This window comes from Sphingobium sp. CFD-2, from assembly GCF_024611135.1.
In the GTDB taxonomy this organism is placed as follows: Bacteria; Pseudomonadota; Alphaproteobacteria; order Sphingomonadales; family Sphingomonadaceae; genus Sphingobium; species Sphingobium fuliginis.
The window spans coordinates 2646248-2759343 of sequence record NZ_CP084405.1 but is presented as its reverse complement, the minus strand read 5'-3'; the positions used below and the strand labels follow the sequence as shown (position 1 = coordinate 2759343).

General features: G+C 63.6%; 113 protein-coding genes, 1 tRNA gene and 1 pseudogene (2 of these 115 running past the window's edge). 42 read left to right on the top strand and 73 right to left on the bottom strand.

What is annotated here, in order from left to right; translation table 11 throughout:
• The 5 genes from rfbA to LDB29_RS13605 form a co-directional block, all read right to left on the bottom strand.
• Window positions 1-788, bottom strand: the 5' portion of a protein-coding gene (rfbA, locus tag LDB29_RS13625) for a glucose-1-phosphate thymidylyltransferase RfbA (protein WP_257554406.1). The gene continues 73 nt to the left of window position 1, outside the view; only the first 788 of its 861 coding nucleotides appear in the window; the start codon lies at window positions 786-788; its stop codon lies beyond the left edge, outside the window.
• A 55-nt stretch (window positions 789-843) separates the two neighbouring features.
• Window positions 844-1905, bottom strand: a complete 1062-nt coding sequence (rfbB, locus tag LDB29_RS13620; protein ID WP_373886345.1) for a dTDP-glucose 4,6-dehydratase — start codon at window positions 1903-1905, stop codon at window positions 844-846.
• A 31-nt stretch (window positions 1906-1936) separates the two neighbouring features.
• Complete coding sequence (gene rfbC / locus LDB29_RS13615) at window positions 1937-2518, bottom strand: dTDP-4-dehydrorhamnose 3,5-epimerase (RefSeq protein ID WP_257554404.1); 582 nt, start codon at window positions 2516-2518, stop codon at window positions 1937-1939.
• A gap of 266 nt (window positions 2519-2784) precedes the next feature.
• Complete coding sequence (locus LDB29_RS13610; protein ID WP_257554403.1) at window positions 2785-3864, bottom strand: bifunctional 2-polyprenyl-6-hydroxyphenol methylase/3-demethylubiquinol 3-O-methyltransferase UbiG; 1080 nt, start codon at window positions 3862-3864, stop codon at window positions 2785-2787.
• A gap of 130 nt (window positions 3865-3994) precedes the next feature.
• Window positions 3995-5137 carry a site-specific integrase gene (locus LDB29_RS13605; RefSeq protein ID WP_257554402.1) on the bottom strand — a complete coding sequence of 381 codons (1143 nt, stop codon included), beginning with the start codon at window positions 5135-5137 and terminating at the stop codon, window positions 3995-3997.
• A gap of 969 nt (window positions 5138-6106) precedes the next feature.
• On the opposite strand from LDB29_RS13605, the gene LDB29_RS13600 reads away from it, so the two are divergent.
• From LDB29_RS13600 to istB (LDB29_RS13590), 3 genes are all read left to right on the top strand, one after another.
• On the top strand, window positions 6107-6367 hold the full coding sequence (locus tag LDB29_RS13600; RefSeq protein ID WP_373886274.1) for a VirB8/TrbF family protein: 261 nt from the start codon (window positions 6107-6109) through the stop codon (window positions 6365-6367).
• A gap of 123 nt (window positions 6368-6490) precedes the next feature.
• Window positions 6491-7987 carry an IS21 family transposase gene (gene istA / locus LDB29_RS13595; RefSeq protein ID WP_082430708.1) on the top strand — a complete coding sequence of 499 codons (1497 nt, stop codon included), beginning with the start codon at window positions 6491-6493 and terminating at the stop codon, window positions 7985-7987.
• Window positions 7984-8751, top strand: coding sequence for an IS21-like element helper ATPase IstB (gene istB / locus LDB29_RS13590; protein WP_054944222.1), 768 nt, complete (start codon window positions 7984-7986; stop codon window positions 8749-8751). The genes istA (LDB29_RS13595) and istB (LDB29_RS13590) overlap by 4 nt, the downstream gene beginning before the upstream one ends.
• Window positions 8752-8878: 127 nt before the next feature.
• On the opposite strand, the pseudogene LDB29_RS13585 reads toward istB (LDB29_RS13590), so the two are convergent.
• A pseudogene (locus tag LDB29_RS13585) lies at window positions 8879-9193 on the bottom strand (Lrp/AsnC family transcriptional regulator); the annotation flags it as partial.
• 200 nt (window positions 9194-9393) lie between these two features.
• On the opposite strand from LDB29_RS13585, the gene LDB29_RS13580 reads away from it, so the two are divergent.
• From LDB29_RS13580 to LDB29_RS13570, 3 genes are all read left to right on the top strand, one after another.
• Entirely contained in the window at window positions 9394-9858 is a 465-nt protein-coding gene (locus tag LDB29_RS13580) for an Lrp/AsnC family transcriptional regulator (protein ID WP_044660254.1), read from the top strand.
• A gap of 121 nt (window positions 9859-9979) precedes the next feature.
• Window positions 9980-10642, top strand: coding sequence for a haloacid dehalogenase type II (locus LDB29_RS13575; RefSeq protein WP_257554399.1), 663 nt, complete (start codon window positions 9980-9982; stop codon window positions 10640-10642).
• 60 nt (window positions 10643-10702) lie between these two features.
• The gene (locus LDB29_RS13570) at window positions 10703-11194 is read left to right on the top strand and encodes an Lrp/AsnC family transcriptional regulator (RefSeq protein ID WP_257554397.1); all 492 of its coding nucleotides are present in this window, start codon (window positions 10703-10705) and stop codon (window positions 11192-11194) included.
• A 180-nt stretch (window positions 11195-11374) separates the two neighbouring features.
• Here the strand turns inward: LDB29_RS13570 and LDB29_RS13565 are convergent, their stop codons facing one another.
• Entirely contained in the window at window positions 11375-11602 is a 228-nt protein-coding gene (locus LDB29_RS13565) for a hypothetical protein (protein ID WP_257557085.1), read from the bottom strand.
• On the opposite strand from LDB29_RS13565, the gene LDB29_RS13560 reads away from it, so the two are divergent.
• Together LDB29_RS13560 and LDB29_RS13555 are read left to right on the top strand one after the other, a co-directional pair.
• Complete coding sequence (locus LDB29_RS13560; RefSeq protein ID WP_257557031.1) at window positions 11507-12421, top strand: phosphotransferase; 915 nt, start codon at window positions 11507-11509, stop codon at window positions 12419-12421. The two genes, LDB29_RS13565 and LDB29_RS13560, sit on opposite strands and share 96 nt — an antisense overlap.
• Entirely contained in the window at window positions 12418-13740 is a 1323-nt protein-coding gene (locus LDB29_RS13555) for an aspartate aminotransferase family protein (protein WP_128830712.1), read from the top strand. Before LDB29_RS13560 ends, LDB29_RS13555 begins: the two co-directional genes overlap by 4 nt.
• A gap of 51 nt (window positions 13741-13791) precedes the next feature.
• Here LDB29_RS13555 and LDB29_RS13550 read toward each other — a convergent pair whose 3' ends face one another.
• The 28 genes from LDB29_RS13550 to groES all read right to left on the bottom strand — a co-directional run bounded on the left by LDB29_RS13550 (window position 13792) and on the right by groES (window position 46306).
• The gene (locus LDB29_RS13550) at window positions 13792-14718 is read right to left on the bottom strand and encodes a glyoxylate/hydroxypyruvate reductase A (protein ID WP_257554393.1); all 927 of its coding nucleotides are present in this window, start codon (window positions 14716-14718) and stop codon (window positions 13792-13794) included.
• Entirely contained in the window at window positions 14715-15755 is a 1041-nt protein-coding gene (locus LDB29_RS13545) for a PepSY domain-containing protein (RefSeq protein WP_257554392.1), read from the bottom strand. The genes LDB29_RS13550 and LDB29_RS13545 overlap by 4 nt, the downstream gene beginning before the upstream one ends.
• A gap of 69 nt (window positions 15756-15824) precedes the next feature.
• Window positions 15825-17987: a TonB-dependent siderophore receptor gene (locus LDB29_RS13540; protein WP_044660249.1), complete on the bottom strand. Its 2163-nt coding sequence runs from the start codon at window positions 17985-17987 to the stop codon at window positions 15825-15827.
• A 257-nt stretch (window positions 17988-18244) separates the two neighbouring features.
• Entirely contained in the window at window positions 18245-19570 is a 1326-nt protein-coding gene (locus LDB29_RS13535) for an FAD-binding oxidoreductase (protein WP_257554391.1), read from the bottom strand.
• A gap of 27 nt (window positions 19571-19597) precedes the next feature.
• Window positions 19598-21058, bottom strand: coding sequence for an aldehyde dehydrogenase family protein (locus LDB29_RS13530; RefSeq protein ID WP_257554390.1), 1461 nt, complete (start codon window positions 21056-21058; stop codon window positions 19598-19600).
• Window positions 21055-22335, bottom strand: a complete 1281-nt coding sequence (locus LDB29_RS13525) for an FAD-binding oxidoreductase (protein ID WP_257554389.1) — start codon at window positions 22333-22335, stop codon at window positions 21055-21057. Before LDB29_RS13525 ends, LDB29_RS13530 begins: the two co-directional genes overlap by 4 nt.
• 37 nt (window positions 22336-22372) lie before the next feature.
• Complete coding sequence (locus LDB29_RS13520; RefSeq protein ID WP_257554388.1) at window positions 22373-23548, bottom strand: alanine racemase; 1176 nt, start codon at window positions 23546-23548, stop codon at window positions 22373-22375.
• Between the two features lie 13 nt (window positions 23549-23561).
• Entirely contained in the window at window positions 23562-24422 is an 861-nt protein-coding gene (locus LDB29_RS13515; RefSeq protein WP_257554387.1) for a GNAT family N-acetyltransferase, read from the bottom strand.
• 191 nt (window positions 24423-24613) lie between these two features.
• A complete protein-coding gene (locus LDB29_RS13510) occupies window positions 24614-25315 on the bottom strand; it encodes a cupin domain-containing protein (protein WP_257554385.1) in 702 nt (233 codons plus the stop codon).
• 5 nt (window positions 25316-25320) lie between these two features.
• On the bottom strand, window positions 25321-25989 hold the full coding sequence (locus LDB29_RS13505) for a haloacid dehalogenase type II (protein WP_044660245.1): 669 nt from the start codon (window positions 25987-25989) through the stop codon (window positions 25321-25323).
• A 235-nt stretch (window positions 25990-26224) separates the two neighbouring features.
• Entirely contained in the window at window positions 26225-27217 is a 993-nt protein-coding gene (locus LDB29_RS13500) for an ornithine cyclodeaminase family protein (protein ID WP_257554381.1), read from the bottom strand.
• A 25-nt stretch (window positions 27218-27242) separates the two neighbouring features.
• Window positions 27243-27851: a hypothetical protein gene (locus tag LDB29_RS13495; RefSeq protein ID WP_257554379.1), complete on the bottom strand. Its 609-nt coding sequence runs from the start codon at window positions 27849-27851 to the stop codon at window positions 27243-27245.
• The gene (locus LDB29_RS13490; protein ID WP_025548334.1) at window positions 27848-28552 is read right to left on the bottom strand and encodes a HupE/UreJ family protein; all 705 of its coding nucleotides are present in this window, start codon (window positions 28550-28552) and stop codon (window positions 27848-27850) included. Before LDB29_RS13490 ends, LDB29_RS13495 begins: the two co-directional genes overlap by 4 nt.
• Window positions 28549-28917 carry a hypothetical protein gene (locus tag LDB29_RS13485; RefSeq protein WP_044660243.1) on the bottom strand — a complete coding sequence of 123 codons (369 nt, stop codon included), beginning with the start codon at window positions 28915-28917 and terminating at the stop codon, window positions 28549-28551. The genes LDB29_RS13490 and LDB29_RS13485 overlap by 4 nt, the downstream gene beginning before the upstream one ends.
• 27 nt (window positions 28918-28944) lie before the next feature.
• Window positions 28945-29685: a DUF4198 domain-containing protein gene (locus tag LDB29_RS13480; protein WP_257554377.1), complete on the bottom strand. Its 741-nt coding sequence runs from the start codon at window positions 29683-29685 to the stop codon at window positions 28945-28947.
• Window positions 29686-29825: 140 nt separating this feature from the next.
• A complete protein-coding gene (locus LDB29_RS13475; RefSeq protein WP_257554376.1) occupies window positions 29826-31619 on the bottom strand; it encodes an ABC transporter ATP-binding protein in 1794 nt (597 codons plus the stop codon).
• Complete coding sequence (locus tag LDB29_RS13470) at window positions 31619-32446, bottom strand: ABC transporter permease (RefSeq protein ID WP_025548329.1); 828 nt, start codon at window positions 32444-32446, stop codon at window positions 31619-31621. Before LDB29_RS13470 ends, LDB29_RS13475 begins: the two co-directional genes overlap by 1 nt.
• Entirely contained in the window at window positions 32443-33435 is a 993-nt protein-coding gene (locus tag LDB29_RS13465; protein ID WP_048577285.1) for an ABC transporter permease, read from the bottom strand. The genes LDB29_RS13470 and LDB29_RS13465 overlap by 4 nt, the downstream gene beginning before the upstream one ends.
• On the bottom strand, window positions 33420-34958 hold the full coding sequence (locus LDB29_RS13460; RefSeq protein ID WP_044660240.1) for an ABC transporter substrate-binding protein: 1539 nt from the start codon (window positions 34956-34958) through the stop codon (window positions 33420-33422). The genes LDB29_RS13465 and LDB29_RS13460 overlap by 16 nt, the downstream gene beginning before the upstream one ends.
• Window positions 34959-35166: 208 nt before the next feature.
• Window positions 35167-36372 (bottom strand): DUF1624 domain-containing protein, encoded by a 1206-nt coding sequence (locus LDB29_RS13455; RefSeq protein ID WP_257554374.1) that lies wholly within the window; start codon window positions 36370-36372, stop codon window positions 35167-35169.
• 169 nt (window positions 36373-36541) lie between these two features.
• Complete coding sequence (locus tag LDB29_RS13450; RefSeq protein WP_048577284.1) at window positions 36542-37696, bottom strand: M20 aminoacylase family protein; 1155 nt, start codon at window positions 37694-37696, stop codon at window positions 36542-36544.
• Between the two features lie 15 nt (window positions 37697-37711).
• Window positions 37712-38206 (bottom strand): Lrp/AsnC family transcriptional regulator, encoded by a 495-nt coding sequence (locus LDB29_RS13445; protein WP_025548322.1) that lies wholly within the window; start codon window positions 38204-38206, stop codon window positions 37712-37714.
• A 20-nt stretch (window positions 38207-38226) separates the two neighbouring features.
• Entirely contained in the window at window positions 38227-39615 is a 1389-nt protein-coding gene (locus LDB29_RS13440) for an aspartate aminotransferase family protein (RefSeq protein ID WP_257554370.1), read from the bottom strand.
• Window positions 39616-39768: 153 nt separating this feature from the next.
• Window positions 39769-40839: a tartrate dehydrogenase gene (locus LDB29_RS13435; protein WP_025548319.1), complete on the bottom strand. Its 1071-nt coding sequence runs from the start codon at window positions 40837-40839 to the stop codon at window positions 39769-39771.
• 22 nt (window positions 40840-40861) lie between these two features.
• On the bottom strand, window positions 40862-42325 hold the full coding sequence (locus LDB29_RS13430) for an NAD-dependent succinate-semialdehyde dehydrogenase (protein WP_257554368.1): 1464 nt from the start codon (window positions 42323-42325) through the stop codon (window positions 40862-40864).
• Window positions 42322-43179, bottom strand: coding sequence for a GNAT family N-acetyltransferase (locus tag LDB29_RS13425; protein ID WP_257554367.1), 858 nt, complete (start codon window positions 43177-43179; stop codon window positions 42322-42324). The genes LDB29_RS13430 and LDB29_RS13425 overlap by 4 nt, the downstream gene beginning before the upstream one ends.
• Before the next feature lie 1137 nt (window positions 43180-44316).
• On the bottom strand, window positions 44317-45936 hold the full coding sequence (gene groL, locus LDB29_RS13420) for a chaperonin GroEL (protein ID WP_025548312.1): 1620 nt from the start codon (window positions 45934-45936) through the stop codon (window positions 44317-44319).
• 55 nt (window positions 45937-45991) lie between these two features.
• The gene (groES, locus tag LDB29_RS13415) at window positions 45992-46306 is read right to left on the bottom strand and encodes a co-chaperone GroES (protein ID WP_025548310.1); all 315 of its coding nucleotides are present in this window, start codon (window positions 46304-46306) and stop codon (window positions 45992-45994) included.
• A gap of 272 nt (window positions 46307-46578) precedes the next feature.
• Between groES and LDB29_RS13410 the strand changes: the two genes are divergently transcribed.
• From LDB29_RS13410 to LDB29_RS13400, 3 genes are read left to right on the top strand one after another with little or no spacing between them, the layout of a single operon-like run.
• Window positions 46579-46815: a hypothetical protein gene (locus tag LDB29_RS13410; protein WP_257554366.1), complete on the top strand. Its 237-nt coding sequence runs from the start codon at window positions 46579-46581 to the stop codon at window positions 46813-46815.
• The gene (locus LDB29_RS13405; protein WP_025548307.1) at window positions 46812-47081 is read left to right on the top strand and encodes an usg protein; all 270 of its coding nucleotides are present in this window, start codon (window positions 46812-46814) and stop codon (window positions 47079-47081) included. Before LDB29_RS13410 ends, LDB29_RS13405 begins: the two co-directional genes overlap by 4 nt.
• Window positions 47059-47442: a hypothetical protein gene (locus LDB29_RS13400; protein WP_244968613.1), complete on the top strand. Its 384-nt coding sequence runs from the start codon at window positions 47059-47061 to the stop codon at window positions 47440-47442. The genes LDB29_RS13405 and LDB29_RS13400 overlap by 23 nt, the downstream gene beginning before the upstream one ends.
• Before the next feature lies 1 nt (window position 47443).
• Here LDB29_RS13400 and LDB29_RS13395 read toward each other — a convergent pair whose 3' ends face one another.
• The 5 genes from LDB29_RS13395 to LDB29_RS13380 all read right to left on the bottom strand — a co-directional run bounded on the left by LDB29_RS13395 (window position 47444) and on the right by LDB29_RS13380 (window position 50349).
• Window positions 47444-48076 carry a MarC family protein gene (locus tag LDB29_RS13395; RefSeq protein WP_044660232.1) on the bottom strand — a complete coding sequence of 211 codons (633 nt, stop codon included), beginning with the start codon at window positions 48074-48076 and terminating at the stop codon, window positions 47444-47446.
• A 104-nt stretch (window positions 48077-48180) separates the two neighbouring features.
• Window positions 48181-48783: a hypothetical protein gene (locus LDB29_RS13390; protein WP_257554360.1), complete on the bottom strand. Its 603-nt coding sequence runs from the start codon at window positions 48781-48783 to the stop codon at window positions 48181-48183.
• Complete coding sequence (locus tag LDB29_RS29395) at window positions 48746-49042, bottom strand: NADH dehydrogenase ubiquinone Fe-S protein 4 (protein WP_373886344.1); 297 nt, start codon at window positions 49040-49042, stop codon at window positions 48746-48748. The genes LDB29_RS13390 and LDB29_RS29395 overlap by 38 nt, the downstream gene beginning before the upstream one ends.
• 243 nt (window positions 49043-49285) lie before the next feature.
• Entirely contained in the window at window positions 49286-49801 is a 516-nt protein-coding gene (locus tag LDB29_RS13385) for an Hsp20/alpha crystallin family protein (protein ID WP_044660230.1), read from the bottom strand.
• A gap of 74 nt (window positions 49802-49875) precedes the next feature.
• Window positions 49876-50349: an Hsp20 family protein gene (locus LDB29_RS13380; RefSeq protein ID WP_025548302.1), complete on the bottom strand. Its 474-nt coding sequence runs from the start codon at window positions 50347-50349 to the stop codon at window positions 49876-49878.
• A gap of 373 nt (window positions 50350-50722) precedes the next feature.
• Between LDB29_RS13380 and LDB29_RS13375 the strand changes: the two genes are divergently transcribed.
• Entirely contained in the window at window positions 50723-51547 is an 825-nt protein-coding gene (locus tag LDB29_RS13375; protein WP_239659778.1) for a transposase, read from the top strand.
• Between the two features lie 156 nt (window positions 51548-51703).
• On the opposite strand, the gene arsH is transcribed toward LDB29_RS13375, so the two are convergent.
• From arsH to LDB29_RS13350, 5 genes are read right to left on the bottom strand one after another with little or no spacing between them, the layout of a single operon-like run.
• Window positions 51704-52456, bottom strand: a complete 753-nt coding sequence (gene arsH, locus LDB29_RS13370) for an arsenical resistance protein ArsH (protein WP_099186149.1) — start codon at window positions 52454-52456, stop codon at window positions 51704-51706.
• 40 nt (window positions 52457-52496) lie between these two features.
• Entirely contained in the window at window positions 52497-53165 is a 669-nt protein-coding gene (locus tag LDB29_RS13365; RefSeq protein WP_099186148.1) for an MIP/aquaporin family protein, read from the bottom strand.
• Entirely contained in the window at window positions 53162-53593 is a 432-nt protein-coding gene (gene arsC, locus LDB29_RS13360) for an arsenate reductase (glutaredoxin) (RefSeq protein ID WP_044660227.1), read from the bottom strand. The genes LDB29_RS13365 and arsC overlap by 4 nt, the downstream gene beginning before the upstream one ends.
• A complete protein-coding gene (locus LDB29_RS13355; protein ID WP_257554353.1) occupies window positions 53590-53937 on the bottom strand; it encodes a helix-turn-helix transcriptional regulator in 348 nt (115 codons plus the stop codon). The genes arsC and LDB29_RS13355 overlap by 4 nt, the downstream gene beginning before the upstream one ends.
• Before the next feature lie 24 nt (window positions 53938-53961).
• On the bottom strand, window positions 53962-54279 hold the full coding sequence (locus LDB29_RS13350; protein ID WP_137710318.1) for a hypothetical protein: 318 nt from the start codon (window positions 54277-54279) through the stop codon (window positions 53962-53964).
• 109 nt (window positions 54280-54388) lie between these two features.
• Between LDB29_RS13350 and LDB29_RS13345 the strand changes: the two genes are divergently transcribed.
• The 5 genes from LDB29_RS13345 to LDB29_RS13325 all read left to right on the top strand — a co-directional run bounded on the left by LDB29_RS13345 (window position 54389) and on the right by LDB29_RS13325 (window position 58415).
• The gene (locus LDB29_RS13345; protein ID WP_044660225.1) at window positions 54389-54841 is read left to right on the top strand and encodes a helix-turn-helix transcriptional regulator; all 453 of its coding nucleotides are present in this window, start codon (window positions 54389-54391) and stop codon (window positions 54839-54841) included.
• Complete coding sequence (locus tag LDB29_RS13340; protein ID WP_128830873.1) at window positions 54817-55284, top strand: hypothetical protein; 468 nt, start codon at window positions 54817-54819, stop codon at window positions 55282-55284. Before LDB29_RS13345 ends, LDB29_RS13340 begins: the two co-directional genes overlap by 25 nt.
• Before the next feature lie 26 nt (window positions 55285-55310).
• Window positions 55311-55745: a hypothetical protein gene (locus tag LDB29_RS13335; RefSeq protein WP_025551792.1), complete on the top strand. Its 435-nt coding sequence runs from the start codon at window positions 55311-55313 to the stop codon at window positions 55743-55745.
• Window positions 55742-56269 carry a hypothetical protein gene (locus LDB29_RS13330; protein ID WP_025551790.1) on the top strand — a complete coding sequence of 176 codons (528 nt, stop codon included), beginning with the start codon at window positions 55742-55744 and terminating at the stop codon, window positions 56267-56269. The genes LDB29_RS13335 and LDB29_RS13330 overlap by 4 nt, the downstream gene beginning before the upstream one ends.
• Window positions 56270-57092: 823 nt before the next feature.
• Entirely contained in the window at window positions 57093-58415 is a 1323-nt protein-coding gene (locus LDB29_RS13325; protein WP_257554352.1) for an FAD-binding oxidoreductase, read from the top strand.
• Between the two features lie 160 nt (window positions 58416-58575).
• Here the strand turns inward: LDB29_RS13325 and LDB29_RS13320 are convergent, their stop codons facing one another.
• The 4 genes from LDB29_RS13320 to istA (LDB29_RS13305) form a co-directional block, all read right to left on the bottom strand.
• A complete protein-coding gene (locus tag LDB29_RS13320; RefSeq protein ID WP_044660222.1) occupies window positions 58576-59502 on the bottom strand; it encodes a glyoxylate/hydroxypyruvate reductase A in 927 nt (308 codons plus the stop codon).
• Window positions 59503-60537: a dihydroxy-acid dehydratase gene (locus LDB29_RS13315; RefSeq protein WP_257554350.1), complete on the bottom strand. Its 1035-nt coding sequence runs from the start codon at window positions 60535-60537 to the stop codon at window positions 59503-59505.
• 139 nt (window positions 60538-60676) lie between these two features.
• Window positions 60677-61444, bottom strand: coding sequence for an IS21-like element helper ATPase IstB (gene istB / locus LDB29_RS13310; protein WP_054944222.1), 768 nt, complete (start codon window positions 61442-61444; stop codon window positions 60677-60679).
• Window positions 61441-62937 (bottom strand): IS21 family transposase, encoded by a 1497-nt coding sequence (istA, locus tag LDB29_RS13305; protein ID WP_082430708.1) that lies wholly within the window; start codon window positions 62935-62937, stop codon window positions 61441-61443. Before istA (LDB29_RS13305) ends, istB (LDB29_RS13310) begins: the two co-directional genes overlap by 4 nt.
• Window positions 62938-63236: 299 nt before the next feature.
• Between istA (LDB29_RS13305) and LDB29_RS13300 the strand changes: the two genes are divergently transcribed.
• Window positions 63237-63905 (top strand): haloacid dehalogenase type II, encoded by a 669-nt coding sequence (locus LDB29_RS13300; RefSeq protein WP_048578268.1) that lies wholly within the window; start codon window positions 63237-63239, stop codon window positions 63903-63905.
• A 289-nt stretch (window positions 63906-64194) separates the two neighbouring features.
• On the opposite strand, the gene LDB29_RS13295 is transcribed toward LDB29_RS13300, so the two are convergent.
• From LDB29_RS13295 to LDB29_RS13275, 5 genes are all read right to left on the bottom strand, one after another.
• Window positions 64195-64317: a hypothetical protein gene (locus LDB29_RS13295; RefSeq protein ID WP_257554349.1), complete on the bottom strand. Its 123-nt coding sequence runs from the start codon at window positions 64315-64317 to the stop codon at window positions 64195-64197.
• A 63-nt stretch (window positions 64318-64380) separates the two neighbouring features.
• A complete protein-coding gene (locus LDB29_RS13290) occupies window positions 64381-65688 on the bottom strand; it encodes a type II toxin-antitoxin system HipA family toxin (RefSeq protein WP_025551780.1) in 1308 nt (435 codons plus the stop codon).
• Window positions 65689-66036, bottom strand: a complete 348-nt coding sequence (locus LDB29_RS13285) for a helix-turn-helix transcriptional regulator (protein WP_048578269.1) — start codon at window positions 66034-66036, stop codon at window positions 65689-65691.
• Window positions 66037-66416: 380 nt separating this feature from the next.
• A complete protein-coding gene (locus tag LDB29_RS13280; protein WP_048578270.1) occupies window positions 66417-67454 on the bottom strand; it encodes a site-specific integrase in 1038 nt (345 codons plus the stop codon).
• 509 nt (window positions 67455-67963) lie between these two features.
• Window positions 67964-68038 (bottom strand) — tRNA-Val (locus LDB29_RS13275).
• Between the two features lie 128 nt (window positions 68039-68166).
• Here LDB29_RS13275 and LDB29_RS13270 point away from each other — a divergent pair.
• Window positions 68167-69501 (top strand): dicarboxylate/amino acid:cation symporter, encoded by a 1335-nt coding sequence (locus tag LDB29_RS13270; RefSeq protein ID WP_099186986.1) that lies wholly within the window; start codon window positions 68167-68169, stop codon window positions 69499-69501.
• Here the strand turns inward: LDB29_RS13270 and cpdR are convergent.
• Window positions 69498-69875: a cell cycle two-component system response regulator CpdR gene (cpdR, locus tag LDB29_RS13265; protein WP_025551641.1), complete on the bottom strand. Its 378-nt coding sequence runs from the start codon at window positions 69873-69875 to the stop codon at window positions 69498-69500. The genes LDB29_RS13270 and cpdR overlap by 4 nt on opposite strands.
• Window positions 69876-70024: 149 nt before the next feature.
• Between cpdR and LDB29_RS13260 the strand changes: the two genes are divergently transcribed.
• The 4 genes from LDB29_RS13260 (at window position 70025) to LDB29_RS13245 (ending at window position 73375) form a co-directional block, all read left to right on the top strand.
• Window positions 70025-70918 carry an N-formylglutamate amidohydrolase gene (locus LDB29_RS13260; RefSeq protein WP_025551643.1) on the top strand — a complete coding sequence of 298 codons (894 nt, stop codon included), beginning with the start codon at window positions 70025-70027 and terminating at the stop codon, window positions 70916-70918.
• A 182-nt stretch (window positions 70919-71100) separates the two neighbouring features.
• On the top strand, window positions 71101-72228 hold the full coding sequence (gene prfB, locus LDB29_RS13255; RefSeq protein ID WP_044660216.1) for a peptide chain release factor 2: 1128 nt from the start codon (window positions 71101-71103) through the stop codon (window positions 72226-72228).
• Window positions 72228-72962 carry a class I SAM-dependent methyltransferase gene (locus LDB29_RS13250; RefSeq protein ID WP_025551644.1) on the top strand — a complete coding sequence of 245 codons (735 nt, stop codon included), beginning with the start codon at window positions 72228-72230 and terminating at the stop codon, window positions 72960-72962. Before prfB ends, LDB29_RS13250 begins: the two co-directional genes overlap by 1 nt.
• 113 nt (window positions 72963-73075) lie before the next feature.
• On the top strand, window positions 73076-73375 hold the full coding sequence (locus tag LDB29_RS13245) for a PilZ domain-containing protein (RefSeq protein WP_025551646.1): 300 nt from the start codon (window positions 73076-73078) through the stop codon (window positions 73373-73375).
• A gap of 12 nt (window positions 73376-73387) precedes the next feature.
• On the opposite strand, the gene LDB29_RS13240 is transcribed toward LDB29_RS13245, so the two are convergent.
• Genes LDB29_RS13240 through LDB29_RS13230 form a run of 3 tightly spaced genes read right to left on the bottom strand, consistent with a single transcriptional unit; the run spans window position 73388 to window position 75500 of the window.
• Window positions 73388-73534, bottom strand: coding sequence for a hypothetical protein (locus LDB29_RS13240; RefSeq protein ID WP_162492720.1), 147 nt, complete (start codon window positions 73532-73534; stop codon window positions 73388-73390).
• A 24-nt stretch (window positions 73535-73558) separates the two neighbouring features.
• Window positions 73559-74272, bottom strand: a complete 714-nt coding sequence (locus LDB29_RS13235; protein WP_025551648.1) for a hypothetical protein — start codon at window positions 74270-74272, stop codon at window positions 73559-73561.
• 4 nt (window positions 74273-74276) lie between these two features.
• Complete coding sequence (locus LDB29_RS13230) at window positions 74277-75500, bottom strand: toxic anion resistance protein (protein ID WP_025551650.1); 1224 nt, start codon at window positions 75498-75500, stop codon at window positions 74277-74279.
• Between the two features lie 153 nt (window positions 75501-75653).
• Here LDB29_RS13230 and LDB29_RS13225 point away from each other — a divergent pair, with 153 nt between their 5' ends.
• From LDB29_RS13225 to LDB29_RS13205, 5 genes are all read left to right on the top strand, one after another.
• Window positions 75654-75989 carry a DUF485 domain-containing protein gene (locus tag LDB29_RS13225; protein ID WP_025551652.1) on the top strand — a complete coding sequence of 112 codons (336 nt, stop codon included), beginning with the start codon at window positions 75654-75656 and terminating at the stop codon, window positions 75987-75989.
• Window positions 75986-77692 carry a cation acetate symporter gene (locus LDB29_RS13220; RefSeq protein WP_099186139.1) on the top strand — a complete coding sequence of 569 codons (1707 nt, stop codon included), beginning with the start codon at window positions 75986-75988 and terminating at the stop codon, window positions 77690-77692. The genes LDB29_RS13225 and LDB29_RS13220 overlap by 4 nt, the downstream gene beginning before the upstream one ends.
• 121 nt (window positions 77693-77813) lie before the next feature.
• Window positions 77814-79634, top strand: a complete 1821-nt coding sequence (gene typA / locus LDB29_RS13215) for a translational GTPase TypA (RefSeq protein ID WP_025551654.1) — start codon at window positions 77814-77816, stop codon at window positions 79632-79634.
• Window positions 79635-79983: 349 nt separating this feature from the next.
• Entirely contained in the window at window positions 79984-81306 is a 1323-nt protein-coding gene (locus tag LDB29_RS13210) for a NupC/NupG family nucleoside CNT transporter (RefSeq protein ID WP_025548685.1), read from the top strand.
• Between the two features lie 61 nt (window positions 81307-81367).
• Window positions 81368-82423, top strand: coding sequence for a DUF1176 domain-containing protein (locus LDB29_RS13205; RefSeq protein WP_025548684.1), 1056 nt, complete (start codon window positions 81368-81370; stop codon window positions 82421-82423).
• Window positions 82424-82493: 70 nt separating this feature from the next.
• Here LDB29_RS13205 and egtD read toward each other — a convergent pair whose 3' ends face one another.
• A complete protein-coding gene (gene egtD, locus LDB29_RS13200; RefSeq protein ID WP_025548682.1) occupies window positions 82494-83450 on the bottom strand; it encodes an L-histidine N(alpha)-methyltransferase in 957 nt (318 codons plus the stop codon).
• A gap of 4 nt (window positions 83451-83454) precedes the next feature.
• Window positions 83455-84723, bottom strand: a complete 1269-nt coding sequence (gene egtB, locus LDB29_RS13195) for an ergothioneine biosynthesis protein EgtB (protein WP_025548681.1) — start codon at window positions 84721-84723, stop codon at window positions 83455-83457.
• Between the two features lie 161 nt (window positions 84724-84884).
• Here egtB and coaBC point away from each other — a divergent pair, with 161 nt between their 5' ends.
• The 4 genes from coaBC to LDB29_RS13175 are packed head-to-tail and all read left to right on the top strand — an operon-like array spanning window position 84885 to window position 87706.
• Entirely contained in the window at window positions 84885-86141 is a 1257-nt protein-coding gene (gene coaBC / locus LDB29_RS13190) for a bifunctional phosphopantothenoylcysteine decarboxylase/phosphopantothenate--cysteine ligase CoaBC (protein WP_025548679.1), read from the top strand.
• Window positions 86116-86580: a dUTP diphosphatase gene (gene dut / locus LDB29_RS13185; RefSeq protein ID WP_025548678.1), complete on the top strand. Its 465-nt coding sequence runs from the start codon at window positions 86116-86118 to the stop codon at window positions 86578-86580. The genes coaBC and dut overlap by 26 nt, the downstream gene beginning before the upstream one ends.
• Complete coding sequence (locus tag LDB29_RS13180; protein ID WP_128830727.1) at window positions 86577-87353, top strand: HesA/MoeB/ThiF family protein; 777 nt, start codon at window positions 86577-86579, stop codon at window positions 87351-87353. Before dut ends, LDB29_RS13180 begins: the two co-directional genes overlap by 4 nt.
• Window positions 87341-87706: a DsrE family protein gene (locus LDB29_RS13175; RefSeq protein WP_025548674.1), complete on the top strand. Its 366-nt coding sequence runs from the start codon at window positions 87341-87343 to the stop codon at window positions 87704-87706. Before LDB29_RS13180 ends, LDB29_RS13175 begins: the two co-directional genes overlap by 13 nt.
• Window positions 87707-87903: 197 nt before the next feature.
• On the opposite strand, the gene LDB29_RS13170 is transcribed toward LDB29_RS13175, so the two are convergent.
• Genes LDB29_RS13170 through LDB29_RS13155 form a run of 4 tightly spaced genes read right to left on the bottom strand, consistent with a single transcriptional unit; the run spans window position 87904 to window position 93497 of the window.
• The gene (locus LDB29_RS13170) at window positions 87904-89418 is read right to left on the bottom strand and encodes a Ppx/GppA family phosphatase (protein WP_025548673.1); all 1515 of its coding nucleotides are present in this window, start codon (window positions 89416-89418) and stop codon (window positions 87904-87906) included.
• Between the two features lie 5 nt (window positions 89419-89423).
• Complete coding sequence (locus LDB29_RS13165; protein ID WP_025548671.1) at window positions 89424-91562, bottom strand: RNA degradosome polyphosphate kinase; 2139 nt, start codon at window positions 91560-91562, stop codon at window positions 89424-89426.
• Window positions 91563-91590: 28 nt separating this feature from the next.
• Window positions 91591-92205: a chromosomal replication initiator protein DnaA gene (locus LDB29_RS13160; RefSeq protein WP_025548670.1), complete on the bottom strand. Its 615-nt coding sequence runs from the start codon at window positions 92203-92205 to the stop codon at window positions 91591-91593.
• 8 nt (window positions 92206-92213) lie between these two features.
• On the bottom strand, window positions 92214-93497 hold the full coding sequence (locus LDB29_RS13155) for a hypothetical protein (protein WP_025548668.1): 1284 nt from the start codon (window positions 93495-93497) through the stop codon (window positions 92214-92216).
• Between the two features lie 152 nt (window positions 93498-93649).
• Here LDB29_RS13155 and purM point away from each other — a divergent pair, with 152 nt between their 5' ends.
• From purM to nadB, 5 genes are all read left to right on the top strand, one after another.
• Entirely contained in the window at window positions 93650-94744 is a 1095-nt protein-coding gene (purM, locus tag LDB29_RS13150) for a phosphoribosylformylglycinamidine cyclo-ligase (protein WP_025548666.1), read from the top strand.
• Between the two features lie 87 nt (window positions 94745-94831).
• Window positions 94832-95779, top strand: coding sequence for a phosphoribosylglycinamide formyltransferase (gene purN, locus LDB29_RS13145; RefSeq protein WP_257554342.1), 948 nt, complete (start codon window positions 94832-94834; stop codon window positions 95777-95779).
• A 45-nt stretch (window positions 95780-95824) separates the two neighbouring features.
• Window positions 95825-96754 carry an ABC transporter ATP-binding protein gene (locus LDB29_RS13140; protein WP_048577206.1) on the top strand — a complete coding sequence of 310 codons (930 nt, stop codon included), beginning with the start codon at window positions 95825-95827 and terminating at the stop codon, window positions 96752-96754.
• Window positions 96751-97194, top strand: coding sequence for an endonuclease domain-containing protein (locus LDB29_RS13135; RefSeq protein WP_244968612.1), 444 nt, complete (start codon window positions 96751-96753; stop codon window positions 97192-97194). The genes LDB29_RS13140 and LDB29_RS13135 overlap by 4 nt, the downstream gene beginning before the upstream one ends.
• Window positions 97195-97203: 9 nt before the next feature.
• Window positions 97204-98808 (top strand): L-aspartate oxidase, encoded by a 1605-nt coding sequence (nadB, locus tag LDB29_RS13130; RefSeq protein ID WP_025548663.1) that lies wholly within the window; start codon window positions 97204-97206, stop codon window positions 98806-98808.
• Window positions 98809-98927: 119 nt separating this feature from the next.
• Here the strand turns inward: nadB and LDB29_RS13125 are convergent, their stop codons facing one another.
• Window positions 98928-99764 (bottom strand): alpha/beta fold hydrolase, encoded by an 837-nt coding sequence (locus tag LDB29_RS13125; RefSeq protein ID WP_099186984.1) that lies wholly within the window; start codon window positions 99762-99764, stop codon window positions 98928-98930.
• 181 nt (window positions 99765-99945) lie between these two features.
• Here LDB29_RS13125 and LDB29_RS13120 point away from each other — a divergent pair, with 181 nt between their 5' ends.
• Window positions 99946-101103 carry a serine hydrolase gene (locus LDB29_RS13120; RefSeq protein ID WP_025548661.1) on the top strand — a complete coding sequence of 386 codons (1158 nt, stop codon included), beginning with the start codon at window positions 99946-99948 and terminating at the stop codon, window positions 101101-101103.
• A 113-nt stretch (window positions 101104-101216) separates the two neighbouring features.
• On the opposite strand, the gene metH is transcribed toward LDB29_RS13120, so the two are convergent.
• From metH to LDB29_RS13100, 4 genes are all read right to left on the bottom strand, one after another.
• Window positions 101217-103829, bottom strand: coding sequence for a methionine synthase (gene metH / locus LDB29_RS13115; RefSeq protein WP_025548660.1), 2613 nt, complete (start codon window positions 103827-103829; stop codon window positions 101217-101219).
• Between the two features lie 119 nt (window positions 103830-103948).
• The gene (locus LDB29_RS13110; protein WP_025548658.1) at window positions 103949-104995 is read right to left on the bottom strand and encodes a homocysteine S-methyltransferase family protein; all 1047 of its coding nucleotides are present in this window, start codon (window positions 104993-104995) and stop codon (window positions 103949-103951) included.
• A complete protein-coding gene (metF, locus tag LDB29_RS13105; protein WP_025548657.1) occupies window positions 104992-105927 on the bottom strand; it encodes a methylenetetrahydrofolate reductase in 936 nt (311 codons plus the stop codon). The genes LDB29_RS13110 and metF overlap by 4 nt, the downstream gene beginning before the upstream one ends.
• A complete protein-coding gene (locus LDB29_RS13100) occupies window positions 105924-106895 on the bottom strand; it encodes a metalloregulator ArsR/SmtB family transcription factor (RefSeq protein ID WP_025548655.1) in 972 nt (323 codons plus the stop codon). Before LDB29_RS13100 ends, metF begins: the two co-directional genes overlap by 4 nt.
• 214 nt (window positions 106896-107109) lie before the next feature.
• Here LDB29_RS13100 and LDB29_RS13095 point away from each other — a divergent pair, with 214 nt between their 5' ends.
• A complete protein-coding gene (locus LDB29_RS13095) occupies window positions 107110-107337 on the top strand; it encodes a hypothetical protein (RefSeq protein ID WP_025548654.1) in 228 nt (75 codons plus the stop codon).
• A gap of 190 nt (window positions 107338-107527) precedes the next feature.
• Here the strand turns inward: LDB29_RS13095 and LDB29_RS13090 are convergent, their stop codons facing one another.
• Window positions 107528-107947, bottom strand: a complete 420-nt coding sequence (locus tag LDB29_RS13090; RefSeq protein WP_025548652.1) for a glycine zipper 2TM domain-containing protein — start codon at window positions 107945-107947, stop codon at window positions 107528-107530.
• Window positions 107948-108174: 227 nt separating this feature from the next.
• On the opposite strand from LDB29_RS13090, the gene LDB29_RS13085 reads away from it, so the two are divergent.
• Window positions 108175-109167 (top strand): esterase-like activity of phytase family protein, encoded by a 993-nt coding sequence (locus LDB29_RS13085; RefSeq protein WP_025548651.1) that lies wholly within the window; start codon window positions 108175-108177, stop codon window positions 109165-109167.
• A gap of 55 nt (window positions 109168-109222) precedes the next feature.
• Here LDB29_RS13085 and LDB29_RS13080 read toward each other — a convergent pair whose 3' ends face one another.
• Window positions 109223-109903, bottom strand: a complete 681-nt coding sequence (locus LDB29_RS13080) for an OmpA family protein (RefSeq protein ID WP_025548649.1) — start codon at window positions 109901-109903, stop codon at window positions 109223-109225.
• A gap of 151 nt (window positions 109904-110054) precedes the next feature.
• Here LDB29_RS13080 and LDB29_RS13075 point away from each other — a divergent pair, with 151 nt between their 5' ends.
• The gene (locus tag LDB29_RS13075) at window positions 110055-111371 is read left to right on the top strand and encodes a hemolysin family protein (RefSeq protein ID WP_025548648.1); all 1317 of its coding nucleotides are present in this window, start codon (window positions 110055-110057) and stop codon (window positions 111369-111371) included.
• A 1-nt stretch (window position 111372) separates the two neighbouring features.
• On the top strand, window positions 111373-112176 hold the full coding sequence (locus LDB29_RS13070; RefSeq protein ID WP_025548646.1) for a kinase: 804 nt from the start codon (window positions 111373-111375) through the stop codon (window positions 112174-112176).
• A gap of 148 nt (window positions 112177-112324) precedes the next feature.
• Here LDB29_RS13070 and LDB29_RS13065 read toward each other — a convergent pair whose 3' ends face one another.
• Both LDB29_RS13065 and LDB29_RS13060 read right to left on the bottom strand, forming a co-directional pair.
• The gene (locus LDB29_RS13065) at window positions 112325-112909 is read right to left on the bottom strand and encodes a GNAT family N-acetyltransferase (RefSeq protein WP_037482209.1); all 585 of its coding nucleotides are present in this window, start codon (window positions 112907-112909) and stop codon (window positions 112325-112327) included.
• 33 nt (window positions 112910-112942) lie between these two features.
• A protein-coding gene (locus LDB29_RS13060) for a cytochrome c family protein (RefSeq protein WP_025548643.1) crosses the window boundary here: on the bottom strand, window positions 112943-113096 show its 3' portion. Its footprint extends 476 nt past the window's final position; the window shows 154 of its 630 coding nt (coding positions 477-630); its start codon lies off the right edge, out of view; it ends in the stop codon at window positions 112943-112945.

Sequence of the window (113096 nt, the reverse complement as noted above, 5' to 3'; positions counted from 1 at the left end):
TCGTCGATGAAGCTCATCCGCCACGCGATTTCTTCCGGGCTGGCGATCTTAAAGCCCTGGCGCTTTTCAAGGACACGCACGAATTCCGCGGCTTCGATTAGGCTGTCCGGCGTTCCGGTATCCAGCCAGGCATAGCCGCGCCCCATGACCTCAACCGACAATGCGCCACGTTCGAGATAGGCGCGGTTGATATCGGTGATTTCCAGTTCGCCTCGCGGTGACGGCTTAAGATCCGCTGCTATGTTGACGACTTGCTCATCGTAGAAATACAGGCCCGTCACCGCCCAGTTTGATCGGGGGTTTGCCGGTTTCTCGTCAATTGACAAAGCCCGTGCTTGTTCGTCGAACTCGACTACACCATAACGCTCGGGGTCGGTGACATGATAGGCAAACACGGTTGCGCCATTCGTCTTGGTCAGGGCGTTGCCGAACATTTCGTTCATGCCGTGGCCGTAGAAGATGTTGTCACCAAGAATCAGCGCCGACCGCTCGCCCTGCACGAAGTCCGCGCCGATGATATAGGCTTGTGCGAGCCCATCAGGGCTCGGCTGCTCGGCATATTGAATGTTTAGCCCCCATTTACTGCCATCGCCCAACAAGTCCCGAAACGCCGGAACGTCGCGAGGGGTAGAGATCAATAATATCTCCCTGATGCCGGCCAGCATCAAAGTAGACAGCGGATAGTAGATCATCGGCTTGTCATAGACGGGCATGAGTTGCTTGGAGGTTACCAGCGTCATCGGGTGCAGTCGGCTTCCAGTGCCACCCGCTAAAATGATCCCCTTCATGTTTAAAATCCAAACTCTCTGATCAAGGTTAGTCTTAGTAAAAGGTGGCCCACTGTCAGCCAATCTTTTCGAGGCCAAGCCGCTCCGTTGTGTAGCGTTTGTCCAGAATGTCCTGCCACCATGGCTTATTGTCCAGATACCACCGAACCGTAGTCTCTATGCCCTGCTCAAAGGTGACAGACGGTTGCCAGCCGAGCTGATCACGTATTTTGCTCGCGTCTATTGCATAGCGATGATCATGGCCTGGCCGGTCCGCGACAAAATTAATTTGCTCGCTATAAGAACGGCTATTATCGCGGGGGAGGAGACGGTCCATGATATCGCAAATACTGTTCACAACGTCGATGTTTCGCCGCTCGGAGTTGCCGCCGACATTGTAGGTTTCACCTGGCTTGCCCCGTTCAAAGACTGTCCGCAAGGCACGAGCGTGATCCTCCACGAACAGCCAGTCACGCACATTGCTGCCATTGCCATAGACTGGGAGCGGCGCGCCCGATAATGCACGGATAATGATGAGCGGAATCAGCTTTTCAGGAAAATGATAGGGACCGTAATTGTTCGAGCAATTGGTTATCAGCACCGGTAGATCATAGGTGTGGCCCCATGCCCGGACAAGATGATCCGAGGCTGCCTTTGACGAGGAATAGGGCGAGCGTGGGTCATAGGCGGTTGTCTCGGTAAAATAGCCCGTCTCGCCCAAGGACCCGAACACCTCATCGGTCGAGATATGATGGAAGCGGAATGCGGCCTGCGCGGCATTGTCTAGGCTGCGGAAATAGCTCAGCGTCTGCTGGAGGATCGTATAGGTGCCGACGATGTTGGTCTGGATAAACTCATCCGGGCCGTCGATGGAGCGATCAACATGGCTTTCTGCAGCGAGGTGCGCAATGATCTGAGGTTGAAATTCTGCCAACAGGCGGCTCAGAAGTGCAGCATCGCAGATATCACCTCGGACGAATCGGTAGCGGGGATTCTTGGCAATAGGAGTAAGTGATGATAGCACGCCTGCATATGTGAGCTTATCGAGATTCAATATTTCATGATCGCTATCCGCGATTAGGTGGCGGACGAGCGCCGAGCCAATGAAACCGGCTCCCCCGGTGACCAATATGCGCATCATGATCCCTCGTGTTGAGCGTTGTTCCAGTTCACGGCTCGATAGGAGCGAGCGGTTCGCCTGTGAAATGGAAAGGGCTATCGAATTCGGCGAGCGTCGGGAGTGTCTCGTCCTTGGCCGATAGGACCGGGCCGGATTCTGGCAAAGGCCAGAGAATATTGATGTCAGGGCAATTCCACCGCACGCCGCCGTCGCAATCTGGCGCGTAATATTCCGAAACCTTGTAAATGACTTCGGTATCAGGTTCTAGGGTCACGAAAGCGTGTCCAAAACCGACAGGTATAAAAAGCTGGTGGCCGTTTTCCGCGCTAAGTTCCGCAGAAACATGCTGGCCATAGGTAGGCGAGCCCGCGCGCAGATCGACTGCATAGTCGAGTATCCGGCCGCGGATGCAGCGAACCAGCTTGGCCTGAGCGTGTGGCGGCCTCTGAAAATGAATGCCCCTTATGGTTCCGACGGGCGCTGAATAGCTATGATTGTCCTGAACCAGCCGAACATTCACCCCCGCCTCCGCCCAGCGTTTGTCGACATAGGTTTCGGAAAACCAACCTCTGTCATCGGAAAAGCGGCGAGGTTTGATCAGTTTGATAAGATTTGTCACGGTCCGTGCCATAGTGAAACTTCCAAACTGCTAGCCGCAGCAAGAGCTATTGCAAAGGGCTATTCCGATTTTGATAGGATAATCCGATAAGCGCGAGGCCCGGTGGGCGAGATTTTGAGCCTACTGTAATGCCATGAGATTGGCGTTGGACCCATCCTGCGAGCGCGGCTCCCGAGTCGCTGCACTTTACTGCTCAGGCTACTGTCGGGCGCGATGCTCGCAGTTGCGGCCTTATTCGCTTCGACTTCGATACTGTCGTGCGGTCATCCCCTCACCTGTCATTTTGCGGCGCTCAAAGCTTTTCCCTCATGCCCGATCCACATCCTGACTGGCCCGTCTCCGAATCCTCCTACGGAAATTCTGCGGATTGCAGTAAAATCGACAGCGCGTCCTGTGCGGACGATACAATCCGCTTCGTTTATCGTGGCTATCGAAATGCCCGCCGTGGTCCTGACATGCGCTTCCACAAAGCAATCCCAACCAGCAGTATCGGACGAAATCATGAAACGGAGCAGATTGCAATCATGCTTGATGACCGACGCGAACTGTAGCGGTTCCCTAGTAAGATCGAGCGGCACTCCGACATCGACTGTCACCTCGGCCCACGTTCCTGGCTTGAAATCGAGATATAGCGCCTCCGCAACCTCGAGTCCCACGATTGGGAGAGTGGCGGATAAGGTACGCTTCACGATCTTTAAGGGGTCAGCGAACACCACGTCGGGCAAACGATCATCATTATCCTCAATGTAACAGGCTTCGGCCCAAGGCTGTGGAAGGTGTTCTTTCAACCGCATAATCTCGAAGCCTGTGGGCGAAAAGTCGCGCTTGCGACCCCAGCCGCAGACGTGCTGGCCCATTTCCATAAAGGTCGCTCCCGTGCAGTCGAACCCTGAGGCTACGAACCACATCGCGAGCTGTGCGCATGTCCAACCGATGTGGCAGTGATCGTTGCCCGTCCGTCCGTCGAACGGCGGCACGATAATGAACAGATAGCCATTCGGATTCAGCATTGCCCGGATTTTTGTCATGGCCGTCATGGTGTCGGGCATATGTTCTAGGACATGCGACATAAAAATAGCATCGAAAAGGCGTCCTTCCTCAATCTCCATGAGATTGGTCGCCAGAAACTCGATCTCATCGTGAAATTGGAACTGGGTCGGCTCATAGTCGAGCGCCACCGGTCTGTAGCCTCTCTCCTTGAAATAGGCGCTATGGGCTCCTGCCCCTGCTCCCACATCGAGAATCGATCCGATGCCATCCGGCAATCGGCTGAGCCATGGCATTTGGCTTTTGAGCCTGCGCTTGCCTGTCTCGAGCATGTGACTAATGACTTCAGCGGGAGTCATATCAGATCGCATATTACCCTCTAGAGCAGGCCGTCGGGCTTCCCTTGAGACATTGACGGCGATTTGTCCATCATTTGTTCCAGGCAGGCGCGATAGGCATTGAAAAAGCAGCGGTCATCTACCGGATAGAGACTGAATCAAGTTAGCTTAGCCTGTTGATGGACTCGCGCATATGATCTACGCTGACGCTGGAATAGCGCTGTACCATCCGGAGCGATTTCCAGCCGCCCATGTTCATGATGGTGATGAGGTCGATCCCGGCCATGACGCAGTGCGATGCCCAGTGGTGTCGCCAGTCATGGACGGTGAAATCCTCGATCCCTGCGCGCTTGCAGGCGGTGGCGTGCTGGTTCTTGATCGGGTTGCCGCCGGGGATCTTCGCCTTGCGGGTGTCGGAATAGGGCTTGCCCAACCGGTTGAGGAAGACATGCCCCTTTGTCGGCTGCCCTCGCTTCTCCCAGATTGGACGCAGGACGTCCATGACGCGGGGATGCATCGGCACGGACCGGATGACGGCATTCTTGCTGTGGTTAAGCCGGATCGATCCTTGCTCCATATCGACGCCCTCGACACCCCATGGGAGCTGCAATGCCGTCTGGATGCGTGGGCCATGGAAGGCGAGCAGGGTGATGATCGGCTGTATGTGCGGTGAGTAGGCCTCGATCAGCCGGTCGCGGTCTTCCTTGCTGAGAAAGCGCACCCGTTCATTGTCGAACGGGATCGCCTTGATGCGCAAGGGCGGAAGGTCGTGCAGGTCGTGATGGACGTTGATCGCGGCCTGGAACACGGCGCGATAGCGATCCTGGCCCGCCGGGTCATGGCCGGTCAGATAGGCGCGGCGAAAATGCTCCCAGGCTTGTTTGGGCTCGCGCAGGCTGAAGTCGCCGATCAGCCCGTTTAGCTTGCCGATGCGCAGGATGTCGGACGGGCAGGGGGGCTTCGCCTTGGTCAGGTAGCTTTCAAAAGCGTCGGCTATTTTGCCTTGCGCCACAATCGCGGCCGGACCGAACATCAGCCGGTGCCGCAGCTTCGTCTCATGTTCAGCCATCAGGTGCGCCGCAGCATCGCGGTCACTCGTTCCTGTACTAAACTCCTTGACGATGATCCGTTTGTTGCCGAGCGCGATTGTTCCTCGAATATGGTAAACCCGGTTCTTCCCACGGGTACGGAGGGAGAGCATGTGATCTTCTCCAGCAGCAGCTGATATTGTGACTCTGTCGCGCGCGTCTTTCCGCACGCATGGATGTAGGGCACGCCATGTTTCACGAAGGTCCGGCGCATCCATTTTGCGGGATCGGTGCTGTGCATGTTCAGCCGCGACAGGATGTCACGCGGGGTTAGGAGAGTTGCCGTCGGCGTTTCGCCAGCCGCCGGTGCCCCATGCAGCGTTGTCGCATAGGCTTGGCCGGGTGACTTGGTTAGGCGACGTCTTGTCGACATGGAGAAGCCCCTTTAGCTGCCGTCGCCCGTATCGTTCCACCGAGGGCTTGCTGGCGCGCTGCGCCTTTGAGTGTGCGGCGCGGCGTCGGGCAGTATATGCACAGGGCGATCAGCTCGAGCATGCCGGGGTTTGGAAGCTCCGTGTTCTTGAATGGTGGAAGTTCGGGCATCATTTGCAAGCTCCTCGGCCACTGGGCAAAGAGCTTGGCGCCTGTCGCAGGTTGAAACAGGCATCGACCAGGACTTCCGACCGCGCCCGACCCGAACTTGTCGCCAGATGCTCGAGCCGCCTGCTCATCTCCTCGGGCAGGAGCCGGGTCTTGTAGTTCTTCATCGGGCGTTGGCCTGTTCATGACGATGTCCAGTGGCCGCGGGCCAGCCCCACGCCGGGGATGCAGAAGCGATCCGCTGCCATGAATGACTATCGCTTTTCGGCGGCCTGCAAGGGAATGGTCCAGATCGGCCCGGATCGGCCCGGATCGGACTTATATGCGCCGATAGTGGAACCGCTGTCCTGGCCGACGCTCGACGTGGACGACCGGTCTGTCCTCGCACATGAACTTAGGGCGCGTCAGAGCTGCCTATCTCAACCAAGGGCGATGCGGACAGGGTGGAACAAAGCTGATTTCGATCTCTCTCTCTCTAACCTGTTGCACCGACTTGACATTACGATAATGTGTCGTGGCGTTTTCGTTGGAAGGCGCCGAGGTTTGAGCCCCTCGCTTGGGAAGGATAGACTCGTCGCGGAAGCGGCCGGGTGGTCGATGTTATGTCCAAGCCATTTATGGCCAAAGGCATCGACACGCGTTCTCAAGTGAAATGGACCGAGAGCGAATATGAGCGGGGAAGCCAGGCGGGCTCGTCGCGCTGGACGGCGATATTGACCATCGTCACCAAGGTTCCGCGAACCGCCGATGATCTCCGCCGTAATCCGCTCGGCATCTATGTCGATGCGATTGACTGGAGCCGGGAGATCGAGGGCGACGCCACCCAGGTACGATCGGCCCCGTCCCGGACAGCGGCGGCAACAGCCATTTCCAACCCATCGGCCGACAGGATGGAGGTGCAGCCATGATTCATGAGAACGGCGGTGCAAAATTAGACCACGGTGGCGGCGGCGAAGTGCTGCTGCGGGCGGCGTAAAAGTCGTCCACTTTGCCTTCTTTGCGCGAGCAGGGAGGGCGTGGAGATATATACCGTGGATCTTTACCTGAAGGTGCGTCTTGCTTGCGCGGGCGGCATGAGCCAGCGTGAGGCGGCGAAGCATTTCAACGTATCGCGCGACACGGTCCGCAAGATGCTGTCGTATTCGGAGCCCCCCGGTTACCGCCGGACGGCGGCGGTGCGGCGGCCCAAGCTGGAAGCGTTCGTTCCGATCATCGATGCATGGCTTGATGGTGACCGTCAGGTTCCGCGCAAGCAGCGTCATACGGCGAAGCGGGTATTTGACCGCCTTCGCGAAGAGCACGGTTTCACCGGCGGCTACACGATCATCAAGGATTACATCCGACAGCGCGAGCAGCGCAGCCGGGAGATGTTCGTGCCGCTGGCGCATGCGCCCGGCCATGCCCAGGCAGATTTTGGTGAGGCCATGGTCGAGATCGGCGGTGTTGTGCAGAAGGCGCATTTCTTCGTGCTCGATCTACCGCACAGCGACGCCTGCTACGTGCGCGCCTATCCCGCTGCCGTTGCCGAGGCATGGATGGACGGCCACGTGCACGCCTTCGCGTTTTTCGGCGCGGTGCCGCTGTCGATCGTCTACGATAACGACCGCTGCCTGGTCTCGAAGATCCTGCCCGACGGCACGAGGCAGCGCGCCCGGCTGTTCAGCGGCTTCCTGTCGCATTACCTGATCCGCGATCGTTACGGCCGTCCCGGCAGGGGGAACGACAAAGGCAGTGTTGAAGGGCTGGTCGGTTATGCTCGCCGCAACTTCATGGTGCCGATCCCCCGGTTCGCGACGTGGGAGGCGTTCAACCTGTGGCTCGAGGAGCAATGCCGCAAGCGTCAGAACGACCGGCTGCGGGGCGAGAGCGAGACGATCGGCGAGAGGCTGAAGCGCGATCTGGCGGCGATGCAGGAACTGCCGGCTGCCCCGTTCGAGGCTTGTGACCAGACCAGCGGCCAGGTCTCGTCGCAGGCGCTGGTGCGTTACCGGACCAATGATTACTCGGTGCCGGTGCGCTTCGGCCATCAGGAGGTATGGATCCGGGGCTATGTCGGCGAGGTGGTGATCGGCTGCCGGGGCGAGGTCATTGCCCGTCATGTGCGCAGCTACGAGCGCGAGGACGTGATCTTCGATCCCATCCATTACCTTCCCCTGATCGAACAGAAGATCAATGCGCTCGATCAGGCAGCGCCCCTGCAAGGCTGGCACCTGCCCGAAGCGTTTGCAACGCTGCGCCGCCTCATGGAAGCTCGTATGGGCAAGCATGGTCGGCGCGAGTATGTGCAGGTGCTGCGTCTGCTGGAGAGCTTCACGCTTGCCGATCTGCATGCGGCCGTAAAGCAGGCTCTCGATATCGGGGCGATCGGCTTTGATGCCGTGAAGCATCTCCTGCTGTGCCGGGTGGAGCGCCGACCACCCCGATTGGACATGGCGATCTATCCCTATCTGCCCAGAGCCAGGGTGGAGACGACATCGGCGCGCTCCTACATGCAGTTGCTCTCGGGCGATGCGAAGGATGCGGCATGAGCAGTCCGTCCCCCGAGCTGTTACTGGCCAGCCACCTCAAGACGCTCAAGCTACCAACCTTCCTGCGCGAGCATGACAAGCTGGCCCGGCGATGCGCGGCCGAGGGCGCAGATCACGTCCGCTACCTTGCCCGGCTTGTCGAACTGGAGCTGATCGACCGGGAACGCCGGATGGTCGAGCGCCGGATCAAGGCTGCGAAGTTCCCGGCCGCCAAGAGCCTCGACAGCTTCGACTTTGCCGCGATCCCCAAGCTCAACAAGATGCAGGTGCTGGAACTGGCACGCTGCGACTGGATCAACCGCCGCGAGAACGTCATAGCCCTTGGTCCCTCGGGAACCGGCAAGACCCATGTGGCGATCGGCCTCGGCCTTGCCGCCTGCCAGAAGGGCCTGACGGTCGGCTTCACCACCGCGTCCGCGCTGGTCAGCGCGATGATGGAGGCACGCGACGAACGCCGCCTTCTGCGCCTCCACAAGCAAATGGCCGGATACAAGCTCCTCATCATCGATGAACTGGGGTTCGTGCCGCTCTCGAAAACCGGCGCGGAACTGCTGTTCGAGCTGATCTCGCAGCGTTACGAGCGCGGCTCGACGCTGATCACCAGCAACTTGCCGTTCGACGAGTGGACCGAAACGTTCGGCTCCGAGCGCCTGACAGGCGCGCTCCTCGACCGGCTTACCCACCACGTCTCCATACTCGAGATGAACGGAGAGAGCTATCGTCTGGCCCAAAGCCAGGCGCGCAAGGCACGCTCCAACCCCTGACAGAAAAGACCATCCGTGTGTTGGCGACCCCCACTCGGGCTACGCCCTCGCGGCGCTCGCCAGCACACGGATCACCCGGCCTGATTTTGCGCCGCCCAATGGCCGACTTTTACTCCGCCGTTGACACATAGCCTCCGCTGACATGGTGGCACTCGACGATTTCGCATACTTCCCTCGCTCGCGCGAGGAAGCGCCCGAAATCCGCAACGCGGTGATCGGCCAATGTCACCTCCGTGAACACCATTAGGTAATCGCCCATTTTCTCCAGCGCGACCCGCGCACCGTAGGATTTTATGTAACCTGCATCCTCCAGCCTCTTCAGCCGGCTGAGACATGGACTGGCGGACAAGCCGATGGCGTTCGCCAGACCGACGTTCGTGACCCGACCCTGTTCCTGGAGATAGGACAATATCTTGAAATCCAACCGGTCCAGTTTTTCCATTGCACGTTCCACCGCGATCCACGCGGCCGATGCTATGATTTTTCGGTCGGCAGAATCCATCGGCTCGATACATCCAAGCCTGATATTTGGATTGTACAAAGCTCCTGAACCGCAGAATCTTTGGTGGCATTACCGCATGATGGACAGGCAGACCCCTTGGCCTGCCGAAAGCAGATGGGACGGGGAAACAGACCAGCGAAATGAAGCTCGACCGGATCGATATCAAAATTCTCCGCAAGCTGCAGACCAGCGGCCGCATCAGCAATGTCGATCTGGCGGAAGCGGTGGGGCTGTCGGCCAGTCCCTGCCTGGCAAGAATCAAGAAGCTCGAGGCGGCGGGGATCGTGATCGGCTATAACGCCCATTTCGATCTCGCTAAACTTGGCGATTTCGTCACCGCTTATGTGCAGGTGATCTTGAAAAACCATCGGCGGGCGGAGGCGGAGCGGTTCGAAAGGGCCGTCTTGCGTATAGCCGAGGTGGTCGAGTTCCACATGGTGAACGGCAAATTCGATTATCTCGTGAAAATCGTTGCTCAGGGCTATGATGGGCCGGCGCGAATTCTGGAACAGATATGGCAAGCGGATCTCGGCATCCAAAGCTATTCCATATTCATCGTTTCCAGCACGCCGATCCGCAATTCGTCGCTGCCGCTTAGCGATTGATCTTTGGTGAAGGCGCCATAAATTGGAAGAATTCGCTTCGAACAATTTAATGCACAGCGGAAATTATCGATAAAGAGACGCTATTCATCAGGCCCTTCAACGACAGCAAAGGTACGGCCCGGTGTTCAGACCCAAATTTATCAGCTTTGACTGCTATGGAACGATGATAAACTTCATCATGGGGCCGACCGCGCGCGAAATTTTTGCCGATCGGGTAGACCCATCGGAAATGGAGCCCTTCCTGGCATCCTTTCGCGCCTATCGCCTTGACGAGGTTCTTGGTGCCTGGAAGCCTTTCCATGATGTCGTCGCCAATTCGATCGAGCGTACGTGTCGGAAGCACGGCGTCATTTTCGAAGCGAAGGATGCGCAGGCTTTATACGATGCCGTTCCGACGTGGCAACCGCACCCGGACGTTCCGGGTCCACTGTCGCGAATCGCCGATCATTATCCGCTGGTCATCCTGTCCAATAGCATGGTGGACCTGATCCCATACAGCGCCCGCAACATCGGCGTGCCCTTCCACGCCGTGCTGACGGCGGAGGAGGCGGGTGCCTACAAGCCGCTCATGCGGCCCTTCGAATATATGTTCGACCGCCTGGGCTGTTCGCCTGAAGTTATGATGCATGTGTCATCGAGCCCCCGCTACGATCTGATGACCGCCCACGATCTCGGGTTTGGCGCGAAGGTCTTTGTCGATCGCGGGCATGAGCCGCCGACAGAACATTATGGTCTCACCCGCATTCGCGATTTCAACGATCTGCCGGCATTGCTGGGACTTTGAGATCGTGGGTGCGGATGGCCGGCCATTTCAACTTCGCTGAATAGAGGAATTGCCGTCGCCGTGAAAAGGACCATAAAGCTGGATGCGACCGACCTGCGAATTATGGCCGTTCTCGAAAAGAATGGCCGTATCACCAATTCTGCCTTGGCGGAGAAGGTGGGTCTGTCGCCCAGCCCTTGCCTGACGCGGGTGGATCGCCTTGAAGCGGCGGGCTACATCACCGGCTATGGCGCACGTATCAATCTTGCGGCGATCGGCGAACTGGTCACGGTATTCGCGGAGATTACGTTGCATGACCGGCGTATGGGAACGGTGTCGCGCTTCGAGCAGAAGCTGAAGACTATCGACGAACTTCAGGAATGCGCGCGCGTCAGCGGCGATTGCGACTATATATTGAAGTTCGTGACCCGGTCAGTGTCGCATTATTCCCAAACGATCATGAAAATCGTCGAGGAAAGCGGTCTGGTCGACCGCTATTTCAGTTATTTCGTCGTGCGCAGTTTCGAGGTCGGGCAACGCGGGTTCCTCGATCTCGTTCAATCGACGGACTGACATGGGCATAAAGATGCTCGAGGCGGTTCAAATCGCAGCCTGATCGATCGGCACTCCGCACGAATTCGGCACATTTTACGGCAGCATGTCCCTCATAGCATGCCAGCATGCGGAATGTCGAAATCCATTGGGTTGCGCAGGAAATACCATCGCGGCTCGATCAACATGGGGCGAAATATGCTACTCGATCCGACGCTTACCACCCAGCCGCCCCAACTCGGCGCGCAGGATGCAGAAGACCTGGCGCGAAACATCTTCGGCAAGGCGCTCCATGCCGTTGAACTGAGTGGAGAAAGGGATCGCAACTTCAGGATGACCGCCCCCGACGGCAGCCAGTTCCTCCTGAAGATATCGAACCCCGCCGAAGCGCGCGAAATCGTGCATCTGCAAAATGCTGTGCTCAATCATCTCAAGGAGGCGGAGCCTTCATTGCCCGTGCCACATCCAGTGGCGGCCCTCGACGGGCGGTATCACACGGACATATCCTTGGCCGACGGTCGCGCTTCGATCCTTCGGATGCTGACATTCCTGCCGGGCACGCCGCTTGTCGCCTCGCCTAGGACGACAGCGCTGCGTCAGGCGCTGGGCCGCTGTCTCGCCTCGCTCGATCGGGCCCTTCATGACTTTGTCCATCCGGCGGCAGAACATGATTTGCTCTGGAACGTGGCGGCCGCGCATCGCCTTGCCGGGATGATCGACAGCATTGCCGACCCGGCGCGGCGCGTGCTCGTCCGGCGCTTCATGGATCATTATGAGGCAAACACACTGCCGGCACTCACCAAGCTGCGCGCGCAGGTGATCCATAATGATTTCAACCTTGGCAATGTGCTGGTCCGGCCGGACCGCACCGACGAGGTGGCGGCTATCATCGATTTTGGCGATGTGATCCACGGGCCGCTTGTAGGCGAGATCGCGACTGCTGCTGCCTATCAACTGGTGGACGGTCCCGACCCGCTTCGGAATGCAGCGGAAATGATCGGCGCCTATCACGGTCGGCTGCAGCTGGAGCCGGGGGAGCAGGTCGTGATGCTGGACCTGGTGATGGCGCGGCTTGTTATCACGGTGCTCATCACCGAATGGCGCGCGACACGTTACCCCGAAAATCGCGCCTATATCATGCGCAATAACGGTCTCGCATGGGCGGGCCTCGACCATATCGACCAGCTGCCTCGGGCCGAGGCCAGCCGCCGTTTGCTTCAATTCTGCCAGTCAGGAGACAATGAATGACCTTCGTGGATGTGTCCTCCGTAAACGCCTTCATCCCCGGGCAAGTCGAACTCGATGCACATGAGGCGCGGATGATCGAACAGCGCGACCGGCTGCTTGGGCCCGCTTATCGGTTGATGTACCAAAAGCCGCTCCATTTCGTCCGTGGCGAGGGTGTGTGGCTCTACGACCCCGATGGACGGCGCTATCTCGATACCTACAACAATGTCGTGTCGCTCGGCCATTGCCATCCTGATGTCGTAGAAGCGATCACCCGACAGGTGGCGACGCTATGCACAAACACGCGCTATCTGCACGAAACCATCCTTGAGCTCGCCGACAGTCTGCTTTCGACCGTGGAGGGCGATTTGTCGCATATGATGCTGACCGGCTCAGGCAGCGAAGCGAACGATCTTGCCTATCGCATCGCGCAGGTTCGCACTGGCGGAACCGGTGTCATCGTCACTGAGACCGCCTATCATGGCATAACCGACGCGGTTTCGAAATTCTCTCCGACATTGGGTGAGGGCGTTCCGCTGGGGATGCATGTGCGCACCGTTCCCGCGCCAGCGGCCTATCGTACCGGTCCCAATGTCGGCGAACGCTTCGCGCGCGACGTGGAGTCGGCGATCGCCGATATGAAGAGACACGGTATCCGGCCTGCCATGCTCATCGTGGATTCGCTTTTTACGAGTGACGGCATCCTTCCCGAAGAGCCCGGATTTCTGAAGGGTGCAGTCGAGGCAATCCGCAAAGCCGGCGGCATTTTCGTCGCCGACGAGGTGCAGCCGGGCTTCGGCCGGACCGGGAGCCATATGTGGGGGTTCCAGCGGCATGGCATTGATCCCGACATCGTGACGCTTGGCAAGCCCATGGGCAACGGACAGCCCATTGCCGGTCTGTTGACCCGGCATGACGTGGTTGAGGAGTTCGGGCGCAGTTCCCGCTATTTCAACACGTTCGCGGGCAACGCGGTGTCCTGCGCAGCGGCGGCGGCGGTGCTCAAGGTCATCAAGCGCGACCATATCATGGACAACGCCCGTGATGTCGGGGCTTATCTCCTGAGCCGAGTCGAGGCCTTGCGGGAGCGGCACGCTTGCCTCGGGCATGTGCGCGGCGCTGGCCTTTTCGTTGCCGCCGATATTGTGACGGACCAGGAGAGCCAGGCGAGCGACCGTGCCCGCACAACCCAGGTCGTGAATGCCATGCGTGAGAACGGCGTGCTGATCAGCGCGTGCGGCGCGGATCACAACATCCTCAAGATCCGTCCGCCGTTGATCTTCAGCCGGGAGAATGTCGATCTGTTCGTCGATGTGCTGGACAAGGCGCTGGAGCTTTAAAATGCCGAAGGGGCGGCAAACCCCTCCGGTTCCGACTTGCCTGTCGTGCTTTCAATAGCCTGTGCCGCGTTCTACCTTGCCTTCCATCGCTGTTCCCGCCCGATGGCGGCGGATATTGGCGATGAGGGCGTGCGCGGCGCTGTCCGCGCGCGTCATGCTCGCGACATGCGGGGTGAGCAGAATGCGGGGATGACTCCAGATAGGGTGGCCTGTCGGCAACGGTTCGGGATCGGTGACGTCAAGCAAGGCTGCGGAGATATGGCCTTCATCGAGCAAGGCCAGCAGATCCTCTGTCACGAGATGGCCGCCACGCGCGGCGTTGATGAGCGACGCGCCCCGGGGCAGTTGCAAGAGCAGGTCGCGGCACAGGATGCCGCGCGTTTCCGGCGTCAGCGGGAGAAGGCACAGGAGAATGTCGCATTCGGCGAGGAAGTCACCAAGCCCCGTCGTGCCGGCATGACATGTCACGCCCGCCAGCCGATGCAGTGAACGGCTCCAGCCCGATAGCGCAAAGCCAAATGGGCGTAACGCTTCGAGCACAGCCTGACCCAATTGGCCCAGGCCCATGACCCCGACGCGACGATGCTGCGCCGGAACGAGCTTGATCGGTGACCAGCGCTCTTCCCGCTGGGCTTCCCGGTAGGCGATAACGTCGCGGTGTAGCATCAGAACCGCCATCGTCGCATATTCCACCATGCCCGCCACGATCCCGGGCTCAATCATCCGCACCACGTCAATATGGGGCGGCAGACCGTCCATGTTGAATTGGTCGACCCCGGCACCGATCGAGAAGAGAACTTCCAGATTGGGAAGGCTCGCGATCAGTTCCGCCGAGGGACTCCAGGCGACCAGATAGCGGATGGCGCTCGGATCGTAGCTTTCGGGCGGCTCGACAAAGGCAATGTCGGCCGCTTCCCGCGCGAAAATGTCACGCAAGACCCGGCCGCGCGCAGGATCGGAGGTGTAGAGCAGGGTCATGTCGGAACCTTTCGAGGAGCGCAGCGGCGCTGAGTTGCAACGTGCCACCACATGAGCGGGCCGGTGAGCGCCAGCGCGATTAGGGAGAGGGCGACGAGCAGCCAGAGAGCGGAGCCGGTAAGGCCTATGAACTCGCCGGTATGAATGGGAAGCAGGACCATCCAGAGCGCGCGGCTGCGGGAGGCGGGCATGGCACTCAAGATATGGGGAGACGGCAAGGCCACCGCGACGACATCGACCGCGCGCCCATTCCGATCCGGCGCATGGAAATTGACGGTCAGCCTGTCACCGCCGACCCTTATGTCACGGAGCGCCGCGCCGGGGAAAATGCCTTGCGCGAGGGTCACACTCCGATCGATCTGAAGAGCCGATATATTCGCCGGTGGAACGGAAACGCCGCTCCCGACCAGATCCGGAAAAACGAGCAGGAAACCCGTGCAAGAGATGAGAATGAGAAAGCCGCTGGCGATAACGCCCAGGGTCCGATGCACCTGCCGCAGGACGAGGCGAGGCGAAAGCCTCCATCGAATTGCCAGCGCCTTGGCGGGATTGCGCCTGGGCCACCAATAACCAACGCCGCTCACCGCCATGATCGCCAGCGCCAGCCCGTTGAGTGCGATCACCATCATCCCGGCTCGGCCGGTGAGAAGGCGGTAATGAATCTGTAGCGCCGCTTCGAGCGGGAAGCGGGTCAGGTCGCCGGCCCGCAGCACCGCGCCGCCGGCCGGGTCGATCGAGGCATAGGTAAGCCGGCCATCCGCATCGGACATATGGGCGAACCATGTGGCGCGGTCGGAGTCCGGGGCGAACAGACGGATGAGATGCGTGCCAGGCATTGCGCTGTTGGCGGCGCGTGCCGCCTCTCCCGCTGAAATAAGCGCAGCTCTTCCCCGGCTGGTCTGGCCCGCGGGATCGAGCAGGCGCTCAATAGGTCCACGATAGAGAAGCAGCGCGCCAGTGAGCGCCTGAACGAGCAGGAAAAGTGCCATGGTCAGGCCGGCATAGCGATGAAGGCGAAGCCATTGCAGCCGGGACATGATATGCCTGTGTTAAGAAGGGGCAATGCCAGGCCGCCGGCACGAAAATGCCGGCGGCCTGGCATTGCATCAGAAGTTGAAGCTCGCGCGGACGGTGAACTGTCGCGGCGTACCCGGCGCGACCCACAATGCCGCATAGGAACTGGCATAATATTTCTTGTTGAAGAGGTTGTTCACATCCGCCGACAGCTTGATCTGGTCGGTGATGTTGAACGATCCCAGCACCTTGGCGATGGTGTAGCTAGGCAGGAAGAAGGTCGTCGCTGTCTCGCCCAGCCGCCTGCCGACGTGGTTGACGCCCGCACCCAGCATCGCCTCATGGTCCCCGATCGAGAAATTCTTGAACAGCAGCGCATTGCCCTGATGCTTGGGAATGTTGATGAGCGGATCGCCTTTGAGGATCTGGAAGCCGAAATTGGGATCGAGCGCGTTGGTCGCCCACTCCGCATCGGTATAGGCATAGGTCAGGAACAGCTCGAACCCGGCGGGCAGCTTGGCGTTGAGGTCAAACTCGATGCCCTTGCTCTTTGCCGATCCCACCGGCTTGGAAAAGCCCGCGTTGGCCGGGTCGGTCGTCAGCACATTATCCTTCTTCATCTTATAAAGCGACAGGGTGCTGGTGATGCGTCCGTCGGCCGTCATGAACTTGGCGCCGACTTCATAGGATTTGCTGATTTCCGGCGCGAAAGGATTGCCGTCGAAGCCCACGCCGCTGTTGGGACGGAAGCCCTTGCCATAGCTGGCGTAGAAGGACAGGCTGCTCACCGGCTCGAACACAAGGCCGGCCATCGGGCTGAACTTGGTATAGGATTTGCGCGGATTGGTGTTGTTGAGGCGCAGATCTATATCCTGGCTGAAATCGTCATAGCGGCCGCCAAAGCGTATCTTGAACTGCTCGGTAATCTCGATCTGGTCCTGCGCGTAGATGCCCCAGGCCTTCTGGATTTCGGTCGCGTTCTGGATCACGGTTCCCGGCGTGGGCGCGGGAATGTTGTAGTTGGGGTTGAAAATGTCGATCGCATAGGACTGGTCGGAAGCGATCGGACGATAGCGGGTCTGGTATGTCTTGATCTTGAAGCGATCCCAGTCCGCGCCGATGCGGATATTATGGACGATCGATCCCGTGTTGACCTTTCCGCTGAGCTCCCCGCGGAACACCATATGGGTGGTGCTGTAATCGCGATAACGGCGCTGGCGGGTCAAGGTGCGCCCGTCATTGTCGAGCCGCTGTCGGCTAAGCACCAGTTCCGGATCGCTGGAAAAGCCCTCGAACGTGGTGTCCTTGTAGCCCGCACCCAGCATCAGCGTCCAATCCGCGCTGAAATCATGCTGGTACTGCGCTTGATGGCCCAGCACCTCGACCTTGACCGGGCCGTCATTGGGATTGCCGAGGAACCGGCTGTTGGGGATAGCGCCCAGATTATAGCTGATAGAGCCGTTGGCGTTGACAGTCGGGATCGCCACCACGCCGCGCTCAAAAGGTACCTCCTGGTTCACATATTCCAGTTCATATGTGAAGATGTCGGCATCAGACAGCTTGGCCAGGAAGGACGGGGTGAGCGTATATTTCTGCGTGTTGACCGTGTCGCGGAAGCTTTCCGCCTGCTCGGACGACCCGTTGATCCGCACCGCGACGCTGTCCGACAGCGGCAGGTTATAGTCCGCTTCGACCCGGTATGTCTCCCAGCTGCCCGCGGATATGGCGAAGCTGCCGCCTTCCTTGAAGGTCGGTTTCTTGGTCACGATGTTGACCGTGCCGCCCGGCTCGCCGCGCCCGAACAACGCCGAGTTGGGGCCTTTCAGAATCTCGATCCGTTCGACGTTCGACGCGTCGCGCGGACCGCCATAGCCACGTCCACCGTTGAAGCCGTTGACCAGAAAGCCGCTCGGGAAATTCTCGTCACCCGCAAAGCCGCGGATCGCGAAACTGTCCCAAAGGCCGCCAAAATTATTCTGGCGCGACACGCCGCTCGCCAGTTCGAGCGCGGTGTCGAGGCGGGTGATGTTGAGATCGTCGAGCAGTTTGCCTTCCAGGAACTGCACCGCCTGGGGAATTTCCTTGACCGGCGTATCGCCGAAATATTGCCGCTTGAGGCCGGTGACCACGATGGTGCTGTCGGAGGCCGGGTCTGCCGGCTCTTGCGCCAGAGCGGCGGGCGAAAGCGTGGCAGACAGGGCGATGGCGGCGGAGCCCGCGAGGAAGCCAAGGCGGCGGACCGATGACATGCGCATGATGTGTTCCCCTTATGAAATCGCTGTTCCCGATGTCCTGCGAAGTGGGGCTGGCTTTTTATGTCCGCACGGGCTTTGTCCTGCCTGTCGCGGAAGCCTTCGCCGGGATGGTTCTTTCCACCTCTTGTTACGGATCAGGCTAGGCCGCGTTACGGAAATATTACGTCAAATTCATCGGGCCGGCCGGTGCAATATTGTGAATCGATGAACCCTCACGGCATGAACATGCGGGGCGGTCCGCACCTCATCTGCCCGGGTCAAAATTCCGATACGTCGATCTTTTCGCCGCCACTGAACCGGGAAAGGCGATAGGGTTTCGGGTCGACGATCGGGGTTTGACCCGACGCGATATCCGCAACCAGATGTCCGGCACCCGGACCGATGCCAAAGCCATGGCCGCTAAAGCCAGCAGCCAGAATGAAGCCGGGGATGTTCGGGATTTCGCCGATAACCGGAACGCCATCCGGTGTGCTGTCCACGAAGCCTGCCCAGGCCGCGACCATCGGCACCGAGCCCAGGGCAGGGATCAGGTCGGCTGCGCGCTCGATCGTCAGCCGCACCGTCTTGGGATCGGCGATCGGATCGAGGATACGCACCTTTTCCATCGGCGTGGGGCCATCGAGAGTCCAGCGCGTCATTCCCTCATGTCGACCGCGAAGGCCGTGCAGGCCGCCCGGCGACAGGCTGCGCCAGCGATTCTTGAACATCGGCAGGAACTTGCTCTGATAGCGCAGAAATTGCAGCGTGGGATCGACCTTCGCCCGGCCGCTGATCGCCAGCGTGTGGCAGCCATCGTCGCGCCGCGTGATGGACAGCGACTTGCTGTAGAATGCGTCAGGGAGGTTGAGACCGCTCGTGCCCACCGCCAGGATCGATTGGCGCACGGTGGCTTGCGGAAAATCCACGCCCAGTTGGCGCAGGAAGGACGATGCCCATGCGCCGCCTGCATGAATGACCAGCCGCGTACGGATCGTGCCGCGCTCGGTCACCACGCCGCTGACCGCGCCGCCGGCGGTTTCGATGCCCCGCGCCGCGCACGCCTGATGCACGCTGCTGCCCATGCGCATCAGCGCCCGTGCGACCGCCGGCACGGCCATGCCGGGATTGGCGATGCCGTCATTTTGCGAATGTACCCCCCCCTTCCAGCGTTCGCCGGTGAAGCGGGCGTGCTGGGTCGCCTCCTCGCTCGACAACATGCGCGTCTTGACGCCGACCGACCGGGCATATTCGCCCCAGCGCGCCCAGGTGTCGAGTTCCTCGTCATTATTGCTGACATAGAAGAGGCCACAGCGGCGGAAGCCGGTATCTTCCCCCATATCCTCGCCGAACGCCTGCCAGAGGTCGAGCGCCTTGGTCGCCAGCGGCAATTCACGCTCGTCGCGATTTTGCTGGCGGCACCAGCCCCAGTTGCGGCTCGATTGTTCGCCGCCGACCACGCCCTTTTCGACCAGCGCGACCTTGAAGCCGCGCTTGGCCAGATAATAGGAAGTGAAAGCGCCAATGATCCCGCCGCCGATCACGACAGCGTCTGCTTCGGCGGGAAGTTCGGGCGAGGATTTGATGAAACGCAACGGGGCGGGCATGGAACGGGCCTCCAATGTTCGGACGGATCAGGCGAAGCCTAGAATGGACTTGATCTCGAGATATTCTTCAAAGCCAAAGGCGCCATATTCGCGGCCATTGCCGGATCGCTTATAGCCGCCAAAGGGTGCATGAGGGTCCCAGGCGGGATAGTTCAGATGCACCTGTCCCGTGCGGATGCGGCGGGCGACGGCGCGGGCCTGATCAAGGTCGGCACCCTGCACATGACCGCCAAGCCCGAAGATCGTGTCGTTGGCGATCGCGACCGCCTGATCGACATCGTCATAGGGGATGATCACGAGCACGGGCCCGAAAATCTCCTCCTGCGCGATGCGCATGGCGCTGTCGACGTCGGAGAAAATGGTCGGGCGTACGAAAAATCCCTGCTCCAGCCCTTCGGGCTGCCCCGGTCCACCGCAGACGAGCCGCGCGCCTTCTTCCATGCCGACCGCGATCATCGCCTGCACGCGCCGATATTGCGCGTGATTGGCGATCGGCCCCATGATCGTTTCCGCCTCGCTGGGCTGGCCGACGATGATCGACGCGACCGTCGCGCGGGCGATCGCCTCCACCTCGGCCAGCCGGTCGCGCGGCACGATCATGCGTGTGGGGGCGCTGCACGACTGACCGACATTGCGGAAGGCGGACATGACGCCGGGCGGGACCGCCTTTTCGAAATCGGTGTCGGGCAGCATCAGATTGGGTGATTTGCCGCCCAGTTCCTGCGTCACTCGCTTGACCGTGGGCGCGGCCGCCTGCGCCACCAGCACCCCGGCGCGGTTGGAACCGGTAATGGAGATCATGTCGATGCCGGGATGCGCCGCCATGGCCGCACCGACTTCGGCCCCGGTGCCGTTGACGAGGTTGAAGACACCGGCCGGCGCACCTGCGTCATGCACGATCTGCGCGAACATGAGTGCGCTCAAGGGCGACAACTCGCTGGGTTTCAGCACCACCGTGCATCCGGCGGCCAGCGCCGGCGCGACCTTCGCCGCGATCTGGTAGAGCGGCCAGTTCCAGGGCGTGATCAGCCCACACACCCCTATCGGCTCGCGCACGATAGCGGTGGTGCCGCGCATCGTCAGGAAATCATAGTCGCGCAACACGTCGATCGCGGCCTGCACATGAGCGGCCGCCAGAGGGATATGGGCGGCGCGCGCATGACTGATCGTCGCACCCATTTCCAACACCAGCGCCTGTGCCAATATTTCCGCACGGTCGAGCATGAGCGCGTGGATGCGCTCCAGCAGCGCCAGGCGATCCGCGACGGCGGAAAGGGCGAAGGACGGGAAAGCTGCGCGGGCGGCGGCAACCGCACGGTCGAGGTCCGCCGCCGTGCCGGCAGCGACCTTGGCCACCACGTCGCCGGTGGAGGGGTTGACGACCGGCAGCATCTCGCCGGCGTTCACCGTAACCCACGCGCCGTCGATAAAGGCTTCTCCGCCGCGGGCGATCGCCTGGCTCAGTTTGTCCATGGTATCAACGGTCATTTCACAAGGTCCTGATAGCGGTAATAGGCTCCGACGAACGGCAGGAACCAGGGCTTGCCGAAATGGCCGGGAATGGCCGGCCAGTCGAAATCGCGCCAGGGGTTGAGGTCGGCCCGGCCGTCCAGCACCTCGGCCATGATCGCGCCCATATAGGTCGCCATATGGGTGCCGTGGCCGCTATAGCCCATCGAGTAGAAGAGGCCGTCGCGCTCGCCCGCGCGAGGCAGGCGGTCCCGGGTCATGTCGACCATGCCGCCCCAGCAATAATCGATGCGCGCGTCGGCTAGCTCGGGGAAGACGCTGACCATCGACTGGCGCAGGATGACCCCGCTCTTCGCGTCGGACGCCGCGTCGCTGCGCCCGGAAAAGCGCGCGCGCCCGCCGAAGATGATGCGATTGTCGGGAGACGTGCGGAAATAGCTGACGAAATTGCGCGTGTCCGTGGTGTTGCGGCGATGGGGCGTCAGCCGATCGAGCAGATCGACCGGCAGCGGTTCGGTGGCGATCAGGAACGCTCCGATCGGTACGATCCGGCGACGGAACCAGCCCAGCGGCCCGACCGCCGACGTGCCGGTCGCCAGCAGCACCTGACTGGCGCGCACGGTCCCTTGCGGCGTCTTCAGTTCATGCGCCTGTCCCGCCAGCCGCTTCATGCCGATGACCGGATTATACTCATGGATCAGCACGCCATGCCGGGCGGCGGCTTCGGCGAGCCCCTGGCCGAACTCACCCATGTGCATGTTCGCGCCCTTTTCGTAGAGCATCCCGCCAAAATAATGATCGGAGCCGATCTCGCCGCGCATGTCCGATCGCGGAACGAGCCTCGTTTCCGGATCGACCTCGCGGGCCAGCAGCTCCTGCGAACGGACGATCCTGGCATAATGTTCGGGCTTGGCGGCGAGCTTCAGCTTGCCGACGCGGGCGAAATGGCAGTCGATGCCTTCCGCGGCAATGATGGACTCGACCTTGTCCACTCCCGCGTCGAAGGCACGGTAGAGCATATTGGCGCGTTCGCGGCCGAGCTTGCCGACCATGCCGGCATAATCCTGCGCGAAACCGTTGTTGCACATGCCCCCGTTGCGGCCCGACGCCGCCCCGGCGACCCGATCAGCCTCCAGCACGACGACCTTCGCGCCTTTCTTCGCCAGTGCCAGCGCGGCGGACAGGCCAGTGAAGCCGGCGCCTACGACCGCGACATCCGCGGTCCCATGCGGGCCACCGGGCGCGCCGGAGGCGAAGGGCTTGGTCGTGTCGAGCCAATAGGACATCATCTTCATGCGACTGTCTCGCCGCGCGGCATGGCCTTCATTTGCATCACCAGCCGCGCATCCGCGACCACGTGGCGGATATGGCATGGCCGCCATGCTCGATCACATTATAGGTCTCGTGCTGCGCGCCGGTCGCGCAGGCATGATTGGGTAGAATTCGCACGCGCGATCCGAGGGGCAGGTCGGGCAATGCGGCGGTGCTGCCCTCGCGGAGCTTCAATATGCCATGTTCCTGGCTCGCATCCTCGACGATCAGATCGCCAAAGGGCATACCGTCAATATCGCAAACCAGCCCATAGCCCTGATCCACCGGATGCTTCTGCGTGCCCCGGTCGCGGGAGAGCGCCATCCAGCCGGCATCGATCAGGATCCAGCCCTTTTCGGGGCGGTGACCGATCACGGTCGCGACAACCGAAAGGGCGATATCGTCGAGCGCGCAGACACCGATGCCGTGCATCACAAGGTCGAAGAACATGAAGACGCCGGCGCGGACTTCGGTCACGCCGTCAAGATTGCGCGCGAAATGGGCGGTCGGGGTCGATCCCACGCTGACCACCGGCGCGGCATGCCCCGCGGCGCGCAGCGCTTCAGCCGCGGCGACGGCGGCGGCCCGTTCCGCCTCGGCCGCTTCGGGAAGGCCCACGCCGCCGCGCGCGCCATAGGACTCGCCCGCATGGGTCAGAACGCCGGCCAGTGTCACGCCGCCGTTTCGCAGACTGTCTGCCACCAGCAGCAAGGCCGGATCGTCCGGCGTAAGCCCGCCCCGATGGCCGTCGCAATCGATTTCGATCAGCACCTTGGGCATGGGTGCGCCATCCCGCGCGGCCTCGCCCAGTGCCTCGGCCTGATCGACCGAGTCGATCAGGACCGACAGGTCGATGCCGCGCGCCACCAGATCGCGTGTACGCCCGATCTTGTCCGGGCTGAGGCCCACCGCATAGCAGATGTCGGTAAAGCCGCCGGCGGCGAAATATTCGGCCTCCGCCAGCGTCGAGACGGTGATCGGCCCTTCGCCCGAGGGAAAGAGCCGCCGCGCCACGTCGATCGACTTGGCTGTCTTGACATGGGGGCGGAAGGTGACGCCAAGCACATCGAGCCGGCCGCGCAGCCGGGCGATGTTGCGATCGACCTTAGCGAGATCGAGCATGAGCGCCGGCGTTTCGATCGTGTCGACACGCTGGTCCGCGAGAGCCTGTTCCGATTGCATAACCGTATCGATCATCTCTTTCACCTCTTCAGCCGAGCGACTGGTTGGAGAGCGCGTATAACCGCACGCCATCCCGCGCCTCCGGGGGGGCGCCAAGCGCCATGCACAAGACTTCGCCCGCCTGCGGCAGGCCCAGGCTTTCGATCCACGGGCCGAGCCCGCCGCTGCGATACACGTCGATGCGGACGAAATCGCCCACATGGCGGGCGGCGAGCGCGGCGATCAGCGCCTTCGCATCCTCGTCGCTGGGGGCGATGACCGGCCCGATCACTACGCCCCGGCCCCAACGGCGTACACAGCCATAGCCCGCCGCCGCGCCGTCCCGCTCGATCACCAGCACATCGGCCATGGCAAACAGTGCGTTGAGCAGGTGCGTGCGATCCATTCCCGCACCCGCGCGGTCCAGCTCCATCAATGTCGCGCGGTCGTCGGCAGTGGCGGGACGCAGTGGCAGCGCTGGATCGAGTTCCGGCGTTTCAGCCAGCACTGCCTGATGCTGGATCACATTGTCGAAGGGCGTGAAACCCCGCTTGCGATAGAGCGCCTGTCCCTCGTCGGTGGAATTGAGGATGATGCGACGTCCCGCCGCGTCAGCGAGCAGGGCGTCCATCAGTCGCGCGCCGATCCCGCGCCGCTGCGCTTCGTCCGCCACGATGATCATACCCGCGGTGGCGAAGTCGTCGCCATAGGGCCACCAGAGCGCGGTGCCGACGAGGCGCCCGTTCATCTCGACACCGAACCCCCGGCCGAGATCGAACGCGAATGCCCAGTCCTCCGCACGGTAAGGCCATTGAACCGCCCGCGACAGGGCGAGCGCCTGGGGCAGATGATCGCGCGTCAGCGGCATTGCATCGCTCGTCACCGTCGTCTCGGGAAATATGTCGGTCATGTCGTCAGCCCCACGGAAATCATCGCGCGGGCGCGGCTGCGCGCGCGCAACCAACGCCCCCAGATATCAGTCTCATCAGAGGAAAACCGGGTCATCACGCCATCATCCTCTGGCGGCACCTTCCAAAGGCGCCAAAACCGCCATCTTGCATGCAGCGATGACGACAAATAGCGCCGCCATCGCTTTCTTCATCAGGAGACCGGACGCTGGGTGGCGTAGATCTTCTTTACATATTGCTCGCTCAGCCACGCGCAACCATCGCCGCGAACAAACATGCACACGTCGCCCTTGCGGAACGTCACGCTGCCTTTGTCATTGCTGAAGCTGACCTCTCCCTCCAGCAGCAGCATCAGTTCGACCTGGCGATAGGGAATCTGTCGCCGATGATAAGGCGTCGAGTCCCAGATGCCGCAGACGAATTCGCTGTTCGCCGACAGATAGTCGGTGTGGTTGCGGCAGGACGGAACGGGACCGAGCAGATTTTCGGCCGCCGGCGGACTAGATGGCGTCATGTCGGCGTCCAGATCGATCGCGACCGGCGTCGTCGCGCTGCCCGGACCCTGAGCAGGGGCGGTATAGACGATCGCGAGCAGATCGTCCGAAGCCCGCCAGCCGAAGTTCGATCCAACTGGCAGCACCACGCCATTGTCGGGCAGAACCGTCAGCGTCCGCGCATCGCTCTCGATCTCGAGCTGGCCTTCCAGCACCAGCACGAACTCGTCCGCCGCCAGTCCTTCGACCCGGCCTTCACCCCTCAAGGAGACGGCCGACACCTGCGCCGCGTTGTCGGCGAAGGCCGGCGCCTTGCGGCCGGCGAACCAGTCCGTCGCGGGCGCCGTGCCCGCGGCATAGGCGCGCATGTCGACGACCGCATCAACCGCTTGCTCGATCATGGCGCTCACAGACCCACCAGCCCTGGCAGCCCACCCAGATCGGGGATCTCGTTGACCTCATAATAGGCATTCATCGGCTCATGGCGGCGATTGACGAAGGCCTTGTCCTTGATGCCCAGGTCATAGGCGGTCATGAGGTCGTAGCGGAAGCTGGACGAGCAGTGCAGCACATCTTCAGGACCGCAGCCCAGCGTGTCGAACATATATTCGAATGCCTGCATGCGCGGCTTGTAGGCCTGGGCCTCCTCGGCGGTGCAGACGGTATGGAACGGCGCTTCAAGCTTTTCCACGCTGTAGGGGATCAGATCGACCATCGAATTCGACAGGATGACCAGCGGGATCTTCTCGCCCACGCGCTTGAGCGGCTCCACCACATCGGGGTGCGGATTCCAGGTCGGAATGGCGGCATAAAGCGCTTCGCCATCGGCATCGCGATATTCGGTGCCCGACCGCTTGCACGCGCGCTGCAACGCTTCGGCGACGACCTCGCGATAGGGCCGCCACGCGCCCAGCACGCCGTCCAGCCGATAGGCCGAGAAATAGTCGCAGAAATCCTCCAGGGCCCGTCCGGAAAGGCGGTCCGCATAAACCTGTCGCGCAACCGGCGCCATTTCAAAATTGATGAGGGTGCCATAGCAGTCGAAGGTGATGAACTTGGGCCTGAGAGTCGTCATGGAAACCCCTTCTACAAAAACGCTGAACCGTCCCGAACCGGGCGACGCGCGGTAGATCGTGCCGAGCGGCCTCCGAACGGCCATCGGTCGCTTCCCCCACGGATCGGCGGCACCGTCGCGCGGAGATTAGCGCTCGACTGCGACGCGATCCTGTTCTTCTTGGCTGCGGCCGTGGCACAACCTGACCTATATCTGTCACATCACGGCAGGATATACCGCGCCCGCCCGGCGCGAATCACGGCTTCATCGCGATCAGATGACGTGCGATGCAGAGATCCTGCAGGGCGATGCCTGAACTGTCGAATATGGTGATCTGGTCGGCTGACGTGCGCCCCGGATCGCGACCCTGCAAAACGTCGCCAATGGCGACGATGGCGCTGCGATCGCCGGCGAAATGTTGAAAGTCGCCCATGATGACCGACTGCGCCGGAAGGTCGCAATAGAGCGACGCTTGTTCGAACAGGGCAGGGGGAAGCTCCTGCTTGCCAGCAGCGTCCGATCCCATGCTGGCGACATGCGTGCCCGGACCTATCCAGCTCGCGTCGAACAAGGGCGCGCGCGCCGGCGTCGCCGTGACCACCATGTCGGCGCGGCGGCACGCCTCCTCCGCGCCCGCGCGGGCAGCCGTCAAGCCCTGTTCCTGCAACCGCGCGACGAACGCAGCGCCTTTGTCGGCGTCGCGCGCGACGACCAGTACCTCGGTGATCGGACGGACGCGGCGAAGGGCCATGACCTCGTAAAAGGCCTGGTTGCCGGCGCCTAAGATCGCAAGGGTGCTCGCGTCGGGACGCGCGAGCATGTCGGCCGCCACGGCGTCGGCCGCCGCGGTGCGATAGGCATTGACCAGCCCCGCCTCGATCACCCAGTCGATGCGTCCGACCTGTTGGTCGAAGAGCAAGATCAGCGAATTATGCCGCGGCAGACCGAGGGCGTCGTTGTCGGCCCAGAAGGACCCGACCTTCAGCCCCGCGAAGGACCCGGTGGCGGCCGACTTGATCGAAAAGCGGTTGGTCTGCTTCGACCCGTGCGCGATGACGGCGGGGAAAAGCACGGCATCGTCGACCGCTGCGATCAACGCTTCGCGTGCCGCGGCATAGGCCATCTCGTGCGAGACAAGCGCGGCCGATTCCTGTTCGGACATGAAGTGAATGACGATTACCCCTATTTCCGTGAAGATGGTGTTCAGTCGCTGAACTTCACCGACGCTATCCGAAAGGACGTGCCGCATGACGCGCGGCATATCCTTCCACCGATCATGTCCGTTCGAACAGCGTTTCGTAAAAGCCGTCGGTCTTGACCGTGATCGTCACGGGAACATCCTCGCGATTCTTCCAATACCAGCCATGGGTGCCGGCGAAGGGGGCGGTGAAGCTGCCTTGCGCGCCCTTGATGTCCTTCTGCTTCCAATAGTCGGTGAATTCGTCTTCCTTGCCGCCGATCGGTTCGCCATGCATGTCCGCGCGCACCGGGCCGGTCGCGGTCCAGCGGAAGTTGAAAGTGTCGCCGACCTTCATCCGGGCTTTGATCTCCATCCCGCTGTGCGGGGCGAGCGTGATCGTTTTGGTGTCGCTCCGGAAGGCAGTGGCCTTGGCGATGCTCGCCTGCGTCTGGGGCGGCACCGTATAGGCTGCGGGAGCTGGCGGCGGCCCGGCTTCTTCCGCGGGTTCCGCGGCATCCTGGTCCCCCGCCATCGCGGTAAGGCCGATCGCCCGGCCGACGCCCGTCACATCAACACCATATTCGGCGGGCAGCACGAACAGCAGCAGGATCGCCGCGCCGGCCACTCCGGCGGCGAGGGCCGCGCGCCAGAGGGTGGCTGGCTGCGCCCGATAGGGCGCCGCGACAGAGGCCGTGGCAGTCATAGGCTCTTCTCCATCATGAAGCCGGCGAACTGATAACCGGTCAGGACGATTCCGGCACACATCAACGCGCTGTTGGCGATGACGACATTGCGCGTGAAACTGGGCGATCGCCGCCACAGGCCCATCAGGATCAGGATGACGCTGAGCGCCATGAACTGGCCCATCTCCACGCCCACATTGAAGCTGACGAGATTGGGGATCAACCCCTCGCGCGAGGCGATCAAGTCCTGAAGCTTGGTGGCAAGGCCGAACCCGTGAAAGAAGCCGAAGACCAGCACGGCCACCTTCTGATTGGGCTGAAAACCCAGCAACGTCGGAAAGGCGCCGAGGTTGTCGAGCGCCTTGTACACGACCGACAGCCCGATGATGGCATCGATCAGGAACGGATTGGCGTGAATGTTGAAAAAGACGCCCGCCAGCAGCGTCGTGCTGTGTCCCAGCGCGAACAGGGTCACATAGGTGCCGACATCCTTCAGCCGGTACAGGAAGAAGATGACGCCGAACAGGAACAGCAGATGATCATATCCCGTCACCATATGTTTGGCGCCGAGATACATGTAGGGCACGATGTTCATGCCGGGATTGTTCTGGATGAAGGCCTTGTCACCCTCCGCCACGCCATGCGCCGCGGCGAGGTCGGTGAGACCTGTCGCAAGCGCGAGACCGGCTAGCCCCAATAGGGCGGCGCGTCGGCCGTTCATTTGATGGCGAAGGTCGCCGACTGGCGGGCCTGGGTCTGCTTGTTGATCACGAGCACGCCCACGCGCGCGCCGCTCGGGATCTGGGCACCCTTTGCAACGAACTGATTGCCCTTCGCCGCCACCAGCGGAACGTCGGTCTTTTTGCCGCCCGCCGTGACGATGAGCTTGCCGGTCATCAACGCGGCCGGCACTTCGTCACCATCCTCCATGATATAGAGGGATGCGCCGGCCGGCGTGCGGACCAGTTCGAAGATGGTCTCACCGACCTCTGCGACCTGGCCGCCGTGGCGCGGCTTGTCATCGCCATGAGCGAATGCGGGCGTGACGGCGAGCGCGGAGGCGATCGCGAAGGATAGGAACTTCATCGAGGATTCTCCCATTTTCGGCCAGGCTTATTCGGGTTTGTGAGGTAGCGTGAAAGCCAGTGTCGCGGTGTGCTCGTAGCGATCCGTCTTGGCCGGATTGTCGCTCGGCGTGACCAGGACCGCGCGGATGACGTTCAATCCCTGGTTGCGCACCGGGAACGTCACCGTGCCGTCAGCCCTGGTCTTGACTTCCACCGCATCGGGGTCGTTGACGAAGTCGTTGATCACTCCAGCCCCTGCCACGGGCTTGCCCATCCAGGTCACGCGATAGGTCAGCGGCTCGCCCAGCTTTTCGGGAATTTTGCCGACGGGAACGATCTGCAGCGCCTGTGCCGGTATCAGCGGCACCGGCTTGGTCAACGGACCCTGGATCGACACAGCATATTTGATCGTCGTCTCGGTCTTGGTCGAGTTCGGAACTTCTTCCCTGGTCTTTTTGACGATCTCGCCGCCGGGCACCCAGGACCAGGTGCCATTCTGAAGCACGGCGCTCACGATCGCCGGCGGCTCGTCGGTATCCACGACGACCAGCGGCCCATTGGTGCGCAGTTGCGCGCCGACCGGATTGAGGTCGGTGTCCCATGCCTGCACGCTTTCCATATTAGGCTGACGCTTGACGGATTCCAGATCGTCGGCGCCGACGCCATAGATGACGGCGATCTGCTTGGCGCGCTGGGCGAAGTAGATGCCGTGCGCCTGGACGATGGTCGGTGTGACAAGGGCGACCGCCGCCGCAGTCGACCAGATGAGGGATTTCAGTTTCGCCACGCTTTTTCTCCTCCACGGTTGTGGGGTCGAGCCTATGGCGGGGGATCAGCAGGATTCACCAATTTGACACATGCTTCGGTATGTTACGCCGTATCCACCGGCTTCAGAAGCACGCGATGCAGCGGCCGCCGCGCCCTCTGCTACCGCGCCAATTCCTCTTCCGTCCGATGGCACAGGATGATGTTGCCGGCGGCCATCGACTGCAAGGGCGGCGCGATCGTGTCGCAACGTCCGCTTATCGCGATCGGGCAGCGCGGCAGGAACCGGCAAAGCGCGGGCTGCTCGTTCATCCCGGCAAAAGGGGCGCTGTTCCGGAAGCTTTCGTCAGCCAGCCAGTCGGTCCGCATTTCCGGAACCGAGGAGATCAGCAGATCGGTATAGGGGTGGAAGGGCGCTGTGGAATAGCTTTCGCATCGGCCGCTTTCCACCCGCGTACCCTTGTACAGGACCACGATATCGTCGCACAGGGCTTTGACCGTGGCGATGTCATGGCTGATGAACAGATAGGCGAGGCCAAGCTCGCGTCGCAGGTCCGCCAGTAGGTCGAGGATCGCGCCTCGAACCACCGTGTCGAGCGCCGATGTCACTTCGTCGCACAGAATGACGTCGGGTTCGGCTGCCAGCGCGCGCGCCAGATTGACGCGCTGCTTCTGCCCGCCCGACAATTCGCCGCACCGTCGATCGGCAACGCCTGCCGGCAAGCGGATCAGGTCGAGCAATTGCGCGACCCGCCGGCCCGCTTCCGCGCCACTGACCCCATGATAGAAGCGCAGCACCCGCCCCAATATGTCGCCCACATTATGCGCCGGGTTGAGCGCGACATCGGCATTCTGGAACACGATCTGCACGCGGCGCAGCTGTTCGCGTGTCCGCCCCGACACCGTCTGCGCAAGCCCCTCTCCATCGAGCGTCACCTGACCGGCGGTCGGCGCGAGCAGACCGGCGACGACGCGCGCGACGGTCGACTTGCCCGATCCGGACTCGCCGATCACGCCGACCGCCGCGCCCCGGCCGATCGTCAGGCTGACGTCGCTCAAGACCGGATTGGCGGGGCGGCCTGCCTTGTCCACCGGACCGTAGCCGGCGAAGATGCCGTGGATCGCCAACAGCGGCTCTGGCGCGCGGGCAGCCGGAGCGGCCACCGCGACGACTGGATGCGCCGCCGCCATCAGCGTCTTGGTATAATCGTCGGTGGGTGCTTCCAATATGGTGCGGACGTCATTCTGCTCGCGCACCCGGCCGCGATTGAGCACCAGAATATGGTCTGCCATCTGCGCGACCACCGCCAGGTCGTGCGACACATATACCCCGGTCGCTCCCTGTTCGCGCACGACTCGGCGGAAGGCCTGAAGCACCTCCACCTGCGTCGTCACGTCCAGCGCGGTCGTGGGTTCGTCGAAGATCACCAGGTCCGGCCTGGTGATCAGCGCCATCGCCGCCATCAACCGCTGAAGCTGCCCGCCCGACAATTCGTGCGGATAGCGGCTGCCGATCGTCTCGGGATTGGGCAGTGCGAGCGCGCGGAAAAGATCGACCGCTCGCTGCCGCGCCGTCGCTGGCGAGGCGGTGCGGTGGATCAGCGCGGGTTCGATCACCTGATCGATCACCCGCCGCGACGGGTTGAACGCCGCCGCGGCGCTCTGGGCGACATAGGTGATGCGATGGCCTCGCTGCGCGGCAAGCGATCGGGCACCCACACCGTCAAGGGTCGCGTCGCCCACCCGAATGTCGCCGCTGATGGCTGCGCCGCCTCGACCATGGCCCATCAGCGACAGGGCGATCGTGGTTTTGCCTGAACCCGACTCGCCGATCAGCGCCAGCATTTGCCCCCGGGCGACATCGAAGGAGATGTCATCGACGATCCGCAGCGGCGCGCCATCGGGACCGCGCACGGTGACGCAGAGATCGCGCACCTCGACATGGGCGTCCGCCATCACTTCACATTCCCCTGCGTGGCTGCATCGATCAGCAGGTTGACGCCCACCGTCAGGCTGGCGATCGCCACCGCCGGCGCCATGATCGCAAGCGCGCCCTCGGCCAGACCAGAAACATTTTCGCGCACGAGCGCCCCCAGGTCAGCCTCGGGCGGTTGCAGGCCGAGGCCCAGGAAGCTCAGGCCAGACAGCAGCAGCACGATGAAGACGAACCGCAATCCGATATCGGCGCATAGCGGCCGGATCATGTTCGGCAACATTTCGACCAGCGCGATATGAATCCGCCCTTCGCCGCGCGCGCGCGCGACCTCCACATAATCGAGCCGGGCCAGCCCAACCGCGAGCGAACGCGCGATCCGGAAGTTACCTGGAACATAGGTAATCGCGACGATCAGCGTCAACAGCAGCACCGACGATCCGAAGGCCGCGACCAGCACCAGCGCGAATATCTTGCTGGGAATCGATATCAAGGTATCCATTGCGCGTGACAGGAGCTCGTCGAGCCAGCGCGGACCGACCGCCGCTGTCAAGGCCAGCCCGGTCCCGAGCGCGACCGCGATGGCGACCGCGATCGCGGACAGCCCCATGGTAAGGCGCGCTCCCACCAGCAGACGGCTCAGCACGTCGCGGCCCAGGAAATCGCTGCCGAACCAGAATTGGCTGGTCGAACCGGCGAAGACCTCTTCGCTGACGAACGCACCGGGCGGGTAGGGAGCGACAAGGGGGCCGAGGATCGCCGCGAGGATCCAGAAGCCGACAAGCGCAAGCCCGATCTTGCCCGAAAGGGGCAAGGCGCCGGCGCGGCGAAGGAGCGATCTTCGCTTCATCCCTGCCGCAACCTCGGATTGGCCAGGATCGCGACGGTGTCCGCGATCAGCACGAGCAGAAGATAGGCGGCGCAGAAGATCATCGCGCAGGCCTGAAGCAGGGGCATGTCGCGCGAAGTGACCGCGTTCACCATCAGGCTGGCGAGCCCGGGATAGCTGAAGATCGTTTCCACGATGATCGCACCTCCGAAAAGATAGGACAGGCTGAGCGCCATGGCATTGACGATGGGACCGACCGCGTTGGGCAGGACATGGCGAAAGATCAGCCGGCTGCGCCCGACGCCCTTGAGCTGAGCCATTTCGACATAAGGGCGATCCAGTTCGGCGATGATGGCGGCGCGGACCATCCGTGCCAGCTGCGCAACCACGCCAACCGTCAGAACCATGACCGGCATGGCATAGGCGCGGACGAATTCGGCCAGTGTCGGGTCCTTCGGAATGAGAGCGATCGACGGCAGCCAGAGCAGTTTGACGGCGAAAACCAGCACCGCGATCGTCGCCACCAGGAATTCGGGCAGCGCGACCATGGACAAGGTGAGGATGTTGAGCGCGCGGTCGAGCTTGCGTCCTCGGGCGACCGCCGACGCGATCCCGATCAGGAAGGCCAGAGGAACCGAGACGAGGGCGGCGAGCGCTGCGAGCGTCAGCGTGTTGGGCAAGCGTTCCGCGATGATATCGGCGACCGGCTTGTTGGCGACAAGGGACTGGCCCGGATCGCCGACGAGAATGCCCTGGAGCCAGCGCGCATAACGGACCGGGCCGGGCTGATCGAGGCCCATTTCATGGCGCAGCGCCGCCACCTGTTCGGGCGTGGCGCTCTGCCCCAGCACTTCCTGCGCAGCGTCGCCGGGCAGCAGCCCGCTGATCGTGAAGATGACCAAGGATACCAGAAACAGAGTGAGGAAGGCGAGTCCGATGCGCTTGACGATGAGCCTCAGCGGCCCCCGCCAGCGGGACATGGCAGGCGCGCCGCTCATGCGTCCCACCATGCATGTTCGGCGAAGTTATAGCCCATGAAGGCGCCTAGAGGGATTGGGAACATGCCCTTGAGACGCCGGTCATACCCGTCGAGAAGGCTGATGAAGGTAGGAATAGCCAGCCCGCCATGCTCATGGATGATCCACTGCATATCGCCGTAAATCTCCTTGCGCAGCGCGGCGTCGGTCGTGCTCCGCGCTTCGAGCAACAGCCGGTCGAAGCGCGCATTGTTCCATCCGGTTTCGTTCGTCGGTGCCTTGGACTGGAAGAACAGGCTGAACATCATGTCGGTCGTCGGCCGCTGGTTGGTGTTGCCGAACGTCATCGGGTGCCTCATCCAGTGGGTCGCCCAATAGCCGTCGCTGGGCACGCGATTGATGGCTAGCTTCAGGCCGATTTGCGCGGCGTGTTCCTGCAGCACTGTTCCCATGTCGATGGACGCATTGGCGACCGGCGCGGCATAGACCGGCAGTCGCACACCCAATAGACCTGACCGTTTGAGGAGGAACTTCGCCCGATCCGGGTCGAACGGGCGCTGTGGGATGTGGGGATTGAAATTGGGATCGGCGGGCGAGATCGGCTGGTCGTTCGCGATCGTGGCAAAGCCGCGGAACAGCGCGCGCTTGATCAGTTCGCGATCCTGCAGATATTTCATCGCCAATACGAAATCCGGGTTGGCGGTTACCGGATTGTCGCGGCGCATGATCAGGTTGGTGAACAGGCCCGAGGGGATTTCCATGATGGAATGGGTGGACGTGGCGCGCACGCGCTTGACCGAACCCGGACCGATGGCATTGACCATCTGCACATCGCCCGACAGCAACGCGTTGACGCGCGAGATTTCGTCGGGGATCGCGATCAGTTCGATCTCGTCGAGATAGGGTCGGCCCGGCTTCCAGTAATTGCGGTTCTTGCGCACGATGGTGCGAATGCCCGGCGCGAACTCATGCAGGGTGTAGGGCCCGGTGCCGTTCGCCTTGCTGAAATCGCGGCGGCCATTTTCCACGATCAGGAAATGCGACACGGCCAGGATCGCGGGCAGATCGGGATTGGGGCCGGTCAGCCGCAATTGCAACTCGAGCGGCCCGGTCTGCCTCGCGCCGGCGAACTGGTCGGCGACCGTCTTCACCTTGGACCCCGCAGCCGGGTCGCGGTGGCGCAGCAGCGAAAAGATGACGTCCGCGGCCGTCAGCGGCTTGCCGTTGTGGAAATGCACGCCGCGACGCAGGCGGATATTCCACACGATATTGTCCTGGCTCACGATCCGGTCGGCCAGTCCCGGTTGACCGCGCAGCTGCCCGTCAAACTGTGTGAGGCCGCTGTAGAGCATGTAGTGCCGAATATAGTCGGTAGCAGTGCTGCCCTTGGCCGGGTCGAGCGTGTCGGCGGTGGAGGCATTGGTGCTGGCGATGCGGATGCGTCCGCCGGCCTTGGGTCTACCGGTCACTCCGCTCGCGCCGCCGACCGTCATCCCCGCAGCCAGTCCCCCCAGCAGCATCCGCCGGGACAGATCGGTGGAAATGACATTGGCCATGGATTGTCCCTGTTCCTTCATGTGAATGCACTAGGGCATGAATGGGGCGCTGCCGTCCCAAGCCTATCGCCATTTGCAATCGGTCTCTGCCGATTTGTCGCGGCGGTCCGGCATTGCCCGGCATCTTGTGCCGCTCGTCCGGCAGTTTGTGCGGCAGGTCGGGCGGCCGACTCGTCCTTGTCGGATGGTGGGTCGGCCGGCCTGCCGGTCAGAAATATTTGAGCCAGGCGATATCCCGGCGGCGACGCTTCAGTCGCGCGAACCAGGCCGTCGGAATGTAGAGCGGCAGGATCATCGCGGCGTACCAGACGAACACCCAGTTATAATTGTCGAACCCGAAATTCGCGCCGTGGTTGGGACCCCAGATCGCGAGCGCACTGTGGTAGAGGATACGCAGCACGGACAGATGCAGCAGATAGAAGAACATGGGCGCGCCACCGAACACGGCCAGCGCGGCGATGAGCGGCGAATCCTTGATCCGCTCGAACAGCGCCAGCAACAACGCGCCGCCGCCCAGCGTGGGCAGCAGGAACAGCAGCGACGGCGGATATTTGGTCATCGAGATGAAGCTCACCAGCGTGCGCACCGGGTCCCCCTCGATCGCATGCCAGGGTTTGTCACCATAGATGTTGAGCAGGCGCAGAAGGATGAACGTCAGGATCATGCCAAAGCCCAGCAAGAGCAGGCGACGCTGGCGCGTGGCCGGGTCCACCTCCGGCCGGAACCAGGGCCCGATGCCGAAGCCCAGCGATATGACGCCCAGCCACGGCAGGAGCGGGTAGGTCGTCTTCGCCACGAAACCCAATGGCAGCAGGATTGTGTCACGCTGATGCAGCAGTGCCCAGAGCGGGAAAAAACTATCGCCCTGTGCCAACCGGATCGGATCGAGCAGATTGTGGAAGCAGACAAGGACGATGCCAAGGCCGATCAGCACCGGGCGCGGCAGCCGCATCAATCCGGCCAGAGCGATCATGCAGATGCCGATACACCAGATGACCTGGAGCCAGAATGTGGGCTGCGGCACGATTCCCCAGTAGAGCGGCGACAGGAACAAAAGCTCGATCGCGATGAGCAACAGGCCACGCTTCACAAGGAAGCCGGTTGTCTCCCGCGTTGTGTGATGAATGCTGAACAGATAGACGCCAAGCCCCGTCAGGGCGACAAATATGGGTGCGCAGAAGCTGACGATGAACCGCGCGATACCCATTGCGGGCAAGCCCATGCGCGCATCGAACGGGTCGGTAACGTTGACATAGACAAACCATGTCTCGCGCAAATGGTCGAGCAGCATCAGCACCATCACGAAACCTCGCAGGGCATCGATATTCTGGAGCCTTCCCGCCGCTGCGGCGGCCGGTGTCTTGGACGCGCTCATTCCGACCGCGCCATGTGTCATCGAAGCGTTGCTAGCCATGTCCCGTCCCCATCACCGATCAGCATCGATCCATGCCGATCATGATCATGTTACGAAGCGACGTGTATCGAGTTTCGCCGGGCATCGGCGCTTCCTGCCGGACCAGTCGCTTCAGATGAAAGATTATAGCGTCTTTGTGCTTCGGCATGCTCCCTGCCGACCAGAGTCGTCATTTTCCCGCCGCAAGGTGTCTCTCGACCAGCGCGACATGGAGCCTCACGCCCAGTTCCAGCACATCGTCGTTGAAGTCATAATGCGGATTATGCAGCGGGGCGGATCCTTCCGGCTTCGCCTGTCCCAGCCAGATATAAGCGCCCTTGCAGGCCTGCAGCATGAAAGCGAAATCCTCCGACGTGAAGGCGGGATCGGGGGCCAGCCGTGCTTCGCCCACGGTCGCAGCCGCTTCGAGCGCCTCCTGCGCGGCCTCGGCGTCGTTGATCGTCGCCGGATAATAGCGGTCATATGTCACCGTCGCGGTGACTTCCCCGGCCAGCCCCACGCCTGCCGCCATCTGGCGTATCGACGCTTCGATGCGATCCTGTATCTGGGGGTCGAAGGTGCGAACGGTGCCGGATATGATCACCGCCTCGGGTATGACATTATGCGTATGTCCACCATGAATCTGCGTGATCGAAAGGACGGCGGAGGCCGTCGGCGCGACCCGGCGCGACACGATGCCGTTCAATTGCTGCACCAATGCCGCCGCGGCAAGGATCGCGTCCGGCGTGTCCTGCGGAATGGCGGCGTGGCCGCCACGCCCTTCCAGCCTGATTTCGAACTTGTCGGCAGCGCCCATGATCGGACCGGGCCGGGTGGCGATGGTTCCGGCAGGGAGATCCGGCCAGTTGTGTACGGCAAAGACGCGATCGCAGGGAAAGCGGTCGAACAACCCTTCCCGCACCATTTCGCGCGCGCCGCCATGGCCTTCCTCGGCCGGCTGGAAGAAGAAATGGACCGTGCCGTCGAAGGTGCGGCTGCGGGCCAGATGCTGCGCCGCGCCCAGCAGCATGGCGACATGCCCGTCATGTCCGCAACCGTGGAAATGGCCGGGGTTACGACTGGCGTAAGGAAGGTTTGTCTGTTCGTCGATCGGCAGCGCGTCCATATCCGCCCGCAGCCCGATGCAACGCGCCGAACTGCCATTGCGCAGCACGCCGACGACGCCCGTTCGCCCAATTCCCTCGTGCACCTCCAGTCCGAGAAGGCGCAGCTGCTCGGCGATCCGACCCGCCGTGCGATGCTCGCTGAAAGCCAGTTCCGGATGGGCGTGGATGTCCCGGCGAAAGGCGACGAGCGGTTCGATGAGGTCGGCAATGTCGGTCATGGATCGCGCTCCGCCCTATCGCTGTTCGCCAAACAGATGCTGAATGGGATAATGATGCTTGATGAAAGGAGACTTGATGACGACGTAGCTGAAATATTTCTCAATTCCATAGTCGCTTTCAAGCATATTCTCGATGATCGACTGATAATGGGCGACGCCGCGCGTCACGAATTTCAGAAGATAGTCGTAGCCGCCGCTCACAAGGTGACATTCGACGATCTCGTCGAGCTTGCGAATTCTTGCCTCGAACCTGGAAAAGTCGCCTGAACGATGCTCCGTCAGCGTGACTTCGGTAAACACGGTCAGAAATTCACCGAGTTTGTGGAGATTGATATGCGCGCCATAACCCGTGATATATCCGGCCTTCTCCAGCCGCTTGACGCGGGTCAGGCAGGGGCTGGGGGACAGGCCGACCGCGTCGGCCAGCTCGACATTGGTGACGCGGCCCGACTGCTGAAGCTGCGAGAGGATCTTGAGATCAATCCTGTCCAGTCTGGGTCCGCCCAACATGTTCCTAGCCCCCTTATGTCTTACCCGACAACCGCGCGAATATCCGCCTCTTCCAGCAGGTCGTCCAGCGTTTTGCGGATGCGCGCGAAGATCATGTCCATCTCCTCGTCCGACGCGCACAGCGCCGGGGCAAGGCCGATGATATTGTCGCCGAAGGCACGGAAGATGACGCCATTCTCATAGCCTTTGGCGAAAAGGCGATCGGGCAGTTTCAGGGCAGGATCGAACCGCTCCTTGCTGCCCTTGTCCGCCACCAGCTCGATCGCGCCGAGCAGGCCCCGGCCACGCGTATCGCCCACCATCGGATGATCGGCGATAGCCCTCAGCCCCGCTTCAAACCGCGCGCCGACCCTCTGGCCGTTCGCCAATATACCGCCTTCGGTGTAGAGGCGCAGCACCTCCAGCCCGACGGCCGCGCTCACCGGATGGCCCGAATAGGTCGCCCCATGGCCGATCACCGCGTCAACCGCCGCGCCGTCGGCGATGCCCTGATAAACCTTGTCCGACATCAGTACCGCGCCCATCGGCACATAGCCGGAGGTCAGCCCCTTCGCGACCGTGATCAGATCGGGCGCGACGCCCTCCGCCTCGCAGGCGAACATCGGGCCGGTGCGTCCGAACGCCGTGATGACCTCGTCCGCCACCATCAAGATGCCGAGTTCGTCACAGGTGGCGCGGATCGCCTTTAGCCAGCCGACCGGCGGCACGATCACGCCGCCAGACCCCTGGATCGGTTCGCAGAAGAAGGCCGCGACATTGTCCGCGCCCAGTTCGGCCACCTTGTCCTTCAGTTGCTGGACAGAGCGCGCGATGATGCCATCATCATCGCCTTCCAGGTCACTGCGATAGGGATAGGGGGAGGGGATATGATGCTGCCAGCGCAGCGGCAGGTCGAAATTGCGGTGGAAATTCGCAAGTGCGGTCAGCCCTGCCCCCGTGCTGGTCGAACCGTGATAGCCTCGGTCCAATGCGATGCACTGCTTTTTCGTCGGCTTGCCGATCGCGTTGTAATAATGGGTGATATAGCGGATCGCGGCATCGACCGCATCCGATCCGCCCAGGGTGAAATAGACATGATCCAGCCCCTCGGGGCTGAGGTCGACAAGTCGTTGCGCCAGCCGCGCAGCCGGTTCGTTGCCGAAATGGAAATAGCCGGTGGCGTAGGGCAGGCGACGCATCTGCTCTGCCGCGACCTCGACGATGCTGTCGTGGCCATAGCCCACATTGACGCACCACAGGCCGGCGAAGGCGTCCAGAAGTTCGCGCCCCTCCATGTCGGTCAGCCACATGCCCTTGCCGCTTTGCAGCATGGTTGCACCTCGCGCCTCATGCGCACGGAAGGATGTGACGGGATGGATCAGATGGTCGCGGTCGATGTCGAGCAACGACCGGTTGGAATGGAGCGTCATGAGTGGGCTCGCTGTTGTGATCATGGTCCAAGCCTAGCCGCATGTGGCGGAGCGAAAGGCCGATGTGCGCCGGGCAGCGACCCGTACTCGCCCTTTAGGCGGGAGCCGGCGGCATAATCTGCCGCCGGCTGGACATGGCGCTTGGCAGCCGCTTCAGCCGATCGCGTCCGCGATCGCCCTGCCGCATTGTTCGGTCGTGGCTTTGCCCTTGAGGTCTCCCGTGCGCAGAGCCGGCTCGGCAAGCACCGTCTCGACGGCCCGCATGATCGCGCCAGCGGCCTCCACCTCGCCCAGATGCTCGAGCATCATGGCGGCGGACCATATCTGGCCGACGGGATTGGCGATGCCCCTCCCGGCGATGTCAGGCGCCGATCCATGGACCGGTTCGAACAGGGATGGCGCGGTGCGATCGGGATTGATGTTGCCGGACGGCGCCACGCCGATGGTGCCGGTGCAGGCCGGGCCCAGATCGGAAAGGATGTCGCCGAACAGGTTGGATGCCACGACCACATCGAACCGGTCGGGGTTCAGCACGAACTGCGCGGTCAATATGTCGATATGATATTTATCGTGCGTGACGGTCGGGTAGTTTTTCGCCATTTCCTCGACCCGCTCGTCCCACCAGGGCATGGTGATGGCGATGCCGTTGGACTTTGTTGCGGAAGTCAGATGCTTGCGCTCACGCGTCGCAGCCAGTTCGAAGGCGTAGCGCAGCACCCGGTCGGTGCCGTGGCGGGTCATGACCGTCTCCTGGATCACCACCTCCCGATCAGTGCCGGAAAACATCTTGCCGCCGACCGAACTATATTCGCCCTCGGTATTTTCCCGCACGACCCAGAAATCGATATCGCCCGGCTCGCGTCCGGCAAGCGGGCAGGGCACGCCGGGCATCAGCCGCACCGGGCGCAGATTGACATATTGATCATATTCACGCCGAAACTGGAGCAGCGATCCCCAGAGCGAGACATGGTCGGGCACGATGTCGGGCCAGCCCACCGCGCCGAAGAAGATCGCATCGGGATTGCCGATCTGCGCCTTCCAGTCCTCCGGCATCATGACGCCATGCCGGGCATAATAGTCACAGCAGGCGAAATCCTGCCATTTCTGCTCGATGGCAAAGCCATAGAGGCTTGCCGCGCGTTCGAGCACGCGGATGCCCTCGGGCATGACTTCCTTGCCGATGCCGTCGCCTGGAATGACGGAAATGGAGTAGGTGCGCGTCACGAAATCCCCCTAGATGTCCGGATTACAGTTTGAGACCGCCGATGTGGAACGCCTTTGTCTCAAGATATTCCTCGATCCCCGCGTGGGCGCCCTCCCGGCCCAGGCCGGATTGTTTGATCCCGCCAAAGGGCGCCATTTCCATCGCCATGCCGCCCGTGTTCAGAACGACCATGCCCGCTTCCAGCCGCTCGCCCACGCGGAAGGCGCGGTGGAGATTTTCCGTGTAGAAATAGCTGGCAAGGCCAAAGCTGGTGTCGTTGGCTAGCGCGATCCCCTCCGCTTCGTCATGAAAGCGGAAAAGAGGAGCGACCGGTCCAAAGGTTTCCTCGCGTGCGAGGCGCATGTCGCGGGTGGCGCCGGTCAGGATCACGGGGGTAGCGAAGCGTTCCCCCGTCGCGCCTTCGGGCGCCTTGGCGAAGATGCTCGCTCCGTGGGAAAGCGCATCCTCGACATGCGCGTGCACCTTGTCGACGGCCGCCCGGTTGATGAGCGGGCCGATGGTGCTGCCATCCCGGTCGCCCGGCGCGACTTTGAGCGCTGAAACCGCCTTCGCCAGCTTCTGCGCGAAGGCGTCATAGACGCCGTCCTGCACGAGGATACGGTTGGCGCACACGCAGGTCTGGCCGGCATTGCGGAACTTGCTCGCCATGGTCGCGGCCACCGCCAGGTCCAGGTCGGCGTCGTCGAACACGATCAGCGGCGCGTTGCCGCCAAGCTCGAGACTGAGGCGCTTGATGGTGTCGGCACTCTGTCGCATCAGCAGCGCGCCTACCCGGGTGGATCCGGTGAAGGACAATTTGCGTACGGTCTCGCTGCCGGTCAGCACGCTTCCGATGGGGGCGGCCTGACCTGTGACGATGTTGATGACGCCTTTGGGGAAGCCCGCCTGCTCGGCCAGCTTGACCAGCGCCAGCGCGCTGAACGGCGTCAGTTCGGATGGCTTCACGACGACCGGGCAGCCGGCCGCCAGCGCTGGCGCGCACTTGCGCGTGATCATGGCGGAAGGAAAATTCCAGGGCGTGATCGCCGCCGACACGCCGACCGGTTCCTTCATCACCAGGATGCGGCGATTGGCTTCGGGCGCGGGGATCATACTGCCATCGATGCGCCGGCCTTCCTCGGCGAACCATTTGACGAAGCTTGCGGCATAACGGATTTCGCCCTCTGCCTCCGCCTTGGGCTTGCCTTGCTCTGCGGTCATGATGCGGCCGAGATCAGCGACATTGTCCATCATCAGCGTGTACCAACGCTCCAGCAGCGCCGCCCGTTCGCCGGCCGTCTTTGCGCGCCATGCCGGCCAGGCCGCCTCCGCCGCGTCGATCGCGGCCTGTGTGTCGGCTTCGCTGCAATCGGGGATCGTGCCGATGACCGCGCCGGTCGCCGGATTATCGACGTCCATCGTCGCGCCGGATCGCGCGCCCGTCCATTCGCCGTCGATATGGACGTGCTGGACGAAAAGGTCAGGATTGTTGAGTGAAATAGTCATCCGAGGGCCTGCGTCGTGAGAGTGAAAATCCGAGCCGAAGGGTCGGTCTTGGGTGGCCGACCACGCACCATGCGCGTCACCTCCGCAACCCGCGGCAGCCCGAGTTCCTCGAGCCAGTCGCCAAGGCCGCTTTCCGCCGGTATGTCGATGCGACAGAAGATGCCGGCATTGGACCCCAGCCAGTGGGAGATAAGCGCCTTCGCTCCGCCGCTATCCGGCGCGATCGTCGGGCCCACGACATGACCCCGGCCGAAGCGGCGGAACAGCGAAAAGCCGACCGGTTCATTGTCGCGGGTAAGCACCACCCCCTGCGCACCGGGCACCAGCGCATTCAACAGGGCGTCGCGATGCATCCCGGTGGCCCGGCGGGCAAGATCGTGCAGAGTGGGCATGTCCTTGGCTCCCAGCGGACGCACCCGTTCAGCTGGAATGAGTTCGGCGATCGGGACGGCAAAGGCGGCGCCCTGATGCTGGAACACCGGCCCGGCAGCTTCGAATCCCATTTCGGCGTAAAGCGGCTTCCCCTCGGCCGTGGCGTTGAGCAAGATCGTGCGTTCGCCCAGGTCGCTCAGCACCGCGTCCATCAACTGCCGGTCGATGCCGGATTCGCGCACTTGCGGCGAGACGGTGACCATCCCCAATGTCGCGGCGTCGGCGCCATAGAGCCACGCCATGGCCGTCCCTACGATGCCGTCCACGCTTTCCGCGACATAGCCGAAGCCAAGGCTCAGCAGAATCTCCCAATCCTCGACGCGGTGTGGCCATCTCTGAGCCTTGGAAAGCGACTGCGCGGCGGGCAGATCGTCCACCGTCATCCGTCGCAACGTCGCCATCGTACCTACGCTTGTCGCCATGCCGTCGCTCCCTGGCGGATGAAACACCCGCCTGATGCTTGTCCAGAAACCGACATGTAGTCACCCTGGCTAGCATTGGCTGCTGCCTTCGCCTTTTTTTCGAAAGATTATCGCGCGTAATTTCCCGTCGCGCCTGCACAAAATGCCGCGTCTTGCCCGGAATCGAAGATGAATGGCCGAACCGTGGGGTAGCAGGAACGCCTCTGCCCACGACGCTGCGATCGGGCGAAATTGCAATGTTGTGAACCGACGGGCCTTTCGATCAATGTGTCGACAGGCAGGGTGAAGCATCCCTGGTCCCCCTCCTTCTGCCTTCGGGCAAGAACAATGGTGGCCATTCCGGAGGGTTGGAGAAGAGCCCATGAACGACGGCCATGAATGGGATGCCGTGAGGAGAGACCTTTCTCGACCCGCTCTAGCCCGCGCCGCGGCGGTGAGCCAGAGGTCGGCTTTCTGCCGGAGATCATCGAACCAGTCGCGCGACATCTTCTCGACCGCGTCGCACAACATGGTCACTGCCGCCTTGATCGCCTGCGGATCATCGCTTCTGGTGTCGTACACCGCTGAGTAGCGCGCCTCGACACAAGCGCGCGCCGCGAGCTCGAGACGCTGATGATGGATCTTTATCGCCTCGACCAAGCCTTGACCAGCCGCGTCTTCTGGTCGTCGGCGGGCGAACGCTAAAACTTCAGACTACGCGAACGCGAGACATATTGGCAGCGCACGAGAAGATAGAAGATATTGGCGCCACTGTGGCGCTGCAACATCATGCGACGCCGGGTCAGCGAGAAGAGTCCACGAATCAGTTCAGGGCCTTGTTTGGACGAATATGATGTGGTCGATACTCGCCTCCATTAGCGATCGTTCTTTAACAGCGGGACTGACGTTAAGCGCCATTTCGCGGGTCGAAGGCCCTCAACCAAAGCGTCATCATGGGGGCGTTGCGGGGCAGGCTGTGCGAAAACTATCCGTTACGCCTCACCAGTTTGGGTCCGCTTTCGGCCGTTCATCCCTCAACAGCCGGATCAGCCGCCCTGACAGCCCCAAATTGGTGTGGACGATGCTCATGACCTTTGATTCAAGGCCGTTCACACTCGGCGAAAATTAGGAGGCCCGGGCAGCCAGGCCTCCCGATAATCAATAATCCATCGCCGGCGCTGGCGCGGTCTTCTCCTCCTTCGGCAGCTCGGCAACGAGCGCCTCCGTCGTGATGAGCAGCGAGGCGACCGAGGCGGCATCCTGAAGGGCGGTACGCACCACCTTGGCCGGATCGATCACGCCCGCCTGGACGAGATCCTGATATTCGGCGGTGGCGGCATTGAAGCCCCAGTTGTACTCGGAGCTTTCGAGCAGCTTTCCGACGATATAGGCCCCATCCTCGCCGGCATTTTCGGCGATCTGCCGCGCAGGCGCGCGGAGCGCCCGGCGGATGATGTCGATGCCGGACTGCTGGTCGTCATTGGCGGCCTTGAGACCGTCGAGCGCCTTGATCGCGCGGAGCAGCGCGATACCGCCACCCGGCAGGATGCCTTCCTCGACAGCGGCGCGCGTCGCATGGAGCGCGTCGTCGACGCGGTCCTTCTTCTCCTTGACCTCGACCTCGGTTGCGCCCCCGACCCGGATCACCGCGACGCCGCCGGCGAGCTTCGCCACGCGCTCCTGCAGCTTCTCGCGGTCATAGTCGGACGTGGTGGTCTCGATCTGCTGGCGCAGCTGCGCAACGCGGCCGTCGATATCGGTCTTTTGACCCACGCCATCGATGATCGTCGTATTGTCCTTGTCGATCGTGACCTTCTTGGCGCGGCCAAGCATGTCGACGGTGACATTCTCCAGCTTGATGCCAAGATCCTCGGAGACGACATTGCCGCCGGTCAGGATCGCGATATCCTCGAGCATCGCCTTGCGGCGATCGCCGAAGCCCGGCGCCTTGACCGCCGCGATCTTGAGCCCGCCGCGCAGCTTGTTGACGACCAGCGTAGCGAGCGCCTCGCCTTCGACATCCTCGGCGATGATGAGCAGCGGTCGGCCGGACTGGACGACCTTCTCGAGCAGCGGCACCAGCGCCTGCAGGTTTGAAAGCTTCTTCTCGTGGATGAGGATATAAGGATCGTCCAGCTCGACCTTGAGCTTCTCGGCATTGGTGATGAAATAGGGCGACAGATAGCCGCGGTCGAACTGCATGCCTTCGACCGTCTCCAGCTCGGTCTCGAGGCTCTTCGCCTCCTCGACCGTGATCACGCCCTCGTTCCCGACCTTTTCCATCGCTTCGGCAAGGATGCGTCCGACCTCCGCGTCGCCGTTGGCCGAGATGGTCGCGACCTGTGCGATCTCGCTGTTGGCGCCGACCTTCTTGGCATGGCTCTTGAGATCCTCGACGACGGCGCCGACCGCAAGGTCGATGCCGCGCTTGAGATCCATCGGATTCATTCCGGCGGCAACCGCCTTCGCGCCCTCGCGCACGATTGCCTGGGCCAGCACGGTTGCCGTGGTCGTGCCGTCGCCGGCCTTGTCGTTCTGCTTATTGGCGACCTCGCGCAGCATCTGCGCGCCCATATTCTCGAACTTGTCGGCGAGTTCGATTTCCTTGGCGACGGTGACGCCGTCCTTGGTGATGCGAGGCGCCCCGAACGACTTCTCGATAACGACATTGCGGCCTTTCGGACCAAGCGTCACCTTCACGGCGTTCGCCAGCGTATCCACGCCGCGCAGCATGCGGTCACGCGCGTCCGACGCAAATTTCACTTCCTTGGCAGCCATCTGCCAGCTCCTTTCTTCAATTCCTTCCTGATGATTAGAGGAATGACAGGCTGGCTCAGGCCGCCTGCTTCAGAGGCACGACAGTGTCGATCACGCCGAGAATGTCGCTCTCCTTCATGATGAGCAAATCCTCGCCACCGATCTTGACCTCGGTGCCCGACCATTTGCCGAACAGGATGCGGTCGCCGGCCTTGACGGACAGCTCGACGAACTGACCGCTGTCGTCACGCGCGCCGGGCCCAACGGCGACGATTTCGCCTTCCTGCGGCTTTTCCTTGGCCGTGTCGGGAATGATGATGCCGCCCGAGGTCTTCTCCTCGGCTTCGATGCGGCGGACGACCACACGGTCGTGCAAGGGGCGGAAATGCATGCATAACCTCCAGATGCAAAACAGAATGGGACAAGCCTGCCGTTCATCGGAACGACAGGTTTGCAAGAACTAGGTAAAGAGATTTTTCCGATCAAGAGATGGAATGAAATTTTTTGGCACTCGCTTCCCCGGAGTGCCAATTCAGCCATTTTCAGCACCATGTGCCCACATCTTCCCTCTTGACGCGACTCAAGGTGTCACCAAATCTTCTCCCGTCTGCGTCACCACCGCGCGCATGAGAAAGGAGCGACACAAGGAAAGGAGTCACGGCCATGTCGCAGCCATTTTCCCGATTTCTGCACCCGTTTGACGTTGCGCACCATCCAAGTCTCGAACCCGAAGTAAAGCGGGCCATCCTCGCCTCCTGGGCGTTCGACCGCTCCGCGGTGAAGGACCAGCCAGCGCTGCGCAAGCCGCCCGGTGCCAGACGCGCCGTGCCGATCGACGAGGTCTTGGCTGCCATGCGCTCGCTCGATAAAGCGCGGACGGACGGCCGCTCGCTGCAATGACCGATCGCGGCTTTATCGCACAGCTGGAGGGCTACGGTCTCACGACCGCCGAGATCCATTATTACCGGCCCGATGCGCCGTCGCTTCTCCAGCTGTTCGTCTGGCAGGAATATGATCTCGCGCCTGATTTCCCCGTGCTGTTCGATTTCCTCGACCATTGGCGGCGCGAGATCGAGGCAGCGCTCCATTCGGTTCGGATCGCCCACGGCCGACTGATCGGACCCAGGGAATGGCGCGCGGTCGATGGTATCATCCCGCTCCCATGACGCCGGTCTTGCCGAGCGCTGGCGCAAGCGGGGCGGACGGACGGTGCGCCTCGTCCTCGCCTTCGACCACATCATGGAGTTCGCGCTCGCGCTGCTGTCGGCACCGCCGGACGAGCTGGAAGCGTTGGGCTGGAGCTTTGCCGATCGCAAGCGGCTCCTCGATCACTTCCTGCGATCCGGCAAGGCGGCTGAGCATATTCCCCCGGATGCACTGGGGCAAAGTCTGATCACGCTGCGGTTGCCGCGGCGGGATTTGGCACTGCTGCAGCGCTTCGCCCGCCGTGAGCTGCCAAGGCAGCTTCCAATGCCGCCATGCTCGACCGGGTGCTTCGGGTGCTCGATCAGGCCGCATAGTGGGTGATTCAGCCGACAAGGAAGGGCGCGGCCGCGAGGCCATCGAAGATGAACTGGACGGCGAGTCCGGCGAGAAGCACGCCGGAGAGGCGGCCCACCACGTCGGCACCGGTGCTGCCGAGCAGCAGGACGAGACGGTCTGCGGTGAGCATCGCCAGCCAGGTCAGCACCATGCAGGCGATGATCATCGCGAGCACGCCGCTCCCCTCGATCCAGCCCTCGGTGCGGCCCATGACCAGTACGGCGGCCGAAAGGCTGCCCGGACCCGCAATCAACGGAAACGCCAGCGGGAAGACCGCGATGTCGCCGGGCCCCTCGGCTTCCCGGCGCTCGCCCTCGCTGATCGACGAGAGTCCCGGGCTCGAGAAGGTGAGCGTCATTGCCTGGAGGAACAGCAGCACGCCGCCCGCCACGCGGAATGCCGGTAGCGAAATATGCAGGAGCGAGAGAACCGTGCCGCCCGCCACTGCGAAAAGCAGCAAGACGCCAGAGGCGATTATGACCGATCGGGCGGCGAGGCTGATCCGCTCGCTGCGATGAATCCCAGCCGTCAGGCCGGCGAAGACCACCGCCGTTTCGATCGGACCGATCGTGACGAGCAGGGTGATGAAGCTCGAGAGGATACCGGCTGTTACGTGCATGAGCTAAGCAACTGCAGACTCGTAAAGGGAGCGGCGCCAGCGGCGCTCCCCTATGATACAGGCGACTTTGAACAACCTCCCGCGTTGACCATCAGCAGATTGCGTCATGTTCGGCGCAGCGCGTCGGTCCGGTCCGGATGGACGACCGTTGCCGACGGCGCTTCGCGGCAATCACCTGAACTGTTCGACACGACGCTGGGTTGCCGGCCCGAGCCGAGCGAGGTGGCCCGTACGCTTCGGCTGCACGTGCTTCCGCCATTGATCGTCGAGACAAAACTGTAGCTGACGGTGCCCGGAGGCAGGCTGCGCAGCGCCGTCAAGTCGATCTTCCCATCATCGGCGATCGCCGGGAGCGGCAATGCGTGGACCTGGCGCATCATCAGGTCGCTTTGCCGGTCCAAGTCGGCCGCGATCCGATCGAACAGGGCGAATGGAGCCGCCTCGAACGGATCGAACCAGGCGATCGGCGCCAGGCTGGAGGCTGGCGCGAACGTGACTTTCGGCGCCACATTACCCTGATATTCTATGCGGGCTACCGTGCCGTCCGGTAGGCCGACCTTCATCACATGACGGTCGTGGCTCGCCGCCAGCGCGGTGCCCATGACGGCGACCGCCGCCACCCCAGCCAGGACGGCTGCACGAATTTTTCGCATCAATCGTCTCCTCTGATCATGGTGAATGTGAAAATGCCATTCCGCCGCCGCCAACCGCTGTTCCCAGGCTTTGGGTGCCCTCAAGCACGGCCGCATACCGGCTGCAGCATCGCGCGTGCGGACCTGTGGGCCAGCAGCACAACTTCGGCAGGGCTTGATCGGTGAGCCGGGGCTGCATGGAACGGCCCGATCGTGCCACTCCACGAACCTCGAAGGACACGCCTTCGCGCCGACAATAGCGCACGGCCACTTCTAGGTCGGGAAAGCGGAGTTCGATCTGCGCAAGCGGATCGCCTCCTCCTGCCCATCCCATCAGCGAATCGGCGCGCGAGCCCCAGCGCTCGGCGAAGCGCAGCCGCCACATGCTCCTTGGACGCGACCGGACTGGTTGACCGCGATCGGCACCGGCTCGATGATCGCCAAGGCATCCTGCGGTAGCGCGCTTGCGCGGCTTGGGCCAGAACCATGATTGTCGTTGGCGGCACGGCTCTCCGGCTCGGGCGGAACGTCCTGCGGCTGGAGGGTCGGCCCGGGGCTAAAGCCCCGGGCCGCGCCGTCATGCGGCCCTCGCATTGATCGGAATGCGGCGGACATTCTCATTCGCCGCCTCCGACTTTGGCAGGGTGACGGTCAGCACGCCATTTTTGAAGGTCGCGCTCGCCTTTTCCTGTTCGACGCCACGCGGAAGGCCGATCCGCCGTTCGAAGCGTCCATAGCTGCGCTCGCTGTAGCCGCGGTCCTTGTCTTCGACCTCGGATTTCTTCTCGCCGCGCAGCGTCAGCACGCCTTCCTCAACGGTGATGTCGAGGTCCTTCTCATCGAGGCCGGGGAGTTCGGCCGTGACGCGGATGTTCTTTTCGGTCTCGCCGAGCTCGACATTGGGCCACGACAGGCTGCCGTCGAACGCGCCGAGTGACGGCACGCCGAAACCGCGGAAGACGTCGTCGAACAGCCGGTTCACCTCGCGGTGAAGCGACAGCAACGGGTGGTCGCTCCGGTCGCGCTCGGCGCTGACCGTGGCGGGGAGCCGGTTCTCCTGCCGGCTCCAGGGGATCAGATCACGAAAAGCCATGATGTCATCTCCTTTTCTGGCTAGAGAGTTGAGTGAATCCCGCCGCCCGCGAGGGCGGCGGGAGGAAGTCGGGATTAGGCCGACTCGAGACTCTTCTCCTTCGTCGCCTCGATCCGAGTCTGGGTCGGCGTGTTCCCGCTGATCTCGATCTTGCGCGGCTTCATCGCTTCGGGGAGCACGCGCTGCAGGTCGATCCTCAGCATGCCATTGTCGAAGCTGGCCGAGCGAACCTCGACGAAGTCGGCCAGCTGGAACCGCCGCTCGAAGGGCTGGGCCGCGATGCCGCGATGCACATACTGCCCCTGGTCCTTGTCTTCGGCGCGCTTGCCGGTGATGGTCAGCTGGTTCTGCTGCGCCACGATCTCGATCTCGTCGGGACGGAAGCCGGGGACCGCGAGCGTGATGCGGTAACTGTCCTCGCCCTGCCGCTCGATATCGAAAGGCGGATAGCCATCGTCTTCGCGCATGCCCGATTCGAGCAGGTTGAAGAGGCGGTCAAAGCCGACCGTGGAGCGCCTGTAGGGCGCAAAGTCAAAACTGGTTCTCATTTCCAAATCCTCCTGATTGAGCAATTTGGGCATGAGACGCGCCGGAGAGAGCCGGCGCTCTCCATGTCCAACCGGACCCGGTTATCAGCGTCCGGCAAGAGAAAAGTTAGGAAGGGGGGAAAGGGTTTCAAGAGGGAATTTTCGACTGGCCCGCTCCTCTGTGCGGTCCGCCGTTCGGCAGTCCGGCGAGGGGCCTCCGGCTCTTGAAATCCTCACGACCAGAACGAGGCAATCGGTGCCGACCGGGCCCCTCTGACGGTGGCTGTTCAGCCCCCGTGATGTCGGACCGCATCGATTGCGCTCGGTGCAGGATCGCAGGCTTCATGCCGAAGCCGCCGAGTGCCTCATCAATTTGGAAACAATGGAGTGAGGCATGAACAGACCATTTGACCCTATTACGTACCCGCCACCGTCATCGGAGCGTGCGGCAGGCGCAGCCGTCTACGACGAGGGCCTTCGCCGGCCCATGCCCGGCGTCTATCGCAACATGGCGGGCTACGCACGCGCGCCGAAGCTGCCGTCTTACAACCTTCAAAGGGTGGTCGATGTGAAGAGTGGCCTCATCATCCATCACGACGCGTTCAACGACGCGAACGACAGCCATTTCCTCCACCCGGTATCGTTGGCGGCCAAAGATGTCCTGGACGCTGACGAATTGTACGTTCTGGCCGACGGCGGTTACCCCAACGCCGAGGAGGTTGCCCGCTGCGAGTCCGAGGCGATCATAGTGTCCGCACCGATCAAGCGCGGCGCGATGAATACGGAGCACTTCCGGCAGACTCAATTCGTTTATGATGACGAAAGCGACACGATCAGGTGCCCAGCCGGTCAAACTTTACGCCGGTCCGGCAAGCGCACTCGCAACCGCGCGATTCGATACCGGACATCAGCGTGCAAGAGCTGCGCCCTGAAGCCTCGCTGCACGCCAGGCGTCCAACGCACGATCCATCGACTATTCGATCAGAGCGCGTTCGATCGGATGGAGGCGCGGATCTATGCCGATCCAAACCTGATGCGAACCAGGCGATGTACGGTCGAACATCCGTTCGGAACCATCAAACGAATGTCTGGTGGGGGTAGGTTCCTCACCAGAGGATTGCGGAGAGTGAAGGCGGAAGCGGCGCTGTCGGTGCTGGCCTTCAACATGATCCGCGTAGTGAACACTGTCGGAACCGGAGCATTGGTCCGGCCGAGCTGAACGGAGTCGCGCCGCTTCGAGACTGAAGGGCCCGGCTCGCGGCACCGCCGGCGTGGCGAGTTTCTGCACAGCCTGGGGGCTGAGCCCGCCCGCAGAAGGGGCGGCCGAGACTCTGCGGCTCGGCGGCAGGGGGAAGGCTTTCCCCTACAGAAGCCCTTACTGCCGCTGGTGCGCGATCGCGATCGACGACAGATCGGTCTCGGGGTTCACCACCAATTTTGCAGATTTCCGCTCCGAATAGCGATCGACAAGCTGGCCAGCATGCGGACGAAGCAGCACGGTCATCCGCACCAGTTCCTCCATCACATCGACGATGCGGTCGTAATAGCTCGACGGCTTCATCCGGCCAGCCTCATCGAACTCCTTATAGGCCATCGCGACCGACGACTGGTTGGGGATCGTGAACATCCGCATCCACCGTCCGAGAAGGCGCAGCGTGTTGACCGCGTTGAACGACTGCGAACCGCCCGACACCTGCATGACCGCCAATGTGCGCCCCTGGGTCGGCCGCATCCCCTTCATCTCGAGCGGCAGATGATCAATCTGCGCCTTCATGATGCCGCTAATCGCGCCGTGTCGCTCGGGGCTGCACCAGACCTGGCCTTCCGACCAGAGCGACAGCTCGCGCAGTTCATGGACAGCGGGATGATCGTCGCCTTTAACCTGGTCGGGCAGCGGTAGATCGGATGGATCGAATATGCGCGTCTCAGCGCCGAATAGCTGAAGCAATCTGGCAGCTTCCTCGACCGCGAAGCGCGAGAAGGATCGATCGCGTAGCGACCCGTAGAGTAGCAGGATGCGGGGTGATGGCTGGTCGTCGCCAAGGCCCAGCGCCGGGCGGGAAATAACATAGGCCGGGTCAAGCGCCGGGAGGCGATCGGGATCGTAAAGCAGGCGAACGCGGGTCATGACGGTTCCTTGGTAAGTATCGTATCGAAGAAAATCCAATCTAAGCCGCCTCGCTATGCGGTTCCGCGAAGATCGTGCCGGCAACGAAGTGCGCGGCCAGCGCGCCGATAAGCTGGGCAGCGATGAAGGCGGGCACGCAGGCCGGGGCGATCCCGGCGAAGCTGTTGCTCAACGACCGGGCGATGGTGATTGCAGGATTGGCGAAGCTGGTCGACGAGGTGAACCAATAGGCTGCGGTGATGTAGAGCGCGACGCTGATGGGGATGCTCTCGGGCCGCATATTCGCCGTTCCGAGGATGGCGAGGATCAGCCCGAATGTCGCGATGGCTTCGCCCGCGAGCTGGCCGGGACCGCTGCGGATCTTGCCCGACAATTGGAGGATCGGCAGGTCGAACATCAGATGCGCGAGCCAGACGCCAACTATGCCGCCAACGAGTTGGGCAGCGACGTAAGCGATAGCCGTATCGGTGCGGATGTGGCCGCGCAGCCGCATGACCAGCGTGACGGCCGGGTTCATATGGGAGCCGGACACCGGCCCGAACATCGTGATGAGGACGAACAGGATCGCGCCGGTCGCGAGCGTATTGCCGAGAAGGGCAATGGCGACGTTCCCGCCGGCAAGCCGTTCGGCCATGATGCCCGAGCCGATGACCGTGGCGAACAGCATGAAGCTGCCCGCCGCCTCGGCAAAGACGGCACGCCGGGTCACGCGGCCGTGATGCGGTTCCCCGCCCCATCGACGACCTGCTCGCCGTCCTCCTTCGCGAAGGCTCCGCGCTGCGCATCCGGCAGGATGTCGAGCACTGCCTCGGACGGCCGGCAGAGCTTCACGCCGAGCGGCGTCACCACCAGCGGACGATTGATGAGAATGGGGTGCGCCATCATCGCATCGATCAAGGTTTCATCGGATAATGTATCGTCACCCAGGCCGAGGTCGGCATAAGGCGTGCCTTTCTCGCGCAGGAGTGCGCGCGGCGTCATGCCGGCCCGCTCGATCATTTCGATGAGCAGTGCGCGCGACGGCGGTGTCCTCAGATATTCGACGACATGCGGCTCGACCCCCGAATTGCGGATCAGCGCCAGCGTGTTCCGCGAAGTTCCGCAGCCGGGATTGTGATAGATGACGATGGTGGTCACGGGCGCCCGGTCCTTCGGCAACAAGTGAGGTCGGCGAGCAGCGGCTCGCAGAGTTCAGCGCGGCCCTGACAGCAATCCTTGGCGAGAAAGATCATGAGGCCGCGAAGCGTGTTGATATTGGCGCGCTGAATCTGATGCCGGCCGCGCTTGTCGGCGCTGACGAGGCCAGCCTTCGCCAGAACAGCGAGATGGGTGGAAAGGGTGCTTTGGCTCAGGCCGCTGGCTTCGACGAGCGCCCCCGTGGACAGACCGTCGGGCTCATGCCGGACAAGCAGGCGAAAGGCATCGAGCCGCGTGGGGTGTGCGAGCGCCGCAAGAGCTTTGAGAGCGAGGTTCGGATCCATGCATCGGATTTATCCGATGGGTTTTCATCTGACAATATGCATCGACATTTCACGATAGATTAGAGTGATCACCATCGTCTTGCCGTCTATGGAAGACTTGGCGGCCCTTCCCATTGCATCGATGCGGATTTCTTGAGCCGTTGCCGCAACCAGGTGAGGCCGGGTGCCTGATGGTGTTGCATCATCTCCCGCATGTTCGGCAATGGGATAGGGGGCTCGAAGATGTCGAGAGGCAGCGCCCTGGCCATGACGCACGCCGATCTTTCGTGCGGTCGAGCAGACCAAGCCGGCCTGTTCATGAATCACAATACTATCTAATTTGGCGTCGAATCGCTGCCCCACGCTGCGCTGAGGGAGGGGCAGCCTTGCACCATGGCGGAATGAATATGCGAATGAAATTTGGCGCCCCGGTCGATTTGTGCGCCATCGTCCCTGCGCCGGATATAAGCACATGAGCGACCCGGACATCTCGCGCCTCACTGACAAGCAGAAAGAATGCCTTCGCTTGGTCGCCCAGAATCTCAACACCAAGCAGATCGCCAGGCAGATCGGCAAATCAGATCATGCAGTGAACCAGCGGGTGCGCCAGGCATTGCGCGCGCTGGGGGTTGCCGATCGTTTCGAAGCCGCCCGCATTCTCTCTGAAGTGGAGGGACGGCAGACATATCAGCCATTGATATATCAACCGGAAGAGGTTGCCATCGCCCCGCAAATGTCGATTGTTGGGGGGCAGGAGATGCCGGTCGAACATCAAGCACTGCGCATCCCTCCGCTGGGAGGCCGAGACAATGATCTAGATGCGTTGCAACGCATGAAGTGGATCCTGAGCCTGGCGCTCATGATCGGCGGAACGGTTGCCGCGCTTGTCGCGGCCGGCCTGTGGATCATGTCTTTCTTTTCATAGCGGTCGCGCGTTCAGACAATCCGACTTTCAAGACGACGCTCGTCGTCCAAGGAGATCCCATGTCCAAAGCTGACAGCCCCATGCCGCTTAGCAAAAATGCCGCCCAGACGGTGGTCACCGACCTGAACATGGCTTACGCCAAGCTCGACGATTTACTTGCCCACACGCTTCGGGCCAGCGCGAACATGATCGAGGTGGGCCGGTCCATGGGACTTGATCCTCTAAGCGGGCAGAAGATTTTTTCCGACCTTACGCGCTGCACAAACGCCATATTGCAAAGCCGCCAGAGCCTAGTCGAGGCGCATAGCAAGGCGCACCGCATCCGCAAGCGGTCCGAGGTCGCCGACGAGAATCTTTTTGGCTGCCCCCGGGAGAAAATGCAGAGCGGCAAGGCGGGCGTGCCGTCGCTGTTCGGCGATATACCCGGCAGTGCCGCCGCCTGAGAGACCGCCTATCTCGGGGAAGTCGAATGGATCTGTCCGCCGCCTTCAATGCAGCTCTGATCTGCATAGCGCTTTATGTCTGGCTCCAAGGTGGCTGGGCAGGAAAAGCAGGTGCCTTGCTCGTCATGCTGGCGAGCCTGCTCACCTACATCGGAATGGGTGGCCATCATCCATTCGGCAAGCCCAACCCTCTGGTGTTCAGCGGCGACCTGCTGCTGCTGATCGGGTTCATCTATCTCGCGCTGACCTCGTCACGATGGTGGCCGATCTGGGCAGCGGCCTTCCAGTTCAATGGCGTCTGTTCGCACCTGGTTGCCTGGGCAGCGCCCAAGCTGGTTTCCAAGGTCTATTACAGCATGACCACCGCCTGGGGCATTCCCATCCTGATCGTCATGGCCGTCGGCGTGCTGATGGATCAACGTGCCTCGAGAAGGCTCGAAAATGGGGGGATTCAAAGATGACCGCCATGTTCGGCCAACGCGCAGCACTGCTCCGCCCCACAGATCTTAAGGCGATCGAAAACGATCTTGCCCGCCTCAGCGAAACCATTCGATCGCTGACGGGACCTTCCGAAATCCTTGTCGATCCCGGGGGGCAGGAAACCCCTTCTTCGATGGGTGACGTGGCGGAGAAGCGTCTTGGCTCTCTGGCGCGGCGCTTGTTGCGAGAAAGCGATGCTCGGCAGGCGGTGTTACCGTTCGGCATCACTATCGATCCGGCGTGGCATATGCTGCTGGACCTTTTCGCTGCCGAAACAGAGGGAAAGGCCATTTCAGTGAGCAGCGCCTGCATCGCTTCGGGAGCGCCGCATACGACGGCGCTGCGCTATCTCAATCAGCTGTGCGAGAAGGGGGCCGTGATCCGGGCGCCGGATACCGTGGATGGCCGCCGGATGCATATTCATCTGGCGGAGGAGTTCCGCTCTCGAATACGCGACTATCTCGTTCTGGTGGCCGAGGGGCGGGAGGAGCATCAAACCCCGTAATAGCTGTCAGTTTGAGTGACCAATATGAACCCATCTCTCAGCAAGTCTTTGATTCCTTATGGGACATGGCCAAAGATAAGCGCTATCCTTCATTTATCCCGAGCCAAGAAGCCATAGGGTCGCGTTCCCGCCTCTTCGTGCCTCCCTCCACGAAGAGGCGGGACAATTTTCATCAGGGCCACCCGATTTGCATTTCGGCGGGCAATCCATCTGCCATGCCGCCCCGGAATGACTTTGTTCATGAAGGTCGTTCCGGATAGATATTACGGCACTCGCGCGATAAGGAGTCATTTCGTCGCTGGCATGCGTATATGCTGGCGAGGTAAGGGCCAGGGTGGCAATTTAGGATTATGTCGGTGGACGCATAGCGCCGCATCCAAAACCGTTCCATCTGCGCGATGGACGACTCGGTCAGAAAGGCGCAATATCATTGCTCTTCTCCCCCTTTGGAAGAAGTCTTGGCCCCGCCTCTGTCCCCCTACTGAGGCGGGGCCATTTTCAGTAGCCGTCAGTTGCGTCGGCGGCGGCCGCAAAGTCGGTCATCCGTGGGCGACACCATCGCCAGCCCCGCCTCGAAAGTGCTCACAGCGGGCATCTTTTTTCGAACCGTCACTGCCTGGTCTAAAATGGACGGTCTGCTCGCCGTCCAACCCTTACTAGGCGGTGCGGCATGCCAGGCAGAGCGTTCCCGATCAATCAAGCGGCCAAATCCCGAAAATCTTCCGAAATCCTGTGTGATTTCGGTGCATTCTATCAAGTGCAAGATGCAATGAAGAATGATGGAACGCCGCTTCCACCTCTTTGCATCGAGGTCCGTTGAAACATGTCACCCCAGGTCGAGCGCATTCATAGTGACGAGCGTCTTCCGTCTGAGGCTGACGTCGTCATCGTTGGCGGCGGCATCCTCGGCTCTACAGCGGCCTATTATCTAGCGAAGCGCGGCCTCTCTGTGGCGCTCCTCGAGAAGGGCCACGTCGCTTGCGAACAGTCGAGCCGAAATTGGGGTTGGTGCCGCCAGCAGAACCGCGACCGGCGCGAACTGCCGCTCTCCGTGCTCTCCATGCGACTGTGGGACGAACTCACGCGCGAAATTAATCGAGACCTAGGCTTCCGACGGTGCGGCCTTGTCTATGCGACTCATGACGAGGCCGTGCTCGCCGGTTGGGAAAAGTGGCGCGAGATCGCCCGGGAATACGATGTCGATACCCAGGTGCTGAGCCGGGCGGAAGTGGCCGAGCGCGTCCCCGAAGCGCGCGGCAAGTGGGTCGGCGGGACCTATTCGGAACAAGACGGCAAGGCCGAGCCTGCCCTTGCCGCGCCGGCTATTGCCGAGGGGGCCAGGGCTTTGGGCGCGACGATCCACCAGGAATGCGCCGCGCGGGCAATCGAGCTGGCCAACGGAAAGATCGCGGGCGTGCACACGGAGAAAGGTTACATCAAGGCCAGCGCCGTGCTGTGTGCCGCTGGCGCCTGGTCCTCTCGCTTCCTTAAGCCGCTCGGGATCAGTTTCCCTCAGGCGAGCATCCGACAGACCGCGCTGCGTTCCACCCCGACGATCAACATAGGTGAGGCGGTCTCCACACCCTACTGCACGATCACGCGCCGACTGGACGGCAGCTATACGCTTGCGATCAGTGGCAAGGCGAACCTCGAAATCACGCCGCAGGCTATCCGTTACAGCCGTGAATTCATGCCGCAATTCTTCCGTCGCCTGAAGAATGTCAGGCTTGGCATCGGCCGATCGTTCGTTTCGGGGCCGGATTCAATGCAAGCCCTGCTGACAGGCGACGATCGGATTTTCGAACAGAATCGCGTACTGGATCCTCCGCCTTTGAAATGGCTGGTGAGCCAGGTGGTGGAGAGTGTACGGAAGACCTTCCCCCAACTCGGCCAAATCGAGATTGATAGCGCCTGGGGTGGCTTCGTCGATTGCACGCCGGACGCAGTGCCTGTCGTATCGAAGGTGGACGGGGTGGATGGCCTTGTCCTCGCGGCGGGCTGCTCCGGGCATGGATTTGGATTGGGTCCGGGTCTCGGCTATCTGGCTGCAGAGCTTGTCGCGAACGACACGCCTAGCGTGGATCCCGTACCGTTCCGGCTGTCCCGACTGGTCGATGGATCGAAGCTGAACATCGCGGCGATCTGACTGCCGGGTCTGAAGTCAGGCCCGGCGCCCACAGGCAAACTCAGTAGACAGGCAGAGAGGCGAGAGGGCCGGCCCCGTGCCCGCTCCGTCAGGTCTGTCGCTTATTGGTAGCGGGCGCCCCGCCTATGACAGGATCCAGCGGTGGCCCCAACACCTTGGATCAATAGCCGCGGGATCGGTCTATCACGCCGATGAGCGGTTCGTTGCGTTGATCTCGACGAATGTTGTCGAGCAGGATCGGTGCGGCCGTCTCCGGTTGGGTCATGCTCGCCACATGCGGTGTTACAAACACCCGGGGGTGCGCCCACAGCGGATGTTCGGGCGGGAGCGGCTCGGTTTCAGTGACATCAAGGATGGCCCTGCTCAAATGACCGCTGTCCAAGGCGGCCAGAAGGTCGGCTTCGACCAGATGAGGCCCCCGTCCGACGTTAATGATAGACGCACCATGAGGCAGGGCAGAAAATGTCTTGCTGTTCAATATACCCACGGTGCTTGGCGTGAGTGGCAGCAGGCACACAAGAACGTCGCATCTACTCAGGAACTCGTTGAATTGTTCGGCCCCCGCATAGCTATCAACACCGATAATCGTGCGCGGGGACCGGTTCCAGCCCCGGAGGCGAAAACCATAGCTGCGCAGCCTTTCGAGTACCGCGCGGCCCAGAACCCCCATTCCCATCACCCCAATTGTACGGGAAGAAGCCGGTGGAACCTCGAGCGGGTTCCATTCTCGCGATGTTTGGGCCTCGACATAGTCGAAGAAATCACGGTGAACCGCGAGAACCGCGAGACTCACATATTCGACCATGCCGTCGATGATGCCCGGTTCGACCATGCGGACGAGGGGGACGTGATCAGGCACTGCGGAAAGATCGACATGATCGACGCCGGCGCCCGACGAGAACAAGACCTTCAGCCGCGGCAAGGATGTCAGGAACTCACGCGGCGCCTGCCAGGCAATCAGATACTCGATCTCATCGAGGTTTCCAGCATCCGGCCAGACGCGAAAGTCGAGGTCGGGAGCATGCTTGGCGAAAAACTGGGACCAAGCTGCGGCGCGAGGCGCGTCGGAGCGATAGAGGATCGCCATTTACCATCCCCCCACCCAGCCGTCGAACAGCCCGTCGGGGAGTGAATCCTTTTCGGCACCGCGCAGGAAGTCGAAGTCGCAGCCCCGATGGGCTTGCTCGATGTGGCGACTATATAGCGAGCGATAGCCGCGGTTGTGGCGAGGCTGCGGTGCCTGCCATTGGGCACGTCGACGCTCGAGCTCGTCGCTGTCCACCAGCAGATCGAGCCTCCGTTCTGCAAGATTGAATTCGATCATGTCCCCGTCGCGAACCAGCGCCAGCGGCCCACCGACTGCCGCTTCGGGAGAGACGTGCAATATGGCGGCCCCATAAGCCGTGCCGCTCATCCGAGCATCGGATATGCGCAACATGTCCCGTACGCCTTGCGCCAGGAGATGGCGGGGCAGCGGCAGCATGCCCCATTCCGGCATGGCCGCACCCACGGGGCCGGCGTTACGCAGGATCAGTATGCTGTTCTCGTCAATGCCGAGCGCGGGATCGTCGATCCGATCGGCGATCGTCTGAACGTCTTCGAAAACGACGGCCCGGCCACGGTGATTGAGCAGCCGGGCTTCCGCGGCGCAGACCTTTATAACGGCGCCATCGGGAGCAAGATTGCCCCGCACAACCGCTAGAGTTTCTCCGATCCGAACGGGCTTGTCGAGTGGACGGATAACGTCTTCGTCGAGTATTTCGGCCGCCGAAACGACATCACCGATCGTTTGACCGCTAACGCTGCGGGCGTCCAAATGGAGCAGGGGAGCGAGCCTTTTAAGTAATGCCGGCACCCCGCCCGCAGCCATTAATCGCTCGGTCAGATGCTCGCCGGCCGGCTGAACATTGGCAATCAGCGGCACCCGGCGACCAATCTCATCGAAACGTTCGAGCGAGAGGTCCACACCGGCGCGCCCGGCAAGTGCCAGAAGGTGGATGATCGCGTTCGTCGATCCGCCCACGGCGCAGAGCAATGTGATCGCATTGTCGAATGCGCGCCTGTCAAGTAGTGTGCGCCCGGCTTCGGCAGCATTTGCGAGGATTACGCTGCGGCGCCCCACCTCCCGCGCAAATTGTCAACGGCGGAGTAAAAGTCGGCCATTGGGCGGCGCAAAATCAGGCCGGGTGATCCGTGTGCTGGCGAGCGCCGCGAGGGCGTAGCCCGAGTGGGGGTCGCCAACACACGGATGGTCTTTTCTGTCAGGGGTTGGAGCGTGCCTTGCGCGCCTGGCTTTGGGCCAGACGATAGCTCTCTCCGTTCATCTCGAGTATGGAGACGTGGTGGGTAAGCCGGTCGAGGAGCGCGCCTGTCAGGCGCTCGGAGCCGAACGTTTCGGTCCACTCGTCGAACGGCAAGTTGCTGGTGATCAGCGTCGAGCCGCGCTCGTAACGCTGCGAGATCAGCTCGAACAGCAGTTCCGCGCCGGTTTTCGAGAGCGGCACGAACCCCAGTTCATCGATGATGAGGAGCTTGTATCCGGCCATTTGCTTGTGGAGGCGCAGAAGGCGGCGTTCGTCGCGTGCCTCCATCATCGCGCTGACCAGCGCGGACGCGGTGGTGAAGCCGACCGTCAGGCCCTTCTGGCAGGCGGCAAGGCCGAGGCCGATCGCCACATGGGTCTTGCCGGTTCCCGAGGGACCAAGGGCTATGACGTTCTCGCGGCGGTTGATCCAGTCGCAGCGTGCCAGTTCCAGCACCTGCATCTTGTTGAGCTTGGGGATCGCGGCAAAGTCGAAGCTGTCGAGGCTCTTGGCGGCCGGGAACTTCGCAGCCTTGATCCGGCGCTCGACCATCCGGCGTTCCCGGTCGATCAGCTCCAGTTCGACAAGCCGGGCAAGGTAGCGGACGTGATCTGCGCCCTCGGCCGCGCATCGCCGGGCCAGCTTGTCATGCTCGCGCAGGAAGGTTGGTAGCTTGAGCGTCTTGAGGTGGCTGGCCAGTAACAGCTCGGGGGACGGACTGCTCATGCCGCATCCTTCGCATCGCCCGAGAGCAACTGCATGTAGGAGCGCGCCGATGTCGTCTCCACCCTGGCTCTGGGCAGATAGGGATAGATCGCCATGTCCAATCGGGGTGGTCGGCGCTCCACCCGGCACAGCAGGAGATGCTTCACGGCATCAAAGCCGATCGCCCCGATATCGAGAGCCTGCTTTACGGCCGCATGCAGATCGGCAAGCGTGAAGCTCTCCAGCAGACGCAGCACCTGCACATACTCGCGCCGACCATGCTTGCCCATACGAGCTTCCATGAGGCGGCGCAGCGTTGCAAACGCTTCGGGCAGGTGCCAGCCTTGCAGGGGCGCTGCCTGATCGAGCGCATTGATCTTCTGTTCGATCAGGGGAAGGTAATGGATGGGATCGAAGATCACGTCCTCGCGCTCGTAGCTGCGCACATGACGGGCAATGACCTCGCCCCGGCAGCCGATCACCACCTCGCCGACATAGCCCCGGATCCATACCTCCTGATGGCCGAAGCGCACCGGCACCGAGTAATCATTGGTCCGGTAACGCACCAGCGCCTGCGACGAGACCTGGCCGCTGGTCTGGTCACAAGCCTCGAACGGGGCAGCCGGCAGTTCCTGCATCGCCGCCAGATCGCGCTTCAGCCTCTCGCCGATCGTCTCGCTCTCGCCCCGCAGCCGGTCGTTCTGACGCTTGCGGCATTGCTCCTCGAGCCACAGGTTGAACGCCTCCCACGTCGCGAACCGGGGGATCGGCACCATGAAGTTGCGGCGAGCATAACCGACCAGCCCTTCAACACTGCCTTTGTCGTTCCCCCTGCCGGGACGGCCGTAACGATCGCGGATCAGGTAATGCGACAGGAAGCCGCTGAACAGCCGGGCGCGCTGCCTCGTGCCGTCGGGCAGGATCTTCGAGACCAGGCAGCGGTCGTTATCGTAGACGATCGACAGCGGCACCGCGCCGAAAAACGCGAAGGCGTGCACGTGGCCGTCCATCCATGCCTCGGCAACGGCAGCGGGATAGGCGCGCACGTAGCAGGCGTCGCTGTGCGGTAGATCGAGCACGAAGAAATGCGCCTTCTGCACAACACCGCCGATCTCGACCATGGCCTCACCAAAATCTGCCTGGGCATGGCCGGGCGCATGCGCCAGCGGCACGAACATCTCCCGGCTGCGCTGCTCGCGCTGTCGGATGTAATCCTTGATGATCGTGTAGCCGCCGGTGAAACCGTGCTCTTCGCGAAGGCGGTCAAATACCCGCTTCGCCGTATGACGCTGCTTGCGCGGAACCTGACGGTCACCATCAAGCCATGCATCGATGATCGGAACGAACGCTTCCAGCTTGGGCCGCCGCACCGCCGCCGTCCGGCGGTAACCGGGGGGCTCCGAATACGACAGCATCTTGCGGACCGTGTCGCGCGATACGTTGAAATGCTTCGCCGCCTCACGCTGGCTCATGCCGCCCGCGCAAGCAAGACGCACCTTCAGGTAAAGATCCACGGTATATATCTCCACGCCCTCCCTGCTCGCGCAAAGAAGGCAAAGTGGACGACTTTTACGCCGCCCGCAGCAGCACTTCGCCGCCGCCACCGTGGTCTAATTTTGCACCGCCGTTCTCACCCTGACATGATCTTACTATGCTACAAGGCACGTTTATTGCCTGTTTCGTGGTTAAAAACGGCTACAAGTCTGCACACTTCGCCTTTGATCGGAATCTTCTTCTGCTTGGCTGAACCAGTATTGGGCCAGCGGGGCCGTCGCGTTCTCGCGGTGCGGAACGAACAACGGAAGGATTTCCAATGAGCCAATTTAGACCCAAATACATCACATTCGATTGTTATGGCACCCTGACCAATTACGAGATGGGGCCGATGGGCCGTCAGCTGTTTGCCGATCGTATTGCCTCGGAGCAGATGGAGGCCTTTCTCGCGGACTTTAAAGCATACCGGCTCGACGAAGTTCTTGGCGACTGGAAGCCATTGCATGAGGTAGTCCGGAACTCCGTCGAACGTCTCTGCCGGAAGTGGAGCGTGGAATTTCGCGAGGCGGACGCATCCAAAATCTATAATAGCATTCCAACCTGGGGTCCTCATCCCGATGTCCCCGAGGGTCTAGCCAAGGTCGCCAAGGAAATCCCCCTGGTGATCCTTTCCAACGCGGATAACGCACAGATACATGATAACGTCGCCAAGCTCGGCGCTCCGTTCGCCCATGTCTTCACGGCAGAGGATGCGCAGGCGTACAAGCCGCGGCTGCAGGCTTTCGAATATATGTTCGACCAGCTCGGGTGCTCCCCCGAAGAAGCCATGCACGTATCTTCCAGTTTTCGGTATGATCACATGTCCGCCTGTGATCTGGGTTACGGTGCGCGCGTGTTCGTCGCGCGCGGACATGAGCCTAGCCTACCTCATTATGCCACCCACCAAATCGCGGATATCGGCGGTCTTGCCGGCGTGATAGGTCTCTGAGTAGAACCGGCAGGGTCGGCGGTCCTGCCGGTACGCTTCTCGTTGGTTGGCCTGGTGAGGCACAGCTGATGGCGCTGGAGTATCGAGGTGAATAGGAATCTGGGGGTTTGCAAAGTTTAGGGAATATGATCTGTAATGTGCAGCGCCAGGCGGCGTGGATCCCTTGAGGGTTTCATGGACCTGTCAGCACCCCAGAGAGTGGCGAGTGGATTTTCATGGTATGACTGAAAAAGTGGAGCTGGTCTCCGTCGCCTGCCCCACATTCTTCTTTGATGTTACCTGATCCGCTTCAGTTCAGCTTGTTGATGGATTCACGCATGTGGTCGACACTGACGCTGGAATAGCGCTGGACCATGCCCAGCGATTTCCAGCCGCCCATGTTCATGATGGTGATGAGGTCGATCCCGGCCATGAGGCAGTGCGATGCCCAGTTGGTGGCGCCAGTCGTGGACGGTGTCCAGCCATCTCTCGAACTTCAAGAGCCGATCGGTATCTTTGCCGAACCTCGCACTTCCTGGACCAGCGCCAGCGTGTTGAGCCTTGCGAGAAGTGTTCCCGACCACCGCTCGCCCAGAAGTTCCGGCGCCGTAGCTGGCCAAGTGTCCAACGCACGTTCCACCGTCGCCTTGACCTCGCGAACGACCCACTTGGGGTCCACCCGCAGAAAGCTCGCCACTCGTTCGAATCGGTGGAGGTTGACAGTGTCGAAGCTGTGGGTGCGTACGAACCGTAGAGCGAGCGTGTCGCGCGGCTGAAAAAGGACAGTCGGAACAATGTCGTAGGCTGGTGACAAGCGGACCTGCCCCGGTTCAGGGAAACGGAAGGACCAGTTCTTGAGGTGATTATCGCCGTTGCCGATCAGCACGTCCGCGACAATGCGGCGGATTGCCTCGAGGATGTCGGCGCGGCGGTCAGTACTGAAGCGGCTGATCATGTTGATGACGGTTTCGGTGGTGGCCATGGTATATTTGCGATCCCCGATCGCTCCGATGACCTGCCCGGCGTCCTCAATGTGAATGCGCGTGTCGTCGGCTGCGCGATCGAACCGATCGACCACCAATACCTGCTCGCCGTGTTCGAGCATTTCGTCGGGTATACCCGCGACGGCGGCGCGCGGCATCAGCCGACAAGGCGCTGTCTCGACGCCGATCATGCCCGCCAGCGTCATTGCGCCATGCTCAGCTTCCGGAAGCCCGCGATAGGTATCGCTTGCTACCTTGATGATGCAGCGGCCGGTGTCGCCCCGGGCGGGAAGTGTAAGCCGTTCGCCGTCGATATTGGCGGTGAATTTGAGTTGGACTCCGGCGAGTGAGAATTTGACCACACCCTTGGGTTCGGCCGCCTTGAAGCCTTTTATAGATATCAGATCGAGAGGGCCGGCGGAGGCTGGTGTGTCGGTTTCGGCTGTAACCAGCACGGCGCCGGGAAGGTCGGCGCCCAGCCGGGTGAGCACGTCGAACTGGTCATGATCCCCGGGACCCATTTCGGTGAGCACCAGTTCGCGAAGCGCGCCTTCGGGAAGCAACCCGGCAAACCAGGGCGGGATCGAGCCGTGCAGGCCAATCTTGTCGCCACGAGCGGAAAGCCGGTCGCGGGTGCCTGCGTCAGACGTCGGATCATACCAGCCAAGGCTGAGTACGGGCCGTGCCGTGTCGCGGAGATAGGATTCGGACACTGTGAAGGCGACCGCGCCGTCGGCATCGCGCGTGAGCGTTCCTACCTTCACTGGCCCAAGCTTCGCATCAAGCAGGTGAACGCCGAGGATCGCGGAAGCCTTCCCCATCTAGCGGTTCTCCTCTTCGTCCTCATCGAGATCGACGAACAACTCCTCGAACGTCGAGCGCACCGGGTGGTTGAAGTCGATGCCGCGCGCGCCTTCGACCTGATTACGGACTGCGCTAGCCTGGGCGCGTGGCACGAGGACGGGCACCAGATCCAGCGCGTCGCAGATCTCGGCGAATAGCGTCAGGCGGTCGCGACCCCGGCGGCCGCCGATCAGATCACGTTCGAGTTCAGAGATGCGCGCGCGATCACGACCAAGCCGCCGGGCCAATCCAAGTTGACTCATGGAGCGTCTGCCGCGCCAATGACGCAATTGATCCCCCAGGATAGAAAAAATATCCATTTGCATGCGGAATTCCGCTCTAAAAATATATACTATGCGGAATATCGCTACAGGAAAAATTTCGAAGATCAAGCGGAATTCCGCTCTAAGTGTTCGAAGATAGCGGTATCCCGTTCTCATATTCCCCCCGAAACTTTGTCGAGATGCATCAGGCCGCCGCAACAGGCGCGGGGACCTGGCTTCACACCCGCAACTGGTATCGACCGCGAGGCAGGCTACAATCCATGCCGCCATCAGTCGCTCGCTCAACCACTGAACAACCTCTCGAGGCGCTTTCTCTGATTGCGCTGCACCCTATGGGCGGCTTCGCTAGGCTATCGGTTCTCGCAGGAAATGGAGCAGACTGTGCGGTCTGCCCCAAATCCTTCTCGGACGTGCGGCTCGCTTTAGCTGAGCCTATTGATGGATTCACGCATGTGATCGACGCTGACGCTGGAATAGCGCTGGACCATGCGCAGCGACTTCCAGCCGCCCATGTTCATGATGGTGATGAGGTCGATCCCGGCCATGACGCAGTGCGATGCCCAGTGGTGGCGCCAGTCATGGACGGTGAAATCCTCTATCTCTGCGCGCTTGCACGCAGTGGCGTGCTGATTCCTGATCGGGTTGCCGCCGGGGATCTTCGCCTTGCGGGTGTCGGAATAGGGCTTGCCCAACCGGTTGAGGAAAACATGCCCCTTTGTCGGCTGCCCTCGCTTCTCCCAGATCGGACGCAGGACGTCCATGACGCGGGGATGCATCGGAACGGACCGGATGACGGCATTCTTGCTGTGGTTAAGCCGGATCGATCCTTGCTCTATATCAACGCCCTCGACACCCCACGGGAGCTGCAATGCCGTCTGGATGCGTGGGCCATGGAAGGCGAGCAGGGTGATGATCGGCTGTATGTGCGGTGAGTAGGCCTCGATCAGCCGGTCGCGGTCTTCCTTGCTGAGAAAGCGCACCCGTTCATTGTCGAACGGGATCGCCTTGATGCGCAGGGGCGGAAGGTCGTGCAGGTCGTGATGGACGTTGATCGCGGCCTGGAACACGGCGCGATAGCGATCCTGACCCGCCGGGTCATGGCCGGTCAGATAGGCGCGGCGAAAATGCTCCCAGGCCTGCTTGGGTTCGCGCAGGCTGAAGTCTCCGATCAGGCCATTGAGCTTGCCGATGCGCAGGATGTCGGACGGGCAGGGGGGCTTTGCCTTCGTCAGGTAGCTTTCAAAAGCGTCGGCTATTTTGCCTTGCGCCACGATCGCGGCCGGACCGAACATCAGCCGGTGCCGCAGCTTCGTCTCATGTTCCGCCATCAGGTGCGCCGCAGCATCGCGGTCACTCGTTCCTGAACTGAACTCCTTGACGTCGATGTGCTTGTCGCCAAGCGTGACGGTACCTCGGATATAATAAATGCCGTTCTTGCCACGGGTTCGAATGGAGAGCATCTTATCTTCCTGTTCCCTCTGATCGCGCGCTTGCGCCGGGAGTCTCGCTCCGAATGCTTCAGCGTGAGGCGCGTTAGCTTTTATGAAGGTCTGGGGCAGGCTGTCGTCCTGATTGGTACGGGCGCATGCTGAACTGGAACAGTATGCCAAGCGACAGCAAGGTGATCATCCATTCCATGGAGGTGCCCGGCTTCGTGGCAGTGCACGGATGCGTCGGCAGGCAACGGCCGTGATGGGCGAGCAGCGTTTGTACGCTTCCTGCGCGGCTGCGGGATCGACCCTTTTGGAGCCCGAGCTAAGCGAAGCGCTTGCGGTCCAAGATAATTTCGGCGGTGTGCGCGACTCGGGATTTCGCTCCGATCGCCCGGCATTTGCATGCCCAGAATTTGCCCAAAGAGACCAGGATTTGCCCAGAATTTGCCCAAAAATTGATGGGCATGGCCAGGCTCTACGGCTTGCGGCAGGCAAACAAAAACCCCGCCAAACCGTTGATTTGGCGGGGTTTTCGATGGTGGGCGTGGCAAGGATTGAACTTGCGACCCCTGCGATGTCAACACAGTGCTCTACCACTGAGCTACACGCCCACGGTGGAGTGGGCCAATAGCCGGGGGTGTAAGGGAGCGCAAGCGGGAAATTGAGCCTTGCCGCTATTCTTCTGGACAGCAGCCCGGCAGGTCATATGTTGCGGTGCGAAAAGGGGACGCCAAACGCCATGCTGCCATCGCCCACGCCGTCTGATCAGCCCATCGCCCGCCTGCCATTCTATCGCCAGCTTTATGTTCAGGTGCTGATCGCCATCGCCCTTGGCGTTGGGATCGGGCATTTCTTTCCCGAAACCGGCGTCGCGCTGCAGCCCCTGGGGGAAGCCTTCATCAAGCTGGTCAAGATGATCATCGCGCCCGTCATCTTCCTCACCATCGTGACCGGCGTGGCGGGGATGAAGGAGCTGGGCGCGATCGGCCGTGTCGCGGCCAAGGCCTTCGCCTATTTCCTGACCTTTTCCACCCTGGCGCTGATCGTCGGGTTGATCGTCGCCAATGTCGTCCATCCCGGGGCAGGCCTCGATATCGACCCGGCGACGCTGGATGCCGGGAAGGTCGCGCAATATCAGCAGCAGGCGCATGACCGGACGCTCACGGGTTTCCTGCTGGACATCATACCCGGCACGCTGGTCTCCGCCGTGGCGGATGGACACAATATCCTGCAGGTGTTGTTCGTCGCCATCCTGTTCGGCATCGCGCTCACCATGATCGGGGAAAGGGCCGATCCACTGATGACGGTGCTCGAATCGGCCAGCCATGCGATCTTTAAGCTGGTGTCCTTCCTGATGAAGGCGGCGCCGCTGGGTGCTTTCGGCGCGATGGCCTTCACCATCGGAAAATATGGGGTGGGGGCGCTCGCCAATCTGGCCGGGCTGGTGGCGACCTTCTATCTGACATCGATATTGTTCGTGCTGGTGGTGCTGGGCGTGGTGGCGCGGCTCGCCGGGTTCAACATCCTGCATCTGATCCGCTACCTGAAGGCGGAACTGCTGCTGGTGCTCGGCACCTCCTCCTCCGAAGCGGCGCTGCCGAGCCTGATCGAGAAGATGGAGCGCGCCGGGTGCCGCAAGTCCGTGGTCGGGCTGGTCGTGCCGACCGGCTACAGCTTCAACCTGGACGGCACGAATATCTACATGACGCTGGCGGCGCTGTTCATCGCGCAGGCGACCAATGTGCATCTGAGCCTGGAGGAGCAGATATTGCTGCTGCTGGTCGCCATGCTTTCCAGCAAGGGGGCCGCGGGCGTCACGGGGGCGGGGTTCATCACGCTCGCAGCGACGCTTTCCATCGTGCCGTCGGTGCCAGTGGCGGGCATGACGCTGATCCTGGGCGTCGACCGCTTCATGAGCGAATGCCGCAGCCTCACCAATTTCATCGGCAATGCGGTCGCGACGGTGGTGGTGTCGGTTTGGGAAAAGGGGCTGGACCGGGAACGGTTCGCGGCCGCCATGGCCGGGCAGCCCCTGCCGCCGACGCCCGATATGGAAGAGGTTGTCTCGGCCTAGCTGAGGCCGGTCAGGCTTTCGGTGCCGAACATGCGCTCGACCTCCAGCACCAGGTCGCGCAGGTGAAACGGCTTTGACAGGACCTTCGCCTGCGGCACGGCCTTGCCCGCTTTCAGCGTGACGGCGGCAAAGCCGGTGATGAACATGATTCGCATGTCGGGCGCCACGGCGGCGGCATGCTGGGCCAGTTCGATCCCGTCCATTTCCGGCATGACGATGTCGGTCAGCAGCAGGTCGAACCGGTCGCTGTCGATATGCGGCACCGCCTGCGCTCCGGTGGAGACGGAGACGACTTCATATCCTGAACGTTCCAGCGCGCGGGCCAGATAGGCGCGCATGCTTTCATCATCTTCCGCCAGCAGAATTCGAACCATTGCCCCGTACGTCTCGTCCCAGGCCTGTGACGGCCGACCCCTGATCGCCCCCTTCGCGGATGGCGTGAAGCGACTATATATGCGACAAGGTGTAAATATTATCCAGCCGAGTAACCATTTTTGGGCGGCGGCCTGTGAAAGGATCTTGCTTGGGACATAGCGCGCCGCCGGTTCCGACCGAAACCACGCCCGCCTACGATCTTTACGAACCCGATGTCCCCGCCGGGCCGGTGGTCGTTTCCGTGCCGCATGCGGGGCGGGATTATGACGAGGGGCTGCTGGCACAGGCGCGGGTGCGGCGGGATGTGCTGCAAAGGCTGGAGGATCGCTGGGCGGACATGCTGGCCTATCCGCTGATCGAACGGGGCGTTCCGGTGCTGGTGGCGCGGGTGCCGCGAGCGACGATCGACCTCAACCGGCATGAGCGGGAGATCGACGCAGGCATGGTCAGCGGCATTCCGCGCGACGTTCCCTTGCAGAGCAGCGCCAAATTGCGGGGCGGGCTGGGCCTGATCCCGCGCCGCTTGCCGGGCGCGCATGAGCTATGGCAGCGCTCGCTGGGCTGGGCGGAGGTCGAACGCCGGATCGAATTGTTCCACAGGCCCTATCATGCGGCGCTCGCGCGATTGATGCGGACGGCGCGCGATGCCCATGGCCATGCGATCCTGATCGACCTGCATTCCATGCCGCCGCTTCCCCCGCCCACCGCGGGGCAGGTTGCTCCCGGACTCGTGCTGGGGGACCGATTCGGCCGCAGCGCCTCGGCTCGGCTGATGACGCTGGCAGCGGATGTCGCCGCCGCCCACGGCATCGCCGTCGCGCAAAATCATCCTTATGCGGGCGACCATATGGTCGAACGCCACGGCAGGCCGACGCATGGCTGTTATGCGATCCAGGTGGAATGCGACCGGAGCCTCTATCTGGACGTCTCGCTGGACCAGCCGGGACCGGGGCTTGCCCGCTTGCAGCAGGTGGTGGCTGCCATGGTGAATGCATTGGCGCATGAACTGCCGCGCTCGAACTATGCGATGGCGGCGGAGTGATGGGCGGGGATGATTTCAGGCGGGGCTGCGACAGCGGCGGATTCGGCCTGATTCCATCCGATCCTTGCGCATTCGCCGGCAAGGATTGAATCTTCCCAAATCCGCCGCCCTCGGATAGGGGCAGGCACTTGATGCGTTTGTCGATCCTACGACCAAGCGCCCCGACATTCTGGAGAGTTCCCATGCGCGCCGAAGCGCAGCAATATATCGACCGCATCGACGCCGCGCTGGACCTGCTGCGCCGCTTCCTCGACTGGGACCGCGCCCTGCGTCGCCTCGACGAACTGAACGCCCGCGTCGAGGACCCGACCCTCTGGGACAATCAGAAGCTTGCCCAGGAAGTGATGCGCGAACGCACCCGGCTCGACGCCGCCATCGGCGCCACCCGCGCGATCGAGAGCGAGAAGACCGACACCGCCGAACTCATCGAAATGGCCGACGCCGAAGGCGATGAGGATATGGTGACCGAAGCCATCGCGTCCTTGAAGGCTCTGGCCGACCGCGCGGACGAGGACAAGATCAAGGCGCTGCTGGCGGGCGAGGCCGACGCCAGCGACACCTATCTGGAAATCCACGCGGGCGCGGGCGGCACGGAAAGCCAGGACTGGGCCGAAATGCTCAGCCGCATGTACCGCCGCTGGGCCGAACGGCGCGGCTACAAGGTCGAACTGGTCGACTATCAGGCGGGCGATCAGGCGGGCATCAAGTCCGCCACCTTCCTGTTCAAGGGCGAGAATGCCTATGGCTATGCCAAGACCGAAAGCGGGGTGCACCGGCTGGTGCGCATCAGCCCCTATGACAGTTCGGCGCGCCGCCACACCAGCTTCTCGTCGGTCTGGGTCTATCCGGTGATCGACGACAATATCGAGATCGAGGTGAATGAAAGCGACCTCAAGATCGACACTTATCGCGCCTCGGGCGCGGGCGGGCAGCACGTCAATACCACCGACTCCGCCGTCCGCATCACCCACGTCCCCTCGGGCATCATCGTCGCCAGCCAGAACGACCGGTCGCAGCACAAGAACCGCGCCACGGCCATGAACATGCTGAAGGCGCGCCTTTACGAAGCGGAACTGCGCCGCCGCGAAGAAGCCGCCTCGGGCGAATATCAGGCCAAGACGGAGATCGGCTGGGGCCACCAGATCCGCTCCTATGTGCTCCAGCCCTATCAGCTCGTGAAGGATCTGCGCACTGGCGTCACCTCCACCTCGCCCGACGATGTGCTGGACGGCGCGCTCGATCCCTTCATGGCCGCCGCGCTCAGCCAGAAGGTGACGGGCGAGAAGGTCGATGTGGAGGACGTCGACTGATGAAAGCTCCGGCGCTGGCGGCCGGAACACTGACAGCATGCCTGTTCCTGCTGGCGGGCTGCGGCCCGTTTTCGTCGGACAGCAATGGCGACCGCCCGGCAGGCGCTCGCGCCTTTCCGCGCGCCGACCGCCCGGTCGCGCCGATCGTGTCCACCCGCTGGTCCAGCGAGGAGGCGCGCGACCGGGTGAACGAGGCCGAGGACATCATGAACCGGGCCGGCATCCGCACCGGCATGACGGTCGCGGACATCGGCGCGGGCGAAGGCTATTATACGGTACGCCTCGCCAGGAGGGTGGGCGACAGCGGCCGGGTCTTGGCGGAGGACATCATGCCCGAAGTGATCGAGGCTCTGTCCCGGCGCATCACCCGGGAAGACTGGCGCAATGTCAGCGTCCGCCTGGGCGCGCCGGAGGACCCGAAGCTGCCGGAAAACAGCTTCGACCGCATCCTCATGGTGCATATGTACCATGAGATCGCGGAGCCCTACGCCTTTCTCTGGCATTTGAGTCCCGCGCTCAAGCCGGATGGCGAACTGATCGTGGTCGACGCCAACCGCCCGACCGACCAGCATGGAACGCCGCCGCGCCTGCTCGCCTGCGAACTGGCCGCCATGGGGTTCCGGCTGGAGGAACTCATCCCGAAGCCGACGGCCGGGGGCTATTTCGCCCGGTTCAAGCGCATCGCAGCCCGGCCCGAACCTTCCTCCATCGTTCCCTGCGCCCTTCGGTCCTGACCTTCCTGTCGCCGGGAGGCTTTTCTTGGCGCGGATTATGGTTAATGCGCTGCCAGCGATTCTATGATGCGTTGACCATTGGACGACCTGATGCCTTGGGGAGAGGGCAGGATATGACAGACCTGACTGGCGCCGCAGGGCAGCGGCGGCTCGACCCGCGCCACAAGATGTTCGGGCCGGTTGCGCTGCGTTTCGGCGGCACGGCGGCGCGGGCCCATTTTCTGGACCTTTCCAGCTCGGGCGCGCTGGCCCATTGCGAAACCCCGCCGACAACCGGCACCTACCTCATGGTCGAGGCATTGGGCGTGCAGGCGAGCGGTCGCGTCATGTGGGCCGAGGGCAAGCGCTTCGGCATACGTTTCAGCGAGCCTTTGACCCGCCATGCCATGGATGTGCTGATTGAAGGCGTCTGACACCCCTTGTCTTCAGCCCTTTTGCCGCCATTTCCGGAACAGCGACGCGCCCAGCAGTCCGCCGCCGACAAGCGCCGCAATGGCTCCTCCCGCGCTCGCCAGCGCCCAGGCGCCGGCCGCCAGCAGTCCGGTGAGGAAATCGACGATGATCAGCGTCAAATGGATCATCACTGTAGGAAGACGTCAGTCCTGCCCAAGTTCCTTCGCTTCCTGATATTTGAGTTCCAGGAAGCGGTTCTGCACCGCCAGCTTGTCCAGGTCGCCGCTCGCCAGATTTTCGCTCATCCGCGCGATTTCCGCGTCGATCACGCCCAGTCCGTCGATCAATTGCCGTTCGGGAACGCGCCCATTGCGCTCCTCCCGCCGAAGCGGCTCGGGAATGGATTGGTAGCCGGTGACGAGTTCGGGCAGGTGATCGGCCAGCAATTTGCGGATTTCCTGCGCCGCCGGGTCCTGATCGCCCAGCCGTTCGAGTTGCGGCGCCAGGGTTTCCAGCTTGACGCCGATGCTGTCGACCAGCGTGACGGCCGGTGCGGGCAGGGCCTTGCGCTGATTCTCCAGCCATATTTCGGTTTGCAGGGGCAGGGCGGTGAGCGCCGTATCCGCCAGCGCCTCTGTCCGCACCCTTTTTTCGCCGGGAAGCATGGCGACCAGCAGCAGGGCCGCCAGCATCGCCCCCAGCGCGATCATCACCCCGGTCGTGCCCAGCGGGGTCACGAAACCCGCCACCGCGCTGCCGATCAGGACCGCAGTCACCGCCCAGAAGGCATATTTGACCTTCCGCATCAGCGCCGCGTTGCGCCGCTGCCGGGCACGCGCCGACAGGCTTTGCCCGCGCTCGCTATGGCGGCGCAGAACCGCCTCCGCATCGGCCAGCACGCGGTCGGAACGGCTCATCCCCTCACGCCTCGATGGAACTCAGCAACGGATTGTCGGCACGGGCCTGGCTTGCCGCCTGCGCCTGCCCTTCGGCGCGGGCGATATAGCCCTTGGACTTCTCCACCTCGTTCGACAGCGTGTTCACCGTCGTCTTCATATTCTCCAGCGCCTTCAGCTTGAACGTGTCGATATTGTCCATCGTGTCGTAGATATTCTGGAAGGCGCGTTGCAGCGTCTCGATGGGAATGGTGCTGGATGCGGCCTGCTCATGAATCTGCGCCGTCTGGTTCTTCAGCATCTCGCCGGTCGAATCGATCATGTTCGCGGTCGTCGTGTTGAGCGCGGTGATCTGTTCCAGCACCAGCTTCTGCCCGACCAGCGCCTGCGCCACGGTGACGGCGGTGCGCAGCGCGGCGACGGTCGTGGTGCTGGCGCGGTCGACGCCCTTCACCAGCTCGACATTGTTCTTCTTGACGAGGTCCAGCGCCAGATAGCCCTGCACCGTCACCGCCATCTGCGTCAGCAGGTCCTGCGTGCGCTGGCGGATGTAGAAGAGCGCGCTCTCCCGGATCGCCTTGGCTTTCGCGGGGTCGGTCGAATCCAGTTCCAGCGCCTTGGCTTCCAGCCGGGCGTCGAGCGTCTTGCTGATGTGGATCATCTGCTCCAGACGGCCCATCGTCTGCCACATATTCTGCCGCTCGACATCGATCGCGGCATTGTCCTTGATCAGCACGTCCTTGCCGCTGGCGAGGGAGCCCAGGATCGAATTGATATGGCTCTGCGCGCTCTTGTAGCTGTCGAAATAGTCGCGCATCCGGTTGCCGAAGGGGATGAGGCCGAACAGCTTCTTCGGCGCGGTCAGGCTGCCGCGCTTGCCGGGGTCGAGATCCTCGATGGTCCGGCGCAGCTCCGCCAGGTCGACGCCGACCTTGTTGTCGCTGTCCATCGCCCGCACCGGCCGGTCGAGGAAGCGGTTCGAATGCCCGGCCGCCTCCGCGATTTCCTTGCGCCCCATATTGGTGAGCTGGTCGACCCGCTGGCCGAATTCGGGCGAATTGGCGTCCTGCGCGACCAGATCGTCGATGAAGGCATCGACCTTCTCGTCCAGCTTCGACCGTTTCTCGTCATCCAGCGGCACCAGCCCGGCGGCCTTTTCGGGCGCGACCGGCGGCACCGGATCGGGCGGCGTCAGGTTCAGCGTGTCGCCAGAGGTCGTGGCGGTGGCGGTCGGCGCGGTCGAAGCCATGTCATCTCCCAGGGGCCAGGGGCGGTTCGAACTGTTATATGTGCATAGAACAGTTGGCCCGCAAGTCCATGATGCGAGCTATAAAGCCTCCGCGCTTGCCATTGCAATCGCCCGGCGCGCGGCTAGCATGGCCGAAAGGACGAAGGAGGGCGCATGAGCGACGGACCGGACGAACAGAGGATCGCAGCCGTGGCGGCCGATCCGCGCTATGCCCGGCTGGTGGCGCGTCGGGCGAAGATCGGCTGGCTGTTGTCCGCCATCATCTTCTTCGCTTTCGTCGGTTATCTGTTGCTGATCGCCTTCGACAAGGCGCTGCTGGGCATGCCCGTCGGCCCGGGCGTGACGTCGATCGGCATTCCGGTCGGGCTTGGCCTCATCCTGCTCGCGATTGCGCTGACCGGCGTTTATGTCGCCTATGCCAACCGCCACCATGACGCCCGGATGGCGGCCCTCCTGATCGACCACGGCTTCCAGGATCGCGTCGCATGAGGGCTTGGCTTGCCGCGCTTGCCACCGCCTCCATCATGCTTCTCCCGCTCCCCGCGCTCGCAGCGGCGCTGGAGGGGGAGGCGCAGCGCCAGCCCGTCAACTGGGTCGCGATCCTCATGTTCGTCGCCTTTGTCGGGCTGACGCTCTGGATCACCAAGGCGGCGGCGGCGCGCACCCGTACCGCTTCCGATTTCTATACGGCGGGGGGCGGGATCAGCGGTTTCCAGAACGGTCTCGCCATGGCAGGCGACTATATGTCGGCGGCCTCCTTCCTTGGCATTTCGGCGCAGATCTTCAACGACGGCTATGACGGTCTGATCTATTCCACCGGATTTCTGGTCGGCTGGCCGATCCTGCTGTTCCTGATGGCGGAACGGCTTCGCAATCTTGGGCGCTTCACCTTTGCCGATGTCGCCTCCTACCGCTTCGCCCAGCCGCCGGTGCGCAGCTTCGCGGCGGTCAGCACGCTGCTGGTCGTCAGCTTCTACCTGATCGCGCAGATGGTGGGGGCGGGGCAGCTCATCAAATTATTGTTCGGCCTGCCCTATGCCGTGGCGGTGGTGATCGTCGGCGCGCTGATGATGCTCTACGTCCTGTTCGGCGGCATGCGCGCGACGACCTGGGTGCAGATCATCAAGGCGGTGCTGCTGCTGGGCGGCGCCAGCTTCATGGCGCTGATGGTGCTGGCGCAGATGGGCTTCAGCCTTGAAGCGCTGTTCGCCCGCGCGGTGGAGGTGAAGCGCCAGGCCGCCCTGTCCGGCGGGGCGACCATGGCCGAAGCGGCGGAACGGGGGCGGTCCATCATGGCGCCGGGCAATTTCATCAAGGACCCCGTCTCGGCCATTTCCTTCGGCCTCGCGCTGATGCTGGGGACGGCGGGCCTGCCGCACATATTGATGCGTTTCTTCACCGTTCCGGATGCGAAGGAAGCGCGCAAGTCGGTGCTCTGGGCGACCGGGTGGATCGGCTATTTCTACATCCTGACCTTCATCATCGGTTTCGGCGCGATCGTGCTGGTGGGAACGGAGCCCGGCTATCTGGACGGGGAGGGCGCGTTGCGCGGCGGCGGCAACATGGCGGCGATCCATCTGGCGCATGCGATCGGCGGCAATGCCTTTCTGGGCTTCATTTCGGCGGTGGCCTTCGCGACCATCCTCGCCGTGGTGGCGGGGCTGACGCTCTCGGCGGCGTCGGCAGTCAGCCATGATCTCTACGCCACGGTGTTCAAACATGGCCGGGCGGGTTCGGCGGACGAACTGCGCGTGTCGCGGTTGACCACGCTGGCGCTGGGCGCGCTGGCGGTGCTGCTGGGGCTGGTGTTCGAGAAGCAGAATGTGGCGTTCATGGTCAGCCTTGCCTTCGCGCTGGCGGCGTCGGGCAATTTCCCGGTGCTGATCCTCTCGCTGCTCTGGAGCGGGTGCACCACCCGCGGCGCGGCATGGGGCGGGACCATCGGCCTGCTGACCGCCTTCGTGCTGACGCTGCTGTCGCCCGCCGTGTGGACGACCACCTTCAACCTCGGCCCCGCGCCCTTCCCCTACAGTTCCGCGGCGATCTTCTCCGTCCCGGCGGGCTTCCTTTCGATCTGGCTGATCTCGTTGCTCGACCGCTCGCCCCGCGCGGCGGTGGACAAGGCGGGCTATGCGGCGCAGCGGGTGCGGGCGGAAACGGGGATCGGCGCCTTCGCCGCGTCGGACCACTGAACGCTTCCGCTGGCCGTCGCGCCGCCCTTGCCGCAGCGCGTCATTTCCTGTAGGGGCGCGCCCGATAGTCCTGAGCAGGCGCGGTGCCGGCCGGGAAACCTTAAATCCCGAAGGCAGTTGCATGTCCCTGCGTAACATCGCGATCATCGCGCACGTCGACCATGGCAAGACCACGCTCGTCGACCAGCTTTTCCGCCAGTCCGGCACCTTCCGCGACAACCAGCGCGTCGAGGAACGGGCGATGGATTCGAACGACCTGGAAAAGGAACGCGGCATCACCATCCTGGCGAAGCCCACCTCGGTCGAATGGAACGGCACCCGCATCAACATCGTCGACACGCCCGGCCACGCCGACTTCGGCGGCGAGGTGGAGCGCATCCTGTCCATGGTCGACGGCGTGATCCTGCTGGTCGATTCGTCGGAAGGCGCGATGCCGCAGACCAAGTTCGTGACCGGCAAGGCGCTGGCCCTGGGTCTCCGCCCCATCGTCGTCGTCAACAAGATCGACCGCCCGGACGAACGCATCCAGGAAGTGCTGGACGAGGTGTTCGACCTGTTCGTGACGCTGGACGCCACGGACGAGCAGCTCGACTTCCCGGTGCTCTATGCGTCTGGCCGCAACGGCTATGCCAATGAAGACCCGTCGCTGCGTTCGGGCACGCTGGAGCCGCTGTTCCAGAAGATCGTCGACCATGTGCCGCCTCCGGCGCTGGACGAAGATGCGCCGTTCAGCTTCCTGGTGACGCTGCTCGACCGCGACAACTTCCTGGGCCGCATCCTGACCGGCCGCGTCAATTCCGGCACGCTGAAGGTCAACCAACCGATCCACGCCATCGACGCCGACGGCAATGTGCTGGAAACCGGCCGTGCCTCGAAGATCCTGTCCTTCCGTGGGCTTGACCGCGTGCCGGTGGAAGAGGCGAAGGCGGGCGACATCATCAGCCTTGCGGGCCTGACCGTCGCCACCGTGGCGAACACCATCGCCGATCCGTCGATCAACACCGCGATCAAGGCCCAGCCGATCGATCCGCCGACCCTGTCGATGCGCTTTGCGGTGAACGATTCGCCCATGGCGGGCCGCGAAGGCAGCAAGGTGACGAGCCGCATGATCCGCGACCGCCTGATGCGCGAAGCCGAATCCAACGTCGCGATCAAGGTGACCGAATCGGCTGACAAGGACAGCTTCGAAGTTGCCGGTCGCGGTGAACTCCAGCTTGGCGTGCTGATCGAGACGATGCGCCGCGAAGGCTTCGAACTCGGCATCTCCCGCCCCCGCGTGCTGTTCGGCGAGGATGAGAACGGCAACAAGACCGAGCCCTATGAAACCGTCGTCATCGACGTGGACGATGAATTTTCCAGCACGGTCGTCGACAAGATGAACCAGCGCAAGGCGGAAATGACCGACATGCGCCCGTCGGGCGGCGGCAAGACCCGCATCACCTTCTCGGCGCCCTCGCGCGGTCTGATCGGCTATCATGGCGAATTCCTGTCGGACACGCGCGGCACCGGCATCATGAACCGGCTCTTCGAGAAATACGGCCCGCACAAGGGCAATATCGAAGGCCGCAAGAATGGCGTGCTGATCTCCAACGGCGCGGGCGAGGCGGTGGCCTATGCCCTTGGCCCGCTGGAAGAACGTGGCATATTGATGGTCGGGGTGGGCGAGGCGCTCTACGAAGGCATGATCATCGGCCAGAACGCCAAGCCGGAAGATCTGGAGGTCAACCCGATGAAGTCGAAGGCGCTGACCAACTTCCGCGCAAGCGGCAAGGACGACAGCATCCGCCTGACCCCGCCCTGGAAGATGACGCTGGAACAGGCCATTGCCTATATCGACGACGATGAAATGGTCGAGGTGACGCCCAAGAACATCCGCCTGCGCAAGCGCTATCTCGATCCCAATGAGCGCAAGCGCATGTCGCGGGCCAAGGCTGCCGCCTGACCGGATTTCGAGGGATGAGAAAGGGCCGGCGTCGCGAGACGCCGGCCCTTTCTGCTTCGGGAGTCTGACGATGGCCAATCCAAGACATTCCCCTCCCGTAAACGGGAGGGGTTAGGGGTGGGCGCGAGCGTAGCGAGCTTCTGACTTAGCCGTTGCAAAACAGCGCAGATGCCGCGCCAGCCCACCCCTAGCCCCCTCCCGCCTGCGGGAGGGGGAATGTCCGCAATCCACCCGAACATCTCGCCCAAACGCATTTGCACCATCGTAAAGTTACTGGCGTAAAGCTACTGGCCTCGCCGCTACGGCGTCTCTATGGTCGCGCCGTTCGTTCTTCCCGCGAAAGCTTTTCATGCATCTTCTCATTGGCCTAGCCGGCATCGCGCTGATCCTTGCCATTGCCTTCGCCCTTTCCTCCGACCGCCGCGCCATCCGGCTTCGCGTCGTGGGCGCGGCTTTCCTGCTGCAGGCGGGCATTGCGCTGCTGGTGCTCTATGTCCCCGCCGGGCGCGCCGTGATCGCCGGCATGTCGCACGGCGTCGCCAATCTGCTCGGCTATGCGCAGGCGGGAACGGACTTCATCTTCGGCCCGCTCGCGAAACCGGAGATCGGCGGCGCGAGCTTCGCCATCGCCGCGCTGCCGGTCATCATCTTCTTCGCCAGCCTGGTGTCGATCCTCTACCATCTGGGCATCATGCAGCAGATCGTGCGCTGGGTCGGCGGCGCGATCGAGAAGGTGACGGGCGTGTCCAAGGTCGAAAGCCTCTGCGCCGCCGCCAACATCTTCGTGGGGCAGAGCGAGAGCCCGCTCGTCATCCGCCCCTATCTCGCCGGTCTCACCCCGCCCCAACTCTTCGCCGTCATGACCAGCGGCATGGCGGGCGTCGCGGGCACGATCCTGGCCGCCTATGCCTCGATGGGGATCAAGATCGACTATCTGCTGGCGGCCAGCTTCATGTCCGCGCCCGGCGGCCTGCTGATGGCGAAGATCATGATGCCCGACGAGCCGGAGCGCGAACCCGAACTCCCCCTGGGCGATCATCCCGAAGTCGTCCTGCCCGAAAGCCGGATCGGCGACACCGGCCCCGCCGCGCTGCTGCCGGGGGGAACGCCGGGCGAACCGATGCCGCCCGCCACCCATGACGAGGAAAAGCCCGCCAACCTCATCATGGCCGCAGCCCAGGGCGCGCAGACCGGCGTGAAGCTGGCCGTCGCTGTGGGCGCCATGGTGCTGGCCTTCGTAGCGCTGGTGGCGCTGGCGAACGGCATCCTCGGCGGCGTCGGCGGCTGGTTCGGCTATCCCGACCTCAGCTTCCAGCAACTGCTCGGCTATCTCTTCTCTCCGGTCATGTATCTGCTCAACATTCCCTGGAATGAGGCGCAGATCGCGGGCGGGCTGTTCGGCACCAAGGTCGTGCTCAACGAGTTCGTCGCCTATATCAATCTCGGCCAGGCGCAGGGCGCGCTGTCGCCGGCGACCGTCGCCATCGTCACCTTCGCGCTCTGCGGCTTCGCCAATTTCAGTTCGATCGCGATCCAGATGGCCGTCACCGGCAATCTCGCGCCCAACCAGCGGCCGGTGATCGCCCGGCTGGGGCTGAAGGCGCTGGTGGCGGGCAGCCTCGCCAATCTGATGAGCGCGGCGCTGGCGGGCCTGATGCTCAGCCTGCGATGATCGTTCCGATTCTATAACGAAAGTTCTACCCGTCGCTGGCAGGATCGGCTATGGTTAACGCATGGGGGCGAAACGCATATTCGGACTGACGGCCATGCTGTCGGTGGTGATGGCAGCGGCGCCGGCTGGGGCGCAAGCGCCGAAGCCGGGCAGGCTGGAAAGCTACAAGGACTGGACCATCGGTTGCGACAACGGCAACCGGTGCGAGGCCGTCTCCCTGCTGCCAGAAGGCGGCGACTGGCCCGATGCGCCGGTCATGCTGGGGATCGCGCGAGGGGCGGGGGCCGACGCCGATCCCGAAATCCGGGTCAGCCGGGACGCCAAGGGCCGGGAGGCGCTGGACTTCCTGATCGACGGGCGAAAGCTTGCCAGCGTGGCGAGCGTGGACGGCGAGGCCAGTCTGGAAGGACCGCAGGCGTCCGCACTGGCCATTGCCATGGCGAAGGGCGGACGCATGGAGATCCGCGCCGGCGCGAGGGCGATCGACCGGCCGTCGCTCGCCGGCTTGACCGCTGCGCTCCGCTATATGGATGCGAAGCAGGGCAGGGCGGGCACCATGGCGGCCCTCGTCGCGACGGGACCGCTCGCACGCAGCGCCGTGCGTCCCGCGCCTGCCATCCCCACGATCCGGCGCGCAGCCGTACCCGGCGGCGCGCAGCCGCCCGCGCTCTGGCGGGAGGAACTGACGGCACTCGGCACCTTCACGGGTTGCGCCGACGAGATGAGGGGCGCATCCTCTCCTCCCGAGTTGCACCGGCTGTCGAAGACCGAGACGCTGGTTCTGGTGCCCTGCGGCGCCGGGGCCTATAATTTCACATTCGTCCCCGCGATCGCCACCGGCATTCCCGGCCGCCGAACCTTCCGCTTCGCCGGCTTCGACTATCAGCCGGGCTGGAGCGAGGAGGCCGGCCATCCCATGCTGGTCAATGCAGGCTGGGCGCCGGAGACCTCCACCTTGCAAAGCTATGCCAAGGGCCGGGGCCTGGGCGATTGCGGGGGTAGTGAAACCTATGTCTGGGACGGTTCGCGCTTCCGCCTGGTAGAGGCGAGTGCGATGGGGGAATGCCGCGGCGCCTGGCACTGGATCACCACATGGTCGGCCAAAGTGACGGACTGAAGGCCGGAATTTCCTGTCGATTCGCCGTGCCGCCGCCCTGGCTTCTTTTTTCGCGCCTGGAAATCGCCCCTTAGGCTTCTGCCAATATCAGCGAGAACAGCTCGTCCGCATCGCTCCATTCGCGCACCGGCTCCCATCCCCCGGCGCGCAGCAGCAGCCTTTCGTCGCGCGCGCCATATTTGTGGCTGCTTTCGGTATGGATCGTCTCGCCCGCGGCCATGCGGAAGCATTGGCCCGCGACGTGGAAGTGAAGCGGCCGCACCGCCTCCAGATGCATTTCGATCCGCGCCTTGTCGTCGTTCCAGATGGCGCGATGGCGGAAGCCGTCCAGCGGCAGGTCGCCCTCCAGTTCCCGATTGATGCGCGCGATCAGATTGAGGTTGAACGCAGCCGTCACCCCCGCGGCATCGTCATAGGCGGCGACCAGCCGGTCACGGTCCTTGATCCGGTCCATGCCGATCAGCAGCATCGCGTCCTTGCCCAGCAGGCGCCGCATTGCCCGCAACAGGTCCACCGCCGAATCGGGTTCCATATTGCCGATGGTCGACCCGGGGAAGAAGCCGAGGCGCGGCAGCCCCTCTATCGCCGCCGGCAAGGCCAGTTCGCCGTTGAAGTCGCCCACCACCGGCAAGACCGGCAGCCCCGGAAAGGCCGACGCCAATTCAGCGCTCGACGCGCGAAGAAAGTCGCCGCTGATGTCGATCGGCACATAGGCGGCTGGATCGATGGCGCGCAGCAGATGCGGGGTCTTGCGCGAACTGCCTGCACCGAACTCCACCACCGCCCGCCCCGCGCCGATGGCGGCGGCGAAATCCGCGCCATGCCGTTCCAGCAGGGCGGTTTCCGTGCGCGTCGGATAATATTCCGGCAGGTCCGTGATCGCTTCGAACAGTTCCGACCCGCGCCGGTCGTAGAACCAGATGGGCGGGGTCGCCTTGGGCTCGCGGGACAGGCCCTCGATAATGTCCCGCCGGAAGGCCGGGTCAGGCGCGCGCAGGGACAGCGGGGCATCTTCGGTCAGCAGCATCGCGTCAAAGATCCTTTGCCAGCCGCAGTCCGGTGAACTGCCAGCGTTGATGGGGGTAGAAGAAATTGCGGTAGCTTGCCCGCATATGGCCGCGCGGCGTGGCGCAACTGCCGCCCTTCAGCACGAACTGCCCCGACATGAACTTGCCATTATATTCGCCCACCGCGCCGTCCGCCGCGCGGAAGCCGGGATGCGGGCGATAGGCGCTGCCTGTCCATTCCCACACATCGCCGAACATCTGCGTCAGCGTGGAGCCGCCATCCGCCGCGCGGGGGCGGGGGCAGGCCGGACCGTCCAACTGGTTCCCGCTGGTCGGCGCGACATTGAGGGCGGCGCTTTCCCATTCCGCCTCGGTGGGAAGGCGCGCCCCCGCCCATCGGGCATAGGCATCCGCTTCATAAAGACTGATATGACTGACGGGCGCGGCGGTATTGACCGGCTTGCGCCCGTCCAGACCGAAGCGCGTCCAGCCTTGCTCGCCCCGCCGCCAGTATAGCGGCGCCTCGACCCGCTCGGCCTGCACCCATGCCCAGCCGTCGGACAGCCAATGGGCGGCGTCGGCATAGCCGCCATCCTCGATGAAGGCGATCCATTCGCCATTGGTTATCGGCCTGTGCGCCAGCGCATGCGGGTGGAGCACCGTCTTGTGGCGGGGGGTCTCGCAATCGAAGGCAAAATCGCTTTTGCCGTCATCGCCGATCTCCACCAGCCCCTGCCGGCCCTCGATCCAGTGGAGAGGGCCGGGGACGGGCGCAGGCAGCGCATTGGGCGCGTCGTACAGCGCCGGTTCCAGCGGATTGAGCGACAGAAGATGCTGTACGTCGGTCAGCAGCAGTTCCTGATGCTGCTGCTCATGGTGGAGGCCCAGCAACACCAGCGCCTGCACATCGGGCATCAGCATCGGCAGGGCGGTGGTCAGCGCCTCGTCGACTTGGGCGCGATAGGCGCGGATTTCCTCCAGCGTCGGCCGTGTCAGCATGCCCCGCATCGGCCGCGCATGCCGTGGACCTTCGGCCTCATAATAGCTGTTGAAAAGATAGGCGTAATGCGGATCGAAGGGTGCATAGCCCGCCACATGATCGCGCAGGACGAAAGTTTCGAAGAACCAGCTTACATGCGCCAGATGCCATTTGGCGGGGGACGCGTCGGGCATGGACTGGACCGTCGCGTCCGCATCGGACAGCGGCGCGGCAAGCGCTTCGCTCAGCGCCCTGACCTCGCGATAGCGGGTGATGAGGTCGATCTGGCTCGGTACGGTCCGGCTTCTTGCCATGCATGCCCCTTCGATACGGTTGCGCCGCTCTCCTGGAATAATCGCATGAAGGGGCGGATCGGTTCCGGCCGGGCCGTTTCGCCGCCCTTCGATGATTGCGCATGGGGACGATGGGAATGGCTGGACAAGGGCCCGCCGCTTGCCCAAATGATGGGCCTGTCATGACCAAGCGCATCCTTCTCATCGTTTCGGGCGGCATCGCCGCCTATAAGTCGCTGGAACTGGTGCGGCTGCTGCGCAGGCGCGGCATCGCGGTGCGGGCGGTGCTGACGGAAAGCGCGGAAAAATTCGTGACGCCGCTGTCGCTGGGCGTGCTGACCGAGGATCATGTCTATGGCGACATGTTCGACCTCAAGGAAGAGCGCGAGATCGGCCATATCCAGCTTTCGCGGCAGGCCGATCTGGTCGTGGTCGCGCCAGCGACGGCGAACATCCTGGCCAAGATGGCGGGCGGCATTGCCGACGATCTGGCGACGACGCTGCTGTTGGCGACCGACAAGCCGGTGCTCGCCGTTCCCGCCATGAACGTTCGGATGTGGCACCATGCCGCGACCCGGCGGAATGTCGCACAGCTCAAGGCCGATGGCGTGCATGTGATGGAGCCGGACAGTGGTGAAATGGCGTGCGGGGAATTCGGCAAGGGCCGTCTGCCCGATCCGGAAGCGATCGCGGCGGAGGTGGCGCGGCTGCTCGCCCGGCCGCTCGCCGCCGATCCGCTGGCCGGGCAGCCGGACTTCGAAACGGCCGACGCGCCGCTCGCCGGACGGCATGTGCTGGTGACGGCCGGCCCGACGCATGAGCCGATCGACCCGGTCCGTTACATCGCCAACCGGTCCTCCGGCAAGCAGGGCTTCGCCATAGCGGCGGCGGCGGCGCGGGCCGGCGCGCGGGTGACATTGGTGGCGGGGCCGGTATACCTGCCGACGCCCGCCGGCGTGACCCGCGTCGATGTGGAAACCGCGCGCGAGATGCTGGCCGCGGTGGAGGCGGCCCTGCCCGCCGACGCGGCGATCATGGTGGCGGCGGTGGCCGACTGGCGTACGGCGGACGCTGCGGATCAGAAGCTCAAGAAGGATGGATCGGGCAAGCCGGCGCCCTTGGCCCTGGTCGAGAATCCGGACATTCTCGCCACGCTGGGCAAACATGCGCAGCGTCCCGCCCTGCTGGTCGGCTTTGCCGCCGAGACGCAGAAGATCGCTGAACATGCGCAGGCGAAGCTGGCGCGCAAGGGCGCCGACTGGATCGTCGCGAATGACGTGTCGGGGCCGCCCGGCTCAAGCGTGATGGGCGGCGATTCCAACAGCGTGCACATCGTTTCGAAGGATGGCGTCGAGAGCTGGGACCATCTGCCCAAGGACGCCGTCGCCACCCGCCTGATAGAAAAGGTCGCCCATGTCCTCTCCTCTCCCGCCCATTGAAATTCGCCTGAAGCGCCTGCCCCATGGCGCCGGCCTGCCGGCGCCGGCCTATGCCACGGCGCATGCGGCGGGGATGGACGTCGTGTCGGCGGAGGACATCATCCTTGTGCCTGGCGGCCGGCATGCGGTGGCGACCGGCTTTGCCATGGCGATTCCCGAAGGCTATGAAGTGCAGGTGCGGCCGCGTTCCGGCCTGGCGCTGAAACATGGGATCAGCCTGCCCAATACGCCGGGGACGATTGACGCCGATTATCGCGGCGAGCTGAAGGTCATATTGATCAATCTGGGCGAAGAACCCTTTGTGATCGCGCGGGGCGACCGGATCGCGCAGCTGGTCGCCGCGCCGGTGCAGATGGCGCGCTTTGCCGAAGTCGAGGAACTGGACGAGACGATCAGGGGCGCAGGGGGATTCGGATCGACGGGGGTTCGATCCCAATGACGCCCTTGGCCCTCACGGACGATCAGCTTGAGCGCTATGCCCGCCATATCGTGCTGAAGGAGATCGGCGGCGCGGGGCAGGCGCGGCTGCTGTCGGCGGATGTGGCCGTCGTGGGGGCGGGCGGGATCGGCAGCCCGGCCATCCTCTATCTCGCCGCGGCGGGCGTGGGCACGATTCGGGTGATCGATGACGATGCGGTCGCCCTCTCCAATCTGCAGCGGCAGGTGCTGTTCGGCACTGACGAGATCGGAGCGCCCAAGGCCGAAAGCGCGATGGCGGCGGTCGCGCGGCTCAATCCGGACGTGAAGCTGATCCCCATCAACGCCCGCATCGATGCGGACAATGCCGCGCTGATGCTGCGGGATGCCGATGCGGTGCTGGATGGCTGCGACAGTTTCGCGACGCGGCTGGCGGTGGCGGACTGCACGCAGAAGCTGCGGATTCCGCTGGTGTCGGCGGCGGTCGGGCCGTTCGAGGGGCAATTGGCCACCTATCGCGGTTGGGAGGCGGGCAAGCCCTGCTATCGCTGCCTGGTCGGGTCGCCGCAGGATGCGCCGGAGCGGGACTGTTCCGAAACCGGCGTGATCGGGGCGCTGACAGGGGTGATCGGCAGTCTGGCGGCGCTGGAGGTGATCCGCGCGCTTGTGCCCTTCGGCGATGACATGGCGGGGCGCTTGCTGCTGGCCGATCTGTTGTCGATGCGGTTTCGGACCGTGGCGGTGCCGAAGGATCCCGCCTGCCAGGGTTGCGCCGTGGAACTATGCGCGAGCTGAGGATCATCGTCGCGACGGCGGATGCGGAACGGCTGCGCGGAGCGTTGGTGATCGCGGCGGCTCAGGCGGCGCTGGGCGGCGGCGCGGCGCTGTTCCTGCAACTGGACGCGGTGAGCTTGCTGCGAGCGCCTCCGGAAGCGCCCCGCGACGAAGCGCATCGGGCATCGGGGCTGCCTTCGCTGGCGATGGTGATCGAAGAGGCATTGGGCTTGGGCGTGATCCTGCTTGCCTGTCAGAGCGGACTTGCGCTGTGCGGAATGACTGCCGATGATTTGCCGCAGGGCGTTGAGGTCGGCGGCCCGATGGGGTTCTTGCAGCAGACCGGCGAAGAGGCCCGGCTGATCTTTGCCTGAGCCGGTCGGCTGGCTCGGCTGGTGGGAAGCGGACGATTGCGACGCTTTTCTAAAGGCACAGCATGCTCATGCGAAAGCAGGCGCCCGGATCGGGCGGCGATGATGCGCGGAAGGGAGGGCCGGGCCTGCCTGCGCAGGAGCAGGCTTGCTTCAGGGAAAGCAGAAGCTCCGTTCCCTGACCGCATTCAGTCAGCCCCCTACCAGGCCAGCCGGTACTTCACGCCCATGGCCTGGGCCAGTTGCCGCTGCCGCCGCTCGACCGCTTCTCCGAACAGATCGGCGTCCACGCTGCGCAGCCGCAGTTCGAGTACATTGCCCTCCATCTCCAGGCGGGAGGCGAGCAAAGGCCCCTCCACGCCGCCGGACAACCGCTGCCCCAATCTGATCGCCAGACCCCATAAGGTCGCTCGCTGAAGCGCTTCGGGCGGGGCCAGCCGCTCGATGCCGGGCGGCGTCGACAGGCCGCCGCCAAAATTGCTGTGCAGCGCCTGGGCCAGCATGGCTCGCTCGGCCGCGTTGATGCCGACCCAATTGCTGTGCAGCGCGATCTCGACGCCCCGGTCCGACCGGAAATCGGGATTGGCGCGCCACCCGACATCGGCCAACAGGCAGGCCGCCCGGCGAATCCGCCGCCACGCGCTGCCGTCCTCCAGGAACAGCGGCGCGATCCAGCGCTCGATCATGTCGCCATGGCCGGTAAAGCGCGCCTGCGCTTCGCCTTCGGCCTCCGCCGCGATCAGCAGCGGATCATGTGCCTGAATATCCGGGGGCAGATCGCTGAACAGCAGCCCCTCGCGCAGGCCATAGGCCGACACGACCAGCCTGCTCGACCTCAACTGGCGCACGATCACCGACAGCAGCGCCGCCGCATCCGGCAGGGTCGGCACGCGCGATCCGGTGATCTGGGGAATATCCTTGAACCGCGCCTTGCCGACATGGGACACGATGCGCGTCAATTGTTCGGCCCGCGCGGCAGGCATTTCATATTGGTGCACGACGGGAAGCGGGAACTGGGTTAATTCCATGTCGAACCGGGCCAGCGCGCGCCACGACCCGCCGACCAGATAGAAGGGCAGGCCGGCGGGCGCGTCCCAGCCCGCCTTGGCCAGCATCTTCCTGACCATTCGTTCCAGCACGGCCGGCCCCTTGGCGCGGATTTGCGGCAGGCGCAGCACGCCCAGCGGCAAGGACACCGTTTCATGCACGGCGCCGTCGCGGATTCGGGCCAGCTCAAGGCTGCCGCCGCCCAGGTCGCCGACGATGCCGTCCGCGCCCGGAATGCCCGACAACACGCCATAGGCCGCGGCGACCGCCTCCTGCCCGCCGGACAGCAGCTCGACCTCCAGCCCCATGTCGCGGGCGCGCCGGATGAACTCGTCGCCATTTTCCGCGTCCCGCACCGCGGCGGTGGCGACGCAGCGCACCTCCTGCACCTCCATCTCGCGGCAGAGATGGGCGAAGCGGCCGATCGCGCGCAGCCCCCTGTCCATGGCTTCCGCCTCGATCCGGCCCGTCTTCCCCAGGGACGCGCCCAATCCCGCCATCACCTTTTCGTTGAAGAGGATGAAGGGGATGCGGCGCGGCCCGTCATAGACGACCAGCCGCACGCTGTTGGAACCGATGTCGATGATCGCCGTGCGCGCCTTCGCCTGATGCGGGGACGTCGCCATGCCGGGGGCGAGCGCCCGGACCTGGCTCAACATGGAATTCATGCCGATCAGGCCCGCCCGCGCAGGCGCAGCGTCGGCACCGCTTCGCTGTCCAGCGCGGCGCCACGGCCCGAAAGGGACGGGTTGGTCATGAAATAGCGGTGCAGGTTGAACGGCCGGTCGCCCGCCTCGACGCGGCTGTAATGGCCGTCGCTGTCCAGCACCCAGCTCTGTTCGGTGTCGATCAGGTTGGCGACCATCACCTGGTCCAGAATCTGGTCGTGCACGGTCGGATTTTCGACCGGCGCCAGGAACTCCACGCGCCGGTCGAAATTGCGCGGCATCCAGTCGGCCGAACTGATGAACACCTTCGCGCCATTATTGGGCAGCGCCTTGCCATTGCCGAAGACGGTGATCCGGCTATGTTCAAGAAAGCGGCCGACCACCGACTTCACCCGGATATTTTCCGACATGCCCGGCACGCCCGGCCGCAGGCAGCAGATGCCCCGCACGATGAGTTCGATCTGCACGCCTGCATTGCTCGCCGCATAGAGCTTTTCCATGATCGCCGGGTCCACCAGCGAATTCATCTTCGCCCAGATGGTTCCCGGCCGCCCGGCGCGGACATGCTCTATCTCCGCATCGATCAGGTCGCACAGGCGGTTGCGCAGGTCGCGGGGCGACATCACCAGCTTTTCCAGCCGCTGCGGCTCGACATAGCCGGTGATGTAATTGAACAGCGCCGCCGCATCGCGCCCATAGGCCGGATCGGCGGTGAAGAAGCTGAGGTCGGTGTAGATGCGCGCCGTCACCGGATGATAGTTGCCGGTGCCGAAATGGCAGTAGGTGCGGAACGCCTCCCCCTCCCGCCGGACGACCATCGACACTTTCGCATGGGTCTTCCAGTCGATGAAGCCATAGACCACCTGCACGCCCGCGCGCTCCAGCGCGTCGGCCCACATCAGGTTCTGCTCCTCGTCGAAACGGGCTTTCAGCTCCACCACTGCGGTCACGGACTTGCCTGCCTCGGCCGCGTCGATCAGCGCGCGGATGATCGCGGACTGCTTGCCCGCGCGGTACAGCGTCTGCTTGATCGCCACGACATCGGGGTCGGACGCCGCCTGCTTCAGGAAGGACACCACCACGTCGAAGGCTTCATAGGGATGGTGGACGACGATGTCCTTCGCCCGGATCGCGGCAAAGCAATCCCCGCCATATTCGCGGATGCGTTCCGGGAAGCGGGGGGCGTAGGGCTCGAACTTCAGGTCCGGCCGATCCTCCTCGACGACGCCGGACAGGTCGCCGATGCCGACGAACCCTTCCACCTCCGCGATGATCGCCTCATGGCCCTGGAGCATGTCCTGCAACATCTCCTCGACCGGCTCGGGAATGCGTTCCTCTATCTCCATGCGGATCACGCGGCCCCGGCGGCGGCGCTTGATGGCGCTGCGGAAATAGCGGACCAGATCCTCCGCCTCTTCCTCTATCTCTATGTCGCTGTCGCGGATGATGCGGAAAACGCCGCTGTTGCGGACGCGATAGCCGGGAAAGAGATCGGCCGAGAAGCGCCGGATCACCGCCTCCAGCGCCATATAGCGGGCCGTTTCGCCCGGCATCCGCACGAAGCGGGCGAGTGAGGACGGTATCATCACCAGCTCGCGAATCGGCTCCTTGTCCGACAGCCGCTCCAGGTCGAAGACAATCGACAGCCCCTGATTGGGGATGAAGGGGAAGGGGTGCGCCGGGTCCAGCGCCTGCGGCGTCAGGATCGGGAAGACCTGCGTCAGGAAATGATCGCGCAGCCAGTTCTCGCAGGAGGGGTCGAGCGCGGTGGACGGGCCGATCACCTCTATCCCCACCTGCGCCAGTTCGCCGTGCAGCGCCCCCCACACCTTCTGCTGCGCGCCCATCAGCCGGGCAGTTTCCTCGCTGATGGCGGCCAGTTGCTGCGCCGGGGTCAGCCCGTCGGCGGAGCGCATGTCGACATCCTGCAGCTGCTGCCCCTTCAGCCCCGCCACGCGCACGGAGAAGAACTCGTCCAGATTGGCGCCGGAAATCGACAGGAAACGCAACCGCTCCAGCAGGGGATGCGCCCGGTTCATCGCCTCTTCCAGCACGCGCTGGTTGAACGCCAGCCAGGACAGTTCCCGGTTGAAATAGCGGTCGCTGGGCAGGGTCAGGCTGGCGGAGGGGTCGGCTTCGGCCACATCTCTCTCATCGTTCGGAACCGGAGGATCAGTCCGGGACTATAGGCAAAAATCCCGCGTCTTGCAGGACATCTTTCGCCATAGCGGTAGAAATCTTACGTCCCGATGACAAAGCCGCCTCGTCCAGCAGGCGGGTCACGGCGGCGATGGCGGCATAGCTGCGCTCGATCCGCCGCAGCAGCCATTCGGGCAGGTCGGCGGCATAGCTTGCCCCGGCCGACGCCAGGGACCGCTCTATCAGGGCGCGGGCCAGCGCCTCGTCCGGCTGCTCCAGCGCGACATGCGGCGCCGCCGCCAGCCGGGACCGCAGGTCGGGAAGGGCCACCTGCCATAGCACGGGCGGCGCGTCCGCGATCAGCAGCAGCGGGCGCTGCGCCGTCTGCGCATCGTTCCAGGCGTTGAACAGCGCCTGCTCATCCTGCCGCTGCGCATCGTCGATCATCGTCCCGCCGCTCTGCGCGACGAAATGGCGGCCCAGAGTCGAACGGCCCGACAGGGGCGGCCCGCTCAGCACGCTGATCGCCAGCGGCCATCCCCGCCAGTTCTCCAGATGGCGGACGGCGATGCGGTTGGCGTCGCTGACCAGGAAATCCTCGCCGCTCGCCCGATCAGGCCGGTCGAACGGCAGGCTGATCTGTCTCATGGCGCCTTTCATTGCGCAGAGCCGGCTCCCGGTGTCCCACCCCTGCGGATGCGCAGCGTATTGCCGGACACGGCGACGTTATAGCCCTTCGCCGCCAGCGCTGCACGCAACATGTCGACCGTGCCGTCGAAGCTCACCTGCATGACCGACGTGCCGCCCAGCGCCAGGCTGCTGGTCGCGGCTGAACGCACGCCCGCGATGGAACGCACGGCGGCTTCGCCCTGCGCCACCGATCCGACGTCCGGGGTGTCGAACTGGATCGCGTAGCTGCCCGTCGTGGCGGCGGGCGTCGGCATGTCGAGCGTTTCCACCGGCAGATCGGCGGCATTTTCGATCTCCAGCGCATTGGGATCGACCGGCTCCTCGATGATCAGCGACGGATCGGGACGCAGGCGGCCGTCATTCAGCGCCTGGGTATAAAGCTGGTCGATCCGCTGCGTCGCCTGGTCCAGCATCTGCGGGATCGCGCTGTCGTTGGAGGCGCGCAGGGAAAAGCTGCCGATCAGGAAATTGTCGGGGCCGTAGCGCGCCGTGAAGGTGCCGGTCACCGGACCGCCCGGATATTGACGGTCGAGCCGTGCGATCGGGATCACCACGTCCGCCGCGCCATATTGGTCGAGCAGCACGCGCCACCACAGCCGCCCGCGCCGCCCGGTCTGCCCCGCATTCAGCAGGATCGGATCAGCGATCGACCCGGCCACGCGGACATAGTCGATCGCGCTGTCGCCGGTGCGGAAACGCGCCCAGGCCCGCTGCCATTCGTTGATCCGCTCATAGGACACGGCAGACCCGCCGTCCCACAGCACCGGGATCACCAGCAGGGGCGGGGACCGCATGACATTGCCGGTCACGCCCAGCAACTGGCCCGTCCGCGCCCGGTCGAACATGACGCCCAGCGTGGCGACATAGCGGGTGGGGCCCGCCTGCTCATATTCGATCTCGATACCCGAAATCATGCCTTCAAGCTGCGAATCGGACAGGGCCGGCGCGCCGCTGCCGCCATGGGTTCGGGTCCACAGCATCTGCCACGCCCGCCGCTGCGCCAGCCGCCAGCCGGCCTTGCGCGCGCTGTCGGCATCCTTGGCGAAGACGTCGACCTTCACATGGCTCACCTGGAAATCGCCGCCGCTGGCGATGGGGGGCACGCCGCGCTCCCCCTCCATCTGCGCGACCAGCGCCGCAGCGGCGAGGCCAAGCATGATCGCGCCCAGTATCTGGATCGGGCGCGACGCTGCGCGGAACAGGTTCAAAGGCCGGAGGGACAGGCCACGAAGGACAGAAGGCACGTTCACGCGCGTCCTTTTGGCGAGATTTGCCTGCGCTGCCAAGCGGCAACCCATTTCCCGTTCCGTTTTCGCGCACAATGTGCGTTATTTGGCTTGCCGCATTTTCTTAAGCCGTCAGATGTTTCCATCTGACTTGAAAATGCTTAGGGGCCACAGCCATGAGCGACACCGAATCCTACAGCTACGCCAAGGCTGGCGTCGACATCGCCGCGGGCAATGCGCTGGTTCGCGCCATCGCCCCGCTTGCCAAGGCCACCCGTCGCCCCGGCGCCGACGCGGAACTGGGCGGCTTCGGCGGTTTCTTCGACCTGAAGGCGGCCGGATACGACGATCCGCTGCTGGTCGCGGCCAATGACGGCGTCGGCACCAAGCTGAAGCTCGCCATCGATCACAACGCCCATGACGGCGTCGGCATCGACCTGGTCGCCATGTGCGCCAACGACCTGATCGTGCAGGGCGCCGAACCGCTCTTCTTCCTGGACTATTATGCCACCGGCAAGCTGGAGAGCGGCGTCGCCGAACGCGTGATCGCGGGCATTGCGGAGGGCTGCAAACAGGCCGGCTGCGCCCTTATCGGCGGAGAGACGGCGGAAATGCCCGGCATGTACGGGCCGGGCGACTATGACCTCGCCGGTTTCTGCGTCGGCGCGGTGGAGCGGTCCAGAGCGCTGACCGGCAACCGGGTCAAGGCGGGCGACGTGCTGCTGGGTCTCACTTCCTCGGGCGTGCACAGCAACGGCTTCTCGCTGGTGCGCCGTCTTGCCGCCGACAAGGGCTGGAAGCTCGACCGTCCGGCGATCTTCGATAATGAGGTGCTGCTGATCGACGCGCTGATGGCGCCGACGCGCATCTATGTGAAGTCGCTGCTGCCGCTGGTCCGGGCAGGCCGGATCAATGCGCTGGCCCACATCACCGGCGGCGGCCTGCTGGAGAATATCCCGCGCGTGCTGCCCGAAGGCTGTCATGCGGTTATCGACGCCGACGGCTGGGAACAGCCGCGCCTGATGGCTTTCCTCCAGGCGCAGGGCAATATCGAGCCGGAGGAAATGGCCCGCACCTTCAATTGCGGTGTCGGCATGGTGCTGGCGGTGGATGCGGATGCGGTGGACGCCGTGACGGCGGATCTGGAAGCAGCGGGCGAAACCGTGGTCCGCGTCGGCCTCGTGGAGGCGGGCGAAAAGGGCTGCACGGTCAAGGGCTCACAGGAAACATGGAGCGCCAGGGCCGACTGGACCGCCACGCATCTGGGGTAAGTCACTGAAACCCGTTCGTTTCGAGCGAAGTCGAGAAACGAAGTCACAAGGGTTCTCGACTTCGCGCGAACCGGACGGGGACTGCAAGTGAAGGCAAAGGTCGGCGTTCTGATTTCCGGACGTGGCTCGAACATGGCGGCGTTGCTCTATGCCGCCAGGCATCCGTCCTGCCCCTATGAGCTGGTGCTGGTCGCCGCCAACGATCCCGAAGCCCCCGGCCTGACCCTCGCCGCCGCCGAGGGCATCGCCACCTTCGCGCAGAGCCACAAGGGCCTGAAGCGCGCCGAATTCGACGCCATTATCGACAAGGCGTTGCGCGGGGCGGGCGCGGAATATGTCGCGCTGGCCGGCTATATGCGCCTCCTCTCGCCCGAATTCGTCGCCGGCTGGGAAGGCCGGATGCTGAACATCCACCCCAGCCTGCTGCCCAAATATAAGGGTCTCGGCACCCATCGGAAGGCTTTGGACGCAGGCGATACCCATGCCGGCTGCTCGGTCCACATCGTCACGGCGGAACTGGACGACGGGCCGGTCCTTGGCCAGATCGAAGTCGCGATCCTGCCCGGCGACACCGCCGACAGCCTTGCCGCGCGCATATTGATGGCGGAACATCAGCTCTATCCGCGCACGCTGGCGGATTTCGTCACCCGCGAGCGCCAGCCCGAATGGCTGCTGAACAAAGTCCGTGAGCGCGCCCTGGCCCTGCCGCAGGCGGATGAGGTCACGTCCCACGGCATGCCCTGCTTCGGCATCGAAAAGGGCAAGAAATTCGCCTATTTCACGCAGGATCGTCATGGCGACGGCGTTATCGCCATCCTCGTCAAGACGACCGCGCCGGAAGAACAGGCGATGCTGATCGAAAGCGACCCCGCCCGCTATTACCGCCCCCCCTATTTCGGGGATGGCTGGGTCGGCATCCGCCTCGATCTGGGGGACACGGACTGGGACCAGATCAACGAACGGCTGGAGCGGAGCTGGCGGGAGGTCGCGCCCCGCAAACTCACGGCCCTGATGGACGCCGCCGACGAATTTTAACCCCGCTCTTTCCTTTCCAATGGCCCAACCCCACTATAGGCAGCCATGACCGACACCTCCCCCACTCCCGCCATAGAGATCGCCAACCTCACCAAGGTTTACAAGGGCGGCAAGCAGGCGCTCGACAATATCAACCTCACCATCCCGCGCGGGCAGATTTACGGCCTGCTGGGGCCGAATGGCGCGGGCAAGTCGACCACCATCAACATCCTCGCCGGGCTGGTGAACAAGACCAGCGGCACGGCGAAAATCTGGGGCTTCGACATCGACCAGAACCCCCGCAACGCCAAGAACAGCATCGGCATCGTCCCGCAGGAGATCGTCTTCGATCCCTTCTTCACCCCGTTCGAGACGCTGGAGAACCAGGCGGGCTATTATGGCGTACCCCGGGACCGCCGCCGCTCGATGGAATTGCTGCGCGCCGTGCATCTGGAGGACAAGGCCGACGCCTATGCCCGGACCCTGTCGGGCGGCATGAAACGCCGCCTGCTGGTGGCCAAGGCGATGGTGCACAGCCCGCCGATCCTGGTGCTGGACGAACCGACCGCCGGCGTCGACGTGCAGCTTCGCCAGCAGCTCTGGGCCTATGTGCGGGAGTTGAACCGCCAGGGCGTGACCATCGTCCTCACCACGCATTATCTCGAAGAGGCCGAGGAATTGTGCGACCGGATCGGCATCATCAACCATGGCAAGGTCATCACCGACAAGCCGACTCGCGAACTGATCGCCATGGCGCAGGAGAAGGTGGTGCAGGTGACGGTCGACCGCGATGTGGTGACGCCCCCCGCCGACCCCAGCTTCGAGAAGATCGAACTGTCGGACGAACGCACGCTGACGATCACCTATATGAAGAACCGCGCCAATGCGGGCCAGGTGCTGAGCGCCGTGCAGGCCAGCGGGCTTTCGATCGTCGACGTGGTGACGCGCGACCCTGATCTGGAGGATGTGTTCCTGAACCTGACCGCGGCGGCGTGAGGGAGAGGGATGCCTCTCCCCCTCCCGCAGGCGGGAGGGGGCCGGGGGGTGGGCTGGCGCGACCTTTCAAAAGCAGGAATACGTCCCGCGCAAAGTCGCTAAGAAACGAGGCATCTCCGCCTGAGCGGTTCCTTTGGCAGCGCCTGCGCAACCGCCAACTCGACGGCCGCAAGTTCAGCCGCCAAATCCCTATCGGCCCTTATTTCGCGGACTTCCTTTGTCGCGAGGCGAAGCTCATCATCGAACTGGATGGCTCCACCCACGACGACAGTGCGGAATATGACGCCCGCCGCGACGCCTACTGTCGCGAACTAGGCTTTACCGTCTTGCGCTTTCAGAATGCCGACGTGATAGGGAATATCGAAGGCGTGCTGTCGCATATCATGGCAGCCCTCGCGCAAGCCCACCCCCAACCCCTCCCGCCTGCGGGAGGGGAGTAAGAAGACTATATGCCCACCACCACCTATGACGTCGTCATCATCGGCTCCGGCGCGGCGGGGCTGACCGCCGCCATCAACCTGGCGCAGGACCGCAAGGTCGTGGTGCTGGCCAAGGGAGCGCTGGACGGCGGGTCCACCAACTGGGCGCAGGGCGGCATCGCCGCCGTACTGGACGCAGGTGACAGTTTCGAGGCGCATATCGAAGACACGATGGTCGCAGGCGCAGGCCTGAACGACCGCAGTACCGTCGAATTCGTCGTCTCCGAGGCTCCTGCGGCGATAGAGCGGCTCGCGGAGCTTGGCGTTCCCTTCAATGGAGGGGAGGAATTCGGCGAACGCTGGCACCTGACCCGCGAAGGCGGTCACAGCCACCGCCGCATCGTCCATGTCGACGACGCCACCGGCCATGCCGTGCAGGTCGCGCTGCTGAAGGCCGCCCGCGCCAATCCCAACATCACGCTGCTGGAGGACAGGGTCGCCATCGACCTCATCACCAGCCGCCATGGCGAGCGCTATTCGGGCGACGGGCATGTATGGGGCGTCTATGCCTTCAACAGGCTGACGGACCATGTCGACGCGATCCTGGGCAAGGCGACGATCCTCTGCACCGGCGGCGCGGGCCGCACCTATCTCTTCTCCACAGCTCCCCGGGGCGCGACCGGGGACGGCATCGCCATGGCCTGGCGCGCGGGCTGCCGCGTCTCCAACATGGAGATGAACCAGTTCCACCCTACCTGCCTCTACAATCTGGAGGTCAAGAATTTCCTCATCACGGAGGCGGTTCGGGGGGAGGGCGGTCATTTGAAGCTGCCCCCCGGTGTCCCCGGCGGCGGGGAACGCTTCATGCCCCGGTTCGACCCGCGCGGCGAACTCGCCCCCCGCGACGTGGTGGCCCGCGCCATCGACCATGAGATCAAGCGGCTCGGCCTCGACTATGTCCATCTCGACATCAGCCACAAGCCGCCGGAATTCGTGCGCACCCATTTCCCGACCATCTATGCGCGCCTGCTGGATCTTGACATCGACATCACGAAGGAACCGATCCCGGTCGTCCCGGCACAGCATTATACCTGCGGCGGCGTGGTCATCGACCTTGACGGTCGCACCGACCTGCCGGGGCTCTATGCGGCGGGCGAAGTCACCGAAAGCGGCCTGCACGGCGCTAACCGCCTCGCGTCCAATTCGCTGCTGGAATGCTTCGTCTTCGGGGAAGCCGCCGCCCGGCACATCCGCGCCCATTGGGATGAACTGCCCGCGCCGCCGCCGATCCGCCCCTGGGACGAAAGCCGCGTCACCAATTCGGACGAAGAGGTCATCGTCCAGCATAATTGGAAGGAAATCCGCCGCTTCATGTGGGACTATGTCGGCATCGTCCGCACCACCAAGCGGCTGGAGCGCGCCAAGCACCGCATCGACCTGCTGGCGAAGGAAGTCGACGAATATTACGGCCATTTCCGCGTGACGCCGGACCTCATCGAACTGCGCAACCTGCTGGAGGTCGCGCGTCTGGTCGTCCGCTCCGCCCTGCATCGCAAGGAGAGCAGGGGGCTGCACTATACGCTCGATTATCCGGCGATGCTGCCGCAGGCGGTCGATACGGTGCTGGCGCCCTGAAAGAAGCTGAAAAAAGGTGGCGCAGCGTCCATCGCGCTGCGCCATGAGTCGAGGAGTGACGCGGAGGAAGGCGTCGGATTGCTTTTACCCCTGCTGTCCCGCCGCGCCTTTGATCGGCGTCAAACCGTCTTCAGAAAATTGCCGAGGACCGCGTTGAAGCGGGCCGGCTGATCCGCCATGACGACATGGCCGCTGGGGCCGATGGGCACCAGCCGCACGCCGCGCTTGGCGGCATAGGCGGCGCGGAAGGTTCGACCGATCTCGCCCGCCTGCGCCGCATCGCTGCCGACGGCATAGACCACCTCCATCGGCGCGGTCAGCCGCGCCAGTTGCGGCCCCAGGTCGACATTGGCGAGATCGCGCAGCGCATTGGCGACGACATCCGGATCGCTTCCCCGGGCGCCCGGCATTTCCGCCAGCATCCGCGCCAGATAGGCGCGGCCCGCCCTGGTTCCGGTGAAATATTGCCCCAGTTGATCGGCCAGAAATCCCATGCCCTGTGCCGTGCCGCCGACCATCGCTGCCCCCTCGGGCAGCATGTCGACCACCATCAGCCGCCCCGCCAGCCCCTTCAAACCCAGCATCATCGCCAGCGTGCCGCCCATGCTGTGGCCGACGATGGCGGGCCGCTCCAGCCCTGCCGCCGCGATATAGCGGGCGATCTCGTCCGCCAAAGGCTGGACCAGCGGCCCGCTGGCATTGGCGTCCGCCGCGAGGCCGGCAAAACCCCGCACGTGGACCAGATGCCAGCGATAACCGGAAAGCGCGCCGACCACCCCGTTCCACAGCCCCGGCCCGCTCGCCAGCCCCGCGATCAGCACGACATCTCGACCGGCGCCGCGAGTCGTCACGGCAATGCGGCGCGAAGCGAAGGGCGCCGCCCACGCCCGTGCCGGCAACATGCCGCCCGCCAGCAGCGCAGTCGCGCCCCGCATCATCGTCCGTCTGTTCATCATGTGGTTCATCGGCATGTGGTTCATCGGCGCTTCCTTGCAGGCCTTCGCCTGAACCTCAACTGAGTTAAGGCGCGCCTCGTTCAGCCTCCTTACATCGCATTTGTGGAATCGTTCATCGCATGATTCTTGTCACCCGGCGCGGGTCTGAACCCTAATGCGAAAGGAGAGTGCGGGGATTTCGATGACCAATTTCAAGGGAGGGCGCGGCAAGCGCCCAAATGGCGGCGGCAATGGCGGCTCGGCCCGGCTCGTCCTGTTGATGGCGGCGCTTTCGGCCTGCGTCAGCGCGCCGCAGCAACCCTATGCGGCGGTCCAGCAGCGGCCGCAGCCTTCCACCGCGACCTTCCCCATCAAGCCGGTCGCCAATCCGCCCAAGCCCTTCGAAGCGCTGAAGGTCGACCAAAGGGAAACGCCGCCGCCCGCTTTGGTCAGCGTGATCCGCAACCTGGGCCAGAGCTTCAACGGCAAGGTCGGCATCGCCGTGCGCCGCATCGGCAGCGACTGGACCGTTGCATGGAACGGCAATCTGCTCTTCCCGCAGCAGAGCGTTTCGAAGCTCTGGGTGTCCATGACCTTCCTCGACGCGGTCGACCGGGGCAAGATCCGCCTCAGCGACAGCACCACCATCACGAAGAAGGACCTGACCCTCTTCCACCAGCCGACCGCCGCCCTGGTGGGCAATGCCGGCTGGACCACCACCTATTCCGACCTGATGCGCCGCGCCATGACGCAGAGCGATAATACCGCCAACGACACGCTGCTGCGCGCCGTCGGCGGGCCGGAAGCGGTGCGCAGCTATCTCGCGCGCCGCTATATCCGGGACATCCGCTTCGGGCCCGGCGAACGGCTGCTGCAATCCACCACGGCGGGCCTGGAATGGCGGCAGGATTATTCGATCGGCCGCAACTTCTACGCCGCCCGCGCCAGGCTGCCCCTCTCGGTGCGGCAGAAGGCGCTGGACAATTATCTCGCCAGCCCGCCGGACGGCGCCGCGCCATCCTCCATCGTGCAGGCGCTGGCGAAGCTCAAGCAGAACGACATGCTTTCCCCGGCATCGTCGCAACTGCTGCTTTCGATCATGGGCGAGGCGAAGACGGGGCCGCAGCGGATCAAGGGCGGCGTGCCGGCGGGATGGCATTATCTGCACAAGACCGGCACGGGTCAGGAACTGGGCGCGCGTTCGACCGGGTTCAACGACATCGGCATCATGACCGCGCCCGACGGCACCAGCTATGCGGTCGCGGTGATGATCGGCAGCACGACGGAACCGATCCCGACGCGCTGGCAGTTGATGCAGGCGGTGGCGAAGGCGGTGGCGGCCAACCACGAGGCGCGGTAAGTTTTTCGCTTCCCGTCATTTCCGCGAAGGCGGCAATCCATCTCCTGACCGTGCATCAGGCACCTTCTTATGGGAGATGAGTGCTCACCTGCGCGGGAACTATGGAATAAGTCCTAATCCAGATTGGGCCGCAGCCAGCGCTCGGCCGTCTCCAGATCCACCCCGCGCCGCCCGGCATAATCCTCCAGCTGGTCGCGCCCCACCCGCGCCACGCCGAAATATTCCGCCTGCGGATGCCCGAAGTAAAAGCCGCTGACCGCCGCCGTCGGCAGCATCGCGAAGCTTTCCGTCAGCGAAATGCCCGTCGCGTGATGCGCGTCCAGCATGTCGAACAGCAGCGGCTTCAGACTATGCTCCGGACAGGCGGGATAGCCGGGCGCGGGCCGGATGCCGCGATATTGCTCCTTGATCAGCGCCTCGTTGGTAAGCTGCTCGCCCTCGGCATAGCCCCAGAGCGCGGTGCGCACATAATGGTGCAGCCGTTCGGCAAAGGCCTCCGCCAGACGATCCGCCAGCGCCTTGAGCAATATGTCCGAATAATCGTCGATAGCGTTCTTGAACCGCGCCAGATGCGGCTCGATGCCGTGGATCGATACGGCGAACCCCCCCATCCAGTCGCCATCATGGCTGATGAAGTCGGCAAGGCACATATTGGCCCGGCCCTCCCGCTTGGCGATCTGCTGGCGCAGCATCGGCAGGCGGACATGCTTTTCATCCTCGACATGGACGATGATGTCGTCGCCTTCGCGGCGGCAGGGCCACAGGCCGGCCACGCCGCGCGCCGTCAGCCATTTCTCGTCCACGATGCGGTCGAGCATCTTCTGCGCATCGGTGAACAGGCTGGTCGCGCTTTCGCCCACCACCCTGTCCTCCAGGATCGCCGGATAATTGCCCGCCAGTTCCCATGCGCGGAAGAAGGGCGTCCAGTCTATATAGTTGCGCAGGTCCTTCAGATCCCAGTCCGGGAAGCGGTGGACGCCGGGCAGGCGCGGCTTGCCGGGCTTCAGGCTCTCGTCGATCTCGAAGGCATTGGCCCGCGCTTCCTCGATGGACAGCAGCTTGCTCTGCCCCTTGCCCTCTCGGGCGGCGCGGACATGGGCATAATCATCCTTGGTCTTCTGGACGAAATCGGTCTTCTGGGTTTCGGAGACGAGCGCCGTCGCGACGCCGACCGCCCGGCTGGCGTCCAGCACATGCACCACCGGCCCGGTGAAGGCCGGATCGATGCGCAGCGCGGTATGCACTTTGGAGGTGGTCGCGCCGCCGATCAGCAGCGGCATGGTCATATCCGCGCGCTGCATTTCCGCGGCGACCGTCACCATCTCGTCCAGCGAGGGAGTGATGAGGCCGCTGAGGCCGATCATGTCGGCGTCATTTTCGTTCGCCGCCTTGATGATGTCCTGCCACGGCACCATGACGCCCAGGTCGATCACCTCGAAGCCGTTGCACTGAAGCACGACGCCGACGATGTTCTTGCCGATGTCGTGGACGTCGCCCTTGACCGTCGCCATCACGACCTTGCCCTTGCCCTTGGCGCCGGGCTCCTTCGCCGCCTCGATGAAGGGGAGGAGGTGGGCGACCGCCTTCTTCATGACGCGGGCGGATTTCACCACCTGCGGCAGGAACATCTTGCCCGCGCCGAACAGGTCGCCGACGACATTCATGCCGTCCATCAGCGGGCCTTCGATCACCTCGATGGGCTTTGCGGCAGCGAGGCGGGCTTCCTCCGTATCCTCGACCACATACATGTCGATGCCCTTGACCAGCGCATGTTCCAGCCGCTTGGCGACCGGCCAGCCGCGCCATTCCTGCGCCGCCTTTTCCGAAGCGGCATCCTTGCCCTTGAAGCTCTCCGCCAGCGCGACCAGGCGTTCGCCCGCCTCCGGATCGCTGTTCAGCAGCACATCCTCGCACGCCTTGCGCAGCGCCGGGTCGATGGCGTCGTAAACGTCGAGCTGGCCCGCATTGACGATCGCCATGTCCAGCCCCGCCGGGATGGCGTGGTAGAGGAAGACCGAATGCATCGCCCGCCGCACCGGCTCATTGCCGCGGAAGGAGAAGGAGAAGTTCGACAGGCCGCCCGAAATATGGACATGGGGGCAGCGCGCCTTGATCTCGCGGCAGGCCTCGATGAAGTCGACGCCGTAATTATTATGTTCCTCGATCCCCGTCGCCACGGCGAAGATATTGGGGTCGAAGATGATGTCCTCCGGCGGGAAGCCGATGGACATCAGCAGCTTGTAGGCGCGCTCGCAGATCTCGACCTTGCGCTCCTTCGTGTCCGCCTGACCGGTCTCGTCAAAGGCCATGACGACCACCGCCGCGCCATAGGCCATGCAGAGGCGGGCGTGATGGAGGAAGGCTTCCTCACCCTCCTTCATGCTGATCGAATTGACGATGGGCTTGCCCGACACGCATTTCAGGCCGGCTTCGATCACTTCCCATTTGGAACTGTCGATCATGACCGGAACGCGGGCAATGTCCGGTTCGGACGTCATCAGCTTCAGGAAGGTCGTCATCGCCTCCACGGCGTCGAGCAGGCCTTCGTCCATGTTGACGTCGACGATCTGCGCGCCGTTCTCCACCTGATCGCGGGCGATGTCGATGGCCGCGGCATAGTCGCCCGCCATGATCAGCTTCTTGAACTTGGCCGATCCGGTGACGTTGGTGCGCTCGCCGATATTGACGAAAGTGGCGCGGGAAAGATCGGGGGAGGTCTCAGTCATTTTACTACCTGCTCCCCTCCCGCAAGCGGGAGGGGCTGGGGGTGGGCTTTTCAGGGGACAGCGCCTGGATCGGCCCACCCCCTAACCCCCTCCCGCCTGCGGGAGGGGGAACAATTATCTTACGCCGCAATATGCATCGGTTCGAGGCCCGCAAGCCGCGTCACCACCGGCAGCTCCGGCACCTGACGCGGCTTGTGCCCCGCCAGCGCCTTCGCCACGGCGCCGATATGCGCGGGCGTGGTGCCGCAGCAACCGCCGACCATATTGACCAGCCCCTCATCCACCCACTGGCGGATCAGGTTCGCCGTAGTCTCCGGCAGCTCATCATATTGCCCCAGTTCATTGGGCAGCCCCGCGTTGGGATAGGCCAGGATCAACGTATCCGCATTCTTGGCCAGCTCACTCAGATAAGGCCGCAGCAGATCCGCCCCGAAGGCGCAGTTCACCCCGATGGTCAGCGGCTTCAAATGCCGCAGCGAATACCAGAAGGCGTTGATCGTATGCCCGGACAGGTTCCGCCCCGACATGTCCGTGATGGTGAAGCTCAGCATCAGCGGCACCGGCCGCCCCGCCGCCGCCTCTGCCTCCCGCGCCGCCATGCCCGCCGCCTTGGCGTTCAGCGTGTCGAAGCAGGTCTCGACCAGCAGGAAGTCCACGCCGCCCTCGATCAGCGCCTCGCACTGCTCGCGATAGTCGGCCTTCAGCGTATCGTAATCGACCTCGCGATAGGCCGGATCGTTGACGTCCGGAGAGATCGACAGCGTCTTGTTGGTCGGCCCGATCGACCCCGCGACAAAGCGTGGCCGCCCATCCTTCGCGCTCGCCGCCTCACAGGCCTTGCGGGCGATCTTCGCGGCGGCGATGTTGATCTCCCGCACCAGATGTTCGCAGCCATAATCGGCCATGGCGATCTTGGTGGAGGAGAAGGTGTTCGTCTCGATCATGTCCGCACCGGCGTCGAGATAGGCGGTGTGGATGCCCTCCACGATGTCCGGCCGGGTCAGGCAGAGCAGGTCGTTATTGCCCTTCTGGTCCTTCGCCAGATCGAGCGACCCGCGATAATCCGCCTCCGTCAGCCCATGTTTCTGGATCGACGTGCCGTAGCCGCCGTCGAATATCATGATTTTCTCCGCGGCCACGGCGCGGAAGCGTTCCTCGGCGGTCATGCCGTCTTCTCCAATGTCGCCGGCCGCAGCCCGAGCAGATGACAGATCGCATAGCTCAGTTCCGCCCGGTTGAGCGTATAGAAATGAAAGTCGCGCACCCCGCCCGCATAAAGCTTGCGGCACAGTTCCGCCGCCAGCGTCGCGGACACGAGCTGCCGTGCGGCGGGCAGGTCGTCCAGCCCCTCGAACAGCTTGCCCATCCAGCCCGGCACATCGGTATTGCACATGGCCGACATGCGCTGGACCGCCGCGAAATTGCTGACCGGCATGATGCCCGGAATGATGTCCGCGTCGATCCCTGCCGCCGCCACCGTATCGCGGAAACGGAAGAAGGTATCCGGCTCGAAGAAGAATTGCGTGATCGCCCGCGTCGCGCCCGCATCCAGCTTGCGCTTCAAATTGTCGATGTCGCTCTGCGCGCTCAAGGCATCAGGATGGGTTTCCGGATAAGCCGCCACCGAAATCTCGAACGGATGCCGCTTCACCAGCCCCTCGACCAGCTCCGCCGCGCCCTTGTAACCGTCCGGATGCGGCTCGAACTTCGCGCCTGCCTCGGGCGGATCGCCGCGCAGGGCGACGATATGCCGCACGCCCGCTTCCCAATAGGCGTCGATCACCTCGTCAATCTCACCCTTGCTCGCCGCCACGCAGGTCAGGTGCGCCGCCGCCGACAGGGGCGTCTCCTTCGCGATCCGCGCCACCGTGTTATGCGTCCGCTCCCGCGTCGACCCACCTGCGCCGTAAGTCACCGACACGAATTTCGGCGCCAGCGGCGTCAGCGTCTGGATCGCGGACCAGAGCTGCTCCTCCATCTTCTCCGTCTTGGGCGGGAAGAATTCGAAGCTCACATTAATGTCTCCCGTCAGATCGGCATAGAGCGGCGCTTGCCAAGCCCGCGTGGCCTCTTCGACGGAGGGAAAGCTCAAGGTCATGCGGAAAGTCGTCCTTCGATAGGCAGGACGCGCGCGCCACGGCGGCGGCCCAGCCATAATTGCACCGTCAGTTCCTGGCCGGGCAGCACCTCCACCCGCTCCAGTTCCAGGCCCGCATCCGCGAACCAGCTTTCGATCTGCCCGTCGGAAAAGCCCAGCCGCGCATGCTGGTCGCGCAGTCTGAGTTCTTCCCGTTCATGCGCCGCGAAATCGGCGATCAGGACGCGGCCGCCCGCCGCCGTCACCCGGGCCGCTTCCTCGATCACCGCCTCGGGCGCCTGGGCATAGTGCAGCACCTGATGCAGCACCACCGTATCGGCGCTGCCCGGCTCCAGCGGCAGGGCGCTGAAATCGCCCAGCACCAGCGCATATTTGTCGCCCGCATCCTCGGGCAGCTTGGCGCGGGCCAGCCGCAGCATGTCCGGGCTGCGGTCCAGCGCCGTCACCTGCTCCGCCGACGGACCGAACAATTCGATCATTCGCCCGGTCCCGGTGCCGATGTCGAGCAGATGGCCGATCGGTTCCGCCCCCAGCAGGGCGGTCATCGCCGCCTCCACATCGCCCTCCGGCACATGCAGGGACCGGATCGCGTCCCATTCCTCGGCATGTTCGGCAAAATAGCTTTCCGCCGCCTGGGCGCGATCCGCCCGTACCGCCGCCAGCCGGGCGAGGTCGGCCTTCTGCCACAACAGCTCGCCCTCCGACGGCACGAGTTGGTCGAAAAGCGTCAGAAAGGGTCCGATTTCCGCCTCTTTGCCCAGCCGCAGAAAAACCCAATTGCCTTCCTTGCGCCGCTCCACCAGACCGGCTTCGGCCAGGATGCGGACATGGCGGGACACGCGCGGCTGGCTTTGCCCCACGACCTGCGCGATTTCGCCCACGGCCAGTTCCATGGCGCGCAGAAGATAGATGATGCGCAGCCGCGTCGGGTCGCCCAATGCCCGGAAAATGTCGATTGCTGCGCTCATGCATGGATCATATAAAGAAATCTTTATATGCGTCAATGGTCGTTCGGAACCGCGCCGTTCAACCCCTGACAGCCCCGAATCACGGGCTTGACGCATGATTGGGATTGCCATGAGTCGCCGGATTCATTACGAATCGCGGCGCAGACGCAATGGGGGGTGAACTTTTCTCCGAGAGTGGTCTGCACCGTTATTATTCTCAGAGAGGGGTTAACCCATGACCAAGTCGATTGCTCTTTCGCTCGTTCTCGCCGCGTCGCTCGGCCTGGCCGCCTGCTCGGGCGGTGCGGAAAATGCCGCCAACGCTTCGGCCAATGCCGCAGAGAACGCTTCGAACGCTGCCGACAACGCCATGAACGCCGCGCTGAACGCTGCCGACAATGCTTCGAACGCCGCTTCGAACGCTGCGAACACGGCCGGCAACGCTGCCGCGAACGCGATGTAATTCCCAAAAGGGAATTGTCTGGAATGGGCCGCGCCGGAAACGGGGCGGCCTTTTTCTTTGGCTCGCGCCGGTCGGTCGGTTCCGTCAGCCTGAGCCTGCGCTGGCGTTGCAGGGGCAGGATGCGTCAGAAGGCAAAAAGAGGGCCGCCCCGATGGAGCGGCCCTCTTTTCGTTCATCCTTCAACGGTGGATCAGCAATCCCGGTCGATCGCCCGCCCGGCCAGCGCACCCACGCCCGCGCCGATGATGGCGCCCGTGGTGCCATCGCCGCGGCGACCGTAGCGGCCGCTGCCCTTGCCGACTTCATTGCCGAGCAGGCCACCGGCTATCGCGCCGATGATGGTGCCGCCCGTGCCATTGTCCCGGCAGCGATAGCCACCGCGATAGCCGCGATAGCCCCTGTAATAGCCGTCGCCGCGATAATAGCCGCCGCCCCGGTAATAACCATCGCCGCGATAGCCGCGATACCCGCGGTCGCCGCGATAATAGTCGCCACGGTCGTAATGGCGGCCCCAGCCGTCGCGGGCCATGGCCGGCGTTGCGGTGACGGCCAGAGAGGCAGCGCCCATCGCCAGCGCCGCCCCCAGATTGATCAGAAACTTCGTCTTCATGGCGTTGCTCCTCATTTGCCATCGATCACGGCAGGTCTTCCACGGAGGACTCACCATCGATTGAGACCCTTTTGCCCGATTCGCATTGAGCCAAGCCTGAATGGCGATGTCAGCCGCCGTTCAGCATTGGAGCCACCGGCGGGAACGCTTATCGCGCTTTTCGGCGGTCGATGCCAGCGCCGCGAAAAACCCTGCACAGGGGCCGATTATCCCCTATGGCAAGGGCGATGCGCCGAATCCTGATCGTCCTGCTGCTCGCGATCCTGCTGCTCCCCGCGCCGCATAAGAACAAGCCCGAACCCTTCGGCCCCGGCCCATTGCTGGTGCGGGCGCGCGCCTTGTCCCTGAACGCGGCCGATCCCGCCCAGCGCGACCTTGGAATGCTGCACTATCTGGGCGGATGGCAACTCAGCAGCACCCATCATGGCTTTGGCGGCATATCCTCGCTGCTGGCGGAACCCGACGGCCAGATTCTGGCGCTCAGCGATTCCGGCACGCTGATGGGTTTCCACATCGGCCCGGGCAGGGCGGAACGGCGTCCCTTCATCGCCCCGCTTCCCATCCGCCCGCAGGATCGGGAGCGCCCCTGGTGGGCCTGGGATTCGGAGGCGATGGCTCATGATCCGGCGACAGGGCGCTATTGGGTGGGCTTCGAACTGCAACAGATGATCTGCCGTTATTCCCCCGGCTTCGCCCGCGTCGAAGCCTGCCGCACCTGGCCGGAGATCGAGGCCTGGCCGGAGACGGGATCGGTCGAATCCCTGGCGCGGCTGCCCGGCGGCCGCTTCCTCGTCCTGGCGGAAATGGGGATGACCGCCGACGGCAGCCACGACACGCTGCTGTTCGCGGGCGACCCGGCCGAAGCCGCCACGGCGGCGCCCATGCACCTGCGCTATGTGCCGCCGCGCGGTTATCGCCCGACCGACGCGGTCGCGCTGGACGACAGGCATGTGCTGGTCCTCAACCGGCGGCTGACCTTGCAGGAACTGTTCACGGCGACCTTGGCGATCATCGAGCTGCCGGAAGAGCCGCGCTCCGGCGACCGGCTGAAGGCGCGCGTCCTCGCCCGGCTGGCGCCGCCCCTGTTGGCCGACAATTTCGAAGGATTGGCCCTGAGCCGGGAAGGCGGCCGCCGGATCGTCTGGATCGCGTCGGACGACAATCACGAATTTTTCCAACGCACCCTGCTGCTGAAATTCGCCCTGGATTGGCAGGGATAGGGCGGCATGAAGGAACAGCGGGCGGGGACCGGCCTCCCGGTCCCCGCAGCCCGTCTCAGCTACGCACATCCTGCTCCGTCACGGGAGCGATCTTGATTTCGACGCGGCGGTTGGACGCCTTGCCCTCCGCCGTGGCGTTGGATGCGATCGGCTGGGTCTCCCCGAAACCGCGCGTGGCGATGCGGGCCGACTGCACGCCATGGCTCGTCAGATAATCGCCCACTGCCTGGGCGCGCCGTTCCGACAGGGCCTGGTTATAGGCATCGGTGCCGTCGCTGTCGGTATGGCCGTACACGTCGATATAGGTCTTGGGATATTGCGCCAGTACGGATGCGACGTCGTTCAGCGTCGGCTGGAACTGGGGCTGCACGGCGGAACTGTCGGTGGCGAAGGTGATGCCCGATGGCATGCGCAGCACCAGATTGTCGCCATCGCGGATCACGTCCACGCCGCTGCCGGCGGTTTCTTCGCGCAATTTCTTTTCCTGCGCGTCCATATAGGCGCCGATGCCCGCGCCCGCGACCGCGCCGATGCCCGCGCCCAGGATCTTTTCGGTGCGGTCATGCCGCCCGCCGACCAGATCGCCCAGCAGATAACCGCCCAGCGCGCCGCCGATGCCGCCGATTGCGGCCTTGGAAATGGTGCGGTTGCCGGTGTTGGGATCGGTGGTGCAGGCCGTGGTCGCCAGCATGGCGGCCAGGCCGGCGGCGCTGATGATGCGATGAAAATTCCGCATGGATATATTTCCCTTTCTCGTGCGCCCGAACGGAGCGGATGCACCCCCAATGGATGAGAGGAGGCCTTTGTTCCACAAGCGAACTGAACTGCAGATGATGCGGCGGTTGTGAAATTGTAAGAATCAGGGTTATAGGTGGCCGCCGACCGCCATGGCCAATATCCCCCCGCACGCTCCGACGCCCTTTCCCTGGGTCGACCTCGTCATCATCCTGGCGCTCGTCGCGCTGAACGGCCTGTTCGCCATGTCGGAACTGGCGATCGTGTCCGCCCGCAAGCCGCGCCTCCAGGCAATGGAAAAGGCCGGGCGGCGCGGCGCGCGCTCCGCCCTGGCGGCGGCGAGCGATCCCGGCAAGTTCCTTTCCACCGTGCAGATCGGCATCACCCTGATCGGCATCGTCGCGGGCGCCTATTCCGGCGCCAGCCTTGGCGGGCCGACGGGGGAACGGCTGGCGATGCTGGGCCTGTCGCCCCATGCCGCGCAGAATGCCGGTTTCGCCCTGGTGATCGGCCTTACCACCTATGCCTCGCTGATCGTCGGGGAACTGGTGCCCAAGCAGTTCGCTCTGCGCGCGCCGGAGCCCATCGCCGTGCTGGTCGCCGGGCCGATGCTGTGGCTGGCGAAGGTCACCGCCCCGATCGTCTGGGTGCTGGACGGATCGAGTGCCCTCATCTTCCGCCTGCTGGGGCTGACCCGCGAATCGGAAAATCAGGTCACGGCCGAGGAACTGCACCTGATCGTGGCCGAGGCGAGCAGGTCCGGCGTGATCGAGGAGAGCGAGCGGGCCATTATTTCCGGCGTGGTGCGGCTGGCCGACCGCCCGGTGCGCGAGGTGATGACCCAGCGCATGGATGTCGACTGGATCGACATCCATGCCGATGAGGAGGCTATTCGCGCCAAGCTGCTAGATACGCCGCACACCCGCCTGCCGGTGGGCCGGGGGACGGTGGAGGACATCATCGGCGTGGTGCAGGCGCGCGACATCATGACCGCGCTGTTCCGGGGCGAGGGGCTGAGCCTGGAAAGGCTGATGCGCAAGGTGGAGGTCGTGCCGGATCAGGTCGACGCCATGGACGCGCTGGAGGTGCTGCGGCGGGCCGAGGTGCCGATGGTCATGGTGCATGACGAATATGGGCATTTCGAGGGGATTGCGACGCCTGCCGACCTGCTCTCCGCCATTGCAGGCCATTTCGTGTCCGACCTGGACAGCGAGGATGAGCCGGACCTGGTCGAGCGGGAGGACGGCAGCCTGCTGGTGTCGGGCCAGATGCCGGTGGACCTGCTCGCGGACCGGATCGGCATCGACCTGCCGGAGGATCGCGACTATGCGACGGTCGCCGGCCATGCGCTGTGGCTGCTCAAGCGCTTGCCGGAAGTGGGCGATTTCATCGACGATCAGGGCTGGCGGTTCGAGATCGTGGATATGGATGGGCGCAAGATCGACAAGCTGCTGATCGCGGAGCGATAGGATGCGGAACGATGCGCTGGACGCGGTCGAGGGATTGACGCGGCGGGCGCTGGAGGAGGCTGGCGGTCGCCTGCTGGTGATCGGCCTCTGCGGGGCGCAGGGCAGCGGCAAGTCGACGCTGGCGGCGGGCTTGCGGCAGAGGTTGCAGAGCGACGGGATTCCGGCCGCGATCCTTTCCATCGACGATCTGTATCGCACGCGGGCGGAGCGGGAGGCCATGGCCCGTTCGATCCATCCGCTGCTGCGCACGCGCGGGGTGCCGGGGACGCATGATGTGGCGCTGGGGCTGCGGGTGATCGATGCGTTGGAGCGGGGAGAGGCGACCTTGCTGCCGCGTTTTGACAAGGCGTCGGACGATCCTTTGCCGGAAGGGCGATGGGAAAAGGCGGCGACTGGCACGCGGTTGCTGCTGCTGGAGGGCTGGTGCGTCGGTGCGCTGCCGCAGGGCGCGGCGGCGCTGGTGGAGCCGGTCAATGCCCTGGAGCGGGAGGAGGATGCGGACGGCGTCTGGCGCGCCTTCGCAAACCGGGCGCTGGCGGGGGATTATCAAGCGCTGTTCGCGCGGCTGGACCGGCTGGTGCTGCTGGCCGCGCCGGACTTCGGGATCGTCCGGTGCTGGCGGACGCAGCAGGAGCATGACCTGCGCAAGGAGGCTGGCGGCGGCATGCCGGATGCCCGGATTGCGCGCTTCGTCCAGCATTATGAGCGGCTGACCCGGCATATTCTGGAGGAGATGCCGGGCCGGGCGGACCTGACGATCAGGCTGGACGAGATGCGGCGGGTGATCGGGATTTGCAACGGCTGACGCCCGGCATTGCTGCGCTCGCCGCCTCGGACTTGATCCGGCCCCCTTGCTTCTCAGTCACCGTCAAAGAAAAAGGCAGTATTCCGGATCGCGTCCGGGATGACCAAAAGGGCATCTCAAACGGAGGAGCGGCAGACGAGCGCGCCCGTCAGGCCATGAGACGCTTCACCCAGAATTGCATGGGATGGCGGCTTTCCGCGTCGTCGCCCAGATCCTTCCAGTCGAAATGGCCGATCAGCCCCTCGACCGGGGCATAGCCGCGCGCGCGCCAGAAGGGATCGAGCGGGGCATAGCCGGCGGGGCGGGCAGGGTGATCCGGCGGGCGAATCACCGCGCAGAAGCTGGTCATGGCGAATCCCAGTTCCCGCGCCTTGGCTTCCCGCCGGTCGAAAAAGGCGTGGCCGATGCCGCGCCCGCGCCATTCCGGCAGCAGCACCGATTCGCCAAAATAATAGATTTGGCCGATGTCCATGCCGCATGCCCGGAAAGGAGCGGCGAATTCCGCGGCATGGTCGGCCATGGGAGCGGCGGTGGCGGCGCCGACCAGCCGGTCGCCCGCGAAAGCCCCGGCGATCAGCGCGCCGGGGCTGTTCGCATAGGCGGTGAGATAATCGCGCTCATAGGCGCGGCCCGCTTCGCCCGACCCGTCATAGAGGTAGGGAAAGGCGCGGAAGACCGTGATGCGCAGGTCCGCCAAGGCGTCGAGCGCGGCCAGCAAGGCCGCGCCCGTCAGATCATCGACCCGAATGGGTTCGCTGTCCAGTTCTTACTCGCTGGCGGCGGCGTTGGCGGCGGGCGCCTCTGCCGCGTTGGCGGCGGCATTGCCACCCTCGGCCGCGGCATTGCCGCCGCCGGCTGCCGGAGCCGCATCGGCGGCGGGCAGCGGCAGGTTCGAACCCTGGGTGTTCAGCCATGCGATC

Bases quoted from the DNA above. Each gene is read 5' to 3' on its own strand.
- LDB29_RS13180 (WP_128830727.1), top strand. From the start codon at position 86,577: ATGACGCCCTTGGCCCTCACGGACGATCAGCTTGAGCGCTATGCCCGC.
- LDB29_RS13485 (WP_044660243.1), bottom strand. From the start codon at position 28,917: ATGAAGTTCCTATCCTTCGCGATCGCCTCCGCGCTCGCCGTCACGCCC.
- LDB29_RS13110 (WP_025548658.1), bottom strand. From the start codon at position 104,995: ATGACCGCCGAGGAACGCTTCCGCGCCGTGGCCGCGGAGAAAATCATG.
- LDB29_RS13490 (WP_025548334.1), bottom strand. From the start codon at position 28,552: ATGAACGGCCGACGCGCCGCCCTATTGGGGCTAGCCGGTCTCGCGCTT.
- LDB29_RS13100 (WP_025548655.1), bottom strand. From the start codon at position 106,895: ATGAGCGCAGCAATCGACATTTTCCGGGCATTGGGCGACCCGACGCGG.
- LDB29_RS13320 (WP_044660222.1), bottom strand. From the start codon at position 59,502: ATGGCGATCCTCTATCGCTCCGACGCGCCTCGCGCCGCAGCTTGGTCC.
- LDB29_RS13455 (WP_257554374.1), bottom strand. From the start codon at position 36,372: ATGGCTAGCAACGCTTCGATGACACATGGCGCGGTCGGAATGAGCGCG.
- dut (WP_025548678.1), top strand. From the start codon at position 86,116: ATGTCCTCTCCTCTCCCGCCCATTGAAATTCGCCTGAAGCGCCTGCCC.
- LDB29_RS13495 (WP_257554379.1), bottom strand. From the start codon at position 27,851: ATGACTGCCACGGCCTCTGTCGCGGCGCCCTATCGGGCGCAGCCAGCC.
- LDB29_RS13125 (WP_099186984.1), bottom strand. From the start codon at position 99,764: ATGATGAACAGACGGACGATGATGCGGGGCGCGACTGCGCTGCTGGCG.
- LDB29_RS13270 (WP_099186986.1), top strand. From the start codon at position 68,167: ATGCTGCCATCGCCCACGCCGTCTGATCAGCCCATCGCCCGCCTGCCA.
- coaBC (WP_025548679.1), top strand. From the start codon at position 84,885: ATGACCAAGCGCATCCTTCTCATCGTTTCGGGCGGCATCGCCGCCTAT.
- LDB29_RS13400 (WP_244968613.1), top strand. From the start codon at position 47,059: ATGGTATCATCCCGCTCCCATGACGCCGGTCTTGCCGAGCGCTGGCGC.
- LDB29_RS13440 (WP_257554370.1), bottom strand. From the start codon at position 39,615: ATGACGCTCCATTCCAACCGGTCGTTGCTCGACATCGACCGCGACCAT.
- metH (WP_025548660.1), bottom strand. From the start codon at position 103,829: ATGACTGAGACCTCCCCCGATCTTTCCCGCGCCACTTTCGTCAATATC.
- groES (WP_025548310.1), bottom strand. From the start codon at position 46,306: ATGCATTTCCGCCCCTTGCACGACCGTGTGGTCGTCCGCCGCATCGAA.
- LDB29_RS13385 (WP_044660230.1), bottom strand. From the start codon at position 49,801: ATGGCTTTTCGTGATCTGATCCCCTGGAGCCGGCAGGAGAACCGGCTC.
- LDB29_RS13070 (WP_025548646.1), top strand. From the start codon at position 111,373: ATGCGGAACGATGCGCTGGACGCGGTCGAGGGATTGACGCGGCGGGCG.
- LDB29_RS13335 (WP_025551792.1), top strand. From the start codon at position 55,311: ATGGATCTGTCCGCCGCCTTCAATGCAGCTCTGATCTGCATAGCGCTT.
- LDB29_RS13430 (WP_257554368.1), bottom strand. From the start codon at position 42,325: ATGACTATTTCACTCAACAATCCTGACCTTTTCGTCCAGCACGTCCAT.
- LDB29_RS13395 (WP_044660232.1), bottom strand. From the start codon at position 48,076: ATGCACGTAACAGCCGGTATCCTCTCGAGCTTCATCACCCTGCTCGTC.
- metF (WP_025548657.1), bottom strand. From the start codon at position 105,927: ATGACCTTGAGCTTTCCCTCCGTCGAAGAGGCCACGCGGGCTTGGCAA.
- LDB29_RS13330 (WP_025551790.1), top strand. From the start codon at position 55,742: ATGACCGCCATGTTCGGCCAACGCGCAGCACTGCTCCGCCCCACAGAT.
- LDB29_RS13515 (WP_257554387.1), bottom strand. From the start codon at position 24,422: ATGACCGACATATTTCCCGAGACGACGGTGACGAGCGATGCAATGCCG.
- egtD (WP_025548682.1), bottom strand. From the start codon at position 83,450: ATGCTGCTGACCGAAGATGCCCCGCTGTCCCTGCGCGCGCCTGACCCG.
- LDB29_RS13580 (WP_044660254.1), top strand. From the start codon at position 9,394: ATGAAGCTCGACCGGATCGATATCAAAATTCTCCGCAAGCTGCAGACC.
- LDB29_RS13280 (WP_048578270.1), bottom strand. From the start codon at position 67,454: ATGCTCTCCATTCGAACCCGTGGCAAGAACGGCATTTATTATATCCGA.
- LDB29_RS13380 (WP_025548302.1), bottom strand. From the start codon at position 50,349: ATGAGAACCAGTTTTGACTTTGCGCCCTACAGGCGCTCCACGGTCGGC.
- LDB29_RS13175 (WP_025548674.1), top strand. From the start codon at position 87,341: ATGCGCGAGCTGAGGATCATCGTCGCGACGGCGGATGCGGAACGGCTG.
- LDB29_RS13205 (WP_025548684.1), top strand. From the start codon at position 81,368: ATGGGGGCGAAACGCATATTCGGACTGACGGCCATGCTGTCGGTGGTG.
- LDB29_RS13245 (WP_025551646.1), top strand. From the start codon at position 73,076: ATGACAGACCTGACTGGCGCCGCAGGGCAGCGGCGGCTCGACCCGCGC.
- rfbB (WP_373886345.1), bottom strand. From the start codon at position 1,905: ATGCGCATATTGGTCACCGGGGGAGCCGGTTTCATTGGCTCGGCGCTC.
- LDB29_RS13405 (WP_025548307.1), top strand. From the start codon at position 46,812: ATGACCGATCGCGGCTTTATCGCACAGCTGGAGGGCTACGGTCTCACG.
- LDB29_RS13475 (WP_257554376.1), bottom strand. From the start codon at position 31,619: ATGGCGGACGCCCATGTCGAGGTGCGCGATCTCTGCGTCACCGTGCGC.
- LDB29_RS13545 (WP_257554392.1), bottom strand. From the start codon at position 15,755: ATGTCCCGGCTGCAATGGCTTCGCCTTCATCGCTATGCCGGCCTGACC.
- LDB29_RS13345 (WP_044660225.1), top strand. From the start codon at position 54,389: ATGAGCGACCCGGACATCTCGCGCCTCACTGACAAGCAGAAAGAATGC.
- LDB29_RS13445 (WP_025548322.1), bottom strand. From the start codon at position 38,206: ATGTTGGGCGGACCCAGACTGGACAGGATTGATCTCAAGATCCTCTCG.
- LDB29_RS13300 (WP_048578268.1), top strand. From the start codon at position 63,237: ATGAGCCAATTTAGACCCAAATACATCACATTCGATTGTTATGGCACC.
- typA (WP_025551654.1), top strand. From the start codon at position 77,814: ATGTCCCTGCGTAACATCGCGATCATCGCGCACGTCGACCATGGCAAG.
- LDB29_RS13210 (WP_025548685.1), top strand. From the start codon at position 79,984: ATGCATCTTCTCATTGGCCTAGCCGGCATCGCGCTGATCCTTGCCATT.
- rfbC (WP_257554404.1), bottom strand. From the start codon at position 2,518: ATGGCACGGACCGTGACAAATCTTATCAAACTGATCAAACCTCGCCGC.
- LDB29_RS13500 (WP_257554381.1), bottom strand. From the start codon at position 27,217: ATGCGGCACGTCCTTTCGGATAGCGTCGGTGAAGTTCAGCGACTGAAC.
- arsH (WP_099186149.1), bottom strand. From the start codon at position 52,456: ATGACCCGCGTTCGCCTGCTTTACGATCCCGATCGCCTCCCGGCGCTT.
- LDB29_RS13565 (WP_257557085.1), bottom strand. From the start codon at position 11,602: ATGATTGAGCACAGCATTTTGCAGATGCACGATTTCGCGCGCTTCGGC.
- LDB29_RS13075 (WP_025548648.1), top strand. From the start codon at position 110,055: ATGGCCAATATCCCCCCGCACGCTCCGACGCCCTTTCCCTGGGTCGAC.
- egtB (WP_025548681.1), bottom strand. From the start codon at position 84,723: ATGGCAAGAAGCCGGACCGTACCGAGCCAGATCGACCTCATCACCCGC.
- LDB29_RS13520 (WP_257554388.1), bottom strand. From the start codon at position 23,548: ATGATCGATACGGTTATGCAATCGGAACAGGCTCTCGCGGACCAGCGT.
- LDB29_RS13460 (WP_044660240.1), bottom strand. From the start codon at position 34,958: ATGGCCAATGTCATTTCCACCGATCTGTCCCGGCGGATGCTGCTGGGG.
- LDB29_RS13140 (WP_048577206.1), top strand. From the start codon at position 95,825: ATGACCGACACCTCCCCCACTCCCGCCATAGAGATCGCCAACCTCACC.
- LDB29_RS13290 (WP_025551780.1), bottom strand. From the start codon at position 65,688: ATGGGGAAGGCTTCCGCGATCCTCGGCGTTCACCTGCTTGATGCGAAG.
- LDB29_RS13535 (WP_257554391.1), bottom strand. From the start codon at position 19,570: ATGCCCGCCCCGTTGCGTTTCATCAAATCCTCGCCCGAACTTCCCGCC.
- LDB29_RS13090 (WP_025548652.1), bottom strand. From the start codon at position 107,947: ATGAAGACGAAGTTTCTGATCAATCTGGGGGCGGCGCTGGCGATGGGC.
- LDB29_RS13095 (WP_025548654.1), top strand. From the start codon at position 107,110: ATGACCAAGTCGATTGCTCTTTCGCTCGTTCTCGCCGCGTCGCTCGGC.
- LDB29_RS13120 (WP_025548661.1), top strand. From the start codon at position 99,946: ATGACCAATTTCAAGGGAGGGCGCGGCAAGCGCCCAAATGGCGGCGGC.
- LDB29_RS13250 (WP_025551644.1), top strand. From the start codon at position 72,228: ATGAAAGCTCCGGCGCTGGCGGCCGGAACACTGACAGCATGCCTGTTC.
- LDB29_RS13525 (WP_257554389.1), bottom strand. From the start codon at position 22,335: ATGAAGATGATGTCCTATTGGCTCGACACGACCAAGCCCTTCGCCTCC.
- prfB (WP_044660216.1), top strand. From the start codon at position 71,101: ATGCGCGCCGAAGCGCAGCAATATATCGACCGCATCGACGCCGCGCTG.
- LDB29_RS13230 (WP_025551650.1), bottom strand. From the start codon at position 75,500: ATGGCTTCGACCGCGCCGACCGCCACCGCCACGACCTCTGGCGACACG.
- LDB29_RS13470 (WP_025548329.1), bottom strand. From the start codon at position 32,446: ATGAAGCGAAGATCGCTCCTTCGCCGCGCCGGCGCCTTGCCCCTTTCG.
- LDB29_RS13375 (WP_239659778.1), top strand. From the start codon at position 50,723: ATGAACAGACCATTTGACCCTATTACGTACCCGCCACCGTCATCGGAG.
- LDB29_RS13085 (WP_025548651.1), top strand. From the start codon at position 108,175: ATGCGCCGAATCCTGATCGTCCTGCTGCTCGCGATCCTGCTGCTCCCC.
- LDB29_RS13560 (WP_257557031.1), top strand. From the start codon at position 11,507: ATGACCGCCCCCGACGGCAGCCAGTTCCTCCTGAAGATATCGAACCCC.
- nadB (WP_025548663.1), top strand. From the start codon at position 97,204: ATGCCCACCACCACCTATGACGTCGTCATCATCGGCTCCGGCGCGGCG.
- LDB29_RS13080 (WP_025548649.1), bottom strand. From the start codon at position 109,903: ATGCGGAATTTTCATCGCATCATCAGCGCCGCCGGCCTGGCCGCCATG.
- LDB29_RS13170 (WP_025548673.1), bottom strand. From the start codon at position 89,418: ATGAATTCCATGTTGAGCCAGGTCCGGGCGCTCGCCCCCGGCATGGCG.
- LDB29_RS13530 (WP_257554390.1), bottom strand. From the start codon at position 21,058: ATGACCGTTGATACCATGGACAAACTGAGCCAGGCGATCGCCCGCGGC.
- groL (WP_025548312.1), bottom strand. From the start codon at position 45,936: ATGGCTGCCAAGGAAGTGAAATTTGCGTCGGACGCGCGTGACCGCATG.
- LDB29_RS13220 (WP_099186139.1), top strand. From the start codon at position 75,986: ATGAGGGCTTGGCTTGCCGCGCTTGCCACCGCCTCCATCATGCTTCTC.
- LDB29_RS13295 (WP_257554349.1), bottom strand. From the start codon at position 64,317: ATGGCCGGGATCGACCTCATCACCATCATGAACATGGGCGGCTGGAAA.
- purM (WP_025548666.1), top strand. From the start codon at position 93,650: ATGAGCGACACCGAATCCTACAGCTACGCCAAGGCTGGCGTCGACATC.
- LDB29_RS13505 (WP_044660245.1), bottom strand. From the start codon at position 25,989: ATGACGACTCTCAGGCCCAAGTTCATCACCTTCGACTGCTATGGCACC.
- LDB29_RS13465 (WP_048577285.1), bottom strand. From the start codon at position 33,435: ATGGTGGGACGCATGAGCGGCGCGCCTGCCATGTCCCGCTGGCGGGGG.
- istB (WP_054944222.1), bottom strand. From the start codon at position 61,444: ATGAGCAGTCCGTCCCCCGAGCTGTTACTGGCCAGCCACCTCAAGACG.
- LDB29_RS13355 (WP_257554353.1), bottom strand. From the start codon at position 53,937: ATGGATCCGAACCTCGCTCTCAAAGCTCTTGCGGCGCTCGCACACCCC.
- LDB29_RS13610 (WP_257554403.1), bottom strand. From the start codon at position 3,864: ATGCGATCTGATATGACTCCCGCTGAAGTCATTAGTCACATGCTCGAG.
- LDB29_RS29395 (WP_373886344.1), bottom strand. From the start codon at position 49,042: ATGGGATGGGCAGGAGGAGGCGATCCGCTTGCGCAGATCGAACTCCGC.
- LDB29_RS13160 (WP_025548670.1), bottom strand. From the start codon at position 92,205: ATGAGACAGATCAGCCTGCCGTTCGACCGGCCTGATCGGGCGAGCGGC.
- cpdR (WP_025551641.1), bottom strand. From the start codon at position 69,875: ATGGTTCGAATTCTGCTGGCGGAAGATGATGAAAGCATGCGCGCCTAT.
- LDB29_RS13510 (WP_257554385.1), bottom strand. From the start codon at position 25,315: ATGATCGAGCAAGCGGTTGATGCGGTCGTCGACATGCGCGCCTATGCC.
- LDB29_RS13410 (WP_257554366.1), top strand. From the start codon at position 46,579: ATGTCGCAGCCATTTTCCCGATTTCTGCACCCGTTTGACGTTGCGCAC.
- LDB29_RS13450 (WP_048577284.1), bottom strand. From the start codon at position 37,696: ATGACCGACATTGCCGACCTCATCGAACCGCTCGTCGCCTTTCGCCGG.
- LDB29_RS13285 (WP_048578269.1), bottom strand. From the start codon at position 66,036: ATGCAAATGGATATTTTTTCTATCCTGGGGGATCAATTGCGTCATTGG.
- LDB29_RS13425 (WP_257554367.1), bottom strand. From the start codon at position 43,179: ATGGCGACAAGCGTAGGTACGATGGCGACGTTGCGACGGATGACGGTG.
- istB (WP_054944222.1), top strand. From the start codon at position 7,984: ATGAGCAGTCCGTCCCCCGAGCTGTTACTGGCCAGCCACCTCAAGACG.
- LDB29_RS13550 (WP_257554393.1), bottom strand. From the start codon at position 14,718: ATGACCCTGCTCTACACCTCCGATCCTGCGCGCGGCCGGGTCTTGCGT.
- LDB29_RS13225 (WP_025551652.1), top strand. From the start codon at position 75,654: ATGAGCGACGGACCGGACGAACAGAGGATCGCAGCCGTGGCGGCCGAT.
- LDB29_RS13540 (WP_044660249.1), bottom strand. From the start codon at position 17,987: ATGCGCATGTCATCGGTCCGCCGCCTTGGCTTCCTCGCGGGCTCCGCC.
- LDB29_RS13325 (WP_257554352.1), top strand. From the start codon at position 57,093: ATGTCACCCCAGGTCGAGCGCATTCATAGTGACGAGCGTCTTCCGTCT.
- LDB29_RS13555 (WP_128830712.1), top strand. From the start codon at position 12,418: ATGACCTTCGTGGATGTGTCCTCCGTAAACGCCTTCATCCCCGGGCAA.
- LDB29_RS13605 (WP_257554402.1), bottom strand. From the start codon at position 5,137: ATGGATGCGCCGGACCTTCGTGAAACATGGCGTGCCCTACATCCATGC.
- LDB29_RS13235 (WP_025551648.1), bottom strand. From the start codon at position 74,272: ATGAGCCGTTCCGACCGCGTGCTGGCCGATGCGGAGGCGGTTCTGCGC.